Source organism: Sodalis sp. RH14 (assembly GCF_047324285.1).
Lineage (GTDB): Bacteria > Pseudomonadota > Gammaproteobacteria > Enterobacterales > Enterobacteriaceae > Acerihabitans.
The window spans coordinates 5,117,866-5,228,871 of sequence record NZ_CP178739.1; the positions used below are offsets into that span (position 1 = coordinate 5,117,866).

Annotated in this window: 124 protein-coding genes, 3 tRNA genes and 4 rRNA genes (2 of these 131 cut by a window edge); 45 read left to right on the forward strand and 86 right to left on the reverse strand. The window is 56.7% G+C overall.

The window, feature by feature from the left end:
* On the forward strand, window positions 1-439 hold the final stretch of the coding sequence (locus tag ACL2XQ_RS23295) for a BadF/BadG/BcrA/BcrD ATPase family protein (RefSeq protein ID WP_410013338.1). 476 nt of this gene lie to the left of the window's left edge; the window shows 439 of its 915 coding nt (coding positions 477-915); the start codon falls outside the window, past its left edge; its stop codon occupies window positions 437-439.
* Between the two features lie 12 nt (window positions 440-451).
* On the forward strand, window positions 452-1,570 hold the full coding sequence (locus tag ACL2XQ_RS23300; RefSeq protein ID WP_413721534.1) for an ROK family protein: 1,119 nt from the start codon (window positions 452-454) through the stop codon (window positions 1,568-1,570).
* A gap of 5 nt (window positions 1,571-1,575) precedes the next feature.
* On the opposite strand, the gene ACL2XQ_RS23305 is transcribed toward ACL2XQ_RS23300, so the two are convergent.
* Together ACL2XQ_RS23305 and ACL2XQ_RS23310 are read right to left on the reverse strand one after the other, a co-directional pair.
* Window positions 1,576-2,661, reverse strand: a complete 1,086-nt coding sequence (locus tag ACL2XQ_RS23305; protein ID WP_413721535.1) for an ABC transporter ATP-binding protein — start codon at window positions 2,659-2,661, stop codon at window positions 1,576-1,578.
* Window positions 2,662-2,673: 12 nt separating this feature from the next.
* A complete protein-coding gene (locus tag ACL2XQ_RS23310) occupies window positions 2,674-3,276 on the reverse strand; it encodes a GNAT family N-acetyltransferase (protein ID WP_413739758.1) in 603 nt (200 codons plus the stop codon).
* Window positions 3,277-3,832: 556 nt separating this feature from the next.
* Between ACL2XQ_RS23310 and ACL2XQ_RS23315 the strand changes: the two genes are divergently transcribed.
* The 4 genes from ACL2XQ_RS23315 (at window position 3,833) to yjgA (ending at window position 7,564) form a co-directional block, all read left to right on the forward strand.
* A complete protein-coding gene (locus ACL2XQ_RS23315; protein WP_413721537.1) occupies window positions 3,833-5,188 on the forward strand; it encodes an extracellular solute-binding protein in 1,356 nt (451 codons plus the stop codon).
* An 81-nt stretch (window positions 5,189-5,269) separates the two neighbouring features.
* A complete protein-coding gene (locus tag ACL2XQ_RS23320; protein WP_413721538.1) occupies window positions 5,270-6,139 on the forward strand; it encodes a carbohydrate ABC transporter permease in 870 nt (289 codons plus the stop codon).
* Window positions 6,139-6,954 (forward strand): carbohydrate ABC transporter permease, encoded by an 816-nt coding sequence (locus ACL2XQ_RS23325; RefSeq protein ID WP_410013332.1) that lies wholly within the window; start codon window positions 6,139-6,141, stop codon window positions 6,952-6,954. The genes ACL2XQ_RS23320 and ACL2XQ_RS23325 overlap by 1 nt, the downstream gene beginning before the upstream one ends.
* A 58-nt stretch (window positions 6,955-7,012) precedes the next feature.
* Window positions 7,013-7,564, forward strand: coding sequence for a ribosome biogenesis factor YjgA (yjgA, locus tag ACL2XQ_RS23330; RefSeq protein ID WP_410013331.1), 552 nt, complete (start codon window positions 7,013-7,015; stop codon window positions 7,562-7,564).
* A gap of 7 nt (window positions 7,565-7,571) precedes the next feature.
* Here the strand turns inward: yjgA and ACL2XQ_RS23335 are convergent, their stop codons facing one another.
* From ACL2XQ_RS23335 to aaeX, 5 genes are all read right to left on the reverse strand, one after another.
* A complete protein-coding gene (locus ACL2XQ_RS23335) occupies window positions 7,572-7,838 on the reverse strand; it encodes a hypothetical protein (protein ID WP_410013330.1) in 267 nt (88 codons plus the stop codon).
* A 110-nt stretch (window positions 7,839-7,948) separates the two neighbouring features.
* A complete protein-coding gene (locus ACL2XQ_RS23340; protein ID WP_413727613.1) occupies window positions 7,949-9,406 on the reverse strand; it encodes an NAD-dependent succinate-semialdehyde dehydrogenase in 1,458 nt (485 codons plus the stop codon).
* 175 nt (window positions 9,407-9,581) lie between these two features.
* Window positions 9,582-11,549: a p-hydroxybenzoic acid efflux pump subunit AaeB gene (gene aaeB / locus ACL2XQ_RS23345; RefSeq protein ID WP_413739759.1), complete on the reverse strand. Its 1,968-nt coding sequence runs from the start codon at window positions 11,547-11,549 to the stop codon at window positions 9,582-9,584.
* A gap of 15 nt (window positions 11,550-11,564) precedes the next feature.
* Window positions 11,565-12,497, reverse strand: a complete 933-nt coding sequence (gene aaeA, locus ACL2XQ_RS23350; protein ID WP_413721541.1) for a p-hydroxybenzoic acid efflux pump subunit AaeA — start codon at window positions 12,495-12,497, stop codon at window positions 11,565-11,567.
* Window positions 12,498-12,504: 7 nt separating this feature from the next.
* The gene (aaeX, locus tag ACL2XQ_RS23355; RefSeq protein ID WP_413721542.1) at window positions 12,505-12,708 is read right to left on the reverse strand and encodes a p-hydroxybenzoic acid efflux pump operon protein AaeX; all 204 of its coding nucleotides are present in this window, start codon (window positions 12,706-12,708) and stop codon (window positions 12,505-12,507) included.
* 347 nt (window positions 12,709-13,055) lie between these two features.
* Here aaeX and aaeR point away from each other — a divergent pair, with 347 nt between their 5' ends.
* Window positions 13,056-13,982 (forward strand): HTH-type transcriptional activator AaeR, encoded by a 927-nt coding sequence (aaeR, locus tag ACL2XQ_RS23360; protein WP_410013325.1) that lies wholly within the window; start codon window positions 13,056-13,058, stop codon window positions 13,980-13,982.
* A gap of 19 nt (window positions 13,983-14,001) precedes the next feature.
* On the opposite strand, the gene tldD is transcribed toward aaeR, so the two are convergent.
* From tldD to csrD, 8 genes are all read right to left on the reverse strand, one after another.
* Window positions 14,002-15,447: a metalloprotease TldD gene (gene tldD / locus ACL2XQ_RS23365; protein ID WP_413721543.1), complete on the reverse strand. Its 1,446-nt coding sequence runs from the start codon at window positions 15,445-15,447 to the stop codon at window positions 14,002-14,004.
* 123 nt (window positions 15,448-15,570) lie between these two features.
* The gene (gene yhdP / locus ACL2XQ_RS23370; RefSeq protein ID WP_413739760.1) at window positions 15,571-19,380 is read right to left on the reverse strand and encodes an AsmA2 domain-containing protein YhdP; all 3,810 of its coding nucleotides are present in this window, start codon (window positions 19,378-19,380) and stop codon (window positions 15,571-15,573) included.
* A gap of 97 nt (window positions 19,381-19,477) precedes the next feature.
* A complete protein-coding gene (gene rng / locus ACL2XQ_RS23375; RefSeq protein ID WP_410013322.1) occupies window positions 19,478-20,947 on the reverse strand; it encodes a ribonuclease G in 1,470 nt (489 codons plus the stop codon).
* The gene (locus ACL2XQ_RS23380; protein WP_413721545.1) at window positions 20,937-21,530 is read right to left on the reverse strand and encodes a Maf family protein; all 594 of its coding nucleotides are present in this window, start codon (window positions 21,528-21,530) and stop codon (window positions 20,937-20,939) included. Before ACL2XQ_RS23380 ends, rng begins: the two co-directional genes overlap by 11 nt.
* Window positions 21,531-21,538: 8 nt before the next feature.
* Window positions 21,539-22,027 carry a rod shape-determining protein MreD gene (mreD, locus tag ACL2XQ_RS23385; RefSeq protein WP_410013320.1) on the reverse strand — a complete coding sequence of 163 codons (489 nt, stop codon included), beginning with the start codon at window positions 22,025-22,027 and terminating at the stop codon, window positions 21,539-21,541.
* On the reverse strand, window positions 22,024-23,274 hold the full coding sequence (mreC, locus tag ACL2XQ_RS23390; protein ID WP_410013319.1) for a rod shape-determining protein MreC: 1,251 nt from the start codon (window positions 23,272-23,274) through the stop codon (window positions 22,024-22,026). Before mreC ends, mreD begins: the two co-directional genes overlap by 4 nt.
* 94 nt (window positions 23,275-23,368) lie before the next feature.
* A complete protein-coding gene (gene mreB / locus ACL2XQ_RS23395) occupies window positions 23,369-24,412 on the reverse strand; it encodes a rod shape-determining protein MreB (protein ID WP_004385136.1) in 1,044 nt (347 codons plus the stop codon).
* A 395-nt stretch (window positions 24,413-24,807) separates the two neighbouring features.
* A complete protein-coding gene (gene csrD, locus ACL2XQ_RS23400; protein WP_413739761.1) occupies window positions 24,808-26,742 on the reverse strand; it encodes an RNase E specificity factor CsrD in 1,935 nt (644 codons plus the stop codon).
* Between the two features lie 204 nt (window positions 26,743-26,946).
* On the opposite strand from csrD, the gene msrP reads away from it, so the two are divergent.
* From msrP to fis, 10 genes are all read left to right on the forward strand, one after another.
* Complete coding sequence (gene msrP / locus ACL2XQ_RS23405; RefSeq protein ID WP_410013317.1) at window positions 26,947-27,951, forward strand: protein-methionine-sulfoxide reductase catalytic subunit MsrP; 1,005 nt, start codon at window positions 26,947-26,949, stop codon at window positions 27,949-27,951.
* Window positions 27,952-28,551: a protein-methionine-sulfoxide reductase heme-binding subunit MsrQ gene (msrQ, locus tag ACL2XQ_RS23410; RefSeq protein WP_410013316.1), complete on the forward strand. Its 600-nt coding sequence runs from the start codon at window positions 27,952-27,954 to the stop codon at window positions 28,549-28,551.
* Window positions 28,552-28,792: 241 nt separating this feature from the next.
* Window positions 28,793-29,245: a type II 3-dehydroquinate dehydratase gene (aroQ, locus tag ACL2XQ_RS23415; protein WP_413721548.1), complete on the forward strand. Its 453-nt coding sequence runs from the start codon at window positions 28,793-28,795 to the stop codon at window positions 29,243-29,245.
* Window positions 29,246-29,266: 21 nt separating this feature from the next.
* Window positions 29,267-29,731 (forward strand): acetyl-CoA carboxylase biotin carboxyl carrier protein, encoded by a 465-nt coding sequence (gene accB, locus ACL2XQ_RS23420; RefSeq protein WP_413739762.1) that lies wholly within the window; start codon window positions 29,267-29,269, stop codon window positions 29,729-29,731.
* An 11-nt stretch (window positions 29,732-29,742) separates the two neighbouring features.
* Complete coding sequence (accC, locus tag ACL2XQ_RS23425) at window positions 29,743-31,092, forward strand: acetyl-CoA carboxylase biotin carboxylase subunit (RefSeq protein ID WP_410013313.1); 1,350 nt, start codon at window positions 29,743-29,745, stop codon at window positions 31,090-31,092.
* 131 nt (window positions 31,093-31,223) lie between these two features.
* A complete protein-coding gene (locus ACL2XQ_RS23430) occupies window positions 31,224-31,466 on the forward strand; it encodes a YhdT family protein (RefSeq protein ID WP_413727609.1) in 243 nt (80 codons plus the stop codon).
* Window positions 31,456-32,901: a sodium/pantothenate symporter gene (gene panF, locus ACL2XQ_RS23435; protein WP_410016720.1), complete on the forward strand. Its 1,446-nt coding sequence runs from the start codon at window positions 31,456-31,458 to the stop codon at window positions 32,899-32,901. Before ACL2XQ_RS23430 ends, panF begins: the two co-directional genes overlap by 11 nt.
* A 21-nt stretch (window positions 32,902-32,922) precedes the next feature.
* Complete coding sequence (gene prmA / locus ACL2XQ_RS23440) at window positions 32,923-33,804, forward strand: 50S ribosomal protein L11 methyltransferase (RefSeq protein WP_413721549.1); 882 nt, start codon at window positions 32,923-32,925, stop codon at window positions 33,802-33,804.
* A gap of 250 nt (window positions 33,805-34,054) precedes the next feature.
* Complete coding sequence (dusB, locus tag ACL2XQ_RS23445; protein WP_410013310.1) at window positions 34,055-35,020, forward strand: tRNA dihydrouridine synthase DusB; 966 nt, start codon at window positions 34,055-34,057, stop codon at window positions 35,018-35,020.
* Between the two features lie 23 nt (window positions 35,021-35,043).
* Entirely contained in the window at window positions 35,044-35,340 is a 297-nt protein-coding gene (gene fis, locus ACL2XQ_RS23450) for a DNA-binding transcriptional regulator Fis (protein ID WP_410013309.1), read from the forward strand.
* A gap of 74 nt (window positions 35,341-35,414) precedes the next feature.
* On the opposite strand, the gene ACL2XQ_RS23455 is transcribed toward fis, so the two are convergent.
* The 5 genes from ACL2XQ_RS23455 to cspA all read right to left on the reverse strand — a co-directional run bounded on the left by ACL2XQ_RS23455 (window position 35,415) and on the right by cspA (window position 37,694).
* Window positions 35,415-36,104 carry a hypothetical protein gene (locus tag ACL2XQ_RS23455; protein ID WP_410013308.1) on the reverse strand — a complete coding sequence of 230 codons (690 nt, stop codon included), beginning with the start codon at window positions 36,102-36,104 and terminating at the stop codon, window positions 35,415-35,417.
* A 134-nt stretch (window positions 36,105-36,238) separates the two neighbouring features.
* The gene (locus ACL2XQ_RS23460) at window positions 36,239-36,385 is read right to left on the reverse strand and encodes a hypothetical protein (RefSeq protein WP_413721550.1); all 147 of its coding nucleotides are present in this window, start codon (window positions 36,383-36,385) and stop codon (window positions 36,239-36,241) included.
* Window positions 36,386-36,473: 88 nt separating this feature from the next.
* Window positions 36,474-36,860 (reverse strand): carboxymuconolactone decarboxylase family protein, encoded by a 387-nt coding sequence (locus tag ACL2XQ_RS23465; protein WP_413721551.1) that lies wholly within the window; start codon window positions 36,858-36,860, stop codon window positions 36,474-36,476.
* A 3-nt stretch (window positions 36,861-36,863) separates the two neighbouring features.
* Window positions 36,864-37,226, reverse strand: a complete 363-nt coding sequence (locus tag ACL2XQ_RS23470) for a MerR family transcriptional regulator (protein WP_413721552.1) — start codon at window positions 37,224-37,226, stop codon at window positions 36,864-36,866.
* A gap of 255 nt (window positions 37,227-37,481) precedes the next feature.
* Entirely contained in the window at window positions 37,482-37,694 is a 213-nt protein-coding gene (gene cspA, locus ACL2XQ_RS23475; RefSeq protein WP_410013305.1) for an RNA chaperone/antiterminator CspA, read from the reverse strand.
* Between the two features lie 587 nt (window positions 37,695-38,281).
* Between cspA and ACL2XQ_RS23480 the strand changes: the two genes are divergently transcribed.
* The 4 genes from ACL2XQ_RS23480 to ACL2XQ_RS23495 all read left to right on the forward strand — a co-directional run bounded on the left by ACL2XQ_RS23480 (window position 38,282) and on the right by ACL2XQ_RS23495 (window position 42,456).
* The gene (locus ACL2XQ_RS23480) at window positions 38,282-39,307 is read left to right on the forward strand and encodes an amino acid ABC transporter substrate-binding protein (protein WP_410013304.1); all 1,026 of its coding nucleotides are present in this window, start codon (window positions 38,282-38,284) and stop codon (window positions 39,305-39,307) included.
* Between the two features lie 78 nt (window positions 39,308-39,385).
* On the forward strand, window positions 39,386-40,564 hold the full coding sequence (locus ACL2XQ_RS23485; protein WP_410013303.1) for an amino acid ABC transporter permease: 1,179 nt from the start codon (window positions 39,386-39,388) through the stop codon (window positions 40,562-40,564).
* Window positions 40,565-40,579: 15 nt separating this feature from the next.
* Complete coding sequence (locus tag ACL2XQ_RS23490; protein ID WP_410016718.1) at window positions 40,580-41,686, forward strand: amino acid ABC transporter permease; 1,107 nt, start codon at window positions 40,580-40,582, stop codon at window positions 41,684-41,686.
* Between the two features lie 8 nt (window positions 41,687-41,694).
* The gene (locus ACL2XQ_RS23495) at window positions 41,695-42,456 is read left to right on the forward strand and encodes an amino acid ABC transporter ATP-binding protein (protein ID WP_410013302.1); all 762 of its coding nucleotides are present in this window, start codon (window positions 41,695-41,697) and stop codon (window positions 42,454-42,456) included.
* Window positions 42,457-42,480: 24 nt separating this feature from the next.
* On the opposite strand, the gene ACL2XQ_RS23500 is transcribed toward ACL2XQ_RS23495, so the two are convergent.
* Window positions 42,481-43,653, reverse strand: a complete 1,173-nt coding sequence (locus ACL2XQ_RS23500; RefSeq protein WP_410013301.1) for an ROK family protein — start codon at window positions 43,651-43,653, stop codon at window positions 42,481-42,483.
* Between the two features lie 263 nt (window positions 43,654-43,916).
* Here ACL2XQ_RS23500 and ACL2XQ_RS23505 point away from each other — a divergent pair, with 263 nt between their 5' ends.
* From ACL2XQ_RS23505 to ACL2XQ_RS23525, 5 genes are read left to right on the forward strand one after another with little or no spacing between them, the layout of a single operon-like run.
* A complete protein-coding gene (locus ACL2XQ_RS23505) occupies window positions 43,917-45,170 on the forward strand; it encodes an extracellular solute-binding protein (protein WP_410013300.1) in 1,254 nt (417 codons plus the stop codon).
* Between the two features lie 10 nt (window positions 45,171-45,180).
* Window positions 45,181-46,083, forward strand: coding sequence for a carbohydrate ABC transporter permease (locus tag ACL2XQ_RS23510; RefSeq protein WP_410013299.1), 903 nt, complete (start codon window positions 45,181-45,183; stop codon window positions 46,081-46,083).
* Window positions 46,080-46,919, forward strand: coding sequence for a carbohydrate ABC transporter permease (locus tag ACL2XQ_RS23515; RefSeq protein WP_410013298.1), 840 nt, complete (start codon window positions 46,080-46,082; stop codon window positions 46,917-46,919). The genes ACL2XQ_RS23510 and ACL2XQ_RS23515 overlap by 4 nt, the downstream gene beginning before the upstream one ends.
* 24 nt (window positions 46,920-46,943) lie before the next feature.
* The gene (locus tag ACL2XQ_RS23520; protein WP_413721553.1) at window positions 46,944-47,894 is read left to right on the forward strand and encodes a carbohydrate kinase family protein; all 951 of its coding nucleotides are present in this window, start codon (window positions 46,944-46,946) and stop codon (window positions 47,892-47,894) included.
* 3 nt (window positions 47,895-47,897) lie between these two features.
* Window positions 47,898-48,989 (forward strand): ABC transporter ATP-binding protein, encoded by a 1,092-nt coding sequence (locus tag ACL2XQ_RS23525; protein WP_410013296.1) that lies wholly within the window; start codon window positions 47,898-47,900, stop codon window positions 48,987-48,989.
* A gap of 30 nt (window positions 48,990-49,019) precedes the next feature.
* Here the strand turns inward: ACL2XQ_RS23525 and ACL2XQ_RS23530 are convergent, their stop codons facing one another.
* Window positions 49,020-49,772, reverse strand: a complete 753-nt coding sequence (locus ACL2XQ_RS23530) for an SDR family NAD(P)-dependent oxidoreductase (RefSeq protein ID WP_410013295.1) — start codon at window positions 49,770-49,772, stop codon at window positions 49,020-49,022.
* Window positions 49,773-49,980: 208 nt separating this feature from the next.
* Here ACL2XQ_RS23530 and ACL2XQ_RS23535 point away from each other — a divergent pair, with 208 nt between their 5' ends.
* Together ACL2XQ_RS23535 and ACL2XQ_RS23540 are read left to right on the forward strand one after the other, a co-directional pair.
* Window positions 49,981-50,904 (forward strand): AraC family transcriptional regulator N-terminal domain-containing protein, encoded by a 924-nt coding sequence (locus ACL2XQ_RS23535; protein WP_413739763.1) that lies wholly within the window; start codon window positions 49,981-49,983, stop codon window positions 50,902-50,904.
* Between the two features lie 511 nt (window positions 50,905-51,415).
* A complete protein-coding gene (locus ACL2XQ_RS23540; protein WP_410016717.1) occupies window positions 51,416-51,934 on the forward strand; it encodes a hypothetical protein in 519 nt (172 codons plus the stop codon).
* Between the two features lie 426 nt (window positions 51,935-52,360).
* On the opposite strand, the gene rrf (ACL2XQ_RS23545) is transcribed toward ACL2XQ_RS23540, so the two are convergent.
* The 7 genes from rrf (ACL2XQ_RS23545) to ACL2XQ_RS23575 all read right to left on the reverse strand — a co-directional run bounded on the left by rrf (ACL2XQ_RS23545) (window position 52,361) and on the right by ACL2XQ_RS23575 (window position 58,138).
* Window positions 52,361-52,476: ribosomal RNA gene (gene rrf, locus ACL2XQ_RS23545) — 5S ribosomal RNA — on the reverse strand.
* A gap of 35 nt (window positions 52,477-52,511) precedes the next feature.
* Window positions 52,512-52,587, reverse strand: a tRNA-Thr gene (locus tag ACL2XQ_RS23550).
* Window positions 52,588-52,645: 58 nt separating this feature from the next.
* Window positions 52,646-52,761: ribosomal RNA gene (gene rrf / locus ACL2XQ_RS23555) — 5S ribosomal RNA — on the reverse strand.
* Window positions 52,762-52,886: 125 nt separating this feature from the next.
* Window positions 52,887-55,800: ribosomal RNA gene (locus ACL2XQ_RS23560) — 23S ribosomal RNA — on the reverse strand.
* A 377-nt stretch (window positions 55,801-56,177) separates the two neighbouring features.
* Window positions 56,178-56,253, reverse strand: a tRNA-Ala gene (locus ACL2XQ_RS23565).
* 190 nt (window positions 56,254-56,443) lie between these two features.
* Window positions 56,444-56,520 (reverse strand) — tRNA-Ile (locus tag ACL2XQ_RS23570).
* Window positions 56,521-56,595: 75 nt separating this feature from the next.
* Window positions 56,596-58,138: ribosomal RNA gene (locus ACL2XQ_RS23575) — 16S ribosomal RNA — on the reverse strand.
* The 16S, 23S and 5S rRNA genes sit together here with 3 tRNA genes alongside, the layout of an rRNA operon.
* Window positions 58,139-58,623: 485 nt before the next feature.
* Between ACL2XQ_RS23575 and ACL2XQ_RS23580 the strand changes: the two genes are divergently transcribed.
* Entirely contained in the window at window positions 58,624-59,166 is a 543-nt protein-coding gene (locus ACL2XQ_RS23580) for a gamma carbonic anhydrase family protein (RefSeq protein WP_410016716.1), read from the forward strand.
* Window positions 59,167-59,246: 80 nt separating this feature from the next.
* Here ACL2XQ_RS23580 and aroE read toward each other — a convergent pair whose 3' ends face one another.
* The 5 genes from aroE to dprA are packed head-to-tail and all read right to left on the reverse strand — an operon-like array spanning window position 59,247 to window position 62,787.
* Window positions 59,247-60,065 (reverse strand): shikimate dehydrogenase, encoded by an 819-nt coding sequence (gene aroE / locus ACL2XQ_RS23585; RefSeq protein WP_410013293.1) that lies wholly within the window; start codon window positions 60,063-60,065, stop codon window positions 59,247-59,249.
* A 15-nt stretch (window positions 60,066-60,080) separates the two neighbouring features.
* Entirely contained in the window at window positions 60,081-60,650 is a 570-nt protein-coding gene (gene tsaC / locus ACL2XQ_RS23590; protein ID WP_413723502.1) for an L-threonylcarbamoyladenylate synthase type 1 TsaC, read from the reverse strand.
* Window positions 60,640-61,197 (reverse strand): topoisomerase DNA-binding C4 zinc finger domain-containing protein, encoded by a 558-nt coding sequence (locus ACL2XQ_RS23595; RefSeq protein WP_410013292.1) that lies wholly within the window; start codon window positions 61,195-61,197, stop codon window positions 60,640-60,642. The genes tsaC and ACL2XQ_RS23595 overlap by 11 nt, the downstream gene beginning before the upstream one ends.
* A gap of 23 nt (window positions 61,198-61,220) precedes the next feature.
* Window positions 61,221-61,694, reverse strand: a complete 474-nt coding sequence (locus tag ACL2XQ_RS23600) for a DUF494 family protein (RefSeq protein WP_410013291.1) — start codon at window positions 61,692-61,694, stop codon at window positions 61,221-61,223.
* Window positions 61,666-62,787 carry a DNA-protecting protein DprA gene (gene dprA, locus ACL2XQ_RS23605; RefSeq protein ID WP_410013290.1) on the reverse strand — a complete coding sequence of 374 codons (1,122 nt, stop codon included), beginning with the start codon at window positions 62,785-62,787 and terminating at the stop codon, window positions 61,666-61,668. Before dprA ends, ACL2XQ_RS23600 begins: the two co-directional genes overlap by 29 nt.
* 126 nt (window positions 62,788-62,913) lie before the next feature.
* On the opposite strand from dprA, the gene def reads away from it, so the two are divergent.
* From def to mscL, 5 genes are all read left to right on the forward strand, one after another.
* On the forward strand, window positions 62,914-63,429 hold the full coding sequence (def, locus tag ACL2XQ_RS23610) for a peptide deformylase (RefSeq protein WP_410013289.1): 516 nt from the start codon (window positions 62,914-62,916) through the stop codon (window positions 63,427-63,429).
* 22 nt (window positions 63,430-63,451) lie between these two features.
* Window positions 63,452-64,399 (forward strand): methionyl-tRNA formyltransferase, encoded by a 948-nt coding sequence (fmt, locus tag ACL2XQ_RS23615; protein ID WP_413721556.1) that lies wholly within the window; start codon window positions 63,452-63,454, stop codon window positions 64,397-64,399.
* 82 nt (window positions 64,400-64,481) lie between these two features.
* Window positions 64,482-65,807, forward strand: a complete 1,326-nt coding sequence (gene rsmB, locus ACL2XQ_RS23620; RefSeq protein WP_410013287.1) for a 16S rRNA (cytosine(967)-C(5))-methyltransferase RsmB — start codon at window positions 64,482-64,484, stop codon at window positions 65,805-65,807.
* Between the two features lie 10 nt (window positions 65,808-65,817).
* Window positions 65,818-67,194 (forward strand): Trk system potassium transporter TrkA, encoded by a 1,377-nt coding sequence (trkA, locus tag ACL2XQ_RS23625; RefSeq protein WP_413721557.1) that lies wholly within the window; start codon window positions 65,818-65,820, stop codon window positions 67,192-67,194.
* 108 nt (window positions 67,195-67,302) lie between these two features.
* Window positions 67,303-67,761: a large-conductance mechanosensitive channel protein MscL gene (gene mscL, locus ACL2XQ_RS23630; RefSeq protein WP_413721558.1), complete on the forward strand. Its 459-nt coding sequence runs from the start codon at window positions 67,303-67,305 to the stop codon at window positions 67,759-67,761.
* A 65-nt stretch (window positions 67,762-67,826) separates the two neighbouring features.
* Here mscL and ACL2XQ_RS23635 read toward each other — a convergent pair whose 3' ends face one another.
* From ACL2XQ_RS23635 to rpsJ, 30 genes are all read right to left on the reverse strand, one after another.
* Complete coding sequence (locus ACL2XQ_RS23635) at window positions 67,827-68,081, reverse strand: alternative ribosome-rescue factor A (RefSeq protein ID WP_410016714.1); 255 nt, start codon at window positions 68,079-68,081, stop codon at window positions 67,827-67,829.
* Window positions 68,082-68,229: 148 nt separating this feature from the next.
* Window positions 68,230-68,607 carry a DUF1992 domain-containing protein gene (locus tag ACL2XQ_RS23640; RefSeq protein WP_410013284.1) on the reverse strand — a complete coding sequence of 126 codons (378 nt, stop codon included), beginning with the start codon at window positions 68,605-68,607 and terminating at the stop codon, window positions 68,230-68,232.
* A 175-nt stretch (window positions 68,608-68,782) separates the two neighbouring features.
* Window positions 68,783-69,178, reverse strand: a complete 396-nt coding sequence (gene rplQ, locus ACL2XQ_RS23645; protein ID WP_132923640.1) for a 50S ribosomal protein L17 — start codon at window positions 69,176-69,178, stop codon at window positions 68,783-68,785.
* Between the two features lie 40 nt (window positions 69,179-69,218).
* Complete coding sequence (locus ACL2XQ_RS23650) at window positions 69,219-70,208, reverse strand: DNA-directed RNA polymerase subunit alpha (RefSeq protein WP_162368674.1); 990 nt, start codon at window positions 70,206-70,208, stop codon at window positions 69,219-69,221.
* Between the two features lie 25 nt (window positions 70,209-70,233).
* Window positions 70,234-70,854 carry a 30S ribosomal protein S4 gene (gene rpsD, locus ACL2XQ_RS23655; RefSeq protein ID WP_011412065.1) on the reverse strand — a complete coding sequence of 207 codons (621 nt, stop codon included), beginning with the start codon at window positions 70,852-70,854 and terminating at the stop codon, window positions 70,234-70,236.
* 30 nt (window positions 70,855-70,884) lie between these two features.
* Window positions 70,885-71,274: a 30S ribosomal protein S11 gene (gene rpsK, locus ACL2XQ_RS23660; protein WP_131867908.1), complete on the reverse strand. Its 390-nt coding sequence runs from the start codon at window positions 71,272-71,274 to the stop codon at window positions 70,885-70,887.
* Window positions 71,275-71,290: 16 nt separating this feature from the next.
* A complete protein-coding gene (gene rpsM, locus ACL2XQ_RS23665) occupies window positions 71,291-71,647 on the reverse strand; it encodes a 30S ribosomal protein S13 (protein ID WP_162368675.1) in 357 nt (118 codons plus the stop codon).
* A gap of 147 nt (window positions 71,648-71,794) precedes the next feature.
* A complete protein-coding gene (rpmJ, locus tag ACL2XQ_RS23670) occupies window positions 71,795-71,908 on the reverse strand; it encodes a 50S ribosomal protein L36 (RefSeq protein ID WP_132923644.1) in 114 nt (37 codons plus the stop codon).
* A 33-nt stretch (window positions 71,909-71,941) separates the two neighbouring features.
* Window positions 71,942-73,273, reverse strand: coding sequence for a preprotein translocase subunit SecY (gene secY, locus ACL2XQ_RS23675; RefSeq protein ID WP_162368676.1), 1,332 nt, complete (start codon window positions 73,271-73,273; stop codon window positions 71,942-71,944).
* Between the two features lie 7 nt (window positions 73,274-73,280).
* Complete coding sequence (gene rplO, locus ACL2XQ_RS23680) at window positions 73,281-73,715, reverse strand: 50S ribosomal protein L15 (RefSeq protein ID WP_162368677.1); 435 nt, start codon at window positions 73,713-73,715, stop codon at window positions 73,281-73,283.
* A 3-nt stretch (window positions 73,716-73,718) separates the two neighbouring features.
* On the reverse strand, window positions 73,719-73,898 hold the full coding sequence (gene rpmD / locus ACL2XQ_RS23685) for a 50S ribosomal protein L30 (protein ID WP_162368678.1): 180 nt from the start codon (window positions 73,896-73,898) through the stop codon (window positions 73,719-73,721).
* A gap of 6 nt (window positions 73,899-73,904) precedes the next feature.
* Complete coding sequence (rpsE, locus tag ACL2XQ_RS23690) at window positions 73,905-74,405, reverse strand: 30S ribosomal protein S5 (protein ID WP_162368679.1); 501 nt, start codon at window positions 74,403-74,405, stop codon at window positions 73,905-73,907.
* A gap of 14 nt (window positions 74,406-74,419) precedes the next feature.
* Window positions 74,420-74,773: a 50S ribosomal protein L18 gene (rplR, locus tag ACL2XQ_RS23695; protein WP_162368680.1), complete on the reverse strand. Its 354-nt coding sequence runs from the start codon at window positions 74,771-74,773 to the stop codon at window positions 74,420-74,422.
* A 9-nt stretch (window positions 74,774-74,782) separates the two neighbouring features.
* Entirely contained in the window at window positions 74,783-75,316 is a 534-nt protein-coding gene (gene rplF / locus ACL2XQ_RS23700) for a 50S ribosomal protein L6 (RefSeq protein WP_413721559.1), read from the reverse strand.
* A gap of 13 nt (window positions 75,317-75,329) precedes the next feature.
* Entirely contained in the window at window positions 75,330-75,722 is a 393-nt protein-coding gene (rpsH, locus tag ACL2XQ_RS23705; RefSeq protein ID WP_410013282.1) for a 30S ribosomal protein S8, read from the reverse strand.
* Window positions 75,723-75,755: 33 nt separating this feature from the next.
* Window positions 75,756-76,061 carry a 30S ribosomal protein S14 gene (gene rpsN / locus ACL2XQ_RS23710; protein WP_410013281.1) on the reverse strand — a complete coding sequence of 102 codons (306 nt, stop codon included), beginning with the start codon at window positions 76,059-76,061 and terminating at the stop codon, window positions 75,756-75,758.
* A gap of 12 nt (window positions 76,062-76,073) precedes the next feature.
* Entirely contained in the window at window positions 76,074-76,613 is a 540-nt protein-coding gene (rplE, locus tag ACL2XQ_RS23715; RefSeq protein ID WP_162368684.1) for a 50S ribosomal protein L5, read from the reverse strand.
* Between the two features lie 14 nt (window positions 76,614-76,627).
* A complete protein-coding gene (gene rplX / locus ACL2XQ_RS23720; RefSeq protein ID WP_162368685.1) occupies window positions 76,628-76,942 on the reverse strand; it encodes a 50S ribosomal protein L24 in 315 nt (104 codons plus the stop codon).
* A gap of 10 nt (window positions 76,943-76,952) precedes the next feature.
* Window positions 76,953-77,324, reverse strand: a complete 372-nt coding sequence (gene rplN, locus ACL2XQ_RS23725) for a 50S ribosomal protein L14 (protein WP_132923655.1) — start codon at window positions 77,322-77,324, stop codon at window positions 76,953-76,955.
* A 169-nt stretch (window positions 77,325-77,493) separates the two neighbouring features.
* Window positions 77,494-77,748 carry a 30S ribosomal protein S17 gene (rpsQ, locus tag ACL2XQ_RS23730; protein WP_410013280.1) on the reverse strand — a complete coding sequence of 85 codons (255 nt, stop codon included), beginning with the start codon at window positions 77,746-77,748 and terminating at the stop codon, window positions 77,494-77,496.
* A complete protein-coding gene (gene rpmC / locus ACL2XQ_RS23735) occupies window positions 77,745-77,939 on the reverse strand; it encodes a 50S ribosomal protein L29 (RefSeq protein ID WP_410013279.1) in 195 nt (64 codons plus the stop codon). Before rpmC ends, rpsQ begins: the two co-directional genes overlap by 4 nt.
* The gene (gene rplP / locus ACL2XQ_RS23740) at window positions 77,939-78,349 is read right to left on the reverse strand and encodes a 50S ribosomal protein L16 (protein WP_162368688.1); all 411 of its coding nucleotides are present in this window, start codon (window positions 78,347-78,349) and stop codon (window positions 77,939-77,941) included. Before rplP ends, rpmC begins: the two co-directional genes overlap by 1 nt.
* Before the next feature lie 12 nt (window positions 78,350-78,361).
* Window positions 78,362-79,063: a 30S ribosomal protein S3 gene (gene rpsC / locus ACL2XQ_RS23745; protein WP_162368689.1), complete on the reverse strand. Its 702-nt coding sequence runs from the start codon at window positions 79,061-79,063 to the stop codon at window positions 78,362-78,364.
* Between the two features lie 17 nt (window positions 79,064-79,080).
* The gene (gene rplV / locus ACL2XQ_RS23750; protein WP_011412083.1) at window positions 79,081-79,413 is read right to left on the reverse strand and encodes a 50S ribosomal protein L22; all 333 of its coding nucleotides are present in this window, start codon (window positions 79,411-79,413) and stop codon (window positions 79,081-79,083) included.
* Window positions 79,414-79,427: 14 nt separating this feature from the next.
* A complete protein-coding gene (rpsS, locus tag ACL2XQ_RS23755) occupies window positions 79,428-79,706 on the reverse strand; it encodes a 30S ribosomal protein S19 (RefSeq protein WP_132923660.1) in 279 nt (92 codons plus the stop codon).
* A gap of 14 nt (window positions 79,707-79,720) precedes the next feature.
* Window positions 79,721-80,545 (reverse strand): 50S ribosomal protein L2, encoded by an 825-nt coding sequence (gene rplB, locus ACL2XQ_RS23760; protein ID WP_410013278.1) that lies wholly within the window; start codon window positions 80,543-80,545, stop codon window positions 79,721-79,723.
* Window positions 80,546-80,562: 17 nt separating this feature from the next.
* Window positions 80,563-80,865, reverse strand: a complete 303-nt coding sequence (gene rplW, locus ACL2XQ_RS23765) for a 50S ribosomal protein L23 (RefSeq protein WP_162368692.1) — start codon at window positions 80,863-80,865, stop codon at window positions 80,563-80,565.
* Complete coding sequence (gene rplD / locus ACL2XQ_RS23770) at window positions 80,862-81,467, reverse strand: 50S ribosomal protein L4 (RefSeq protein WP_410013277.1); 606 nt, start codon at window positions 81,465-81,467, stop codon at window positions 80,862-80,864. Before rplD ends, rplW begins: the two co-directional genes overlap by 4 nt.
* Before the next feature lie 16 nt (window positions 81,468-81,483).
* On the reverse strand, window positions 81,484-82,113 hold the full coding sequence (gene rplC / locus ACL2XQ_RS23775) for a 50S ribosomal protein L3 (RefSeq protein WP_410013276.1): 630 nt from the start codon (window positions 82,111-82,113) through the stop codon (window positions 81,484-81,486).
* A 32-nt stretch (window positions 82,114-82,145) separates the two neighbouring features.
* Window positions 82,146-82,457, reverse strand: coding sequence for a 30S ribosomal protein S10 (rpsJ, locus tag ACL2XQ_RS23780; protein ID WP_001181005.1), 312 nt, complete (start codon window positions 82,455-82,457; stop codon window positions 82,146-82,148).
* Between the two features lie 346 nt (window positions 82,458-82,803).
* On the opposite strand from rpsJ, the gene ACL2XQ_RS23785 reads away from it, so the two are divergent.
* Window positions 82,804-83,547: a prepilin peptidase gene (locus ACL2XQ_RS23785; protein ID WP_413721560.1), complete on the forward strand. Its 744-nt coding sequence runs from the start codon at window positions 82,804-82,806 to the stop codon at window positions 83,545-83,547.
* A gap of 140 nt (window positions 83,548-83,687) precedes the next feature.
* Here the strand turns inward: ACL2XQ_RS23785 and bfr are convergent, their stop codons facing one another.
* From bfr to fkpA, 11 genes are all read right to left on the reverse strand, one after another.
* The gene (gene bfr, locus ACL2XQ_RS23790; RefSeq protein ID WP_410013274.1) at window positions 83,688-84,167 is read right to left on the reverse strand and encodes a bacterioferritin; all 480 of its coding nucleotides are present in this window, start codon (window positions 84,165-84,167) and stop codon (window positions 83,688-83,690) included.
* 73 nt (window positions 84,168-84,240) lie between these two features.
* Window positions 84,241-84,435 carry a bacterioferritin-associated ferredoxin gene (bfd, locus tag ACL2XQ_RS23795; RefSeq protein ID WP_410013273.1) on the reverse strand — a complete coding sequence of 65 codons (195 nt, stop codon included), beginning with the start codon at window positions 84,433-84,435 and terminating at the stop codon, window positions 84,241-84,243.
* Between the two features lie 174 nt (window positions 84,436-84,609).
* Entirely contained in the window at window positions 84,610-85,794 is a 1,185-nt protein-coding gene (gene tuf, locus ACL2XQ_RS23800) for an elongation factor Tu (RefSeq protein ID WP_410013272.1), read from the reverse strand.
* Window positions 85,795-85,865: 71 nt separating this feature from the next.
* Complete coding sequence (gene fusA, locus ACL2XQ_RS23805) at window positions 85,866-87,974, reverse strand: elongation factor G (RefSeq protein WP_410013271.1); 2,109 nt, start codon at window positions 87,972-87,974, stop codon at window positions 85,866-85,868.
* 96 nt (window positions 87,975-88,070) lie between these two features.
* Window positions 88,071-88,541, reverse strand: coding sequence for a 30S ribosomal protein S7 (gene rpsG, locus ACL2XQ_RS23810; RefSeq protein WP_011412093.1), 471 nt, complete (start codon window positions 88,539-88,541; stop codon window positions 88,071-88,073).
* Window positions 88,542-88,635: 94 nt separating this feature from the next.
* On the reverse strand, window positions 88,636-89,010 hold the full coding sequence (gene rpsL, locus ACL2XQ_RS23815; protein ID WP_162367223.1) for a 30S ribosomal protein S12: 375 nt from the start codon (window positions 89,008-89,010) through the stop codon (window positions 88,636-88,638).
* Window positions 89,011-89,267: 257 nt separating this feature from the next.
* Entirely contained in the window at window positions 89,268-89,555 is a 288-nt protein-coding gene (tusB, locus tag ACL2XQ_RS23820; protein ID WP_413721561.1) for a sulfurtransferase complex subunit TusB, read from the reverse strand.
* A gap of 14 nt (window positions 89,556-89,569) precedes the next feature.
* Entirely contained in the window at window positions 89,570-89,929 is a 360-nt protein-coding gene (gene tusC, locus ACL2XQ_RS23825) for a sulfurtransferase complex subunit TusC (RefSeq protein WP_413721562.1), read from the reverse strand.
* Between the two features lie 9 nt (window positions 89,930-89,938).
* The gene (gene tusD, locus ACL2XQ_RS23830; RefSeq protein WP_413723503.1) at window positions 89,939-90,325 is read right to left on the reverse strand and encodes a sulfurtransferase complex subunit TusD; all 387 of its coding nucleotides are present in this window, start codon (window positions 90,323-90,325) and stop codon (window positions 89,939-89,941) included.
* Window positions 90,326-90,327: 2 nt separating this feature from the next.
* Complete coding sequence (locus ACL2XQ_RS23835; RefSeq protein WP_410013268.1) at window positions 90,328-91,050, reverse strand: transcriptional regulator; 723 nt, start codon at window positions 91,048-91,050, stop codon at window positions 90,328-90,330.
* Window positions 91,051-91,332: 282 nt separating this feature from the next.
* Window positions 91,333-92,202, reverse strand: a complete 870-nt coding sequence (gene fkpA, locus ACL2XQ_RS23840; RefSeq protein ID WP_410013267.1) for an FKBP-type peptidyl-prolyl cis-trans isomerase — start codon at window positions 92,200-92,202, stop codon at window positions 91,333-91,335.
* Window positions 92,203-92,531: 329 nt separating this feature from the next.
* On the opposite strand from fkpA, the gene ACL2XQ_RS23845 reads away from it, so the two are divergent.
* Complete coding sequence (locus ACL2XQ_RS23845; RefSeq protein WP_162367218.1) at window positions 92,532-92,750, forward strand: protein SlyX; 219 nt, start codon at window positions 92,532-92,534, stop codon at window positions 92,748-92,750.
* 82 nt (window positions 92,751-92,832) lie between these two features.
* Here ACL2XQ_RS23845 and slyD read toward each other — a convergent pair whose 3' ends face one another.
* From slyD to kefG, 4 genes are all read right to left on the reverse strand, one after another.
* The gene (slyD, locus tag ACL2XQ_RS23850) at window positions 92,833-93,420 is read right to left on the reverse strand and encodes a peptidylprolyl isomerase (protein ID WP_410013266.1); all 588 of its coding nucleotides are present in this window, start codon (window positions 93,418-93,420) and stop codon (window positions 92,833-92,835) included.
* Between the two features lie 94 nt (window positions 93,421-93,514).
* Window positions 93,515-93,718 (reverse strand): YheV family putative zinc ribbon protein, encoded by a 204-nt coding sequence (locus ACL2XQ_RS23855; protein ID WP_410013265.1) that lies wholly within the window; start codon window positions 93,716-93,718, stop codon window positions 93,515-93,517.
* Window positions 93,702-95,546, reverse strand: a complete 1,845-nt coding sequence (kefB, locus tag ACL2XQ_RS23860; RefSeq protein WP_410013264.1) for a glutathione-regulated potassium-efflux system protein KefB — start codon at window positions 95,544-95,546, stop codon at window positions 93,702-93,704. Before kefB ends, ACL2XQ_RS23855 begins: the two co-directional genes overlap by 17 nt.
* A complete protein-coding gene (kefG, locus tag ACL2XQ_RS23865) occupies window positions 95,539-96,099 on the reverse strand; it encodes a glutathione-regulated potassium-efflux system ancillary protein KefG (RefSeq protein WP_413723504.1) in 561 nt (186 codons plus the stop codon). The genes kefB and kefG overlap by 8 nt, the downstream gene beginning before the upstream one ends.
* Window positions 96,100-96,231: 132 nt before the next feature.
* On the opposite strand from kefG, the gene ACL2XQ_RS23870 reads away from it, so the two are divergent.
* On the forward strand, window positions 96,232-98,157 hold the full coding sequence (locus ACL2XQ_RS23870; RefSeq protein WP_413721563.1) for an ABC transporter ATP-binding protein: 1,926 nt from the start codon (window positions 96,232-96,234) through the stop codon (window positions 98,155-98,157).
* A gap of 5 nt (window positions 98,158-98,162) precedes the next feature.
* On the opposite strand, the gene ACL2XQ_RS23875 is transcribed toward ACL2XQ_RS23870, so the two are convergent.
* Window positions 98,163-98,765, reverse strand: a complete 603-nt coding sequence (locus ACL2XQ_RS23875; protein ID WP_410013262.1) for a LysE family translocator — start codon at window positions 98,763-98,765, stop codon at window positions 98,163-98,165.
* A 121-nt stretch (window positions 98,766-98,886) separates the two neighbouring features.
* Here ACL2XQ_RS23875 and ACL2XQ_RS23880 point away from each other — a divergent pair, with 121 nt between their 5' ends.
* Entirely contained in the window at window positions 98,887-99,129 is a 243-nt protein-coding gene (locus ACL2XQ_RS23880) for a YheU family protein (protein WP_410013261.1), read from the forward strand.
* Between the two features lie 104 nt (window positions 99,130-99,233).
* Window positions 99,234-100,103 (forward strand): phosphoribulokinase, encoded by an 870-nt coding sequence (locus ACL2XQ_RS23885; protein ID WP_410013260.1) that lies wholly within the window; start codon window positions 99,234-99,236, stop codon window positions 100,101-100,103.
* Window positions 100,104-100,521: 418 nt separating this feature from the next.
* On the opposite strand, the gene ACL2XQ_RS23890 is transcribed toward ACL2XQ_RS23885, so the two are convergent.
* Window positions 100,522-100,944: an OsmC family protein gene (locus ACL2XQ_RS23890; RefSeq protein ID WP_410013259.1), complete on the reverse strand. Its 423-nt coding sequence runs from the start codon at window positions 100,942-100,944 to the stop codon at window positions 100,522-100,524.
* On the opposite strand from ACL2XQ_RS23890, the gene ACL2XQ_RS23895 reads away from it, so the two are divergent.
* The 3 genes from ACL2XQ_RS23895 (at window position 100,904) to ACL2XQ_RS23905 (ending at window position 104,018) form a co-directional block, all read left to right on the forward strand.
* Window positions 100,904-101,092, forward strand: coding sequence for a hypothetical protein (locus ACL2XQ_RS23895; protein WP_410016823.1), 189 nt, complete (start codon window positions 100,904-100,906; stop codon window positions 101,090-101,092). The genes ACL2XQ_RS23890 and ACL2XQ_RS23895 overlap by 41 nt on opposite strands.
* Window positions 101,093-101,259: 167 nt before the next feature.
* Window positions 101,260-101,892: a cAMP-activated global transcriptional regulator CRP gene (gene crp, locus ACL2XQ_RS23900; protein WP_034895576.1), complete on the forward strand. Its 633-nt coding sequence runs from the start codon at window positions 101,260-101,262 to the stop codon at window positions 101,890-101,892.
* Between the two features lie 53 nt (window positions 101,893-101,945).
* Window positions 101,946-104,018: a YccS/YhfK family putative transporter gene (locus ACL2XQ_RS23905; RefSeq protein WP_410013258.1), complete on the forward strand. Its 2,073-nt coding sequence runs from the start codon at window positions 101,946-101,948 to the stop codon at window positions 104,016-104,018.
* A gap of 16 nt (window positions 104,019-104,034) precedes the next feature.
* Here the strand turns inward: ACL2XQ_RS23905 and argD are convergent, their stop codons facing one another.
* Together argD and ACL2XQ_RS23915 are read right to left on the reverse strand one after the other, a co-directional pair.
* Window positions 104,035-105,261 carry a bifunctional acetylornithine/succinyldiaminopimelate transaminase gene (gene argD, locus ACL2XQ_RS23910; RefSeq protein WP_410013257.1) on the reverse strand — a complete coding sequence of 409 codons (1,227 nt, stop codon included), beginning with the start codon at window positions 105,259-105,261 and terminating at the stop codon, window positions 104,035-104,037.
* A gap of 158 nt (window positions 105,262-105,419) precedes the next feature.
* Entirely contained in the window at window positions 105,420-105,995 is a 576-nt protein-coding gene (locus ACL2XQ_RS23915; RefSeq protein ID WP_413721564.1) for an aminodeoxychorismate synthase component II, read from the reverse strand.
* Between the two features lie 200 nt (window positions 105,996-106,195).
* Between ACL2XQ_RS23915 and ACL2XQ_RS23920 the strand changes: the two genes are divergently transcribed.
* Complete coding sequence (locus ACL2XQ_RS23920) at window positions 106,196-107,971, forward strand: ABCB family ABC transporter ATP-binding protein/permease (protein WP_413739764.1); 1,776 nt, start codon at window positions 106,196-106,198, stop codon at window positions 107,969-107,971.
* 241 nt (window positions 107,972-108,212) lie between these two features.
* Window positions 108,213-108,596 (forward strand): DUF427 domain-containing protein, encoded by a 384-nt coding sequence (locus ACL2XQ_RS23925; protein WP_410013254.1) that lies wholly within the window; start codon window positions 108,213-108,215, stop codon window positions 108,594-108,596.
* A gap of 20 nt (window positions 108,597-108,616) precedes the next feature.
* Here ACL2XQ_RS23925 and ACL2XQ_RS23930 read toward each other — a convergent pair whose 3' ends face one another.
* The 3 genes from ACL2XQ_RS23930 to ppiA form a co-directional block, all read right to left on the reverse strand.
* Window positions 108,617-109,219 (reverse strand): putative adenosine monophosphate-protein transferase Fic, encoded by a 603-nt coding sequence (locus ACL2XQ_RS23930; protein ID WP_410013253.1) that lies wholly within the window; start codon window positions 109,217-109,219, stop codon window positions 108,617-108,619.
* The gene (locus ACL2XQ_RS23935) at window positions 109,209-109,376 is read right to left on the reverse strand and encodes a YhfG family protein (protein WP_410013252.1); all 168 of its coding nucleotides are present in this window, start codon (window positions 109,374-109,376) and stop codon (window positions 109,209-109,211) included. The genes ACL2XQ_RS23930 and ACL2XQ_RS23935 overlap by 11 nt, the downstream gene beginning before the upstream one ends.
* A 149-nt stretch (window positions 109,377-109,525) precedes the next feature.
* Window positions 109,526-110,098, reverse strand: a complete 573-nt coding sequence (gene ppiA / locus ACL2XQ_RS23940; protein ID WP_413721567.1) for a peptidylprolyl isomerase A — start codon at window positions 110,096-110,098, stop codon at window positions 109,526-109,528.
* 317 nt (window positions 110,099-110,415) lie between these two features.
* Between ppiA and tsgA the strand changes: the two genes are divergently transcribed.
* Window positions 110,416-111,006 carry the start of an MFS transporter TsgA gene (gene tsgA / locus ACL2XQ_RS23945; RefSeq protein ID WP_413723505.1) on the forward strand. The gene runs 603 nt beyond the window's last position, so 591 of the gene's 1,194 nt are visible here — the first part of the coding sequence; its start codon is at window positions 110,416-110,418; the stop codon falls past the right edge of the window.

Genomic DNA, 111,006 nt, shown 5'->3' on the forward strand with positions numbered 1-111,006 from the left:
GCTGCGCCGCACATTGCAGGCCCATGAGGGCATCCTGCCGGCGTCCGCATTAACGCAGGCCCTGATGGCGGATTTCGATCATTCGCCCGAGGTCATGTTGCACTGGGCCCAGTCCGCCGGCCCCCATGACTGGGCGGCGTTTGCCCCGCGCATCTTTGATTCCGCCCGGTGCGGCGATCCGAACGGCGTTCATTTGGTGCGCCAACTGGCACTGGAGATCGATCTGATGCTAGCCTGTCTGGTGGACGCCGGCTCGCCGCGGATTGCCCTGATGGGCGGTATTTCACAGCCGGTATTGCCCTGGTTGCACCCCCGCTGGCGCCAGCATATTGTCGCACCCTGCGCGGACGCCCTGGACGGCGCGCTGCGCCTGGCCGGCGGCGCCGGACCTTACGTCCAGGCCCGGCCGGCGCACCCGTTATCGTCGTCACAAGGATAAAACAGCCCAGCTATGAGCGCGCCGACCGTATCGCCACGCATTTTACGCCTGATCGTCGAACACTCGCCTATCAGTCAATCCGACCTGAAGGTTCGCAGCGGCCTGAGCATGTCCACGGTTTCACAGGCGACCAATCGGTTATTATCGAAAGGGATTATCCATGAACTCGGACTGCGCCGGGAATCCATGGGGCGGCCCAAGATCTTGCTGGGTATCGATCCCGCCTATGCCTCGGTGGTGGGCGTACAGCTCAACGCCGAGCGCAATGTGATCGTCATGACTGATTTAGTCGGCAAGCTGATCGGCGAACAGCAGATGCCGACCGGCGCGCTAACGCCGAAACAGCTCGGCGACGCGCTGGCGAAATTCCTTAAATCGGTGGAAACCAGCAAAGTGGGCGCGATCGGCCTGGCCATCTCCGGGATAGTGGATCCCCTCAGCGGGGTGTGCATTCGTTCCAAGGTACTGGACTGGAACCATGTCCCCATCGCCGGCCTGTTATCCGAGCGTTTCGCCATACCGGTCTATATCGAAAATGACGCCAACGCCATGGCGCTGGCTTCCCTGGTGTTTGGTCAGCTGGGCGACGCGCAATCGGCCATCATCGCCACTTATGGTAAAGGGATCGGCGCCGGCATTATTCTCGAACGCCAGCTTTATCGCGGCCGGCACGGCAACGCCGGTGAAATTGGCAACGCGCTGGTCGGCGACGGGTCGGCGGCGCTTCTTGAGGAAGTGGCATCCTCCAGAGCGATATTAAACAGTATCGCCGCCACGTTGCCGGAAAATGGCCCGCCGCGCAGCCTGCAGGAGGTGGACGGCTGGCCGTCGCACCAGGTGGTGGATATCCTCACCGCCGCCGGACGGCACATCGGCATTTCGCTGGCCAACCTGTCGATCGCGTTCGATCCGGACGTGGTGTACCTGGCGATGGAGCCGCAGATGGCCTCGCGCATCCTGCTTGATCAAATCATGACGCATTTTCAGCAATACCGGCTCAAACTCACGCCGCAGGTGATCCCGCTGCGCTACCTGACGGACTCCAGCCGCATGTGGGCGCTGGGGGCGGCGGGATTTGCGGTCAACGGGCTGATCGATGCGATAGCCTCGTCCGCGGACGAGGATGCCTAGCCTGTTTAGCGGATCCGCTCACCGGATTCGCTGAACAGAAGACATTTTGCCGCATCGATGCCCAGGGTCAGTGTTTCCCCGTTGCTAATAGCGGTCAGCGCCCGCTGTTCAATCACCAACGCCTCGTCCCGCCCGGTATGCAAATACAGGTAATTGGTATGGCCCAGCCGCTCGGCAAAATCCAGCACGCCGCTAAACCGCACCTCCGCCCCTTCAGCGGCCAGGAAATGCTCCGGCCTGATGCCCAAGGTAACCGGACGATCCCGGGCCAGCGCGCCGCTCACCCGTACCACCAGGTGATCCAACCCTAGCTCGGGGACCGCCAGGCGCGCCCAGCCCGGTTCACTGCCCACCACCGTGGCCGGTAGAAAATTGATTTTCGGCGAGCCGATAAATCCGGCGACAAAGATATTATCCGGATCATGATACAACTCGAGGGGCGCGCCCACCTGTTCAATGCGGCCCTGGCGCAGCACGACGATACGATCGGCCAGCGTCATCGCTTCCAGCTGATCGTGCGTAACATAAATCATTGTATTGCCCAGCTTTTCATGCAGGCGGGCAATTTCGATACGCATTTTCAGGCGCAGCTCGGCGTCAAGGTTCGATAGCGGCTCGTCAAACAGGAAGATGCGCGGCTTACGGATAATCGCCCGGCCGATGGCCACCCGCTGGCGCTGGCCGCCGGACAGGGCGCGGGGTAAACGATCGAGGAACTCGGTAAGATGCAGCACCGCGGCGGTGCTGTTCACCTGCTGTTCAATATCCCGTTTACTGTATTTCGCCACCTCCAGCGGATAGCGCAGGTTACCGCGAACCGTCATATTGGGATACAACGCATAAGACTGGAATACCATGGCGATGCCGCGATCGGTCGGCGCGCTGTGGGTAATATCCTGGCCATCGACGCTCAGGGTTCCGCCTGATATTTCCTCCAGACCGGCAATCATCCGCAGCAGGGTCGATTTACCGCAGCCGGAGGGACCGACAAATACCACAAATTCGCCGCTGTGGATCTGCAGATCGATGCCGTGGATAACATTGATTTTGTCATAGGATTTTTTTATCCCCCGAAGCTCTACGTTGGCCATCTATGTCCCCGTTTACAGTATTTGTCCCATATAGATGGCCTGGCTCCGGTGCAACAACCGGAACCCGAGCCGTTCATAAAACGCGCAGACGGGTTCATTCTTCAGGCTCACGCCGAGGTGAACGCCTGTGACGCCGGCGCGCCGCAGCGCCTCCAGCTCCGCTTCAATCATCCGCCGTCCCTGGCCGCCGCCCTGGGCCTGCGGCAGGATATTGATATGCAGGTGCGCCGGATACTGCTCGAGCAGGCCGGCTTCCTTGCTCTGCGGCTGGCGAATAAAATCCAGCACGCCTTCATCGAGCGGCAACAGCGCCCGGCGATCGGCCAGTTTTTCCCTAAGCCCCGGCCACCAGTCGCGCTGCAGCCGCTGCTCGAACGCCGCGGTATCGCGCGCGGCGACGACATACCCGAGGATATGGCCGTTTTCCTCCAGAACAAACGCCAGTTCCGGTTCAAAAATGGCGTACGGCATCACGAAACGCAGCCCGGGATAAGCCGGATCGCTGTAAAGCGCACTGGCGTCCGTGCCGGCATTCGCGGTTTTCAGGCAGATCTCAGACAGCGCGGCGCGATCGCGCTCCGCGGCCTGCCTGATCAAAAATGGGGAAGAGGACATAACAACCGGTCTCCATTGCGTTCCCAGGAATAAGGATTAATACACTAAGGAAAACATACTTAGTTCGCAAGTTATAATAATTATATTATATGGTTCAAAAAAATGACGGCAATCGCAACATCAACGCCACCAGACATAAAAGTGATGACCGCTTGCTGGGTGAATATCTTTAATGATGCATAATCATCGGTTTAGGATTTTACCGCTGAAAATACCGCGCCATCAGGGCGCTAAACTATAAGATAAAATGATAGAGCGATAAATAACTTAATGAAATACAAAACAAAAAAATGAACCCTTTACTTTTCGGTATAGAGATCCGTTATGCTGTCTCCTGATTGTTTTATCTCTCGATTGTCCTTGAATTCATTCTGTAGCCAGTTCTTTTATCCTGTATCCGCGCCGGACCGGCGATAAACAAAAGAACATTGACTTTATTTTTACCATAAAGTAAGTATTAAAGGAGAACCTGTCAGCCGTTTTCCGCCGGTGAATCCATGTCGTTTTCTCCCCGGCGCAATGGGCTTATTATCCTGTGATGGAGGTCAAAACCACCATGTCCTATTTAGTCACTACTTCCCGCCGGTCCTCTTACCGCGCAGACGGACTTTCCCTCCATCGCATCAAGCTGGCGCTGGCGGGAAGCCTGCTCGGTCTCTGCGCGCTCAGCGGCGCGCAGGCGCAAACCCTCACCACCTGGGATGTATGGAACTACCCCGCCCAGGATGCGTTGATGAAGCAGACCGTTACGCAGTTTGAGCAGCAAAATCCCGGTCTGAAGCTCGATCGTTCCGTCCATGCCTCCGCCGATACGCGCATCCCGCTGAAGCTGTCGCTGACCTCCGGCGAAGGCCCGCAGGTGGCGCAGGTTAATCAGGGCGGCGGCGATATGGGCGCGTTGGTACATGAAAAACTGCTCTATTCCTTGGATGATTACGCCAAAACCTATCATTGGGAGCAGCGGTTCCCCGCCTCCATTCTAAAACGCAACCGGTGGTCGGATCATAATGACTTCGGCGAAGGACATCTGTATGGGGTGGCCAGCCTCGGGGAAATGGTCGGCTTGTACTACAACAAGAAATTGCTTGATCAGGCGGGCGTCGCGGTGCCAAAAAATATGGACGAGTTTGAGGCGGCCCTGCCAAAACTGCAGCAGCAAGGCATCGCGCCCATGATGATGGGATTGCTTGACAGCAACGGCGGGCCCCATTTGCTGATGATGCTCTGGCAGGATCAAATCGACAGCAAGGATCGAAAACCCCTTGACGATCTGATCTATGGCAAAGGCGGCACGTTCCATGATGCGAAACTGTTAAAGGCCGCCACGTTAATGAAAACCTGGGCGGACAAGGGGTATTTCTTCCCCGGCTACCAGGGCATCGGCAACGATGACGCCGCCACGCTGTTCCAGAACGGCCAGGCGGCCTTTTTTATCAGCGGCACCTGGTACATGGGGCAACTACAGGAAAACAAAGATATCCACTTCGCCGACCTGCCGCCGTTTCCCGGCGTGACATCACCGCTGATGGTGGGCGGCACCGATTTGCCATTCTCTATTACCTCCACCGCCAAGACCCAGCAGCAGCGTGATATCGCGGCCAAATTCATCAATTACCTGGTCTCCGACCACATGGCCGAGGCCTGGCTGAAGGCGGGTTTCCTGCCGGCCAGCGCCGATAAAAACGCCAAAATTCCGGCTGATAACCCGTTATTGGCCGAGATCTACCGAGTCTGGATCAAGGTCAGCGACTATGACGGCCTGGGCCATTATATCGACTGGGCCACCCCCACCATGATCAACGCGCTGCAAGAGCATGTGCAACTGTTGCTGGCGGGCAAGGAGAGCCCGCAGCAGTTAACCGACAAACTCGATGAGAACTATCAGCAATACATCAAGACGCTAACGCATTAACCCCAGGACGCCGCTCCGGTGCGCGGGCATAACGCGGGCCGGGACGGCGGCTCCTTTTATTTCGCATCAAGAGGCGTATCAATGCTTAATAAGTCCAGTTTGCAAAATATGCTGTACATTTTGCCCTCGCTGCTTATCTACTCGGTGTTTTTATTGATACCCCTGCTGATCACCTTTTGGGCCAGCCTGACCGAATGGGACGGCACCTCATGGCCGGTCTTCATCGGCCTTGGCAACTATATCCGCATGCTGCTCGACCCCGTGTTCTGGATCTCCATCGGCAATAACGCCCTGCTGCTGCTGTTTTACACTTTATTTCCGATTATCATCGGCCTGGCATTATGCAGTTTCCTAAGCGACGCCCGTCCCGCCGAGCGCGGTTTGCTGCGCATCCTGTTTTTCCTGCCGTATATCATGCCGATGGCGGTGCTCGGCGTCGTTTGGCGCTGGCTGTATAACCCGGCGTTCGGCCCGATCGATCAGCTGTTGCGCGCCATCGGGCTGCCGCACCTGGCCCGCGCCTGGCTGGGCGATTTCGACTGGGCGCTGGCGGCGGTGGGCATGGTGGCCACCTGGTATTTCTTTGGTTTCTGCCTGGTGCTGTTTATGGCGGGCATCCAGCGCATGGACCCGTCGTTGCTGGAAGCCGCCGAGCTGGAAGGATCGTCCCATCGGCAAAAATTCATGCGCATCACCCTGCCGTCATTACTGCCGGAAATTCGCGTCGCGCTGCTGCTGACGGTGATTGCCGGCATCAAGGCCTTCGATCTGGTGTACGTAATGACGCGTGGCGGTCCCGGCACATCTACCCTGGTGACCAATATTTATATGTTCCAGCAGGGGTTTGATTTACGCCATTTCGGTTATGCCTCGGCGGTGGCGATTGTCGGTATGGGACTGGTTTTTATTATCAACGGATTGATTCACTTTGCTATTCGGGAGCGACGCTAATGCGCGGTATTCCATTGTATACGCGGGGCTTGTTGTGGCTGTTTGCCCTCATTACCATCCTGCCGTTCGCCCTGGCGTTGTTAACCTCGTTCAAAACACAAACGGAACTGTTCCAGGGGGTATTTACCCTGCCCTCCGGCCTCAGTTTTGCCAACTACATTTCCGCCTGGCGCGACGGTCATTTCCAGATTTATTTTACCAATTCCGTGCTGGTGGTATTCCCGGTGATTATCATCAGCCTGCTGGCGGGTATTCCCTCCGGTTTCGCCTTCGCATTTTTGCGGCTGCCGGCGAAAAAATTTATCGCATTCCTGCTGGCCATCGGCATGGTGCTGCCGTCGGAAGCCTATATTATCCCGCTGTATCATGAGATCCACTGGATCGGGCTGAATAATAATTATCTGGCGTTAATACTGCCGCAGGTGGCGATGTCGATTCCTTTTACCACCCTGATGGTGGCCAGCGCCTTTTCACAGGTGCCGAAAGAGTTACTGGAAGCGGCGGTAATGGACGGGGCGAGCCGCTGGAAAATCTTGTGCGGCCTGCTGGTCCCGGCCATTGTGCCCACCTTGTCCACCCTGGCCCTGCTACTGTTTATCTGGACCTGGAACGAGTTCCTCATTCCCCTGATCCTGGTGAATAAAGAAGAGCTGCGCACCTTGCCTATCGGCATGATGTTTTTCCAGAATCGCAATACCATCAATATTCCGGTGCTGATGGCGGGCGCCACCATCGCCATATTGCCCCTGGTGGCGGTATTTTTACTGTTCCAACGCAGATTTATTCATGGCATCACCGAAGGTGCGGTAAAATAAGGGCGTGGATCCTCACGCGCAACCTGTTAGGATTAGCCTCTTTTTGAGGAACCGTATCATGAGTAAATTACCGGAAGACTGGCAAGACGAACAGCCCGCGGCGCAGCCCGCCGAAGAAGACGACGACGAGATTATCTGGGTCAGCAAAAGCGAAATCAAACGCGATGCCGAAGCCCTGAAGGAACTTGGCGTCGAACTGGTCGATCTTGGCAAGAACGCATTGGAAAAAATCCCGCTGGACGATGACCTGCTCGCCGCCATAGAACTGGCGCAGCGCATCAAAAAAGAGGGGCGCCGCCGCCAGATCCAGCTGATTGGCAAGATGCTGCGCGCACGCGATCCCGAGCCCATCCAGCAGGCGCTGGATAAGCTGAAAAACCGTCACAACCAGCAAATCACCCTGTTCCATAAGCTGGAAAACCTGCGCGACCGCCTGATAGATCAGGGCGACGACGTGGTGGAGGAAGTGATGGCGCTGTATCCCGAGGCGGACAGGCAGCAGTTGCGTTCGCTGGTGCGTAATGCGCAAAAGGAGAAAGCGGCCAACAAACCCGCCAAGACCTCCCGCCAGATTTTCCAGTACCTGCGTACCGTCGCCGGCGATAAATAAGCCGGCGTCAGCGCAGGTTAAAGCGCAGCCGGCCGTCCAGCTCCTCTTCCGCCTCGTCAAACAAGAGGATCAACGCGCCGAAACGGCGTTTTTTTGAAGCATTAAGATGCACGAACTCTATTTCCACCGGCAGCGGCAGCCGGCTGGTAACGGTTTGCCATAAATCGTCCAGATTGGCGGCGCACGGCTCGCTCAGGGAGAACTGACGGCCAAAATCACGGTAAAAGGCCGGCAGATCGGGTATCTGGTTAAAATCAAAGGATACTTTCCCCATCAAGCTTTCTCCGCACTGCAGGTTGTTAATTTTATGTTGCCCATCGCTCCGTCAGTATGCCACACAACGATTACCGGTCATGGTGTAAAAGTGGCGGCGCAAAAAATTAATCATAAGCCACCAAGATGCAGCGTTTTCACTTCCAGGTAATCGTCCATGCCAAGCACGGAACCTTCCCGGCCCAGTCCGGATTCCTTGACGCCGCCAAACGGCGCCACCTCGGTCGATACCGCGCATTCATTTACGCCCACCATGCCGCTTTCCAGCCGGGCGGACACACGAAATACGCGCTGCAGGTTTTGCGTATAGAAATAGGCCGCCAGACCGAACGGCGTATTATTGGCGCGTTCGATCACTTCCTCCTCGGTGTCAAAGCGGAAACACGCCGCCACGGGACCGAAGGTTTCCTCATGCGCCAGCTTCATCTCCTCACTGGCGTCCCTGATAACCGTAGGCTGGAAAAAATTACCCCCGAGCTGATGCGGCTTGCCGCCGGTAACCGCCCGTCCGCCTTTGGCCAACGCGTCGGCGACGTGCTCCTGCGCTTTTTCCAGGCCGGCGCGGTTAATCAACGGCCCGACCACCACGTCCTGCTCCATGCCGTTACCAACCTTTAACCGCTCCACCTCGCGCGCCAGGCGGGAAACAAATTCGTCGTAGACGCCGGACTGGATATAAAAACGGTTCACGCTGACGCATACCTGGCCGGCGTTGCGGAATTTATTGGCGATGGCGCCCTTTACCGCGGCGTCGATATCCGCATCGTCAAACACAATATACGGCGCGTTGCCGCCCAGTTCCATGGAGATCTTTTTCATAGTGTCGGCGGCGTTGCGCATCAGCGTCTTGCCCACCGCGGTGGAACCGGTAAAGGTCACCTTGCGCACGCGGTCGCTCGCCATAATGGCGTCGCTGATGGCGTGGGTATCCCCCGCCACGCCGTTAACCACCCCTGGCGGCACGCCGGCCTGCTGCGCCAGCGCCAGCAGGGCGAAGGCGGACAGCGGCGTATTGTTGGCCGGTTTTATCAGCGCGGTACATCCCGCCGCCAGCGCCGGCCCAAGCTTGCGCGTCAGCATGGCCAGCGGAAAGTTCCACGGCGTAATGGCCGCCACCACGCCCACCGGTTCGCGGGTGGCGAAAATCCGGGAATGCGCTTTGGCCGGTGGGATGATCTCGCCGTTAACGCGCTTGGCCTGCTCGGCGAACCATTGGATAAAGCTTGCGGCATAGGCGACTTCGCCCTGCGCTTCCTTAACCGGTTTTCCCTGTTCCGCCGTCATCAACCGCGCCAGATACGCCTGGTTCTCCATAATCAGGCCGTACCAGCGGTACAGAATTTCAGAACGTTCCTTGGCGGTTTTGGCGCGCCAGGCGGGGAACGCCGCGTCGGCGGCGGCGATGGCGGCCTCGGTTTCCCGTTTGCCGCTTTTGGCCACGTTGGCGATAAGCTGGCCGGTGGCCGGATTCACGACCTCAAAGGTGTCCTGAGCGCCCAGCCATTCGCCGTTGACCAGATAGCCGGTCTTGAACAGCGGGTGGTCCTGTAGGTGTAAGTGCTCGCTCATTGTTATCCTCCCCTTTATGCCCCCCGTCGCGGGACGGCGTGCAGTTGCGGTGTAACGCCCCGGCCGCCGCAGGATACCGGCTCCCGGACGCGCCGCGGCGTAAGAAATATGGTTTAAGTATAGATGCTGGTTGCGGGATGGGCGGCCGGGTACGGGGAAAAGCCGCCCCGGCGGGTTAATCGCTGAGCGCGTGACGGTAACGGAACAGGGTGTCGGTCAGGCGCCGCACGGATTCGGTAATATCGGGCGTTGCCTGGTAATGAAGCAGTTTGTCATGATAAATACGCAATTCCGCCAGTAATTGATCGAAATGTTTCCGGCGGCGGATGTCGCTGCGGGCGACCAGCACCCGGTCGGCGGTGGCGCGGATCTGGCGATGGTACGCCGAGAGATCGGCATTGGCCGGAATATCCGCCAGGCGCAGGCGCTGGTGGATAATGATAAGCGTCAGCGCCAGGCGGTATTTGGCGATATCTGCGGGGAATAGCGTCAGTAGCTGGAACAGCTGCTGGTACAGCGCCGGCAGATGATTTTCCTGGCGCCGCGCCTTGTTGGTGGACAGGGCCGATACCGCGCCGTACACAAAGCGGTTCAGCAATACCCGGCCGATGCGCGCCTTGGAACCGTCCCGGATGAGCAGGATCACCAGCGTCGCCAGGCCGCAGCCGATAATCTGGCCGATGGCGCTGTCGAGGAAGGTGTTAATGGAAAAGCTCATGGGATTGGCCAGCACCAGCACATTGATGGTCCCCGCCAGGGTGCCGAGCGTGCCGAGGCGCCGCTTTTGCACCTCGATGCCGATGATAAACGCCAGTACCCCCAGCGCAATGCACAGCAACAGCAGACTTTGCTGGGTGGCGGGCATGATCACCATATAATACAGCGCGCCGATGGGCAGCGCCGCCGACATGCCGATCATAAAATCCTTGCAGACCATCCAGGGGTTGGGCAAGCGCATGGCCAGCGACGTCACCACGGCAATCATCACCATGCAGCTGCTGCCGGACGTCCAGCCGGTCCAAAGCCAGAACAGGCAGCCCAGCGCGGTGGCGACGCCGGTGCGCAGTCCGTTAATCATGGCGTGATGCCGTTCGGCGGAGGGGGCCGAAATGATCACCTGATCGACCAGCACCTGCTCCTCAATTTTGCTGATACGCGCGTTGCTCTTTACCCCTTTCGCCAGCAGCAAAAACCGGGTTGCCGCGCCCACCCAGGTATACAGGACCTGCGGGGTATCGCGGGCGGGCGTGGCGGCGATGACCTGGCGCATCAGCTTCATGCGCTTATGGATATCCCCCACGGTGTCCACCGGCTCGTTTAACAGCAGCCGCAGATGCGGCGCGATAAAGTCAGGGCGCAACTGCAAGATCAGGAAGGCTTCGCAGGCCTGGGTAATCAGGGTCAGCGACAGGGTATTGATCGCGCGCAGGCGCCGGTTGCAGCGCTGCCAGCGCGAGGATTCCATCATCAGGTTGACGCGCATGCCGTCGAGGGCGGTGGTAAATTTCACCAGATCGCCCCAGGCTTTATCCACCTCTTCTTTCGCCGCGCCGTTAAGGCACAGTAGCAGCAGTCGGTACTGATCCAGCAGTAGCTGGTCCACCGCCCGGTCGATATCCTGTTTTATCGAGCGGGGCGAAAACAGGATATCCGCCAGGATGGCGCAGACGATACCCAGCACGATTTCGCTGCAGCGCTCAACGGCAAACTGCGGTGTCACCTGGGGCTGGCTTTGGATACTGACGATAATAATCAGCGCGGTGTATCCGGCCAGGCCCAGGGCATAGGAATTCTGTACCCGCACCACCGTGGAGATCCACATGCAGGCGCCGGCCCAGATACAGCTTAACAGCAGCATCACCACCGGGGCGCGGATGGTGAGGGTAATAATCACCAGCGCCCCGGCGCAGCCGATAAAGGTGCCGATGATGCGCAGCATGCCGCGATGGCGGATAGCGCCGGCAAAAGGCTCGCCGCCGGCGGCAAAGGCCGGGCCGGCGGCCACGATGGCGGCGGTCAGCACCGACCAGCGCGGCGTTTCCAACTGGAAATGAAAGCCCAGGAACAACGCCAGCAGAATGGCAAAGGTGAGCTTGACCGCAAAACGGCAGCGGAAAAATATCGGCGCCAGCAGTTGCAACATTATCGGGCCATCCGTTTAGCCGAACTCGCGCAGGCGATGCATCAGTTGCATCATCGGCGACAGCTCGCGCCGGTCGCGATCCTTACTGCCGGTGATCACCACCGTCGCGGTGGTGCCGGCCGGATAAAGATCTCCCTGCTGCGCGTCGAGGCGGATTTTAACCGGTACCCGCTGCGCCAGCCGCACCCATTCCAGGTTGGAGTCCACGGTCGCCATGCCCTTGGCATCCACGGCGCTGCTGCTGTTGGTCACCCCGGCGGCAATGCTGTCCACCGTGCCGTAGAGCACCAGATTGCTGCCCAGCGGCGTGATTTCCACACGAAAGCCCGGACGCACTTTTTCCAGTTTGGTTTCTTCCATATAGGCCAGCAGGTAGAACGAATTGCGTTTCACCAGCGCCACCGACACCGTGCCGCGGGTGATAAATTCACCGGCATGCACATTGAGGTTGGTGATCCAGCCTTCAGCGGGCGCGCGCACCGTGGTGCGCTCCAGGTCAATTTTCGCCAAATCCCTGACCGCCACCGCTTTCGCCAACTGATGGCCGACGGTGGTCAAATCATTGCTGGACTGATCGATGGCTTCCTGCGACATGGCATTGGTGCCCAACCGCAGCCGGCGTCCCGCCTCGCGACGTTTCTCGGCCACCAGGGCCTGGTAATAATCTACATCGGCCTGCGCTTCGTCCAGCGCCTGCTGGTAGCGCGGCTGATCGACCACGAACAGTACCTGCCCCCGCGTCACCAGTTGGTTATCGCTCACCCGCACATCGGTCAGCAGGCCGCTGACATCCGGGGAGATCGCCACCACATCGGCGGTAAATTTGGCATCGCGCGTCCAGGGCGATTCGGTATAGAACACCCATGCCCGGAAAATGGCGACGGCGGCAATCAGTACCAATAGCAGAGTAATCGCAATCCTGATTATTTTTATTGCAACAGTTTTCACAGCGACCTCAAACAAAAAGACACGAAATCAGATAAAACACGCAGCAATACAACGCGGTATTAAACAAGGCCGGATGCCAGACGAAATCGTAAATGCCCGTCGGCTGCAATAGGCGACGCAGCAGCATGAACACGGCCATCGACACCAGCAGCTCAAAAAACACCGGGGGAAACGACAGGCCGAAGATCACCATAACCGGCAGCAAACTCATGACATTTTCCTTACCTTTTCCCGTTTGACCGTTGCCGGCAACCCCAAACGCGTCCCGCCCGCCACGGCATCCTTCCTCACGGCCATGGGCGGCATTCGCGGATGTTAACGCGGCTAAGTATAGAACTCAGGAAGGTGATCGAGGTTTATTCCCGGCGGATAAAACGCACTGAGACCGTGTGGCGAAAACGCCCCCACAATGTTACTGTTTATTTCAAAGCAATAAAGACATCTGAAAAACAGGGGCGGCAATGCGCGATCAGATGAACCGACGGGTATATAGTAGCCTTTACTGACTGGCATTTTCAATATTATGTGATCTAAATCACTTTTCACTCAGGCTTAACAATGGAAAGACTGAAACGTATGATGGTATTCGCCAAGGTGGTGGAAGGCGGCTCGTTTACCTCCGCCGCCCGGCAACTGCAGATGAGCGTATCGTCCATCAGCCAGACCGTGGCGAAACTGGAAAACGAACTGCAGGTAAAACTGCTTAACCGCAGCACCCGCAGCCTGGGCCTGACCGAGGCCGGCAAGATTTATTATCAGGGCTGCCGCCGTATGCTGCTGGAGTTCCAGGAGGTGCATGAGCAGCTCTACGCTTTTAACAATACCCCGATCGGCACGCTGCGCGTCGGCAGTTCGTCCACCATGGCCCATAACGTCCTGGCGACCATCACCGCCGATATGCTGAAGGAATATCCGGGACTGTCGGTAAACCTGGTAACCGGCATACCGGCGCCGGATTTGATCGCCGACGGCTTGGATCTGGTGGTGCGGGTGGGCGCGCTGCAGGATTCCAGTCTTTTTTCACGCCGTCTCGGCGCCATGCCGATGGTGGTTTGCGCCGCCAAAAGCTACCTGGCCGCCCACGGCACGCCGGAAAAGCCCAGCGATATGGCTAATTTTTCCTGGCTGGAATATGACGTCAGGCCGGACAGCGAATTCGAGCTGGTGGCCCCGGAGGGTATCACCCTGCATCTGGCGCCGCAGGGCCGTTTCGCCACCAACGACTCACAGACGCTGATCCGCTGGCTGACCGCCGGCGCCGGCATCGCCTATGTGCCGATCATGTGGGTTCTGGATGAGATAAAGCAGGGCAATGTGGAGATTTTATTCAATCGCTATCTTTCCGACCCGCGGCCGGTGTATGCGGTGTATACCCAGAAGGATAAATTGCCGCTGAAGGTGCAGGTGTGCATCAACGCCATGCATGAATACTTTAACAATGTCACGGCGGTCTACCAGGCGTTCCGCCAGGATACCATGTTCTGATATCCCGGCGGGGCAGGACTCAGGCGGTGCCGCCGACGGTGATATTGTCGAGCTTAAGCGTGGGCTGGCCGACGCCGACCGGCACGCTCTGGCCTTCCTTGCCGCACACGCCGACCCCTTTATCCAGCGCCAGGTCATTGCCGACCATGGAGATTTTCTGCATCGCCTCGATGCCGGAACCGATCAGGGTCGCGCCTTTAACCGGATGGGTTACCCGGCCGTTTTCGATCAGATAGGCCTCGGACGTGGAGAAAACAAATTTGCCGGAGGTGATATCCACCTGGCCGCCGCCGAAGTTGGGCGCATACAGGCCATATTCGACGCTGGCGATAATCTCCTCGGGCGTGGACTGACCGGCCAGCATATAGGTGTTGGTCATGCGCGGCATCGGCAAATGCGCGTAGGACTCGCGCCGGCCGTTGCCGGTGGGCGCTACGCCCATCAGCCTGGCATTGAGCTTATCCTGCATATACCCTTTGAGAATGCCGTTTTCGATCAGCATATTATATTGTCCGGGCACCCCTTCGTCATCGATGGCAAGCGAACCGCGCAGGCCGGCCAGCGTGCCGTCATCCACCACGGTGCATAACGGCGAGGCCACCAATTGGTCCATCTGTCCGCTGAACACCGAGCTGCCGCGACGGTTAAAATCGCCTTCCAGTCCGTGGCCCACCGCTTCATGCAGCAGCACGCCAGGCCAGCCGGCGCCCAGCACCACCGGCATGGCACCGGCCGGCGCCGCCACGGCGGACAGATTAACCAACGCCATGCGCACCGCTTCCCGCGCCCAGCTGTCGGCACGCACGTCGCCGTCGACGCTCTCAAGGAAAAAGTCATAACCAAAACGGCCGCCGCCGCCGCTGGAACCACGCTCGCGTTTGCCGTCCTGCTCAACCTGAACGCTGATGGACAGGCGCACCAGCGGGCGCACATCCGCCGCCAGGGTACCGTCGCTGGCCGCCACCAGGATCTGTTCATACACGCCGGACAGGCTGGCATTCACTTCCTGCACCCGGGGGTCGGCGGCGCGCGCGACTTTATCCACCCGATGCAATAAGGCGATTTTCTCTTCACGCGGCAGGCTGTTAAGCGGATCACGCTGCGTATAGAGGGATTTATAAGGAACTTCGCCCAGGGTATGCACCCGGCCGTTGCCCTGCTCGCTGACAATGCTGCGCGCCGCGTTGACGCTTAATTGCAACGCGTTAAGGGTGAGCTGATCGGCATAGGCGAAGCCGGTTTTTTCCCCGCTGACCGCACGCACGCCGACACCCTGGTCAATGTTATAGGATCCATCTTTGATGATGCCGTCCTCAATCACCCAGGACTCGTGGTAGCTGGATTGGAAATAGAGATCGGCATAATCCAGACGACGTTCGCTCATCTGGCCTAACAGCGAAAAAAGATCTTCGTGACTCAGGTTGTTGGCCGCGAGTAATTGCTCACTGACAAAAGTCAGACTCATAGGTTTTCACTCTTATTAATGATGGATTGGCCAGCAACGGCTGGAATAATAATCGTATTAACAATCGTTATAGTCATATTTATAGACTGCGGCAATTCAACGCCGGCGTCAAATGCACGCTGATTATTTACTATGACCCGCCGGTGTGCGCGGCTGGCGCAGCACTTCCTCGATTTTCGGCTGATCCAGGCTGCCGGTGATGTGATAGCGAATCACCGAGATTTTGTTCCACAGCGGCGCCAGGACCTTGCTGGCGGCGAATACCGCGGCGCCGACCACCGGATTGATGGCAAACGCGGCGGCAACCCCGACGGTGGCGGAGATTTCCGGCGCTATCACCGCTTCCATATCAATGCGCTGCGCGTTCAAATCCACCTGGCCGTTCATGGCGATGTCCGCTTCCAGGCCATCAATCAGCGAGTCGTTGGTATGCAGCACACCGTCTTTAATCCAGGCGGTACCTTTAATGGAGTCAAAATAGAATCCTTTACCGAAGGTGTCGCGGAAATCGAACTGGAGCTTGCGCAACAGCGCGTCGAAGCTAATCAGGCGCAATAGCCTGCCCGCCTGGCCGCTGCTGAGATTATCGATCTTGCCTTTGCCGAGATTGGTGTGCAATACGCCGTTCAGGCTGGCGATCTCGGGTGTCCAGGGCAGCGACTGCCAGTGCAGATCGTAATCCAGGTTAAAAGGCGCGTCGCGCAATGGGGTGTCGATGCCGACATAGTCCGCCGCCTCGCCGATATTTTTACCGCTCAGTTTGCCTTTGACCGAGGTCAGGTTTTGCCGGCCGGTGCGCGACCATCCGCCCTCAAGCGTCAGCCGGGATTTGCCGGTATCCACCAGGCCATGGCTCAGCGCCAGGGTATTTTTCTGCGGCGTCACATCCGCCTCGACCCGGCCCAGATTTTGCCCCAGCAGCCAGCACTCCTGGCAGCGCAGCTGCAGTGCCGGCCAGTCGCTAAAGCCGGCGGCCGGGTCGTCATCCTGGAAGAGCGTATCGCCAGCCGCGCCGTTTTTCGGCCACAGCGGATTATAATAAAGGTAACGGATATCCGCCCGCCAGGGGCCTTGGTTCGCTAGCGCCAGCTTGCCGTCGATTTCCTTGCCGCGGGCTTCAACGACGCTGCCGCCCAGGGTATTGCGGCGCGTCAGCGACAGCGCGTGCCATTGCTGGCCGCCCAGGGCCAATAACGGCGTATTCAGCGTCAGGGCATCCGGGAAACGGAACCGGCTGGCCACCGCTTTGCCCGCCGAGCGGGACTGCGGCGTCATTAACGCCAGCCATTTTTCGCCGTCCAGCGCCGGTAGATTCAGCGTCAGGCTTTTACCGTCCGGCAGCGGCGGTATCCTGGCGTTATCGGTGGCCCACGCGCCGCGCGCAAGCGTAACCAGCTTGCCCAACTGCCATTCGCTGTTAAAGGCATTATTCTTGCCGGCATGCCCGCTCAACGTAAAGCCCGTCAGCCCGCCCTGGGCCTTGACCGCTAATGGGAACGGCTGGCCGGCCGCTTTATCCAATGGCGCAGGTAAGTGACTGCTTACATTTTTTAAATCGGCGGTGACATCCACGGTATACGCGGGTTTGCCTTGCAACGGCAAGGTTATCGCCATCACGCTCTGCCAGGAGGCCCGTCCCCCCAGCGCTTTCGCCATGGGTTCAGGCAGGCCGGACAGATGGGCCACCGACCAGTCCCCTTGCATATCGACGTTGATATCAAAGCTTTTTTGCAGTTCTTGCGTCGTGAAACGCACCGCTACCGGCTGTCCCAGCCACTGCGCCGACAGCATATCGCTGTCCAGGTTGCCATTATGGTAGCGGAACTGGCCGTTCAGGTTGTTCATGGTGGTGCCCAACGGCTTAATCAGCAGGCTGTTGTCAGCCAGATTCACCTGACCCGATGCGGTGACTGCCTGGCCGCTAAGGGGTATGGATAGGTGTAAGTCCCCACTAACATTGCCGCCGACCTGCAGCTCGGCAAGCGCCGCGCCAAGGGATTTCTGCAGCGGAGTCTGGTTAAAATAGGCGCCGATGGCCGGGCCGGACCCGCTGACATCAGCATCCACCAACAGCAGCTGTTTGGAATAATCGGGGATGGCGGCCACGATATTACTGCCGGTCGCCTCGCCCAGCTTCGCCTGCGGCGCGCGCATAAACAAACCGTCGTTCAGGAAGTCCAGATCGATACTTAGATCGGTCAGCCGCGGCCAGCCGGGTTCAAATTCATAGTCCGCATGGCGCAGCGGCACCAGTACCTCGAATTGCCCGTCGTTATGCTTAAACGGGAATTGTTTGGGATCGCCGGCAAAGACCAGCGTGGCGTTATCCACCTGCCCGCCTTTCAACGCGCCGGTGAGGTAATTGACCAGGTGGGTGCCCATTAACGGCTCGGGAAAATAGCGCCAGACCTGGGCGGCATCATACAAGCGCAGACCGGACAGCACATCCAGCCACGGATTACCGTTGAGGGGCTGATGAAAATAAAAGTCCCCGGTCGCCCACAGCGAGGTGGCCTGCAGATCGATATCGCTGCCCCATAACCGCAGGCCCTGCTCATCATTGCGCCAGTCAAGGGCGGCCCTGGCCCGCTGCACTTCCAGCGGCGCGCGAAACATATCTTTATACGGCAAGGTGCTGTTATCCAGCGCCAGGTTTAGCCGGCCGGCGGCAAGGGTTCCCGCCACCGAACCGCCGACATGATCCACGCCGGGCAGGAGTTGCCATTGCTGCCAGCTGAGATCGCGCCAGTCGCTCTGGAAACGGATTTTTTCCGGGTTATTAAGCGGAATATCCAGCGCCAGGGTGGACAGTACCCCTTTGGGCTGCAGATCCTGCCAGCGGGCGCGCAGGTTGGGTGTAATAATGGATATCAGCGGCAAGAAGGGACTGAAACGCTGCAGCTCCAGGTTTTTCGCCCGCAGGCGGATTTCCCCGGCCCTGTCGGGCGCGAACAGATGATTCTTTTCCGGCAGCCAGAACAGCGAGAGCGCGCCGGGCGCCCAGGATTCCCCGTCGGTGGCGATGTTGAGCACCGGCACGTCCATTTGCCATCCGTCGCCCTGTTTGCTCAGGTGCAGGGCCAATTTCGCCACATCCACGCGGTGGTCCTGGCCTCCGTCCTGCCAGCTAGCCGTCCCCTGGCTGAAAAAGGCGTCGCCGCCGGTAATATCGCCATGATCCAGGCTCAGCCAGGCGGCCAGGCTGAAATCGGCCCGTTGCAAACCGGTCTGGCTTTGCACCCACTGGCTGAACCATGGCTTGAGATTGATATTATCGGCCTGCAAGTAGATTTTGCCGTTATCCAGCAGACCGTTTTCATCATTGAGGTCCATGCGCAACTGGATCGCGCCCTGCTGCACATCAACGTTGGATAAGGCTATCTGTCCTTCCGCCCGGTGGCGCTGGCGTGAGTTGAGCCAGGTCAGTTGCGGCACCGAAAGCATGGTGCGCTCCCCCGAGGGCGTCAGGAAAGAGAGCTCGCTGTCGCGCAGGATAAAGTGGTCGAACTGATGTAAAAACAGATCGGAAAGCTGGTCGGATTTAATGGGGCTGCCCTGATGGTCGCGGCCCAGCAGGGTGGTATTTAAATCCAGCTGCAATCGATAAAACGTGACGTCGCGAAATTGCCAGCGCCAGTGCAGCAGCGATTGCCAGACGTCCAGGGCCAGGGTAACGCGCTGGATACGCAACTGTTCATCGGCGGTAACGGATTCAATGGCGCGGATATCAAGCGTCGGGCCGAAGGACTGCCAGGTGCCGTGCATTTCACGGATCTGGACATTGAGTCCGGTAGCGGTGTTTAGGGTTTGGACAATTTGCGGGCGAAAGCTGTCCAGATGGGGCAACGCCAGGCGTAACGCACTGACCGCTAATGCCACCAGGACAATCAGGGTTGCACATAGGGCCAGCAATATCCCCGGCAGTCGCTTCACGCCTTTCTCCTTGCTTCCCGTCGCACCGCTTACGGCAAGTATTTATTTTTATCTCCTGCCCGCGTGTCATGCTCTACGCCGGGCCTGAATCCTCTGGCTACATCATCACGACGTCGAACTGCTCCTGACTGTAGAGCGGTTCGATCTGCACCTTAACCTGCTTGCCGACAAAAATCTCCACCTCCGCCAGCGCATGGGATTCGTCGCTTTTCAGCGCTTCGCCCACCGCCGCCGAGGCGTATACCAAAAAACGGTCGGATTCGTAGGCATGGTGCACCCGCACGATCTCGCGCATAATTTCATAACAAACGGTCTCAATGGTTTTCACCGTGCCGCGGCCATGACAAGTAGGACACTCGCTGCACAGCACATGTTCAATACTTTCACGGGTGCGTTTGCGGGTCATCTCCACCAGGCCGAGCTGGGAGAAGCCGTTGATGCCGGTTTTTACCCGATCCTTGCTCAGCGCCTGCTCCAGCGAATGCAATACCCGCCGCCGGTGTTCTTCATTAACCATATCGATAAAATCGATGATAATAATGCCGCCCAGGTTACGCAACCGCAGTTGGCGGGCAATGGCCTGGGTGGCCTCGATATTGGTGTTGAAGATGGTTTCATCCAGGTTCCGGTGGCCGACAAACGCGCCGGTATTAATATCAATGGTGGTCATCGCCTCGGTCTGGTCGATGATCAGATATCCCCCCGATTTCAGCTCGACTTTACGTTCCAGTGAGCGCTGGATTTCGTTTTCCACGTCATAAAGATCAAAGATAGGCTGTTTGCCGTTGTAATGCTCGAGCTTGTGGGTCATCTCCGGAATATATTCACCGGTAAACTCCACCAGCAGATCAAAGGTCAGGCGGGAGTCCACCCGGATGCGATCCAGCGCGGCGCCGGCAAAATCGCGCAAGATGCGCTGCGCCAGCGCCAGCTCGCCGTAAAGCATATATTTGCTCTGGTTACGGCGTTTGCGCTCCATGACCTTGGTCCACAGGCGTTTGAGAAAAGCGGCATCCTGGGCCAGTTCCTCTTCGCCGATGCCTTCCGCCGCGGTGCGGATAATAAACCCGCCGTGCTCATCGCAGTAATCCGCCACGGTGCGCTTAAGGCGCTCGCGCTCTTCCTCGCTATCGATGCGTTGGGATACGCCGACATGGGACGCCCCGGGCATAAACACCAGGTAACGCGAGGGCAGCGTAATGTCGGTGGTCAGGCGCGCGCCTTTGGTGCCCAACGGATCCTTGACCACCTGTACAATGATGTCCTGTCCTTGCCTGACCAGTTCGGCAATATCGCGCACATGGAAGTTTTTCTGCTCTTCGCCGGCGACGCATTCGGTATGCGGCATGATATCGGACGCATGCAAAAACGCCGCCTTATCCAGGCCGATATCGATAAACGCCGCCTGCATGCCCGGCAGTACGCGGCTGACCCGGCCTTTATAGATATTACCAACAATACCCCGCCGGGCCTCGCGTTCAATGTGGATTTCCTGCAAAATGCCGCCGTCGATATAAGCGACCCGCGTCTCGGAAGGCGTGATATTAACCAGTAATTCAGCAGCCATGTTGTCCTCTCAGACTACGTAAAGCAATAAACTGGCAAAGCAATTCAGAGGTTTCCACCAGCGGCAAACCCACCACGCCGTGATAGCTTCCATTGATAGCCCTGACAAAAACCCCGCCCAATCCCTGGATGCCGTAAGCCCCGGCTTTATCCATGGGTTCACCGGAGGCAATATAGCGATGAATCTCCTGCGGCGACAACAGGCGGAATGTGACTTCGGTCACGACGCTGAGGCAAAGCTGATGCCCGGCGTCGGCAAAAGCGATCGCCGTCATCACCTGGTGGCATTGTCCCGAGAGGGCCGTTAACATCTCGGCGGCATGGGCGCCGTCGCGCGGTTTTTCCAGGATGCGGCCATCCAGCACCACGATGGTATCCGCTCCCAGCACCGGACGCGGTTCAGGAGCTATCGCCACGCCGGCCAACGCTTTTTCCAGCGCCAGCCGGCGCACATATTCCGGCGCCTTCTCCCCCGCGCGGCGCAGTTCCGCCACCGGGGCGCAGAGCACGTCGAACGGCACGTCCAGCAATGTGAGCAATTCCCTGCGCCTGGGTGAGCCGGAAGCCAGATATATCGCGGTCATAACAGCCCCTATTGCACGGAAAACTGGCGGCGCACTTTACGCATCAGTAAAAACAGCCACGGCCATAACACGCCGTCCACGACGCTGCTCCAGAAAATTTCCGGCCTGAATGAAATATTGATCACCAGGAACTCAGCCCAGAACACGATGACATGCATGGTCAATGATAGCATTACCACGATCAGCGACTGCTGCCATAGGGCCATATTCCTAAACAACTGGAATTTGAAGACCACCAGGTAGGCCAGGATGCTTAACGCCAGCGCCCTGACGCCCAGGATGGAACCCAGGATGAGATCCATGATAAGCCCCAGCACGAAGCCGGTGCCGACATTAACCCGGTGTGGTATCGCCATCACCCAGTAAATCAGCACCAGGCTGAGCCAGGAGGGCCTGAACAGGTAAAGCTGCTCGGGCCACGGCATGATTTGCAATACGATGGCGAGAAGAAATGAGAGCCAGATGACCCAGGTGCCGTTGCGGCGATAACGGTTCATTGCCGGGACCCGGAAAACGGATTCACCGCCGGCGTGGACCGCCCTGAAGCCGGCGCCGTATGGCCGGCTGCCGGCGCGTTGCCGGCGGGGGACGTCGGGTTGGCGTCCGGCGCGCTGCCGGCGGGGGCCGTACGGCTGGATGCCGGCGCAGCGCTATCCGCCGCGGTGCGATTGCCCGCCGGCGCGGCGCGACCCGTCGCCGCGTGATTGGCCGGCGACGCATTGCCGGCCGGTGCCGCGCGGGAGGTCCCCGCCCTGGCATCCGCCGCCGGAGCAGCGGCGGCGGGCGCCGCGGCCGGTGCGCTTGCCGGCGCTTCCGGCCCCATGATGCTATCCTGGGACGGCAGCACCTGCGGCATCATCTGCATCAGGCGTTCATTGGCCACCCGATGGACCTCCGCCGGCGGCAGCGGCACCTCGCCCCGGGGGTCGGCTCCCCATAACAACAGCAAATAGCGCAGCCGCTGCAATTGGGCGGTCGGCCTGGCCTGGATCACGGTGTAGGCACGCTGGGTATCGACCTTAACCGACGACACCACGCCCACCGGATATCCTTCGGGGAAACGGCCGCCAAGACCGGAGGTCACCAGCACATCGCCGACGCGGATATCGGTGTTGCCCGGTAAATGCTCCAGCTGCAGATCTTCGGTGCAGCCGTTGCCGGCCACGATGACCCGGATATCGTTGCGTAAGACCTGGATGGGCAAGGCATGGGACGCATCGCAAATCAGCAACACCCGGCTGGTCATTTTGCCGGCGGCCACTACCTGGCCGACCACGCCTTTGTCGCTGATGACCGGCTGGCCGACATAAACGCCGCTGTCCAGACCTTTATCGATCACCACCTGGTCGCTGTAAGGATCGGTACTGGTGGAGATAACCTGGGTGACCATCTTCTGCTCATCCTGGCGCAGGGGCGAACCGAGCAGCTCGCGCAGACGCGCGTTCTCCTGCCGGAATTGCCCCAGCAGCAGCTGTTCGCTGTTCCTGAGCAGCAGTTCCTGGCGCAGGGTATGGTTCTCCTGCTCGAGCTGTCCGCGCGACGCCAGCGTTTCCGACACGTTGTCCAGCATCTTGCGCGGACCATTGGCCAGGAAATAGAACGGGCTGACGGCGGTATCCATGTATGTGCGTATCTGCACAAAGGTCCCGAGCCGGCTGTCGGCGATAATAATGGCGATAGCCACCATCACGGCCAGGAACAGTCGGAGTTGCAGAGAAGGTCCCCTGCTAAAAATCGGCTTCATAAGCTATGCATTTTCCTCAACAAAAAAGGGGGGCGCCGACCAGGATGAGAAATCTCAGCGTTCACCCGGGTGGTTCCCCCCTTTTCGAGGCAGGTTATTCTTCGCTGAACAAATCACCGCCGTGCATATCGATCATCTCCAGCGCCTTGCCGCCGCCACGGGCGACGCAGGTGAGGGGATCTTCCGCCACCACCACGGGTATGCCGGTCTCTTCCATCAGCAGACGGTCGAGATTGCGCAGCAACGCGCCGCCGCCGGTCAGGACCATGCCGCGCTCGGAGATATCGGAGGCCAGCTCGGGCGGGCACTGTTCCAGCGCCACCATGACCGCGCTCACGATGCCGGTTAACGGCTCCTGCAGCGCTTCAAGGATTTCATTGGAGTTCAGGGTAAAGCCCCGGGGCACGCCCTCGGCCAGATTACGGCCGCGGACTTCGATTTCCCTGACTTCATCGCCAGGATAAGCGGATCCAATTTCATGCTTGATGCGTTCGGCGGTGGCTTCGCCAATCAATGAGCCGTAATTGCGGCGCACATAATTAATAATAGCCTCATCGAAGCGATCGCCGCCAATACGCACGGAAGAAGAATAAACCACCCCGTTCAGGGAGATCACCGCCACTTCCGTGGTGCCGCCGCCGATATCCACCACCATGGAGCCGGTGGCTTCTGACACCGGCAGCCCGGCGCCGATGGCGGCGGCCATGGGTTCCTCAATCAGGAATACTTCGCGCGCCCCCGCCCCTTGGGCCGATTCACGGATCGCGCGGCGTTCCACCTGGGTGGCGCCGACCGGGACGCAAACCAGCACCCGCGGACTCGGGCGCATGAAGCTGTTGCTGTGAACCTGTTTGATGAAGTGCTGCAGCATTTTTTCGGTGACGAAGAAATCCGCGATGACGCCGTCCTTCATCGGACGAATCGCCGCGATATTGCCGGGTGTGCGACCCAGCATCTGTTTGGCTTCATGGCCGACGGCGGCGACGCTTTTCGGCGAGCCGGCGCGATCCTGACGAATCGCGACGACGGAAGGTTCGTTCAGGACAATGCCCTGTCCTTTTACATAAATCAGGGTATTGGCTGTACCCAGGTCGATGGACAAGTCGTTGGAAAACATGCCACGAAATTTTTTAAACATAACTGAAGGATAATCCTGCAAGCTGGGGCGAAAGATAAAATCCGCCTACTTTACCAACCACGAGAAGCAGCGACAAGGCGCAATAACGCGCTGCTTCAATGAAAATACGTCCTCGTTAACATTCCCACACACCGAAGAAATCCCTGACGCGGTTTTTAGTCAGATGAAATGCGAGATTACTTCCGGCGCCGGTGTCGGCACTTATCGCTCTGCCTGCCGTATACGGGCGGACGCGCCGGCGGCGTGGCCACTGATAAACGGCAAAGGAGCGACAGATTGGCAACCGCAGGCAGAAAATCTGGCAGTGCACCTGATTCCAGGTAATGTAAGTACCTACTAACCAATTAGGTTAATGGGCGTATTGTACGTTAATTTTTCACGAACTTTTATACTATTCACGCATCCTGGCGTGAATATTTTTTTACCATCTCGTCCAGAGGCACTATCGGGGCAAAAAAGTCCCCTTGTCCCCCTGCGACCGCGTTATCCACCAGCGTTTGCCATTCCAGTTGGGTCCTTACGCCGGTGGCGAAAACCTGGGTCGCGGTGCCGACGCAGGCTTCGGGCAGGCTCTGGATGAACAGCTGGTTTTCAGCACGGCGATCGATTTCCCTTGCCAGGCCTGGATGCAGCTTGATGAGAGATATCGTCACCGCGCTGATATAGGCGGTACTCACCACCGTCAGCCCCGCCTGTACCACGCTTAGACGACAGCCCAGCGCGTCCAGCAAGCGTAACACCGGACGCAACCGCACCAAGTGTTGACAAAGATCGGCCTCCACAAGTTCAAACATAATTTGCCGACGCTGTGTTTTTTCGCATTGCATCAGCGTATTGCGCAGCCACAGCCGGAAGTCGCGTTGCAGCAGCGAGTCAACGCTCAGGGTTATCGCCAGCACCCGTTCCGGCAATTGCGCCAGCAGGGGCAGGATACGGGTCAGCTGCTGCCGGTCGTAGCGCTCCATCAGTCCAAGGCGGCGCAGCATCGGCATAAATTCGGCGGCGGCCAACGCCTGGCCGCCTTCGGGGATACGGTTGATCACCACATGATGATCCAGACGGCCATCGCGCCGGTAGGCCGCGCGGGTAAACAGCTCCGGCCCGCCGCGCGCCAGGGTCTGTTCAAGCAAGGTGCGCCATTTGACATTGCCCCGCACCTGCTCCGGTACCCGCTTGTCGAATACCGACCAGGCGTTGCCGCCCTGCAATTCCGCTTCGCGGGCGGCCTGCTCAGCGGACTCCATCACCTCCACCGCCGTCTGGCCCTGGCGATAGACGCAAATGCCGATATGGAGCACATCGTCGCGGTGATGGCCCGCCACGCCCGGCAGGGTGGCAAGCGCCGCCACCAGTTGCGCCGCCAGCGACTCGGCCTCCTTGAGGGAGCAATGCGGCAGCAGCACCGCCAGATCGCGCCGGAAATAACGCGCCAGCAGCGCGTCGGGATAACGCATCACATAGGTGGCGATCAGCTGTATCAGCGCCTGTATCAGTTCCAGGGCCTGTGTTTTGTCCTGACGCGTTTCCGGCAGCTCGGGATCCGGCGGCCGCAGCATCATCACCACGCCATGCGGCCCCATTTCCTGGCTGTCTTCCAGCTGGAGCGACAGCTGGTTGTCAAAAAACAGCCGGTTGCTCAGCCCGGTCTTGGCATCGCGCGCCGCGAACGCCCGGATCAGGATATCCACCCGGCTACGCTGCTCGCGGGCCTGCGCAAGGTCGCTGAGCAGGCGATCGATGGCGCTGCTGGTCAGCGACGGCGGCTCGCCGGCATTGCCCGACACGCTGTCGCGCTCCCCATGCATAATCCGCCGGGCACGGTATTCCAGGGTTTCCTGCGGCTGGATTTGGCGGCGCAGCCAGCGTAACCCCATCAGCAAAGAGAGCACCATCAGGACGATGGCGATGCTTACCGGCGCGGTCACCGCCAGCGAGCGCACCTCGCTTAACAGCGCCGTGGGATAGGTCAGCCGGACCAGCAAGTCGGGATGATGGGGCAACGCCAGGCTGCGGCGCAGGAAATCGGAGGGAGGATGGCCGCTCTCCGCCAGGCCGGCGGGCAGGTAACGGTTCAGCGTGGTCTCGCCGCGGCGGATTTCCAGCTCGCTGATGCCGCCGCTTTGCAGGGCAAACGGCAGCCAGCGCGCCAGGTCGGCGGGTGATTGGGTCGACAGCGCCTCATCGAGCGCCGCGGCAAGCGCCGCCATTTGCCGATCGGTACGGTGCTCGTTGAGGTAAAAAAAACTTAACGCGCTGCCCGCCAGCATCAATAACATCACCAGCGCGCACAGCAAGGCCACCATAGCGGAAAGTCTGACGAGTAATCGCATCCCTGTGCCCCGGTAAAATATCTGAGGTAAGCCTGACGATATTTTATCGTCAGTACGGACAAAATGACATATTTTCAACCAAAGCGGGCAAAATATCGCCAGCCGACGGGTGGCGTGGAAAAATAGTCGCCGGGACGCGGGAATAAAAAAACGTTTTATACGTCATACTGGCTACAGAGCCTTAATTGCTTAATGGAGACGATTATGACCCGAAACCGCAAACTGCGGGAAGCCGACGTTACCGCCGAGGCCGTGTTTTTCCAGCGGCGTAAGGTGTTGCAAGCGCTAGGCATCACCGCGGCCTCGCTCAGCCTGCCGCTGTCGGCCCGGGCCAACGTATTGTCCTGGTTTAAGGGCGACAAGGCCGCCCCCGCCGCGCCGACGGGCAAGGATCTGTCTTTCAGCCGGCCCGCCGCCTGGCATGCCGATTTGCCGCTGACGCCGTATGATAAAGTCACCGGCTATAATAATTTCTACGAATTCGGCCTGGATAAAGCCGATCCGGCGGCCAACGCCGGCGGCCTGAAAACCGACGGCTGGAAAGTGGTCATCGACGGCGAAGTGGCTAAGCCCATGACGCTTGACATGGACGACATCCTGAAACGTTTTGCGCTGGAAGAACGTATTTACCGGCTGCGCTGCGTGGAGGCCTGGTCAATGGTCGTGCCCTGGACCGGTTTTGAGCTGGGAAAACTGCTTAAGCTGGCGGAGCCCACCAGCCAGGCGCGTTATGTCGCGTTCCAGACTCTGGACGATCCGGAGCAGATGCCGGGAGAAAAAGACCGTTATATCGGCGGCGGCCTGGATTACCCTTATGTGGAGGGGCTGCGGATCGATGAGGCCATGAACCCGCTGGCGCTGATGACGGTCGGCGTTTACGGCAAAACGCTGCCGCCGCAAAACGGCGCGCCCATCCGCCTGATTACCCCCTGGAAATATGGTTTTAAGGGCATCAAATCCATTGTCCATATCCGGCTGACGCGGGAGCAGCCGCCCACCACCTGGAATCTTTCCGCGCCGAACGAGTATGGATTTTACGCTAACGTGAATCCGCATGTGGATCACCCCCGCTGGTCCCAGGCAACGGAAAGGGCTATCGGCGCCGGCGGCATCCTGGATGTAAAACGCCAGCCGACCCTGTTGTTCAACGGCTACGCCGAACAGGTGGCCGGCTTATATCGTGGCCTGGATTTGCGGGAGAATTTCTGAGTGCGGCTTAACCTTAAACACATTTTCTGGCTAAAGGTACTGATTCACCTGGCGGCGTTCCTGCCCCTGGTCTGGCTGGTCTATGCGGTCAGTCAGGGCGATTTCAGCGCCGACCCGGCCAAGGATATCCAGCACTTTACCGGGCGCATGGGGCTAAAACTGTTGCTGGCGTCGCTGTTGATAACCCCGCTGGCCCGGTATGGCCGCCAACCCCTGCTGATCCGCTGCCGCCGTCTTATCGGCCTGTGGTGTTTCGCCTGGGTAAGCCTGCATCTGCTGAGCTATTCTGTGCTTGAACTGGGCATCGACAATCTCGGCCTGCTGGGCCGGGAACTGGTCTCCCGCCCCTACCTGACGCTGGGCATCATCAGCTGGCTGATTTTACTGGCGCTGGCGCTGACCTCCACCCAGCGCGCCCAGCGGCAATTGAAAAGCCGGTGGCAAACGCTGCACAATCTGGTCTATGTGGTGGCGATCCTGGCGCCGATACACTATCTCTGGTCGGTCAAAATTCTCTCGCCCCAGCCGGTGTTGTATGCTCTGGCGGCGGCGGTTCTGTTAGCACTGCGTTACAAAAAATTTCGCGGCTGGTGGCGCTAGCCGCGGAATTTTTTATTTCATTCCCCCGCCAAAATGCGCTATCTTGCACTCCACTTTGGATACCGCGTCCAGCTTATCTTCGCAGATAACGCCAGTATGTTGCTGCGAAAAGTTGCGATATCATTATAATGCTTGACCCTGTTAACACTCTGGCCCGGATTTTTCATCAAAAAGGTGACAAAACGGTTACGGAAGGTTATTTTTTACGGGGCTTCGTTAATTAACCGGAGATAGCGGCACGATGGCGGATAAGTTTCACATTTTGCTCCTCAATGGTCCCAACCTGAATCTGCTCGGGACCCGTGAGCCGGATAAGTATGGCCACACCACGCTCGCCGATATCATCAGCAGCCTTGAAACACAGGCGCAGGCTCTCGGCGTGACGTTAAGCCACCTGCAATCCAATGCGGAACATGTCCTGATAGATCGCATCCATCAGGCCCGCGGTAATACCGATTTTATCGTGATCAATCCCGCGGCGTTTACCCATACCAGCGTAGCGTTGCGCGACGCGCTGTTAGCGGTAAACATCCCATTTATTGAAATTCACTTATCCAATGTGCATGCGCGCGAGCCATTCCGACATCATTCCTATCTCTCCGATATTGCGGTTGGCGTTATCTGCGGCCTCGGCGCCGATGGTTATAATTTTGCTTTTCAGACGGCGGTCAATCGTCTGTCTGCATCCAATTAATTAGAGTATGGAACCCCACTCATGGATATTCGTAAGATCAAGAAGCTGATTGAACTGGTTGAAGAGTCCGGCATTTCAGAGCTGGAAATCTCCGAAGGTGAGGAATCGGTTCGTATCAGCCGTGCTCCGGCCATGCCTGCCTATCCCATGATGCAACAGGCTTATATCCCCGCGGCCCAGCAGCAGGTGGCCCCGGTGGTCGCCGCCGCGCCTGCGGCCGAGCAGGCCGCCGCCGTACCCGCCGCCATGAGCGGCCATTTGGTGCGCTCCCCGATGGTCGGCACGTTTTATCGCACCCCAAGCCCTGACGCGAAACCTTTTATCGAAGTCGGACAAAAGGTCAATGTCGGCGACACGCTGTGCATCGTCGAAGCCATGAAAATGATGAACCAGATAGAGTCCGACAAAGCCGGGGTGGTCAAAGCCATTCTGCTGGACAATGGTCAACCGGTTGAATTCGACGAGCCGCTGGTCGTCATCGAATAACGAGGCGCCACATGCTAGATAAAATTGTTATCGCCAATCGTGGTGAAATTGCGCTGCGTATTTTGCGCGCTTGTAAGGAATTGGGTATTAAGACCGTGGCCGTGCATTCCACGGTGGACCGCGATCTGAAACACGTACTGCTGGCCGATGAAACCATTTGTATCGGGCCCGCGCCTTCGGTAAAAAGCTATCTCAACATCCCGGCGATTATTTCGGCGGCGGAAATTACCGGCTCGGTGGCCATCCATCCCGGGTACGGTTTCCTGTCCGAAAACGCGGATTTTGCCGAGCAGGTTGAACGCTCCGGCTTTATCTTTATCGGGCCGCGCGCCGAAACCATTCGCCTGATGGGCGACAAGGTTTCGGCCATCAGCGCGATGAAAAAAGCCGGCGTGCCTTGCGTGCCCGGTTCCGACGGCCCGGTCGGCGATGATATGGAAAAAAACCGCGCGGTGGCCAAGCGTATCGGTTACCCGGTTATCATCAAGGCCTCGGGCGGCGGCGGCGGGCGCGGCATGCGCGTCGTGCGCGGCGACAACGAGCTGGAATCATCGATCAAAATGACCCGCGCCGAAGCCAAGGCGGCGTTTAACAACGATGTCATTTACATGGAAAAGTACCTGGAAAATCCCCGGCATATCGAGGTCCAGGTATTGGCGGACGGCCAGGGCAACGCCATCTACCTGGCGGAACGCGACTGCTCCATGCAGCGCCGCCACCAGAAAGTGGTGGAGGAAGCGCCCGCGCCGGGCATTACCGAAGCCATGCGCCGCTACATCGGCGAACGCTGTTCCAAGGCGTGCCGGGATATCGGCTATCGCGGCGCCGGCACCTTTGAATTCCTGTATGAGAACGGCGAGTTTTATTTCATTGAGATGAATACCCGCATCCAGGTGGAGCATCCGGTTACCGAAATGATTACCGGCGTGGATCTCATCAAGGAACAGCTACGCATCGCCGCCGGCCAGCCTTTGTCCATCAAGCAGGACGAAGTACGGGTTACGGGGCACGCGGTGGAATGCCGTATCAACGCCGAGGATCCCAACACCTTTATGCCCAGTCCGGGCAAGATCACCCGCTTCCATGCGCCGGGTGGTTTCGGCGTGCGCTGGGAATCGCATATCTACGCGGGCTATACCGTACCGCCGTATTATGATTCCATGATTGGTAAATTGATTTGTTATGGCGAGAACCGCGACGTGGCCATCGCGCGCATGAAAAATGCGCTGGCGGAGCTTATCATCGACGGCATCAAAACCAACATTGATTTGCAGTTGAAAATCATGAACGACGAAAACTTCCAGCACGGCGGCACCAACATCCATTACCTGGAGAAAAAGCTCGGTTTAGTGGAAAAATAACCCGTGCTGCAAAAGGCCGGTTGTCACCGGCCTTTTCCGTTTAAATCCCCTTTAGCACTATGCAAATCGGCTGCATGCCGTAAAATCGCCTTTTTTTCGTTATCACTTATTCATTCCGGTACCAAGACATCATGGATAAACGATTTCTTCAGGCTCACCGCGAAGCCCGGTGGGCGTTTGGCCTGGCGGTGGCCTATCTGATTGCCTGGGTGCTGGCCGCCTACCTGCCCGACGACCGGCAGGGGCTCACCGGCCTGCCCCATTGGTTTGAAATGGCCTGCCTGTGGGTGCCGCTGCTGTTCCTGGCGCTTTGCTGGCTGATGGTGCGCGTTATCTACCGCGATATCCCCCTGGAGGATAATGATGCAAAGTGAGATCCTTTTACCGCTGATTGCCTACCTGGTCCTGGTCTTCGCGCTTTCGTTCTATGCCTACCGCCGCCGCCAGAAAGGCGAGTTCCTGACGGAATATTTCCTCGGCAACCGCTCGATGGGCGGGTTTGTGCTGGCGATGACCCTCACCGCCACCTATATCAGCGCCAGCTCCTTTATCGGCGGGCCGGGCGCGGCCTACAAATATGGACTCGGCTGGGTACTGCTGGCGATGATCCAACTGCCGACGGTCTGGCTGTCTCTGGGTGTGCTCGGCAAGAAATTCGCCATCCTCGCCCGCCGCTACAACGCGGTCACTCTCAACGATATGCTGCTGGCCCGCTATCAAAGCCCGCTGCTGGTATGGCTTGCCAGCATCAGCCTGCTGGTGGCCTTTATCGGCGCCATGACGGTGCAGTTTATCGGCGGCGCGCGCCTGCTGGAAACCGCCGCCGGCATCCCCTACGATACCGGGCTGCTGATTTTCGGCATCAGCATCGCGTTGTATACGTCGTTCGGTGGTTTTCGCGCCAGCGTGCTCAACGACGCTTTCCAGGGACTGGTCATGCTGCTGGGCACTTTTATCCTGCTGTTCAGCGTTATCCACGCCGCGGGCGGCCTGTCCGCAGCGGTGACCAAACTCCAGCACATCCAGCCGGCGCTGGTATCCCCGACAGGCGTCGACCACGTGCTGACGCCGCAGTTTATGTCGTCGTTCTGGATCCTGGTGTGCTTCGGCGTTATCGGCCTGCCCCATACCGCGGTGCGCTGCATTTCGTACCGGGACAGCAAAGCCGTACATCGCGGCATTATTATCGGCACCCTGGTGATCGGCGTGCTGATGCTGGGCATGCACCTTGCCGGCGCCCTGGGCCGGGCGATACTACCCGACCTGACCATTCCCGACCAGGTGATCCCGACGCTGATGATCACCGTCCTGCCGCCGGTGGTGGCCGGCATATTTCTGGCCGCGCCTTTGGCGGCGATCATGTCGACAATCAACGCGCAACTGCTGCAATCCTCGGCGACCATCGTCAAGGATCTCTATCTCAGCCTGCGTCCCGCCCAGGCGGGCAACGAACGCTTGCTGACGCGGATGTCGGGCACGGTCACGCTGGCGCTGGGCCTGTTATTAATGGTGGCCGCCTGGCGCCCGCCGGAGATGATCATCTGGCTCAACCTGCTGGCCTTCGGCGGGCTCGAGGCGGTATTTCTGTGGCCGCTGGTGCTGGGGCTATACTGGGAACGCGCCAACGCGGCCGGGGCCCTGAGCGCGATGATCGCCGGCGGGGTCTGTTACGCCGTGCTCGCCACCCTTGATGTGCATATCGGCGGTTTCCATCCCATTGTGCCCGCCCTGGCGCTGAGCCTGGCGGCGTTCCTGGCGGGCAACTGCCTTCGCCCCGCCGCCCGGCCCGTTGCCCGGCCCGGCCTTTAATTTTTTTATTGGGAGCAACAGATGCCCTGGATTCAAATGAAGATCAACACCACCGGCGCCAACGCCGAGGAACTCAGCGACGCGCTGATGGAATGCGGCGCGGTATCGGTCACCTTTCAGGATACCCACGACAACCCGGTATTCGAGCCGCTGCCGGGCGAGACGCGGTTATGGGGCGATACCGATGTCATAGGCCTTTTTGCGGCCGATATCGACATAGCGGCGCTTATAGACGCCTTATCGGGCCATGCCCTGCTGGGACAGGATTTCCATCCTAAAATCGAGCAGTTGGAAGATAAGGACTGGGAACGCGAATGGATGGATAATTTCCACCCCATGCGCTTTGGCGAACGGCTGTGGATCTGCCCCAGCTGGCGCCCGGTGCCGGACGCCACGGCGGTAAACGTCATGCTCGACCCCGGCCTGGCCTTCGGCACCGGCACCCATCCCACCACCGCCCTTTGCCTGCAATGGCTGGACGGTTTGGACCTGGCGGGTAAAACGGTAATCGATTTTGGCTGCGGTTCCGGCATCCTGGCCATCGCGGCGTTGAAACTGGGCGCGGCGCACGCCATCGGCATCGATATCGATCCGCAGGCCATCCAGGCCAGCCGTGACAACGCCCAACGCAATGCGGTGGGCAATCGGCTCGACCTGTATTTGTCGCATGACAAACCCGACGACCTGAGCGCCGACGTGGTGGTGGCGAATATCCTGGCCGGCCCCCTGCGCGAACTGGCGCCGCTTATCTCCCTCCTGCCGAAACCGGGCGGCTATCTCGGCCTGTCGGGCATCCTGGCAAGCCAGGCGGAAAACGTCAAGGCGGCTTACGCCGACGCGTTTTCGCTCGACCCGGTGGCGGAAAAGGACGAGTGGTGCCGGATAACCGGCCGCCGCCGCTAATCCGGCGGCAAGCGCGTCCCGCCGCGTCGCCGGGGACGGGGCGGGAGCGATTCAGGAAAAAATCGCGACCGCACCAAATATTTTTCAGCTACAACTTTTTGTTTTTATTGTGAAAAATTCGAAAGATGACATGCAAAGAACAATTTCATTGATCTATAGCAGCGGATTGTTCAAAGTTTGGCCTTTCATCTGACGAAAAAAATGCGTAATATACGCGCCCTTGCGGACACAGTATGGTCTCTCTTTGTCTATGCGTATTGGACACCTGCAGCTCGATAATCGCCTGATAGCCGCCCCGATGGCCGGAGTGACAGACCGCCCATTCAGAGCACTCTGTCATGCGATGGGAGCGGGGTTGACCTTTTCCGAGATGCTTTCCTCGAATCCTGAGGTATGGCGCACGGATAAGTCCCGTCTACGTATGGTACATAGTGATGAACCCGGTATCCGGGCCGTGCAGATTGCCGGATGCGATCCTGCTGATATGGCCGCCGCCGCCGTCATTAACGTGGCAAACGGCGCGCAGCTGATTGATATCAACATGGGTTGCCCCGCCAAGAAGGTTAACCGGAAAATGGCGGGCTCCGCCTTGCTGCAGTTTCCGGATCTGGTGAAACAGATCCTGCTGACCGTGGTAAAGGCGGTGGACGTGCCGGTGATGCTGAAAATACGCACGGGCTGGTCGCCGGAACACCGAAATTGTGTAGAAATTGCCCAATTGGCCGAAGATTGTGGTATACAGGCCATCACAATACATGGCCGAACCCGCGCCTGCTTGTTCAACGGCAACGCGGAGTACGACAGTATTCGGGCAGTTAAGCAGTCTGTTACCATTCCGGTTATCGCGAATGGCGACATTACTGACCCGCATAAAGCCAGAGCGGTGCTTGACTACACCGGGGCCGACGCCCTGATGATAGGACGCGCCGCTCAGGGAAGACCCTGGATCTTCCGGGAAATCCAGCATTATCTGGATACGGGGGAGCTGCTGCCGCCGCCGCCGTTAGGCGAGGTGAAGCGTTTGTTGATAGAGCATGTACGGGAACTGCACGACTTTTATGGTCCAGGCAAAGGATTCCGCATTGCTCGTAAGCACGTCTCCTGGTATCTGCAGGAGCATGCCCCCGACAACCAGTTTAGGCGCACATTCAACGCCATTGAGGATGCCGGCGAACAGCTGGAGGCGTTGAAGGCATATTTTGAAAATCTTGCGTAATAGAAAAAAGAGCTGACAGAACTATGTTCGAACAACGCGTAAATTCTGACGTACTGACCGTTTCCACCGTTAACTCTCAGGATCAGGTAACTCAAAAACCGCTGCGGGACTCGGTGAAACAAGCACTGAAGAACTATTTTGCTCAATTAAACGGTCAGGATGTAAATGATGTGTATGAGCTGGTACTGGCTGAAGTAGAACAGCCACTGTTGGACATGGTCATGCAATACACCCGTGGCAACCAAACCCGCGCGGCCCTGATGATGGGCATTAACCGCGGTACACTGCGTAAGAAATTGAAAAAGTATGGTATGAACTAATACCACTGCTAACTGAATAAAAATAAAGGCGTTATTGGGCAACCAATAACGCCTTTTTATTGCCCTGCCGTCGGCTATTTAACCCATTGGCCGCGTCCGGCCGGCAGCGCCGCCAGGCTTCTTGCCATTGCGCGTCGATACTGTATTGCCGCCACCAACGCCAGGAACGGCAGCGACAGCTCCAGAAATTCTTCCTGCGAGGTTTGCAACGCCACCAGCCATTCAGGCGCGTGCCAGCCGAAAGTGCCCTTAATCATGCCCAGGGAACGGTCGATAATGTTGGTCAGCCCAATCAGGAACACAAAAGTGGCGATGGTCACCGCATGGGCTTTGCCCATGCGCACCGCGCGCAAAACAGGCAACGCATGCCTGACCAGCAGATACAGGCAGGCAACGACAATAGGCACCAGCGACAGCACGGCGTACAGCTTATCAAGCGTGGGCAGGGAACCGGTCCAGAAGCGCAGTTTAAGCATGCTCATATGATCGATATATTTATGCAGGTCCGCCTCGCGCGCCATCATCGCCAGCAGCGCCACGATGACGGCGACACGGGTGCGCCGCCGGCATAGCGGCAGGGGCAGCAGCGCCAGCGACAGGACGGCGATGCCGTATCCCACCAGAGTCAGGTTTTCCACCAGCTGCCCCTCTTCGACCAGATGCACCAATATGTCGGTGGGCATCAGGCACCATAGGATCAAGGTGAACAGGGACACGCCGACTGCCAGCCAGACAGAAAAGCGAGGGGTATCAAGAAAGGACATGGCGCCATCTCTAAAAAAAAGGAAACCATTATTACCGGTAGCAACCTATTTTTTTTAACAATCCATGCGCACTCATTACCCGTATTAATCTGTTTTGCCGTTTCCATCACAACATGTGCCCTCCAGCCAGGCGGTCAGCCCATCTTCACCGGCAGATCCGGCGATGCCGGGGACATGGCTATCGGCGCGCTACCCTGCTGCCGCAGCGTTTCCAGGTACGCCCGCTCGCGCCGCAGCCTGCTGCCGGCCGTTTCTATCCTCCCCGGATATAATTTACGCATAGGCTTATCACTCACTGTACCCGCCATTGCGCCGTGTTACTTCATCCGCCTCCCGCAGGACTAAGCGATCGGCAACGATACGGGGATATCAGGATGGATTAAACACCGTTTTCGCCACAAACAGCCCATTCAACGCCGCCGGGAAGCCCGCGTATATCGCCATCTGCATAATGATTTCGGTGATTTCCTCACGCGTTAACCCTACGTTCAGGCCGGCCTGGATATGGACGTTCAACTGCGGCGCGCAGTTGCCCATCGCCGTTAGCGCGGCGATGGTGGCGATTTCACGCGCGCGCAGGTCAAGCCCGGGACGTGAATAAATATCGCCAAACGGAAACTCAAGCAGATAACGCGCGAAATCGGGCGCGATATCGGCTAAGGCGTCAATCACGTTTTCTCCGGCGCGGCCGTCGATAGCGGCTAAGGCTTTTTTACCCTGTTCCAGTCTGGATAGGGTTATATTCTGTATCGTCATACATTATTCCTCGGTAACGTTGGCGTCGGTATAACCGGCGATTTTAGCGTCGAGGACGAGCAGTGAGGATTGCAGTTCCGTGATATGCGCCCGTACCTTTTGGCGATGCGCCTCCAGCAGGCGCCGGCGATCGGGTAGGGTTGCCGTGCCGCCGTCGCGCAGGGCGGCATAGCGCAACATGTCGCGTATCGGCATGCCGGTAGTTTTCAGCCGCTGCAAAAAGGAAATCCAGGGCAGGATGGCGCGGTCGTAATAACGCTGTCCGGCATCATCCCTCCGGGCATACGGCAGCAATCCAATGCGTTCGTAATAACGCAGGGTATGGGCTGTCAGCCCGGTTTTTTTTGCTATATCACCGATCTTCATATCTGTCCTTATTTCGTCCCGACCTTACCCATGCTAAGGGTTAGAGCGCGCGCTAAGTCAAGCGACAAAACAGGTTTTGATCAGGCGGTGGTTTCTGGGGACGAAAAAAAGCCCCGACGATGTCGAGGCTCTTTAATTCATTGTCAGGTTCCGGATGCTTTGGATTTTCTGGCGGCTGCGCCGCGCGACCAAAGGGCTATTCGTTTAAGAATGTCCGGTAACCTGCTTCTGCGTGGTTATGGCTGAGTAATTAAATTACAGAGCAACAACGTTGGCAGCAGACGGGCCTTTCTGGCCGCTTTCAATGGTGAATTCAACGCGCTGACCTTCGTCAAGGGTTTTGAAATCATTGCTCTGGATGGCAGAGAAGTGTACGAACACGTCTTTGCTGCCGTCAGCAGGAGTGATGAAGCCGAAACCTTTACCAGCGTCAAACCATTTAACGATACCAGTCATTTTGTCAGACATAGATACTTCCTTCATAATTATTTGTGCCACAATGTGGCGTGGTGAATAGGTCTGTTTGCCAGGGAATACTTACTTATGGGCACTTAAGAAGGAAATTCGTCGAAGAAGTGATGGTCTGCTATCGCTTTTACTTGAACAACTTTACTAAAATGACTTACATAAATAGGTCTGTACTACAAACCGTTGACGCTATTTACTCATAAAACCCCCCGCCGCGCAAGCTTTAATTATCAAATGAATTTTTAAGGTGCAATGACTGCACCCAAGGCGATGTTGCGCCCGCATCCCATGCGCCCAATCAAGGCGGTTCGACAACAATTTTTGCCAACCCGCTCCCAGATAACGGAACCCGGGGCGTCATAGTGGTGCGTCCGCCGAATCACTGCACTATATTTGTGCATAACTGTCCCGTTTTGGCGCGGCGCGGCTGTTAATAAAGTGTGAGTTCACCCGCCAGGCAAGCAACTGCCAGATTGGCATCCCCTTTGCTATAGAGGTAACTGGCACTATGCCAACAGACAGGATGGATGCGCAGCGAAAGTGCATCAAAACCACTGGCTTTAATTTTCTGCCTCACAGGATGCTTTATGAAAAAAATGATGATTTCCACCTTGGTTGCCGCAGCCACCCTTTTTGCGATAGCCAATCAGGCACATGCAGGCGCGACGTTGGACGCGGTAAAGAAAAAAGGTTTTGTGCAATGCGGTATCAGTGACGGTTTGCCCGGCTTTTCTTATGCCGATGCCAGCGGTAAATTTACCGGTATCGACGTGGACGTCTGCCGCGCCGTCGCCGCCGCCGTCTTCGGCGACGATACCAAGGTCAAATACACGCCCTTGACGGCAAAAGAGCGTTTTACCGCGCTGCAATCCGGGGAAGTGGATATCCTGTCGCGCAACACGACCTGGACCTCGTCCCGCGATGCGTCCATGGGCATGGTGTTCGCCGGCGTGAACTATTATGACGGTATCGGCTTCCTGACCCATACCAAGGCCGGACTGAAAAGCGCCAAGGATCTCGACGGCGCTACCGTCTGTATCCAGGCCGGTACCGATACCGAGCTGAACGTAGCGGATTATTTCAAAGCCAATAAAATGCAATTTACCCCCGTGACCTTCGATCGTTCCGACGAAAGCGCCAAGGCGCTCGAGTCCGGCCGCTGCGACACCCTCTCTTCCGACCAGTCACAGCTCTACGCGCTGCGTATCAAGCTGGGCAAGCCCGACGATTATGTCGTACTGCCTGAAGTGATTTCCAAAGAGCCGTTGGGACCGGTGGTGCGTCGCGGTGATGAAGATTGGTTCACCATTGTCAAATGGTCGCTGTTCGCCATGCTCGATGCCGAAGAAATGGGCGTGACCTCGAAAAACGTCGATCAGCTGGCGGCCTCGCCGGCAACACCCGATATGGCCCATCTGCTGGGTAAAGAAGGTAACTTCGGCGAACAGCTGAAGCTGCCTAACGATTGGGCATACAAAATCGTTAAACAAGTAGGGAATTACGGCGAAATTTTCGATCGTAACGTCGGCGCCGGCAGCGAGCTTAAAATCAAGCGCGGCCTGAATGCATTATGGAATCAGGGCGGCATCCAGTACGCGCCGCCGGTACGTTAATACCAGCCACAGTGCGAGAGCGCCGGCGTAGTCCGCCGGCGCTTTTCCAGCAGATAAATTTATACTGAGGCTTTGCGCATGCAACAACGCCAAACCGTAAAAGGTGCCTTTTCGTTGACCAACCCTGCGGTTCGCGCCTGGGTCTACCAGATACTGGCCGTGGTGGTGGTGGTAGCCTTTGGCGGCTATATCCTGCACAACACGCTGACTAATCTCAGCAACCGCGGCATCACGTCCGGCTTTGGTTTCCTGCATGACGCCGCCGGTTTCGGCATCGTGCAGCATCTTATTCCTTTCGAACAGGGCGATACCTACGGACGGGTGTTTATCGTCGGGCTCCTCAATACATTGCTCGTCTCCGCACTCTGTATCGTGTTCGCTTCCCTGCTCGGCTTTTTTATCGGCCTGTCGCGACTGTCGGAAAACTGGCTGTTACGTAAACTGTCGACCATCTATATCGAGACTTTTCGTAATATTCCGCCGCTGCTGCAAATCTTTTTCTGGTATTTCGCCGTGCTGCGCAACCTGCCCGGTCCGCGCCAGGCGGTTAATGCCTTTGACGTGGCCTTTCTCAGCAACCGCGGCCTTTATATGCCCACCCCGATGATGGGCGAAGGCGCAGCCGCCACCCTGGTTGCGCTGGTTGCCGCCATCCTGGCGTCGGTTATCCTGTTTCGCATTAACCGCCGCCACCAGATGGCCACCGGCGAACTGCGCCGCAGCTGGCCCTGGATTGTCCTGCTGTTGATTGCGCTGCCCGCCGGCGCGCAGTGGCTATTCGGCGCGGCCCTCCATTGGGATTTGCCGCAATTGCGCGGGTTTAACTTTCGCGGCGGCATGGTGCTTATCCCCGAACTGGCCGCCCTGACGCTGGCCCTTTCGGTCTATACCTCCACCTTTATCGCCGAAGTCATTCGCTCCGGCATCCAGTCGGTGCCCTTCGGCCAGCATGAAGCGGCCCGTTCGCTGGGGCTGCCTAATCCGGTCACGTTAAACCAGGTTATCCTGCCGCAGGCGATGCGCGTGATTATCCCACCCCTGACCAGCCAGTACCTGAATATCGTCAAGAACTCCTCGCTGGCGGCCGCCATAGGTTACCCGGATATGGTCTCGCTATTTGCCGGGTCGGTGCTCAACCAGACCGGCCAGGCGATTGAAACCATCGCCATCACCATGTCGGTCTATCTGGTTATCAGTTTGGGGATTTCGTTCTTAATGAACATTTACAACCGGCGTAAAGCATTGGTTGAGCGCTAAGAGACCTTCATGACCATGACAATCAATCCCCATGAACCCGTAGCGATAGCGTCGCGCAGCCGGCTGGCACTGGCTATGCTTTGGATACGCCAGAACCTGTTTTCCAGCCTGTCCAATAGCCTGCTGACCCTGTTTTGCCTGTGGCTGCTGTGGATTATTATCCCGCCCATGTTCAACTGGCTGATATTGCAAGCCAATTGGGTGGGCACCACCCGCGCCGACTGCACCCGCGACGGCGCCTGCTGGGTCTTTATCCACGCCCGCTTCGGCCAGTTCATGTATGGCCTGTACCCCTTCGACCAGCGCTGGCGCATTAACCTGACCCTGGTGGTCGGATTGCTGAGCCTGCTGCCGATGTTCTGGAAAGGCATGCCGCGTCGCGGACGTTATATTGCCTGCTGGGCGGTGTTGTTCCCCATTTTTACCTGGGTGATGCTGTATGGCGGCTTTTTCGGTTTATCCCGGGTGGAAACCCGTCAATGGGGCGGGTTGACCCTGACGCTCATCATCGCGGCGGTGGGCATTGCGGGCGCGCTGCCCCTGGGCGTGCTGCTGGCGCTGGGCCGGCGGTCGAAAATGCCGGTGGTGCAATGGTTTTGCATCATATTTATCGAGTTCTGGCGCGGCGTGCCGCTGATCACCGTGTTGTTCATGTCGTCGGTCATGCTGCCGCTGTTCCTGTCGGAAGGGACCAATATCGATAAGCTTATCCGGGCGCTGGTAGGGGTGATCATGTTCCAGTCGGCCTACGTGGCGGAAGTGGTGCGCGGCGGCCTGCAGGCCTTGCCCAAGGGCCAGTACGAGGCGGCCGAATCGCTGGCGCTGGGTTATTGGAAAACCCAGGGGCTGGTGATCCTGCCGCAAGCCCTGAAAATGGTGATTCCCGGCCTGGTCAACACCATCATTGCGCTGTTTAAGGATACCAGCCTGGTGGTGATTATCGGTTTATTCGATTTGTTCAGCAGCGTGCAGCAGGCCACGGTCGACCCGGCCTGGCTCGGGATGTCGACGGAAGGGTATGTCTTCGCCGCGGCAGTCTACTGGATTTTTTGTTTTAGCATGTCCCGCTATAGCCAACATTTGGAAAGGCGCTTTCAAACCGGGCATTCCTCCACCCATTGAGGTACATAATGAGCGACAATAACGCCATCCAGTCTGACCGTTTGATGATTACACTGGAAAACGTCAATAAGTGGTTCGGTCAGTTCCATGTATTGAAAGATATCAATTTGCAGGTAAAAGCCGGCGAACGCATCGTGCTGTGCGGCCCTTCAGGTTCGGGCAAGTCCACCACCATCCGTTGTATTAACCATCTGGAAGAGCATCAGCGGGGCACCATCGTGGTGGACGGTACCCTTTTGAATGACGATCTGCGCAATATCGAACGCGTGCGTACTGAAGTGGGCATGGTGTTCCAGCATTTCAACCTGTTCCCGCACCTGACGGTGCTGCAGAACTGCACCCTGGCGCCCATTTGGGTGCGCAAGATGCCGAAAAAAGAGGCCGAGGAGCTGGCCATGCATTATCTGCAGCGGGTGCGGATTGCCGAGCACGCGCATAAATTCCCCGGCCAGCTGTCCGGCGGCCAGCAGCAGCGGGTGGCTATCGCCCGTTCGTTATGCATGAAGCCGAAAATCATGTTGTTTGACGAACCCACCTCGGCGCTGGATCCGGAAATGGTCAAGGAAGTGCTCGATACCATGATCGGCCTGGCCAATGACGGCATGACCATGCTGTGCGTGACGCATGAAATGGGCTTTGCCCGTACCGTCGCCGATCGGGTGATCTTTATGGATCGCGGGGAGATCGTCGAGCAATCCGCGCCGGACGAGTTTTTCACCCAGCCGAAATCAGAGCGCACCCGCGCCTTCCTGTCCCAGATCCTGCATTGATCGACCACCGGGGCGCCGCCCCGGTTATTTCAGCAGCACCTCGTATTGCGGATTAAACTCATCGAATATCGGCAGCGCCGCGGCGCCCAGCGCGGCGGTGTCGGTACCGTTCAGCCCAATCCTGACGCGGTGGCCGTCGCTGTATTTGCTGCGCACCGAGCGCAGCAGCGGATGCAGGCGCCCGACAATTTTTTCCACCAGCGGCTGTGGCATTTGGCCGCCGATAATCACCGCTTCGGCGTCGAAAATGCATTCGAGGATATTGATTGCCTGCCGGGTTGCCGGCAGGACCGCGTCGATCCAGCGGTCAAAGCGGGCGTGTTCCACGTGCAGCAGGTCCCCGGGCATGGCGATCATGGGATCCAGCCCGCAGGCCTCATAAGCCGATTGCAGGGATAAATAGCGTTCCAGGCAGCCATGATTGCCGCAGGAGCACAGGCGCCCGCCGGGCTGCACCACCATGTGGCCGACCTCGCCGGCATTATGCGCATGGCCGGTGTAAATATGGCCGTCGGTGAAAATGCCCGCGCCCAGGCCAGTGCCGATATAAAGATAGATAAACGAATCCAGCTGCTTGGCAATGCCGTGGAACCGCTCGCCGATGGCGGCCACCGTAGCGTCGTTCTCCAGGGTCACCGGCAGGCCGGTTGCCGTCGTCAATTCCGCCACCACATCGACATGTTCCCAGCCGTGCAGGGTGGTGGGTCCTTCGGACGATAGGCCCTCGACGCCAAACGGCCCCGGCATCACCACCCCGATCCCCAGCATTTTGCCCCAGTCGACCGGCGCCTGCTGCTTCATCTCCGCCAGCAGCTCTTTGATCAGCGCAAGCGTTGCACCGGGCTGGGGCTTTTGCACCAGGCAAAGGCGCCGGAAGCGGACATTGCCGGTAAGATCGACCAAGACCATCAGCAGGGTCTGGTGATCGAGATGAATGCCTATCGAATAAGCGCTGTCCGGATTCAGGGTCATGGGTACCGCCGGCTGGCCGCGGCCGCCGACATGGCGTGGCGCATGGGAGGAGAGAATGCCGGCCTGGCCGAGCTCGGCCGCGATATTGGATACGGTCTGCGGCGTCAGCGCCGTCAGGCGCGCCAATTCCGCCCGCGTCAACTCGCCGTTTAACCGAATGGCCTCGATAACCACGCGCCGGTTATGCGCCCTGGCATGTTCCAAATTGGTACCTGATGTTCTCATGAGTCCATACCCCTCACTGCCTGTGGCGCCAGTATGTGTGCTTGTTATAGAGCAATCAAATTGATTTATTAATTCCCGGGCAGTGTTTTCGGCATGGCTATTGCAAGTTTCTCTGCAGGATAGCGGCAATTGTTGCCAGGTATGTTAAGAGAATGTGGCGCGATAGCGATCACAAGCTGAGAAGTTAAGCATTGCTTTCGTCTATTAAAGCAATCAAATTGATTTAATTACCCACACGCAAACCATCTGATCCCGGAGAGAGCATGAACATAAAGACCTTCTACCCCGCCCTGACGCTCTGCGCATTGTCGGTCCTCTCGCTGGGACTCCCGGCACAGGCCCAGGCGAAAACCCAAATCAACGCGCTGTTCATGACCCAGGCCGCCTACAGCGAAAACGATATCCGCGCCATGACCACCGATTTCACCCAGCAGCATCCGGATATCGACGTCAACCTGGAATTTGTCCCCTACGAAGCCCTGCACGACAAAATCGTCGCGGCGCGCGGCGCGGGCGGCAATGGGTACGATGTGGTGCTGTTCGACGCCATCTGGCCGGCGGAATTTACCAAATTCGGCCTATTACAGGATGTCACGGCACGGATTAACGCCGACGACAGCAAAAAGATTTTCCCCGGCGCTATGAGCACCGTTACCTATCAGGATAAGGTTTGGGGCCTGCCCTGGATCCTCGACACCAAATACCTGTATTACAACAAGGCGATGTTGAGCAAAGCCGGCATCACCACGCCGCCGCAGACCTGGCAGCAGGTGGAGCAGCAGTCCGAGATTTTAAAGCAAAAGGGCATCGTGAAGTATCCGCTGGTCTGGAGCTGGTCGCAGGCGGAAGCACTGATTTGTGATTACACCACGCTGGTATCAGCCTTTAAGGGCGACTTCTTTACCGCGGGCAAGCTGAATTTCAGCAACCCGGGCTCGCTGCAAGCGGTAAATTATATGAAGGAAACACTGGATAAGGGCCTGACCAATCCCAACTCGCGCGAATACCTGGAAGAAGATGTGCGCAAGGCGTTCTCCAACGGCGACGCGGCCTTCGCGCTCAACTGGACCTATATGTACAACATGGCCAACGACCCGAAACAGAGTAAAGTGGCCGGCGACGTCGGCATAGTGCCGGCACCGGGCGCGCAGGCCGGCGGCGTTTCGGCGGTCAACGGCTCGATGGGCCTGGGCATTGCCAAGGCCAGCCAGCATCCCGAGCAGGCATGGCAATATATCAGCTATATCACCTCGCAGCCGGTACAGGATAAATATTCGCGCCTGAGCCTGCCCATCTGGAAATCCTCCTATGATGACCCCAAGGTGCAGCAAGGTCAGGAGCCGTTAATCGCCGCTGCGAAACAATCCCTGAATGTCATGTTGTCCCGCCCGGCCATTCCCGCCTATTCGCAGTTGTCCAACGTGCTGCAGCAAAACCTGCAGCAGGTGTTGCAGAACCAGGCTACGCCGGAAGCGGCCATGCAGGCGGCGACGAAAGGCGCGGAACGTTTGCGTTAAGGATTTAGCCATGCTCAGTTTGCCGCAACGTGAGCGTCGTCAGGCATGGGTGCTGCTGGCGCCCATGCTGGTGATGATGTTTTTGCTGACCGCCTGGCCGCTGGGCCGGACCCTGTGGCTCAGCTTTACCGACGCCGCGCTGATTGGCGGCGGCGCCGTGCCCGCTTACGTGGGTTTCGCCAACTATCTGTATGCGCTGACCGACCCGGACTTTCTGGCGGCGCTGGCGCGCACGCTTTATTTTACCCTGGTGTCGGTGGCCTTTGAAGGCGTTATCGGCGTACTGGTGGCCCTGCTGCTGAACCAGAAATTTTACGGCCGCGGCCTGCTGCGGGTGCTGGTAATCCTGCCCTGGGCGCTGCCGACCATCGTTAACGCCATGATGTGGCGGCTTAATTTCAATCCCGATTACGGCAGCGTCAACGCGTTGCTGACACAAACCGGTGTCATCGATCGTTACCGCAGTTGGCTCGGCTCCCCCGACTCGGCGATGAACGCGGTGATGATTGCCGATATCTGGAAAAACTACCCGCTGGTGACGCTGCTGACCCTGGCGGCGCTGCAATCGATCCCGGACGATCTGTTCGAGGCCGCGCGTATCGACGGCGCCTCCGCCTGGCGGCGATTTCGCGCCATCACCCTGCCGGCCATCCTGGCTCCACTTGGCGTGGCGCTGATCTTACGCACCATCGACGCCTTTAAGATCTTCGACATTATTTATGTCATGACCCGGGGCGGCCCGGTGGACAGCACCAAGACCCTGAGCTTTTTCGTCTATCAGGAATCGTTCAGCTACCTGCGCGCCGGCAGCGGCGCCGCCTATGCCATCCTGATGACCATTCTGTGCGGGATTTTGATTGCCGTTTACATGCTGATGCTGTCCCGTCAGCGCCGCCGGGGAATAGAATCATGAAACGCAGGATCCGCATTGTTTTACGCTACGCGGCGGCGGCGCTGCTGGCGATAACCATACTGGCGCCCATGCTGTGGCTGTTTTTAATGAGCGTCAGCTCGGCGGCGGATTTAGCCCGCATCCCGCTGGAATGGCTGCCGCGACAATGGGACTTCAGCCGCTACGCCCGCCTGCTATCGCTGGCGCCGGGCCAGCCGGGCGCGCTTTTCCTGCACGCGCTGGCCAACAGTATGGTGATTGCCACCGGCGCGACGCTGATTTCGCTGCTGCTGGCCGTGCCGGCGGCGTTCAGTTTTTCCCGCTATCCCGGCCGTGAGGGCTGGTTGATGGGCAGCCTGGCTATTTATATGGTGCCGCCGGTGGCGTTTGTCCTGCCGCTGTATTTTGTTTTGCAGCAGTTGTCGTTACTGAATACGCATCTGGGACTGGTGTTGGTGTACTGTTCGCTGATCCTGCCTTTTCTGACCTGGATGCTGAAAAACCAGTTCGACGCGCTGCCGCTGGATATCGAACAGGCGGCGCGCCTCGACGGCCTGCGTTTTTGGCAGGTGCTGTTGCGCATTACCCTGCCACTGGCCAAACCGGCCGTGGCCGCCTCGGCGGTGTTTGGCTGGCTGCTGGCCTGGGATGAATTTTTCTATGCCTTGCTATTTACCAACAATATCCAGGCGCAAACGCTGCCGGTCACTATCGCCGGGTTTACCGCCGGCCGGGCCACGGACGACGGGCTTATCGCCGCCGTCGGCATCCTGGCCTCGGTACCGCCGCTGTTTATCGCCATCTGGCTGCAAAAATCCCTGGTCAGCGGTTTAACCAGCGGCGGCAGCAAGGGCTAAAAAAGGGACGAACTGGATACCTTCATGACAACATCCGCGATCGACGCCACGCTGTATGTGGTGGGCAATATCAATATCGACCTGATTATGGGCACCCTGCACCATTGGCCCGCCCGCGGAACCGAGGCGATGCTGGAACACAGCGCCATGCGGCCCGGCGGCTCGGCCGGCAACTGCGCGCTGGCGCTGGCGGCGCTCGGCACGCCGCACCGGGCGGTGGCCAATCAGGGAGACGATCATTTTTCTTCCTGGCTGGCGGGTTATTTTACCGCCAGCGCGCCCTTCTGGCCGCGTTATGCCTGCGAAACCTCGCTGACGGTGGGCCTGACCCATCCTGATAACGAACGCACCTTTTTCAGCAACCAGGGACATATCGTGCGCCTGACGCGGCAAGACGTGCTGATGCAGCTGCCGCCGCAGGCGACGCCGGGGGATATCGTCTTATTATGCGGCACCTTTCTCTGCCTGCGGCTGCTAAAGGAGTATCCGGAGCTGTTGGCTACGCTGCGCCGCCGCGGTTTTCAGGTGGCGGTGGATACCGGCTGGCCCCCCGACGGCTGGAACGAGCGCCTGCGTAGGGATATCGCCCGCTGGCTCGGTTACTGTGACTATTTATTATTGAATGAAGTGGAAACGCTGGGCCTGGCGGACAGCGGCGATCTGGCGCTGGCCGGAAAAACGCTGGCGGCGCAGCTCACGCCCGGCGGCGCCTGCGTCATCAAGCGGGGCGCGTTGGGTGCCACGGTATATGAGAGGCAGGGGGAATTTTCCCACGCCGCCGAGCAGGTCGAAATCAAAGATACCATCGGCGCCGGCGACAGTTTTAACGCCGGTTTTCTCAGCGCCCTGCTGTACGGTTATAACCGCCGCCAGGCGCTGCGCTGGGGCATTCGTGTCGCCGGGCAGGCCATAGGCAGCTCGCCGCGTCAGTATCCTGACCGGGCATCCCTTCAATCCCTTGCCGGTGAGGAATAATCCATGGCCAGCGTCGAACTCGTCAAGATCGCCAAACGTTATGGCAAACATACCGTGCTTAATCCGCTGGATCTCACCATCCCCGACGGCAGCTTTACGGTGTTAGTCGGCCCCTCCGGCTGCGGCAAATCCACCCTGCTGCGCCTGCTGGCCGGGCTCGATACCGTCTCCGACGGCGATATCTTTATTGATAAACAGCGTATCAACGACCTGGATCCGGCGGATCGGGATATCGCCATGGTGTTCCAAAGCTATGCGCTTTACCCGCATTTGACGGTCGCGGAAAACCTGGCGTTTCATATGCAGGTAAAAAAAGTACCGCGCCAGGAACAGCAAAGCAAAGTTGAGCAAGTCGCCCGCATGCTGGGTATCGAACGCCTGTTGCGGCGGCTGCCGAAGGCGCTGTCCGGCGGGCAGCGCCAGCGTGTGGCCATGGGCCGCGCCATGGTGCGCAATCCCCGGGTATTCCTTTTTGACGAGCCGTTGTCCAATTTGGATGCCCAGCTGCGCATGGAGCTGCGCGCCGAGATTAAATCGCTGCATCAGCAGCTCAAAACCACCACGGTATATGTTACCCATGACCAGGTGGAGGCCATGACCCTGGCCGATCAAATTGTGGTGATGAAGGAAGGCAATATCGTTCAGCAAGGCAGGCCTCTGGAAATTTACGATCGGCCGGCCAATACCTTCGTGGCGCGTTTTATCGGCTCGCCGCCGATGAACCTGCTGGAAGGGAAGGTTGAGACACGCGATGGGATTGCGGGCGTAAGCTGTGGCGCACTGTGGTTCCCGCTGCCGGCAAAATGGCACGCTGCGGCAAAGCTTCAGGGCGGCGCGCCGGTGACGCTTGGCATTCGTCCGCATGATTTCCTGCGCCTTGATGCTTCGGAACAGCCCGCCGCCACGTTGCGCGTGATGGAGGTAACCGGCGAGACCAGCCTGCTGCACGTAGACTGGGGCGGTTTCCCGCTGCATGTCCAATTTGCCGGCCGGATCCTGTGCCAGCCCGGGCAACCGCTCTGGCTGGAAACCAAGGCGGAAAGCCTGCATTTGTTTGATACGCAAAGCGGCAACCGGCTTGGCGAGACCCGTTAAAGCGTAGGCGCGGGCGGCAATCCGCGTTGATCAGTAACCCACGCCTCGCACTCCGCCCGCGGCCCTAATGTATTCGCCTGTTACCCAATGTGCATCATCGGACGCCAGGAACACCGCAACGGGCGCAATGTCTTCCGGCTCGCCGAAACGGCCCAAAGGCGTTCCGGCAATAAGTTTTTCCCCCAGTTCGCCCGCAAAATGACCTTTCGTCGCAGGCGTATTGGTGTGGCCGGGCAGAATGGCATTGACCCTGATCCCACGGGGGCCCAGCTCCCTGGCCAACGCCAGGGTCAGGGTATCGACCGCCCCTTTGGTGGCTGAATAAACACTGGATGCAAGATAAGGGTCGGTGCTGAGGATGGAGCTGATATTGATGATGCTGCCCCCTGATTTGCCGAAATGCTTTACCGCTTCACGAACAGCCAGTAGATACCCCAGCACATTGATATTAAACTGCTGATGGAAGGCTTCCTCCGTAAGGTCTTCAATCATTTGAAACACCGCGACCCCGGCGTTATTTACCAGAATATCCAGCCTACCGTAGTCCGCTCTGACCGTATCGAACAAGCGTGTGACGTCGCGTGCCTTGCTCATATCCGCCTGAATAGAGACTGCGGTGCCGCCCTGCGCCTGAATCTGCGCGACAACCGCGTCGGCCTCGTCCTTGCTTGACGCATAGTTTACGACGACCGTCGCGCCCGCAGCGCCAAACGCTTTGGCAATGCCGGCGCCGATGCCTTTTGATGCGCCGGTGACAACCGCTATTTTGCCTTTAAGTTTCATATAATTACCTTTTATATCGTTGAGTAATGGCTCGCGGGGGTGAAGGTGGTCAGATCTCAGAGATCCGGACGCAACGCCCGCTTGCCAATAGCATAGGGTCAACAGCCGGCCAGCGGCGTGCCCGTTCTTCTCTCATCCTTGCCTGATTTTCTCACTCCGCTTGCTTTGCCATCGGGTTTACCCCATAGTCAATTGCATGAATAATGCAATGGATGAGCTGCGCAGCATCGTTATGCGTGCAGGAAACACGTGGACAGATACCGGCCTATCGCACGTGACCATGGTGCGGGCCGAGGCGTGCGCGGATCGGGTTTATCAGCCCATGCTGCACTTGGTTCTACAGGGCTCCAAGACGCTCTCCATTGGGGATCAGGTTTTGGATTATGCAGCGGCGACCTATTTTCTTGTCCCCGTGGATGTACCCGCCACCGGCGAGATCCATTCGAGCGGACCGGGGCAGCCCTATCTTGCGATCGGCCTGGCCCTTGATGTCAAGGTCATCGCCACGTTGCTCGCTGGTGAGTCCGAAGCGGACGCGCGTCCAAACACGGGGGGCTTTTCCGCGGTGACCGCGCCTGCTGAAATGATTGATGCATGGTTGCGTATGATGAGACTTATCAATCGCCCGCGAGAAGCCGCGATCCTTGCCCCCATGATCGAGCGGGAAATTTTGTTTCGGGTACTGCAAGGGCCGCTGGGAGGTATGCTGCGCGAAATCGCCCGCCCCGAAGGCCGTTTGTCGCAGATTCGACGCGCCACCCTGTGGATCCGTGAGCACTACACCGAACCATTCCGCGTCGAGTCGCTCGCGGCAATGTCCGATATGAGCGTCGCGGCTTTCTATCGTCACTTCAAATCCATCACCGCCATGACGCCGATTCAATACCAGAAGCGTCTGCGTCTGCTTAGGGCCCGTTGGTTGCTGTTGTTCGATCCTCAGGACGCCGCCGCAATCGCATTTACCGTTGGGTATGAAAGCGCCTCACAATTCAGCCGTGAATATGCACGCCTGTTCGGCATGTCACCGGTGCGGGATGCCGCCAGGTTCAGGTCAGCGCCAGCCTCAGGCGGCGCTTCAGTGATGGATGCGGGCGTTTCTGAAAGCTTAAGTCGCGTCTCTTCGTCCGGGTAGCGAACCGCCAGGGTTGATGTCTATGCAAAAGCCCGCTGTTGTCACCGAGGTTTTTTGCAATTGCATGCCTGACAATTGACGATTGCTTCTGACGCCAACGTTGCTGCGAAGATGCATAATGTCATCGGCACAGACTCGTCATTAAATAACATTACCGGCACAGACGCCTTCCTGTACCTATCCGGCTGATAAACTATAAAATAAAAAACGCCTGGCCAATGGGATTTATTACACAATGCTGTGCCATTATCTACCTCAGGGTAGCCGGTTATACTGACCGGGGGAATATGCTGAACGCAACCGGAAAGTGGTTAATCACAGGCTGGCAGCCAGGTTTGCAGCGGGTGGTCTCAGGCAAAATCTGATTGAAAAAATAAAGCCTTTTTCTTTGTGCGAATTTAAACTATATCTTAGATATATTCATTACAGAATTCTCTCTCCCCCTCTTGATGTTTTTTTTAATTATTTTCAGATAAAAGATATAATTTTTATTATCAAAGAGATTATTAAAATGTTTAAAAACTCAAGCAAAGCTTTATGTTTTTTTATACTTATCGTCGCCACCAGAACGTATGCCAGAGAGATAAACTTATATTCCGCCAATACCGGTTCGTTTGTGTATCACTTGACTGGTAATTATGGGCAATATAATGAGTTTTTTGATAATAAATTCTTATCAGTCGAGCGCAAATTTTCTGAAGATTCCAACTACAGTATATTGCTTGGGACGATGAACAACAGTTTCGGGGACCGCTGTCTGGCAATGGGATTGAGAAGGGACTGGATATCGGGTGACTCCGGCTGGGTTTTTAAAGGGATATATGGTTATACAGGGGAATTTTTTTTTGACGCTTTCAGTCGTTGCGGTGATCATGGCGCCTATAAAAATTTTAAGAAAGCGACTGGAATAGGATTTGCGCCATATATTTATCATGCTATTCAATACAATTTTACAGATTACTTCGGTATTGAAACTGGAATAATCATTCCTACCGTACTTGTCATCAGCGTGCAATGGAGCTTCAGATAAGTGTTTGTTACCCGTTATACGCAAGCCGGGTAACGAACCGCCAGGGTCATGGACATGAAAAAGCCCTCTGTTTACACAGAGGGCTTCGCCAATTGGATGCCTGGCAGTTGATGTCCGCCTGCGGCGGCCACCCTGCGGGCCGCCGCAAGCGGCGTTCAACAGGCTCCGCCTGTTGTCCTACTCTCTTACTCGAGTAGCGAACCGCCAGGGTTACGGACATGAAAAAGCCCCCTGTTTGCACAGAGGGCTTCGCCAATTGGATGCCTGGCAGTTGATGCCTGACGGCGTCAGGCACCCTGCGGGCCGCCGCAAGCGGCGTTCAACAGGCTCCGCCTGTTGTCCTACTCTCTTACTCGAGTAGCGAACCGCCAGGGTCACGGACATGAAAAAGCCCTCTGTTTACACAGAGGGCTTCGTCAATTGGATGCCTGGCAGTTCCCTACTCTCGCATGGGGAGACCCCACACTACCATCGGCGCTACGGCGTTTCACTACTGAGTTCGGCATGGGGTCAGGTGGGACCACCGCGCTAGTGCCGCCAGGCAAATTCTTTATTTGCCGAACTCTACCGTTAAAACTGGTGCTGATACCCAGAGTCGAACTGGGGACCTCACCCTTACCAAGGGTGCGCTCTACCAACTGAGCCATATCAGCGCTCAAAGCTTTTTTACCAACGCCTTTCGCTTCACTCAAGGTATTGGTCTTAATGGATGCCTGGCAGTTCCCTACTCTCGCATGGGGAGACCCCACACTACCATCGGCGCTACGGCGTTTCACTGCTGAGTTCGGCATGGGGTCAGGTGGGACCACCGCGCTAGTGCCGCCAGGCAAATTCGTTACCGTCCGCCGCATATCCTTCTATGCCACGTCCGTTTATCCGGAACAATCGCTGAAAATTCTCTCGCCGCCCCTCGGGGCGACGCTCTCTTTGCGTCAAACACTTTAGGTGTTGTAAGGTTAAGCCTCACGGGTCATTAGTATCGGTTAGCTCAACGCATCGCTGCGCTTACACACCCGACCTATCAACGTCATCGTCTTTAACGTCCCTTCAGGTGGCTTAAAGCCACAGGGAAGACTCATCTCGAGGCAAGTTTCCCGCTTAGATGCTTTCAGCGGTTATCTCTTCCGCACGTAGCTACCGGGCAATGCCATTGGCATGACAACCCGAACACCAGTGGTGCGTCCACTCCGGTCCTCTCGTACTAGGAGCAGCCCCTCTCAATCTTCCAACGCCCACGGCAGATAGGGACCGAACTGTCTCACGACGTTCTAAACCCAGCTCGCGTACCACTTTAAATGGCGAACAGCCATACCCTTGGGACCTACTTCAGCCCCAGGATGTGATGAGCCGACATCGAGGTGCCAAACACCGCCGTCGATATGAACTCTTGGGCGGTATCAGCCTGTTATCCCCGGAGTACCTTTTATCCGTTGAGCGATGGCCCTTCCATTCAGAACCACCGGATCACTAAGACCTGCTTTCGCACCTGCTCGAGCCGTCACTCTCGCAGTCAAGCTAGCTTATGCCTTTGCACTAACCTCACGATGTCCGACCGTGATTAGCTAACCTTCGTGCTCCTCCGTTACTCTTTAGGAGGAGACCGCCCCAGTCAAACTACCCACCAGACACTGTCCTCGACCCGGATTACGGGCCGGAGTTAGAACATCAAACATTAAAGGGTGGTATTTCAAGGTTGGCTCCATGCAGACTGGCGTCCACACTTCAAAGCCTCCCACCTATCCTACACATCAAGGCTCAATGTTCAGTGTCAAGCTATAGTAAAGGTTCACGGGGTCTTTCCGTCTTGCCGCGGGTACACTGCATCTTCACAGCGAGTTCAATTTCACTGAGTCTCGGGTGGAGACAGCCTGGCCATCATTACGCCATTCGTGCAGGTCGGAACTTACCCGACAAGGAATTTCGCTACCTTAGGACCGTTATAGTTACGGCCGCCGTTTACCGGGGCTTCGATCAAGAGCTTCTCCTTACGGATAACCCCATCAATTAACCTTCCGGCACCGGGCAGGCGTCACACCGTATACGTCCACTTTCGTGTTTGCACAGTGCTGTGTTTTTAATAAACAGTTGCAGCCAGCTGGTATCTGCGACTGGCTTCAGCTCAGGGAGCAAGTCCCTCCACCTAATGCCAGCGTGCCTTCTCCCGAAGTTACGGCACCATTTTGCCTAGTTCCTTCACCCGAGTTCTCTCAAGCGCCTTGGTATTCTCTACCTGACCACCTGTGTCGGTTTGGGGTACGATTCGATGTGACCTGGAGCTTAGAGGCTTTTCCTGGAAGCGTAGCATCAATTCCTTCACCACCGTAGTGGCTCGTTATCACGCCTCAGTGTTGAATGAAAAAGCGGATTTACCTGCTCTTTCCACCTTCACGCTTAAACCGGGACAACCGTCGCCCGGCGAACCTAGCTTTCTCCGTCCCCCCTTCGCAGTCACACCCAGTACAGGAATATTAACCTGTTTCCCATCGACTACGCCTTTCGGCCTCGCCTTAGGGGTCGACTCACCCTGCCCCGATTAACGTTGGACAGGAACCCTTGGTCTTCCGGCGAGCGGGCTTTTCACCCGCTTTATCGTTACTTATGTCAGCATTCGCACTTCTGATACCTCCAGCAGCCCTCACAGGCCACCTTCGCAGGCTTACAGAACGCTCCCCTACCCAACAATACCCGAAGGTATCGCTGCCGCAGCTTCGGTGCATGGTTTAGCCCCGTTACATCTTCCGCGCAGGCCGACTCGACCAGTGAGCTATTACGCTTTCTTTAAATGATGGCTGCTTCTAAGCCAACATCCTGGCTGTCTGTGCCTTCCCACATCGTTTCCCACTTAACCATGACTTTGGGACCTTAGCTGGCGGTCTGGGTTGTTTCCCTCTTCACGACGGACGTTAGCACCCGCCGTGTGTCTCCCGTGGTAACATTCTTCGGTATTCGCAGTTTGCATCGGGTTGGTAATCCGGGGTGGACCCCTAGCCGAAACAGTGCTCTACCCCCGAAGATGAATTCACGAGGCGCTACCTAAATAGCTTTCGGGGAGAACCAGCTATCTCCCGGTTTGATTGGCCTTTCACCCCCAGCCACAAGTCATCCGCTAATTTTTCAACATTAGTCGGTTCGGTCCTCCAGTTAGTGTTACCCAACCTTCAACCTGCCCATGGCTAGATCACCGGGTTTCGGGTCTATACCCTGCAACTTAACGCCCAGTTAAGACTCGGTTTCCCTACGGCTCCCCTAAACGGTTAACCTTGCTACAGAATATAAGTCGCTGACCCATTATACAAAAGGTACGCAGTCACCCTGATAAATCAAGGCTCCCACTGCTTGTACGTACACGGTTTCAGGTTCTATTTCACTCCCCTCGCCGGGGTTCTTTTCGCCTTTCCCTCACGGTACTGGTTCACTATCGGTCAGTCAGGAGTATTTAGCCTTGGAGGATGGTCCCCCCATCTTCAGACAGGATATCACGTGTCCCGCCCTACTCATCGAGCTCACAGCACTTGCACCTTCGGATACGGGGCTATCACCCTGTGTTGCCGGACTTTCCAGACCGTTCTCCTGATGCAAACGCTGATGGTGACTCTGGGCTGTTCCCCGTTCGCTCGCCGCTACTAGGGGAATCTCGGTTGATTTCTTTTCCTCGGGGTACTGAGATGTTTCAGTTCCCCCGGTTCGCCTCAATACGCTATGGATTCACGTAATGATAGTGCAACGAATTGCACTGGGTTTCCCCATTCGGACATCGCCGGCTGATAGCGCTTCATATCAGCTCACCGGCGCATTTCGCGGATTAGCACGTCCTTCATCGCCTCTGACTGCCTAGGCATCCACCGTGTACGCTTATTCACTTAACCTCACAACCCTAAAGTGTCTGTGTTGCGACTGGCTGCACACTGCCATGGCATCGTTGCGCGATGCTCGCCATGCTCATGGACATTGAGTCCACTCCGCTGGCTGCGCGCCGTGCGCCTTGCCCTGACACTGTTCGCACAGTCTCACCCTGGTGAGAGTAAACCCTCGCCTGGGCTACAGAGATTGCCATCGACACGGCAATCATTAGGTTTGCTTGCTTTGAGAGAATCGCATACTGATTTTGCTCAGCATGTTTTTTTCAAATTTTCAGCTTGTTCCGGATTGTTAAAGAGCATGTATTTCGCAGCATACTCATAAGAGTGTGCTCTGAAATAAATAAGAAAAACCAGACAATCTTACCACCCATCCCATCAGGAAATGGTGGAGCTAAGCGGGATCGAACCGCTGACCCCCTGCGTGCAAAGCAGGTGCTCTCCCAGCTGAGCTATAGCCCCAAGTCGTTTAACCTTTTAACATCAACCAGACTCTTTCCCGCACTGAAATTGCTGTGCATCAATTAAGCTACAAAGCAATGGCATTTAGAAAGGAGAACAACTTGATAGCCCATTCGTTTCCAGGCAAGGCGTGGGGTCACGAAGTTTATTGAAATAAACGAGTGGCGCCGCAACGCAGCATGGGAAGGAATGGTAGGCCTGAGTGGACTCGAACCACCGACCTCACCCTTATCAGGGGTGCGCTCTAACCACCTGAGCTACAAGCCTATAGAAGGTTTTTCTTGCTCGTTACAGTTATCAGACAATCTGTGTGGACACTACACAATCTAGTATCTATTTCGGTAAGGAGGTGATCCAACCGCAGGTTCCCCTACGGTTACCTTGTTACGACTTCACCCCAGTCATGAATCACAAAGTGGTAAGCGCCCTCCCGAAGGTTAAGCTACCTACTTCTTTTGCAACCCACTCCCATGGTGTGACGGGCGGTGTGTACAAGGCCCGGGAACGTATTCACCGTGGCATTCTGATCCACGATTACTAGCGATTCCGACTTCATGGAGTCGAGTTGCAGACTCCAATCCGGACTACGACGCACTTTGTGAGGTCCGCTTACTCTCGCGAGTTCGCTTCTCTTTGTATGCGCCATTGTAGCACGTGTGTAGCCCTACTCGTAAGGGCCATGATGACTTGACGTCATCCCCACCTTCCTCCGGTTTGTCACCGGCAGTCTCCTTTGAGTTCCCGACATTACTCGCTGGCAACAAAGGATAAGGGTTGCGCTCGTTGCGGGACTTAACCCAACATTTCACAACACGAGCTGACGACAGCCATGCAGCACCTGTCTCAGAGTTCCCGAAGGCACGTTCGCATCTCTGCAAACTTCTCTGGATGTCAAGAGTAGGTAAGGTTCTTCGCGTTGCATCGAATTAAACCACATGCTCCACCGCTTGTGCGGGCCCCCGTCAATTCATTTGAGTTTTAACCTTGCGGCCGTACTCCCCAGGCGGTCGATTTAACGCGTTAGCTCCGAAAGCCACGGCTCAAGGCCACAACCTTCAAATCGACATCGTTTACAGCGTGGACTACCAGGGTATCTAATCCTGTTTGCTCCCCACGCTTTCGTACCTGAGCGTCAGTCTTCGTCCAGGGGGCCGCCTTCGCCACCGGTATTCCTCCAGATCTCTACGCATTTCACCGCTACACCTGGAATTCTACCCCCCTCTACGAGACTCTAGCCTGCCAGTTTCAAATGCAGTTCCCGGGTTAAGCCCGGGGATTTCACATCTGACTTAACAGACCGCCTGCGTACGCTTTACGCCCAGTAATTCCGATTAACGCTCGCACCCTCCGTATTACCGCGGCTGCTGGCACGGAGTTAGCCGGTGCTTCTTCTGCGGGTAACGTCAATCAACAAGGTTATTAACCTTATCGCCTTCCTCCCCGCTGAAAGTGCTTTACAACCCGAAGGCCTTCTTCACACACGCGGCATGGCTGCATCAGGCTTGCGCCCATTGTGCAATATTCCCCACTGCTGCCTCCCGTAGGAGTCTGGACCGTGTCTCAGTTCCAGTGTGGCTGGTCATCCTCTCAGACCAGCTAGGGATCGTCGCCTAGGTGAGCCATTACCTCACCTACTAGCTAATCCCATCTGGGTTCATCCGATGGCGTGAGGCCCGAAGGTCCCCCACTTTGGTCTTGCGACGTTATGCGGTATTAGCTACCGTTTCCAGTAGTTATCCCCCACCATCAGGCAGATCCCCAGACATTACTCACCCGTCCGCCGCTCGCCGGCAAAGTAGCAAGCTACTTTCCGCTGCCGCTCGACTTGCATGTGTTAGGCCTGCCGCCAGCGTTCAATCTGAGCCATGATCAAACTCTTCAATTAAAAGCTTGATGCTCAAAGATTGTCATACTGTTAATCTTATGAATTAACTGTTTGTTCACTCTTCAAGACTTGGTATTTTTGTGTTTCGATACGGTCTTGTGAGTGCCCACACAGATTGTCTGATAAATTGTTAAAGAGCATGGCCAGCGTGATAACAAAACTCACCCGGCGCGGGTTGCGTATATTACGCTTTCCTCTTTCAGTGTCAAGCCCGTTCGGCCTGTCTTCTGACTCGTTTCCGGTACCCCGCGATGTGCTGCACGGTGCCGGTCGATGGAGGCGCATTATAGGGATCCGGATATATTGCACAAGCGTTTTTTGATCTTTTCTTGCCAACTGTCTATTTTTCATCCCTTATGCCCCGATCTTGAGCGATCGCTTCCCCAAAAAGGGGATTTTTCCGGATCTCCAGTGTTGATATCTATGCCGTTACGGCGATACAGTCGATAAAAACAGATCGATGGAAAGGTAGAAACATGTCGGAATTGTCAAAATCATTGCGCCCCTTCCAGGAGCGGTTTCCGATCCTGGGTCAACGGGTGATGATCGATCCCTCAAGCGTGGTGATCGGTGAGATCACCCTGGCGGATGACGTCAGCATCTGGCCGCTGGTTGCCATGCGCGGCGACGTCAACAATATTATCATCGGAGCCCGCACCAATATCCAGGACGGCACGGTGCTGCATGTCACCCATAGATCAGAACATAATCCGGCGGGCAATCCGCTGGTTATCGGCGAGGATGTTACCGTGGGGCATAAGGCTATGCTGCACGGCTGTACCATTGGCAATCGCGTCCTGGTCGGCATGGGGTCTATCCTGCTGGACGGGGTGGTGGTGGAAGATGACGTCATGATAGGTGCGGGAAGTCTGGTGTCGCCGGGCAAAAGGCTGGAAAGCGGCTATCTGTATCTCGGCAGCCCGGCTCGCAGGGTCAGGGCGCTTACGCCCGCCGAAATAGCGGGCCTGCTCTATTCAGCCAATAATTATGTGCGCTGGAAGGATCAGTACCTGGCCCAGGAAAAATAGCCGCCGGCGCCACCGAGCAGACCGGATAGCGGATAACACCGCCTGCCCGGCGGCGGCAAAGGGCAGGCGAATTCGCCGTTTCAGACAGACAGCTCGCTGCGCAACTGTTCCAGTACCGGTGCGATATCGGGCATCACCCCATGCCACAGCATAAACGAATAAGCCGCCTGGCCCACCAGCATTCCCAGGCCATCGGCGCTATGCCCGGCACCCTGCACGGCGCACCAGCGTAAAAACGGCGTCAGTCCGCGCTGGTAATACATATCGTAGCAGCGAACCTCCGGGGTAATCAGCGTTGTTGCCAGTGACGGGATCTCGCCATGGATGCCGGAGGTGGTGGCGTTAATCACCAGATCGAAATCCGGTGCGGCCAATTCATCCAGCGGCCGCGCGCTGATTTCGCCGGCATGGTGATAGAAGGACACCAGTTCCTGCGCCCGTTTGAAGGTGCGATTGGTGAGTACTATCGCGCAGCCAAAAGAGAGCAACGGCAGGATGACCCCGCGCGCCGCGCCGCCCGCGCCAATAAGCAAAATCCTGCTGTCATGCGTTATCAGTCCCAGGCGCTGCAAATCCGCCAGCAGGCCGATGCCATCGGTATTATCCCCAAGCAACGTACCGTCCTGCTGTTTTTTAACGGTATTGACCGCGCCTGCCTGGGAAGCCCGTTCGGTTAACTGATCGCATAGCGCAAACGCCCGTTCTTTAAAAGGCATGGTGATATTGGCGCCTTCGCCGCCGGCGGCAAAAAAATCGCGCAGGGTTTGCTCAAACGCATCCTCCGGGGCCAACACCCGCCCGTACGGATGGACGATACCGGTTTGCGCGGCAAACAGCGCATGGATATGGGGCGATTTGCTGTGGTGTATCGGATTGCCGAAAACGGCGTAAGTATCCATAAGCGGTTCTCCTGATTAACCCTGCCGGATAAGGCTGCCGGTTAATGCATCGCGAATTTCCGAAGGGTTAAGCCGCCCTTCCACCCGGTCTTCCATCACGGGAAAGTTATCGCCCAACTGCTGGCGAACCTCGGCGGGCGTGCGGCCAGGCGGTTGGCCGGTGACATTGGCGCTGGTTGAAACCAGCGGTTTGCCGAACGCCAGGCAAAGGCGCCGCACCGGCTCATAGGCGGTAACCCGTACCGCCAGGGTGGAAAACCGGCCGGTTAGCCAGCGCGGCGTTTCCGGACGGGCGGGCATCACCCAGGTCACCGGCCCCGGCCAGCGGGCAAAGACACGCTCCCGCTGCTGCGGGGTAAGCGCGGTATCGTCGATATAAGGCAATAGCTGTTGATAATTGGCGGCAATGAGAATCAGGCCTTTGGTCCAGGGGCGCTGCTTAAGGGCCAGCAGCGCCTGGACCGCCGACTCGTTATCCGGATCGCATCCCAGGCCGAAGACCGCTTCGGTGGGGTAAGCGACGATGCGCCCTTGCCGCAGCGTGTCCACCAGTCCGGCCAATGCCGGCGGTTGATTATTTTTCATCATTTTCTTTTATCGATACCGGCTTGGCGCAGCGCTTATCGGCACAAAAAAGCCGGGGCCCGCGCGCGGTGTTTTTTTCATATAGCAGCGGAAAATGGCAAAATTCGCATTCACCCGCCACCGGTTTGAAATTAAGCACAAACCGGCAGTGGGGATACTGGTCGCACGCATAAAAGATTTTGCCAAACCGGGAAGTGCGTTGTACCAGTTTGCCCGTTTTGCATTCGGGGCAACTGAAGGCGGTTTCATCCGGCTGGTCCATGGCGGCAATATAATCACAGTCAGGATAATTGCCACAGCCGATAAACATGCCGTAGCGGCCCTGGCGCAGCACCAGGCTGCCCTGGCACACCGGGCATGACTGCCCCTCAAGCACCGTGACGATATGGCCGTCAGCCTGCTGTTTAAGCGATTTAATATAAGCGCAGCGCGGATACTGGGAACATCCGAGAAAGGGTCCATGCTGCCCGGAACGAATCACGAGCTCTGCCCCGCATTCAGGGCAGAGTTCGGTTTGCCTTGCGTTAAAGAGCGCAGCTTTTGCCATAGGGATATATCGTCAGTGATTCTCTAGTGCAGACGGCTCTCATCTTCTTCGAATACAAGATCTTCCATCTGCTGATAGGCATTTTCATATCCGGGGATATTAAACAGCACCATCAGGATTACCCATTTAAGATCTTCCAGATCGAACTCGACGGCATCCAGTGCCATGACGCGATCGATCACCATTTCACGCGTTTCAAGGTTTAACACCTGAATCTGTTCCAGAAACAATAAAAATCCGCGGCATTCCGTATCCAGGAACTGACTCTCTTCATCCGTGTAAATGCGTAATGCCAGCGGATCACCGCCCATGGCGAAGGATTTGCCCTGTCCGTCCTGCAGATCGGCCAACTTCTCCAGCCAGTTGAGCGCATTGTAGATATCGTCCTGATGAAAACCCGCGCGGGTGAGATCGTCGGTTAACTTGTCCTGATCGACCCGCATTTCCACTTCATTGTGGATGTATGTTTCAAACAAGTACATTAGAACGTCGAACATGGCCTGCCCTCCTTAAACGGACATAGCCGCCGGGTACAACTGCGATCCAGCCTGCTAACTCCAGTTGCAATAGCTTTGACACTACCTCTGGTACAGACCGGCCGGCACGTTCAGCGACGACGTCAACAGGTGTAACCTCATCTCCTACGTTAGCCAACACCTCGGCAAATGGCAATTCAAGTTCGCATTCTGGCGCAGAAATAATTTCCGGCGGCGGCAAAGGCAGCCAATGCAGGCCGCCGCCGAGCTGTTCAATAATCTCCTTCGGCTGGGTTACCAGGTAAGCGCCTTGTTGGATAAGCCAATGAGTGCCGGCGCTCGCCGCGTTGCCCAGCGGACCGGGCAAGGCATAGACATCCTTGCCCTGATCGAGGGCGTAACGGGCGGTAATCAGCGAACCGCTGCGGGCGGCGGCCTCCACCACCAGCACCGCCTGGCTCAGCCCGCTGATAATCCGGTTGCGGTAGGGGAAATGCGCCGCCAGGGGCGGGGCGTCTAATGCCAGCTCGGATACCAGCGCGCCGCCCTGCGCCACGATGCGCCCGGCAAGCCCCCGGTGCCGCGACGGATAAATGTTCTGCAGGCCGCTGCCCAGTACCGCGATGGTTTTGCCCTGCGCGTCCAGCGCCGAGCGATGGCATATCCCGTCAATGCCGAGCGCCAGCCCGCTGGTGATGGCCAGGCCGCACCGCGCCAGATCGGCGGCAAAGAACGTGCCCCACTGCTCGCCGTAGCGGCTGCATACCCGGCTGCCGACCATGGCCAGCTGCGGGGAGGCCAGGCAGGCGGGGTCGCCGATGATAAATAGCGCCGGCGGCGGACAGGCGAGGGACCTGAGCGCATCGGGGTAGCCGGGATCGGTAAAGGGCACAAAATGATGCAGCGGATGCTCCAGCCAGCGCAGGGCGGCCTCAATGTCACCGGCGGGATATTGCAGGAAGCGTTGACGCTGGCCGGGGGTGAGACAGGCGTAAAGGAGCGGTTGCGGGCTAAAATCGCCGGGAAGGGGCAATTGTGACAGGCAACGCTGCACTTTGGCGCCGTTAACGCCTTTTACCGCCGCCATGCGCAGCCACATTTCCAGTTCAGTCATGGTTCCCCCGCGCCTTTTGCCGGCGTATGTCGTGACATTTGCTTGCGGATGCTGTCAATCAGGGCGGGAAATGTCTAGAATAAGAGACAGAATCGTTTTCATAATCGGACACAGATATAGACTCATATGCCAGTATTGCAGGTGTTACATTACCCCGACGAGCGGCTTCGCACTATTGCGAAACCGGTAAAAGAAGTTAACGACGCTGTTCGGCGTATCGTGGATGATATGTTTGAAACCATGTACGCAGAAGAGGGCATCGGCCTGGCCGCGACCCAGGTGGATATACATCAGCGGATTATCGTGATCGATGTGTCGGAAGACCACAACGAGCGCCACGTATTTATCAATCCCGAACTGATTGCCAAAAGCGGTGAAACCGGCATCGAGGAAGGCTGTTTGTCCATACCCGATCAGCGCGGTTTCGTACCCCGCGCGGAGAAGGTTACGGTGCGCGCGCTCGATCGCGACGGCAAGCCGTTCGAGCTGGAGGCGGACGGGCTATTGGCCATTTGCATCCAGCATGAAATGGACCATCTGGTCGGCAAACTGTTCGTTGATTACCTCTCGCCGCTAAAGCGCCAGCGCATCCGCCAGAAAATGGAAAAACTGGCCAAAATCAACGCCCGCGCCGAAAAATAACCGTCGCCATACAGGAATTAACGTGTCCGATTCTTTACGTGTCATCTTTGCCGGTACGCCGGATTTCGCCGCGCGCCATCTCCAGGCGCTGCTCGATTCCGCGCATCGGGTGGTGGGCGTCTTTACCCAGCCCGACCGCCCGGCGGGCCGGGGCAACAGGCTTACGGCCAGTCCGGTAAAAATTCTGGCGCAACAGCACCTGTTGCCGGTATACCAGCCCAAATCCCTGCGCCCCGCGGACAGCCAGCGCCTGGTGGCGGAGCTTGGGGCCGACATCATGGTGGTGGTGGCCTACGGACTGATACTGCCCCAGGCGGTGCTGGATATGCCGCGCCTGGGCTGCCTGAACGTCCATGGTTCGTTATTGCCGCGCTGGCGCGGCGCGGCGCCGATTCAACGCGCCCTGTGGGCGGGCGACAGCGTCACCGGCGTCACCATCATGCAAATGGACGCGGGCCTGGATACGGGCGATATGCTGTATCAATCAGCCTGCGACATAGAGCCCGGGGACACCAGCGCCAGCCTGTATGAAAAACTGGCTGCAATCGGTCCGCGGGCGCTGCTCGATACCCTGGCGCGCAGCGCCGCCGGCACCCTGGCGCCGGAAAAGCAGGATGAGAGCCTGGTAACCTACGCCGAAAAGCTGAGCAAAGAAGAAGCGCGCCTGGACTGGTCATGCCCGGCCGCTATGCTTGCGCGCTGCGTGCGTGCCTTTAACCCCTGGCCGATAAGCTTTTTTACCGTCGGCGGCCAGACCATTAAAGTCTGGCAGGCGGCGGCATTGGATTTACCGGCGCAGTCCGCCCCCGGCACGATTCTACAAGCCGATAAAAACGGCATTCAGGTCGCGACGTCCAGCGGCGCGCTCAATTTGACGCTGCTCCAGCCTGCGGGAAAAAAGCCCATGGCGGCGCAGGATTTACTGAATTCCCGCCGTGAGTGGTTTACCCCCGGCGCCATCCTGGATTGATGCCTCCCGGCTACCGCCCGGCAATGCCAGCAATGGCGCGGGCGGTTTAATTGCGGCCACCTTCACTTTCCTTCGGTCAACTATGAATAAACGATATAACCTCCGCGCCATTACAGCAAAGGCGGTGTCCCAAGTGCTGGATCACGGCCAGTCTCTGAGCCAGTTGCTACCGATGCTGCAGAGTCCTCTGGCCGATAAGGACCGCGCGCTGCTGCAGGAATTGTGCTTTGGCATTTTACGTACCCTGCCGCAGCTGGAATGGATAATCAGGCAGTTGATGGCAAAACCGCTGACCGGTAAACAGCGGCCGGTGCACTATCTGCTGATGGTCGGCATTTACCAACTGCTCTATACCCGCATCCCGCCCCATGCCGCGCTGGCCGAGACGGTGGAAGGCGCGGTAGTGCTGAAAACGCCGCAGTTGAAGGGCCTGGTGAACGGCGTGCTGCGTCAGTTCCAGCGTCAGCAGGAGGCATTGCTGGCCGCGTCCGCGCAAGAGGAAAGCCGTTTCCTCCACCCGTCCTGGCTGGTAAAACGTCTCCAGCAGGCATATCCCGCTCACTGGCAGGCCATTATCGAGGCCAATAACCAACGGCCGCCGATGTGGCTGCGGGTTAACCGGCTGCATCACAGCCGCGCGGCGTATCTCGCCCTGCTGGCGCAGGAGGGCATTGCCGCCAGCGCCCATCCAAGCCTGCCTGAGGCGGTTAAACTGGACGTTGCCTGCAATGTCGGCCGGCTGCCCGGCTTTGCACAGGGTTGGGTAACGGTGCAGGACGCGTCGGCTCAGGGCTGCGCGCTGCTATTGGCGCCGCAGGCGGGAGAGGATATTCTGGATCTGTGCGCCGCGCCCGGCGGCAAGACCACCCATATCCTTGAGCTGGCCCCCGACGCCCGTGTCACGGCGGTGGATATCGACCCCCTGCGTCTGGCGCGTATCGAGGAAAACCTGCAGCGCCTGGGACAGCGGGCCCAGGTGCTGGTGGGCGACGGCACCCGCCCTGGCGAATGGAACCAGGATCGGACCTGGGACCGCATACTGCTTGACGCCCCCTGCTCCGCCACCGGCGTGATCCGCCGCCATCCGGATATCAAGTGGCTACGGCGCGATCGTGATATCGGGGAGCTCGCGGCATTGCAGCGGCAGATCCTCACTGCGATCTGGCCGTTGCTTAAACCCGGCGGCACGCTGCTTTACGCGACCTGCTCAGTACTGCCCGAAGAGAACAGCGAACAAATCGGCGCCTTCCTGGCAAGCCACGCCGACGCCGTTTTGGTTGAAACCGGCGACGCCGACCACCCCGGCCGGCAATGTTTTCCCGCCGCAGATGACGGTGACGGCTTCTTTTACGCTAAGATGATAAAGAGTGACGCACCGGGCATATTGACCCGCACAGAATGGGCATGAAGAACCGACTATGAAAATAATAATCCTTGGGGCGGGACAGGTGGGCGGCACCCTGGCTGAAAACCTGGTTGGCGAAAACAACGATATCACCATCGTCGATACCAACCCGGCCCAGCTCCGCCAATTACAGGATAAATTCGATCTTCGCGCCATCCAGGGCCATGCCTCGCATCCACGGGTATTGCGTGAAGCCGGCGCGGAGGATGCCGACATGCTGGTGGCGGTGACCAATTCCGATGAAACCAATATGATCGCCTGCCAGATTGCCTATACGTTATTTAAAACGCCCAATCGTATTGCGCGCATCCGTTCGGCCGATTATATCCGCGAAGCCGCCAAGCTGTTTTCGCCCGAGGCGGTGCCCATCGATCATCTTATTTCCCCCGAACAATTGGTGATCGACAATATTTATAAACTGATCGAATACCCCGGGGCGCTGCAGGTGGTGAATTTTGCCCAGGGGAAAGTCAGCATCGCCGCGGTAAAAGCCTATTACGGCGGGCCGCTGGTGGGCAATGCCCTGTCCTCCCTACGCGAACATATGCCGCATATCGATACCCGCGTGGCCGCCGTGTTCCGCCAGGATCGCCCTATTCGCCCGCAGGGATCGACGGTGATCGAGGCCGGCGACGAAGTGTTTTTTGTCGCCGCATCGCCCCATATCCGGGCGGTAATGAGCGAGCTGCAGCGCCTGGAAAAACCCTATAAACGCATCATGATTGTCGGCGGCGGCAATATCGGCGCGGGGCTGGCGCAGCGACTGGAAAAAGATTACAGCGTCAAGCTTATCGAACGCGACCAGCAGCGGGCGGCGGAGCTGGCGGAGCTGCTGCATGACACTATTGTATTTTTTGGCGACGCCTCCGATCAGGAACTGCTGGCCGAAGAGCATATCGAGCAAATCGATGTCTTCATCGCCATTACCAACGATGACGAAGCCAATATTATGTCGGCGATGCTGGCCAAACGCATGGGCGCTAAAAAGGTCCTGGTGTTGATTCAACGCCGCGCCTATGTGGATCTGGTGCAGGGCAGCGTGATTGATATCGCTATTTCGCCGCAGCAGGCCACCATATCGGCATTGCTGGGCCATGTGCGCAAGGCGGATATCGTCAGCGTGTCCTCCTTGCGTCGCGGCGTCGCCGAGGCCATCGAGGCTATCGCCCATGGTGATGAAAGCACGTCAAAAGTGGTGGGACGCACCATTGATGCCATCAAACTGCCGCCCGGCACTATTATCGGCGCCATCGTCCGGGGCGACGATGTCATCATCGCTAATAAAAACTGCCGTATCCAGCAGGGCGACCATGTAATTATGTTCCTGACCGATAAAAAATTCATTACCGACGTCGAGCGTTTATTCCAGCCCAGCCCGTTCTTTTTATAAAATGCCGGCGCACCGGCACGCCCAATTGCCACAAATTGTTAAAGATTCTGGTAAAAACAGCATCCTTTGTTAGACTTAATTTGTCATTAACCAAGAAGGAGCAAGCCTATGAGTTTCCTGCAGGAATTCAGAAAATTCGCCATGCGCGGCAATGTTGTGGACCTGGCAGTCGGGGTAATAATTGGTGCCGCCTTCGGTAAAATCGTCACGTCGCTGGTGGCCAACGTCATAATGCCGCCGCTGGGTTTATTGATTGGCGGGGTGGATTTCCGCTCGTTCGGGTGGGTGCTGAAACCCGCGCAGGGCGATACGCCGGCCGTGGTATTGCAATACGGTATTTTCCTGCAGAATGTCTTCGATTTCCTGATCGTCGCCCTGGCGGTGTTTTGTGTTATCAAGCTGATTAACAGACTGCATCGCAAGCATGAAGAAGCCCCGGCGGCGCCGCCGAAACCGAGCGCTGAAGAAACGCTGTTGACTGAAATCCGCGATCTGCTCAAGCAACAGAACCAGTCGGTCTCCGCCTCCTCCACCTCGCTGCCACCGCAGCAGCCGCCGACGCTTTAGGACGTGATTCCAGTCAGTGCTGTTTAAAGCGCGCAAAACAAAGCGGTGAGTTATAGCGGGTCAGGCTAGACAGACTTCCGGTGCTGGCAACGTTCAATAAGGAATGCGCCGCAAACCAGAAAGCCAGTGGTAACGTTACGCTTGATGACGTTACCACTGGCCTCCCAGTTTTGGGCCTTAGCGTTTTTGCCTTTACGACAATAGCTGCCCTTACCCTTCACATTTTTCTCACGGCGCTGGCGAAACAGCGGATCGTGCAAAAGTGCCGCGATGGCATTGTCGTTAATAGTGCCTTTGGTATGGCGGTATTTCTCAGTCATCATATCCTCGCTAAATGATTTGTTTGCCGGCAGTAATACCAGCAAAGAGCCAACCCCCGGTATAAACCCAGCCGGTAAGCTGTGGGCGATATTATAGCAAACCGTACCAAACGCGAGAGCGGAAAAATAAAATATGTTGCCGGCTGGTTTAGCCTTTGGCCGCAGCGCCAAAGCGCCGCCGCAGCTGGTCATGATAGCCTTGATGCAAAAAATCGGTGCTGACTCCCGCCAGCCGCAGCTTGATTTCCAGCAGTCGCAGCCGCGCGCTGATTTCCTCATGACGGGCATCCTGCGCGTCTATGCCCCGCAGCAGATCGCTTAAACGCAGCGCATCCTTGCGATCCTGTAGCTCCGCCGGCAGATAACCGGCATTTTTCAGCAGCCGGTAGCCTACCCGCAAATCTTCGGGCACGGCGCTGTCGTCATCAAGCGTAAGGGGCTGGCCGTATCCCGGCAGGTTATCAAACTCGCCCTTTTGCTGGGCCTGCTGGATATGCCGCTCCGCCAATTCATCCACTAACCACATAACAACCGCTCCCTCTACAGACAGGTCATTGATGAGCATAACGCATTGCCGTGCGGATGATAAGCGCCGGCGGCGCACCGCCACAAACGCCCGGCATCGCAGCGGCGGCCGGCACTTTGTACCGGCAATAAAAAACCCGGCCGGAGCCGGGTTTTGGACGCGTACACGGGGCAGATTACTCTGTGACCGCTTCCGCTGGAACTTGGGATTCTGCAGCACGATCTAACAGCTCAATATAAGCCATCGGCGCATTGTCACCTGCACGGAAACCACACTTCAAAATGCGAGTGTAACCACCGGCACGGCTCGCGAAACGCGGGCCAAGTTCGTTAAACAGTTTTGCCACGATCTCGTTATCACGAGTACGGGCGAATGCCAGACGACGATTTGCAACACTGTCGGTCTTGGCAAGTGTAATCAGCGGTTCAACAACACGGCGCAGCTCTTTCGCTTTTGGCAGGGTCGTCTTGATTATCTCGTGACGAACCAGAGAGCCGGCCATGTTACGGAACATAGCCTGGCGATGGCTGCTGTTACGGTTCAGTTGACGACCACTCTTACGATGGCGCATGACCTTATCCTTCTCAGTAAAACCTTACCCTGTGATCGGGTTATTCATCAGCAATACTTGCCGGAGGCCAGTTCTCGAGGCGCATGCCCAGAGATAACCCACGGGAAGCCAACACGTCTTTAATCTCGGTAAGAGATTTTTTACCAAGGTTGGGCGTTTTAAGGAGCTCAACCTCGGTACGCTGTACCAGATCACCGATGTAGTGGATGGCTTCTGCCTTAAGGCAGTTAGCAGAGCGGACAGTCAATTCCAGATCGTCAACTGGGCGCAGCAGGATCGGGTCGAATTCTGGTTTTTCTTCTTTAACTTCTGGTTGACGTACATCACGTAAATCAACAAAAGCTTCAAGTTGTTCAGCCAGGATGGTTGCCGCGCGGCGGATCGCCTCTTCAGGATCGATCGTGCCATTGGTTTCCATTTCGATGACCAGCTTGTCCAGGTCGGTACGCTGTTCAACGCGTGCAGCTTCAACATTGTAGGCGATACGCTCTACAGGGCTATAGCATGCGTCGACCAGCAAACGACCAATTGGGCGCTCATCTTCTTCCGAATGAATTCGGGCAGAAGCCGGCACGTAACCACGACCACGCTGAACTTTGATACGCATATTAATCGATGCGTTTTCATCGGTCAGGTGACACAGCACATGCTGCGGCTTGACGATTTCGACATCCCCATCATGGGTGATGTCGGCTGCGGTTACAGGGCCAATGCCAGATTTATTCAGAGTAAGGATAACGTCATCTTTACCTTGAACTCTCACCGCCAGCCCTTTCAGGTTGAGCAGAATCTCCAGGATGTCTTCCTGTACACCTTCTTTGGTGCTGTACTCGTGCAGTACACCATCAATCTCAACCTCGGTCACCGCGCAACCCGGCATCGACGAAAGCAGAATACGGCGCAGTGCGTTACCTAGGGTATGGCCGAAGCCACGCTCTAAAGGTTCAAGGGTCACCTTGGCGTGCGTCGAACTGACTTGCTCGATATCTACCAGGCGCGGTTTTAGAAACTCTGTCACAGAACCCTGCATTGTGTCCTCTCTTTGGTACTAAGCCTTACTTAGAGTAAAGCTCGACTATCAGGTGTTCATTAATGTCCGCAGACAGATCGGTACGTTCTGGAATACGTTTGAACACCCCTTCCATCTTAGCAGCGTCAACTTCAAGCCAGGTCGGCTTTTCACGCTGTTCAGCCAGTTCCAATGAGGCACGAACACGGGATTGCTTTTTCGCTTTCTCACGGATGCTTACAACGTCATTCGGAGTAACCTGGTAAGAAGCGATGTTGACAACACGGCCGTTTACCATGATCGCCTTGTGGCTGACCAATTGGCGTGATTCAGCGCGAGTAGCGCCAAAACCCATACGGTAAACAACGTTGTCCAGACGACCTTCAAGCAACTGCAACAGGTTTTCACCGGTATTGCCTTTAAGACGCGCTGCTTCTTTGTAGTAGTTGCGGAACTGACGTTCCAGAACGCCGTAGATACGACGGACTTTTTGCTTTTCACGCAACTGCACCCCGTAGTCAGACAGACGCGGTTTACGCGCGCCATGCTGTCCAGGAGGCTGTTCAATTTTACACTTGGAATCGATCGCACGAACACCAGACTTCAGGAATAGGTCGGTGCCCTCACGACGGCTCAGCTTGAGCTTAGGACCCAAATATCTTGCCATTTTCTTTCTCCAACTAACCTAGAAGCGGCGTTATACGCGGCGCTTTTTCGGCGGACGACAACCGTTATGGGGGATCGGAGTCACATCAGTAATATTAGTGATGCGAAAACCAGCCGCGTTTAACGCGCGAACGGTAGACTCACGGCCCGGACCAGGTCCTTTAACCATAACTTCCAGATTCTTGATGCCATACTCTTTCACTGCTTCAGCGCAACGTTCTGCTGCAACCTGCGCGGCGAAAGGAGTGGATTTACGAGAACCACGGAAACCGGAACCACCGGCCGTCGCCCAACCCAACGCATTACCCTGACGATCGGTAATAGTAACGATGGTATTGTTGAAAGACGCATGGATATGAGCCACGCCATCTGAAACTTGCTTTTTAACACGCTTACGTGCACGAACAGGTGCCTTAGCCATTATTTACTCACCCCGATTATTTCTTGATCGGTTTGCGCGGACCCTTACGGGTACGGGCATTGGTCTTGGTACGCTGACCGCGAACCGGAAGACCACGACGATGACGCAAACCACGATAGGTACCAAGGTCCATAAGACGCTTGATACTCAGGGTTACTTCACGGCGCAGATCACCTTCGACCACAAATTTAGCAACTGCGTCACGCAGCGTGTCGATCTGCTCTTCAGACAGCTCACTGATCTTAACATGTTCAGCAATACCCGCGGTTTCACAAATTTTTTGTGAACGGGTCTTACCGATACCGTAGATTGAAGTTAACGCGATCACGGTATGTTTTTGATCAGGAATGTTAATGCCTGCTATACGGGCCACTATGCACTCCTAAAAATTTAAACGGCAACACCATTCTGAAAAGCCCGTTTTCAGGATACTCAAACAATGTTGCGTTGACCTACAAAAGATTGGCTGGCTAATCTAGCCAGCTCAACCCAACTTTGCAAGAAAAAAATGCCGAATTTATCAGCCTTGGCGTTGTTTATGCTTAGGCTCGCTGCAAATTACGCGAACGACGCCATGGCGACGAACGATTTTGCAGTTACGACATAACTTCTTGACGGAAGCACGAACTTTCATTTTTACTCTCCGTAACTTCTCAAGCTGGCCGGATTAGCGGTTATAGCCTTTCAGGTTTGCTTTCTTCAATGCGGACTCATATTGACTAGACATCATCAGAGTCTGCACTTGAGCCATAAAGTCCATGATCACCACAACGACAATCAATAAAGATGTGCCCCCAAAATAGAAGGGAACTTTCATTGCGTCACGCATGAACTCCGGGATAAGGCAGATAAACGTAATGTACATCGCACCGACCAGGGTCAGACGGGTCATTACTTTATCAATATATTTAGCCGTTTGCTCTCCCGGACGAATGCCTGGTACAAATGCACCGGACTTCTTCAGGTTATCTGCTGTTTCGCGCGGGTTAAACACCAATGCCGTGTAAAAGAAACAGAAGAATATGATTGCAGACGCATAGAGTAACACATAAAGCGGTTGTCCAGGCTGTAAATACAGTGAAATCGCTGTCAGCCATCCCCAACCGGTACCGCCGCCGAACCATGATGCAATCGTGGCCGGAAACAGAATGATGCTGGAGGCGAAAATTGCCGGTATAACGCCGGCCATGTTCACCTTCAACGGCAAATGTGTGCTCTGTGCCGCATAAACACGACGCCCTTGCTGACGCTTGGCATAGTTAACGACAATACGCCGTTGGCCACGCTCGACGAAAACAACAAAAAACGTCACTGCAAATACGAGTACTACAACCAATAGCAACAGGAGGAAGTGCAGGTCGCCTTGACGAGCTTGCTCAATGGTATGGGCGATAGCCGGCGGTAAGCCCGCTACGATACCCGCGAAGATAATGATTGAAATACCGTTGCCGATACCTCGTTCAGTAATCTGTTCACCTAACCACATCAGGAACATTGTCCCCGTGACCAGGCTCACCACCGCGGTAAAGTAAAACGCAAAGCCCGGATTATACACCAGGCCCTGCATCCCCGGCATATTCGGCAAACCGGTAGCAATACCGATCGACTGGAATATACCTAATACCAACGTGCCGTAGCGGGTGTACTGGCTAATCTTGCGACGGCCAGCCTCACCCTCTTTCTTGATCTCCGCCAGCGCCGGGTGAACAACCGTCAGCAGCTGGATAATGATCGATGCCGAAATATACGGCATGATCCCCAAGGCGAAGATCGAAGCACGGCTGAGCGCACCACCAGAGAACATGTTGAACATTTCAATGATGGTGCCTCTCTGCTGTTCGAGCAATTTCGCAAGCACAGTGGCATCGATACCAGGAATCGGAATAAAAGAGCCGATACGGAAGACAATCAAGGCACCAACAACAAACAAAAGTCTGCGTTTCAGCTCGCCTAATCCGCCTTTAGCACTTTGAAAGTCTAATCCTGGTTGTTTGGCCATCTGCTACTTATTCCTCAATTGTACCGCCAGCAGCTTCGATTGCAGCACGAGCGCCTTTGGTGACACGCAGACCGCGCAGGGTTACTGCGCGATTGATTTCGCCGGAAAGCATGACTTTCGCGAATTCAATCTGGGTGCCAACAATGTTAGCGGCTTTAAGCGTGTTGAGATCGATAACCTCGCCTTCCACCTGCGCCAGCTCGGACAGGCGAACTTCCGCCGTGACCATAGCCTTGCGCGAGGTGAAGCCGAATTTGGGCAGACGACGGTATAAAGGCATCTGGCCACCTTCAAACCCACGACGTACGCCACCGCCAGAACGAGACTTCTGACCTTTGTGACCACGACCTGCGGTTTTACCGAGACCGGAACCGATACCGCGACCTACACGCCGAGGAGCGTGCTTGGAGCCCTCAGCCGGAGACAGAGTATTTAAGCGCATCTCTTACTCCTCAACTTTGACCATGTAGGAAACCAAATTGACCATACCGCGTACAGCAGGAGTATCCTCGCGCTCTACGGTGTGACCAATGCGACGCAGGCCCAAGCCAACCAAAGTTGCCTTGTGTCTCGGCAGACGACCGATGGAACTGCGCGTCTGAGTTATTTTAATCATCTGTGCCATGGTCAATTACCCCAGAATTTCTTCAACGGATTTACCACGCTTGGCAGCGACCATTTCGGGGGACTTCATGTTAGCAAGGGCATCGATAGTTGCACGAACCACGTTAATCGGGTTGGTGGAACCATAGGTCTTTGCTAATACGTTGTGGACCCCTGCGACTTCCAGGACGGCGCGCATTGCACCACCGGCGATAATACCGGTACCTTGGGAAGCCGGCATCATGAACACACGGGAACCCGTATGAGCACCTTTAACAGGATGCTGCAGGGTGCCGCTGTTCAGCGCGACATTCATCATATTGCGACGGGCTTTTTCCATCGCCTTCTGGATCGCTGCCGGAACTTCGCGTGCTTTGCCGTAGCCAAAACCTACGCGGCCGTTACCATCACCAACAACAGTCAGTGCGGTAAAACTAAAAATACGGCCACCTTTAACGGTCTTGGAAACGCGATTTACCGCGATAAGCTTTTCCTGCAGTTCGCCAGCTTGTTTCTCAGTGTGTGCCATCTTACACCTCTACCTTAGAACTGAAGGCCAGCTTCACGGGCAGCATCTGCCAGTGCCTGGACTCGACCATGATATTGGAATCCGGAACGGTCAAAAGCGACAATCTTGATGCCTTTTTCCAGAGCGCGTTCTGCAATAGTTTTACCTACAGCAGTCGCGGCATCTTTATTACCGGTACCCTTTAATTGCTCCGCGATAGCTTTTTCTACTGTAGAAGCGGCTACCAGAACTTCAGAACCATTCGGGGCAATGACCTGCGCATAAATATGGCGCGGGGTACGATGTATAACCAGGCGGGTTGCGCCCAGTTCTTGGAGCTTGCGGCGTGCGCGGGTCGCACGACGGATACGAGCTGCTTTCTTATCCATAGTGTTACCTTACTTTTTCTTAGCCTCTTTGGTACGCACGACTTCGTCGGCGTAACGGACACCCTTGCCTTTGTAAGGCTCAGGACGACGATAGGCTCGCAAATCAGCCGCAATCTGCCCAACAGCCTGCTTATCAGCGCCTTTCAGCACGATTTCAGTCTGGGTCGGGCATTCAGCGGTGATGCCTGCCGGTAAAACATGGTCGATGGGGTGTGAATAGCCAAGGGCCAAATTCACCACATTGCCTTTTACCGCGGCACGATAACCTACGCCTACCAGCTGCAGCTTCTTGGTGAAGCCTTCAGTAACACCGACAATCATTGCATGCAACAGTGCACGGGTCGTACCCGCCAGGGCCCAGCCATTCGCTTCGCCTTCACGAGGCGCAAACGTCAGGTTGTTGTCCGCATAGTTAACATGAACAGCGTCGTGGATAGTACGACTCAGCTCGCCGTTTTTACCTTTGATCGAAATTTCCTGACCGTTGAGTTTTATCTCTACGCCGGCAGGAACTACGACATGTGCTTTTGCAACACGAGACATGTTTTCCTCCCGATTAAGCTACGTAGCAGATAATCTCGCCACCAAGACCAGCCTGGCGAGCCGCACGATCAGTCATGACACCTTTAGAGGTAGAAACAACAGCAATACCTAAACCGGCCATAACTTTCGGCAACGCATCTTTTTTCTTATAGATACGCAGACCAGGACGGCTGATACGCTGGATGGTTTCCACAACCGGCTTACCCTGGAAGTACTTCAGTACGATTTCCAGCGTAGGCTTGGTGTCGCCTTCGATTTTGAATTCTTCAATAAAGCCTTCTTCTTTCAGCAAATTGGCGATGGCCACTTTAAGCTTGGAGGAAGGCATGGAGACCGCTGTTTTGTTCGCGGTTTGACCGTTACGGATACGGGTCAGCATATCCGCGATCGGATCTTGCATGCTCATCTGTCTTTACTCCCGTGATTCAATTGGTGACAATTACCAGCTAGCCTTTCTCAGACCCGGGATTTCACCGCGCATGGCAGTTTCACGGACTTTGATACGGCTCAACCCGAATTTCCGCAGGAAAGCATGCGGACGACCAGTTTGGCGGCAGCGGTTACGCTGACGAGACGGGCTGGAATCACGCGGCAGAGTCTGCAGCTTGAGAACCGCATCCCAACGTTCTTCATCAGAAGAACCTACGCTTGAGATGATGGTTTTAAGTTCAGCGCGCTTTGCGAAGAATTTCTCAGCTAATTTCACGCGTTTGACTTCGCGTGCTTTCATGGATTGTTTAGCCATTAGTACCCTGCCTTACTTGCGGAATGGGAAGTTAAAGGCGGCCAACAGTGCACGACCTTCATCATCGGATTTCGCAGTAGTGGTGATGGTAATATCCAAGCCACGAACGCGATCGACTTTGTCATAATCGATTTCCGGGAAGATGATCTGCTCACGTACGCCCATGCTGTAGTTACCACGACCATCGAACGACTTGGTGGACAAGCCACGGAAGTCACGAATACGCGGTACAGCAATGGATATCAGTCGCTCAAAGAACTCCCACATGCGTTCACCACGCAGGGTTACTTTACAGCCGATCGGATAGCCCTGACGGATTTTGAAGCCCGCAACGGATCTGCGTGCCTTGGTGATAAGCGGTTTTTGACCGGAAATTGCCGCTAAATCGTTCGCAGCATTATCCAGCAGTTTTTTATCAGCAATCGCTTCACCAACACCCATGTTCAGGGTGATCTTCTCGACCCGAGGGACTTGCATGACAGAATGATAGCCGAATTCTTTCATTAACTTTTCGACTAGTTCGTCTTTGTAGTAATCATGCAGTTTCGCCATCGTACTACTCCAAGTTACTTGATTGTTTCGCCGTTAGATTTGAAGATACGGACTTTTTTTCCGTCTTCAATCTTAAAGCCTACACGGTCCGCCTTGTTGGAGGCACCGTTGAAGATAGCAAGGTTGGAAAGCTGAATTGCCGCTTCCTGTTCAACGATGCCGCCCGGCTGGTTCGTAGCCGGAACTGGTTTTTGGTGTTTCTTAACCAGATTGATACCTTCAACAATGGCCTTGCCCGTAGACAGGACATTCTTTACTTTACCGCGCTTACCTTTATCTTTGCCGGTTAGCACGATAACTTCGTCATCACGACGGATTTTCGCTGCCATGATTCGCTCCTTAAAGTACTTCTGGTGCCAGAGAAATGATTTTCATGAACTTTTCGGTACGCAGTTCACGAGTCACCGGCCCAAAAATACGCGTACCGATGGGTTGCTCACTATTGTTATTCAACAAAACACAAGCATTACCATCGAAGCGAACGACAGAACCGTCAGGGCGACGGACACCCTTCTTGGTGCGCACCACTACCGCCTTCAGGACATCACCTTTTTTGACCTTGCCACGCGGAATTGCTTCCTTGATGGTGATCTTGATGATATCGCCGACGCCTGCGTAGCGACGGTGCGAGCCACCTAGAACCTTGATACACATTACGCGACGCGCGCCGGAGTTGTCGGCCACGTTCAGCATAGTCTGTTCTTGGATCATGTTAGTGCTCCGCTAATGTCAACTACAACTTTAGGACCCATATTAGGTCGTTAAGAAAAACCCCATAATACAGGGCGCAGCATTATAACACCGCACTCAGGATATGGGTAGAAAAAATAAACGGCTCGTGCTTTGAGCCGTTTATCTTGTTTGGAGCGCGCTTACTGTATTACAGAATCGCTTTCTCTACAACGCGAACAAGTGTCCAGGACTTAGTCTTGGAGATCGGACGGCATTCGCGGATTTCCACGACGTCACCGATACCACTTTCATTGCTCTCGTCGTGTACGTGCAGCTTGGTCGTACGCTTGATGAATTTGCCGTAAATCGGGTGTTTCACAAAACGTTCGATGGCAACGACAATGGATTTCTCCATTTTGTCGCTGATCACGCGACCTTGCAGAGTACGGATATTGTCACTCATTGCGCACCCGCCTTCTCAGTCAATAACGTTTTAACGCGTGCAACATTGCGACGCACTTGCAACAACAGGTGTGTCTGTTGCAGCTGGCCACTGGCCGCCTGCATGCGCAGGTTAAACTGCTCGCGCAACAGGTTCAACAGCTCGGTGTTCAGCTCTTCAACGCTTTTTTCACGCAGCTCTTTTGCTTTCATTACATCACCGTCTTAGTTACAAAGGTGGTTTTAATCGGCAGTTTCGCTGCTGCCAGCTTGAAGGCTTCGCGGGCAACTTCTTCCGGAACGCCGTCCATTTCATACAGGACTTTGCCCGGTTGAATCAAGGCAACCCAATATTCCACGTTGCCCTTACCTTTACCCATACGCACTTCAAGCGGCTTCTCGGTGATCGGTTTGTCCGGGAATACACGGATCCAGATCTTACCTTGACGCTTAACTGCACGCGTCATTGCACGACGCGCAGCTTCGATTTGACGAGCAGTCAGACGACCACGGCCAACAGCTTTCAGACCGAAAGTACCGAAGCTAATATCCGTGCCCGCAGCCAGACCGCGGTTGCGGCCCTTATGCATTTTACGGAATTTTGTACGCTTTGGTTGTAACATCAGCGACTCTCCTTACTTGCGGCCTTTGCGCTGCTGCTTTTTAGGTTGAGCAGCCGGTTTTTCCGGTTGTTCAACGGCAGCCATACCACCCAGAATCTCACCTTTGAAGATCCACACTTTTACGCCGATGACACCATAAGTGGTGCGCGCTTCGGAGGTGTTGTAGTCGATATCCGCACGCAGCGTATGCAGCGGAACGCGACCTTCGCGGTACCATTCGGTACGTGCGATTTCAGCGCCGCCAAGACGACCACTGACTTCAACTTTAATACCCTTAGCGCCCAGACGCATGGCGTTCTGTACAGCACGCTTCATAGCACGACGGAACATAACACGACGTTCCAGCTGTGAAGAGATGCTGTCAGCGACCAGCTTCGCGTCCAGTTCCGGTTTACGGATTTCGGCAATATTGATCTGCGCAGGCACGCCGGCGATATCCGCAACGACCTTACGCAGTTTTTCAACGTCTTCACCTTTCTTGCCGATAACGATGCCCGGACGAGCGGTGTGAATAGTCACACGGATGCTCTTGGCCGGACGCTCGATAACGATGCGAGAAACGGAAGCCTTCGCCAGTTCCTTGATCAGGAATTGACGAACTTTAAAGTCGCTGTCCAGGTTGTCAGCGAATTCTTTGGTATTCGCGTACCAGGTAGAGTTCCAAGGTTTGACAATACCCAGGCGAATACCATTAGGATGTACTTTCTGACCCATTGCTAGTCTCCAGAGTCTCAGCGATCGGACACAACCACAGTGATGTGGCTGGTGCGCTTCAAGATGCGATCCGCCCGACCTTTTGCACGAGGCATAATGCGCTTCATGCTTGGGCCGGCGTCGACGAATATTTTCGCGACTTTCAGATCATCGATATCTGCGCCATCGTTGTGTTCAGCGTTAGCAATGGCAGACTCCAGTACTTTTTTAACCAGACCAGCAGCTTTCTTGTTGGTGTAGGTCAAAACTTCCAGAGCTTGCGACACTTTCTTACCGCGGATAAGGTCAGCCACCAGGCGTACCTTTTGAGCAGAAGAACGAGCGTGGCGATGTTGAGCGATAGTTTCCATCTCTTCCTCCTACCTTAGCGTTTTTTAGCCTTACGGTCGGCCGCATGGCCGCGATAAGTACGCGTCGGCGCGAATTCACCCAGTTTGTGACCGACCATTTCGTCGGAAACAAATACCGGTACGTGCTGACGACCATTATGGACAGCGATGGTCAAACCGATCATTGTTGGAAAGATCGTTGAACGACGGGACCAAGTGCGTATAGGCTTCTTGTCACCGCTTTCCACCGCTTTCTCTACCTTCTTCAGCAAGTGCAGGTCTATGAATGGACCTTTCTTGAGAGAACGTGGCATGGTTTATCCTCTAATTATTTTTTACTACGGCGACGTACGATGAACTTATCGGTACGCTTATTACTACGGGTCTTCTTACCTTTGGTCTGCAGGCCCCACGGACTGACCGGGTGCTTACCAAAGTTACGACCTTCACCACCACCATGCGGGTGATCCACCGGGTTCATCGCCGTACCGCGGACGGTCGGACGAATACCACGCCAGCGGCTTGCACCGGCTTTGCCCAGTACACGCAGCATGTGTTCGGCGTTACCGACTTCACCCATGGTTGCGCGGCATTCAGACTGCACTTTACGCATTTCGCCGGAGCGAAGACGCAGAGTGACATAAGCGCCGTCACGGGCAACAATCTGAACGTAAGCACCGGCGGAACGCGCCAGCTGACCGCCTTTACCCGGTTTCATTTCCACGTTATGCACGGTGGAACCAACCGGAATATTGCGCATCGGCAGGGTGTTGCCGGCCTTGATGGCGGCGTCGACGCCAGACTGAATCTGGTCACCTGCTTTCAGGCCTTTCGGCGCCAGTACGTAACGACGTTCGCCGTCTTTGTACAGCACTAAAGCGATGTTGGCAGAACGGTTCGGATCATATTCCAGGCGCTCTACGATTGCCGGGATACCGTCTTTGTCGCGTTTAAAATCGACAACACGGTATTGTTGTTTATGACCACCACCGATATGGCGCGTAGTGATACGGCCATTGTTGTTACGTCCACCGGATTTAGTGAGTTTTTCCAGCAACGGGCCATAAGGCTTGCCCTTGTGCAGCTCAGGGTTGACCACTTTAACTACGTGGCGACGACCCGGAGATGTCGGTTTACATTTAACAATTGCCATTGTTCTTCTCCTCCGACTTACTCTGCGCCGCCGATGAAGTCCATGTTCTGGCCTTCCTTCAGGGTGACGTAAGCTTTTTTCCAGTCGCTACGACGACCGATACGCTGTCCATGACGCTTCGTTTTCCCTTTAACGATCAGGGTGCGAACGTCATTGACTTCGACTTCAAACAGTTTATGCACAGCGGCTTTAATTTCTGCTTTGGTCGCGTCTTTAGCTACTTTGAGTACGATGGTGTTATGCTTTTCCATCGCTGCAGACGCTTTTTCAGAAACGTGCGGCGCGCGCAAAACTTTCAGCAAACGTTCTTCACGAATCATGCCAGCATCTCCTCAACTTGCTTCACAGCGTCAGCCGTCATGACGACTTTGTCGAAGGCGATCAGGCTAACCGGGTCAATACCTGCGACATCGCGAACGTCTACTTTGTAGAGGTTGCGCGCGGCCAGGAACAGGTTTTCATCCAGTTCGCTCGTAATGATCAGCACATCTGCAAGCGACATGTCTTTCAGTTTCTGTACCAGCAGCTTGGTTTTAGGCGCTTCGACAGAAAAAGACTCAACGACGATCAGACGTTCTTGACGTACCAGCTCGGACAGGATGCTTTTCAGCGCCCCACGGTACATCTTCTTATTTACCTTCTGGCTGTGATCCTGCGGCTTGGCGGCAAATGTTACGCCACCTGAACGCCAGATTGGGCTCTTCACCGTACCTGAACGCGCGCGACCGGTACCCTTCTGACGCCATGGTTTCTTACCGGAACCAGTAACTTCAGCACGGGTCTTCTGAGCGCGAGTACCTTGACGGGCACCTGCTGCATAAGCAACAACAACCTGGTGTACCAGCGCTTCGTTGAAGTCACGCCCGAAGGTAGTTTCGGAAACAGTCAGCGCGCTTTGCGCGTCTTTCAATACCAATTCCATTCCTATCTCCTCGACGTTACGCCTTGACAGCCGGTTTAACGATCAGGTCGCCGCCGGTTGCTCCCGGGACAGCGCCTTTGACCAGCAGCAGGTTGCGCTCAACGTCAACACGTACTACGTCCAGGCTTAGAACGGTTACACGCTCGTTACCCATCTGGCCTGCCATTTTCTTGCCCTTGAATACCTTACCCGGAGTCTGGTTCTGACCGATTGAACCATGACCACGGTGGGACAAGGAGTTACCATGGGTAGCATCCTGGGTACGGAAGTTCCAGCGCTTTACAGTGCCTGCAAATCCTTTACCTTTGGACGTACCGGTAACGTCAACTTTTTTCACATCGGCGAACAGTTCGACGCTGATGCTTTGACCCGCAGTGATTTCTGCAACGTCTTCGACGCGGAATTCCCACAGGCCACGGCCGGCTTCAACGCCTGCCTTAGCGAAGTGACCGGCTTCAGGCTTAGTCACACGATTGGCTTTTTTGGTGCCGGTGGTGACCTGAATAGCGCGGTAACCGTCGTTGTCCAGGTCTTTAACCTGAGTTACGCGGTTGGCTTCGATTTCAATAACGGTTACTGGGATGGAAACGCCATCTTCAGTGAAGATGCGAGTCATGCCCACTTTACGACCGACTAAACCCTTCATTGTTTCAACCTCTCAATCGTTTGGTGACCTGATTAACCCAGGCTGATCTGCACATCAACACCAGCAGCCAGATCCAGACGCATCAGAGCATCAACGGTTTTTTCGGTTGGCTCAACGATGTCAACCAGACGCTTATGAGTGCGAATCTCATACTGATCGCGCGCATCTTTATTGACGTGCGGAGAAATCAGAACGGTAAAGCGCTCTTTGCGGGTCGGCAGCGGGATCGGACCCCGTACCTGAGCACCGGTACGTTTGGCAGTCTCGACTATTTCCGCGGTTGATTGATCGATCAAACGATGATCAAACGCTTTCAAACGGATACGGATTCTTTGGTTCTGCATGAGACCAGAGCTCCAATTATTTATAAACGTAGAAAATTACTCCTCGCACCCATTTCGATTGATGGGGGAGTGTAATCATTCAGTATTATCCCCATATCGGGGATGTTGTGTGCTGGCTTACCGCCTTCGCGGCCAGCGCGGACTCATTGAGTCGGCTTGTTTCTTATGTCTATGAGACAAGCCCGCGCATTATACGTTAATTTGCTCATGAAGCAAGCGACGATACGGTAAAAAACGCCGGAAACCGGCGCTCATTCCATTTCCGCAGGGGCAGAATGGGCGGCGGCGCCGATTTCAGGCAGGCTTATGCCAGCTGGGATGCCGGGATAAGGGAAGGAAGGCGCGCGTGATAACGGTATTGTCGGTTTTCTGCCTGCTCTTGTATGGCGTCATCATGGGCCATCTCGCCCGGCGCATTCTCGGATGGGCCCGCGCGCTGCCAGGCGCCACGGCGGCGCGGCGCGGGCCACTGCCGGGCGGCGGTTGCGCCGGCGGGGGACGGTTGGCGTATGGCCGGCTTACGGCGATCTCCGGCCAGCGGGCTTCCGCGGCGCCTGGGGCCCGCCGCGCCGCGTGGACAATGCTGTCCCGCCAGATGTGGAAACGGCGCTGCGAGGCAAGCTGCGCGCTGGCGTTCCTGGCGGCGTTCGCCGCCCTGCCGGCGGAACGCCTGGTGAGCGGCCTGGTGTTCAGCTGGTTTTTATTAACGCTGAGCTGGATTGACTATCATACCCTGCTGCTGCCCGACCGGCTTACCCTGCCCTTCCTGCTGTGCGGACTGCTAAGCCCGCTTGGCGAGCCGCAATCGCTCTATGTCGGCCTGCTGGGCGCGCTGTGCGGCGGCGGCGGCCTGTGGCTGCTGAACGGGGTGTTTTACCGGGTGAGAGGCTACGCGGGGCTGGGCGGCGGCGATATCAAGCTGCTGAGCGGGCTGGGGGCCTGGCTGGGATGGCAAGCGTTGCCGCTGTTATGCGCGAGCGCGGCGCTGACCGGGATAGCGTGGTGGCTGCGGCGCCGGACGGCGGATAAAGACATTCCCTTTGGTCCCTGCCTGGCGCTGGCAGGCTGGTGGATATACATCGGCCCTTAGCGCCACTGCCCGGCCGCACATGACAATGCGGCCAGGTTACGCCGGAAACGCGGCAGCCAGGAGCCGATGCGTATCGGTCATAACCGTCGCATCATGCGCAGGCGTTGCTTTATCATTATTTAGCGGGAACAGCCTGACGCCTATTGCGCCGCATCTTTTAACTGGGACTGGAGATAGTTCTGCAGGCCGACCAGTTTGATTAAATCCAGTTCGGTTTCCAGGAAATCGATATGGTGCTCTTCGTCCGCCAATATCTCGATCAGCAGATCGCGGGTGACATAATCCCGGACGCTGTCGGCATAAGAGATGCCTTCGCGCAGATCCTGCGCGCCCTGCAGTTCCAGGTTCAAATCCGAACGCAGCATTTCCTCGACATTTTGCCCGATGTTAAGCGTGCCCAGATCCTGCAGGTTAGGCAGTCCCTCCAGGAAAAGAATACGCTCGATATAACGATCGGCGTGCTTCATTTCATCGATGGATTCGTGGTATTCAATGTCGTTCAGACGCATCAGCCCCCAGTTCTTAAACATACGGGCGTGCAGGAAGTACTGATTGATGGCTACCAGCTCGTTGCCAAGCAGGGTATTGAGATGGGTGATAATTTGGTCATCGCCTTTCATAATTCACTCCTCCGTTGCGGTAATGTACAGAATATAACCGCGTCAGAGTAAATCAAGGTAATAACCCTACTAATTATGCAATTTTTTCAAACGGCACTAACTGCTGTAATTCGTCTTCCATAACCAACCGGGCCTTGCATGCGCATTTACCGCATTTATTCGCCACCGGCACGACACTTTTAAGTTCTTGAAACGTCTTCGGTTGGTAGTTTCTTACCGCCTTGCGTATGGCAGTATCGCTTACCGCATTACACAAACAAACGTACATTTTTCATACTCATTAAAATCAAATTAGGCATAATTTAAATGAGAACGAGTGTCATTTCAATAGCAGAACTATTTTTGTTTTGTAAATATCCGTCGCCGGTAAATAACCGCTTCTTTTTGCAGCAAATAAAAAAAGGGCGCCAAGGCGCCCTTTTTTGCATAAAACGGAAATGTCTTACGCGATAACCTTGGCAACCACGCCGGCGCCAACGGTACGGCCGCCTTCGCGAATAGCGAAACGCAGGCCGTCGTCCATGGCGATCGGAGCAATCAGGTTAACAACCATTTTGATGTTGTCGCCAGGCATAACCATTTCCACGCCTTCCGGCAGTTCGATGGTACCGGTCACGTCAGTGGTACGGAAGTAGAACTGAGGACGGTAGCCTTTGAAGAACGGCGTATGACGGCCGCCTTCATCCTTGGACAGGATGTAGACTTCGGATTCGAACTGGGTATGCGGGTGGATTGAACCCGGTTTAGCCAGTACCTGGCCGCGTTCCACGTCGTCACGCTTGGTGCCGCGCAGCAGGACGCCGACGTTTTCACCGGCACGGCCTTCGTCCAGCAGTTTACGGAACATTTCAACGCCGGTACAAGTGGTCTTGATGGTGGCCTTGATGCCGACGATTTCAACTTCTTCGCCCACTTTAACGATGCCGCGTTCCACACGACCGGTTACCACGGTGCCGCGGCCGGAGATGGAGAATACGTCTTCGATAGGCAGCAGGAACGGCTTGTCAATCGCACGTACCGGTTCCGGGATGTAGGTATCCAGGGCTTCGGCCAGTTCGATGATTTTAGAGGTCCAGGCTTCGTCGCCTTCCAGTGCTTTCAGCGCGGAACCACGGATTACCGGGGTGTCGTCGCCTGGGAAGTCGTACTGGGACAGCAGTTCGCGCACTTCCATTTCAACCAGTTCCAGCAGTTCTTCGTCATCGACCATGTCGCATTTGTTCATGAAGACGATGATGTAAGGAACGCCTACCTGGCGAGCCAGCAGGATGTGTTCGCGGGTCTGCGGCATCGGGCCGTCGGTTGCGGCAACCACCAGGATTGCGCCATCCATCTGGGCGGCGCCGGTGATCATGTTTTTCACATAGTCGGCGTGTCCCGGGCAGTCTACGTGCGCGTAGTGGCGGGCCGGGGTATCGTATTCAACGTGGGACGTGTTGATGGTGATACCACGGGCTTTTTCTTCCGGTGCGTTGTCGATCTGATCGAAGGCACGGGCGCTGCCGCCGTAAGCTTTGGCCAGCACGGTGGTGATGGCGGCGGTCAGGGTGGTTTTACCATGGTCGACGTGACCGATGGTGCCGACGTTAACGTGCGGTTTTGTGCGTTGGAACTTTTCTTTAGACACGGCTATATTCCTTACTCTTATGCTCTCCCCCATTGGAAAGAGCACGGGATATTAATTGTAGACCCTAAAGCTTATTTACCGGCTTTACGGGCTTCGATAATGGCCTGAGCAACATTGTTCGGTGCTTCATTGTACTTCAGGAACTCCATGGAGTAAGAAGCACGGCCCTGAGTCTGTGAACGCAGATCTGTAGCATATCCAAACATTTCAGACAAGGGGACCTGCGCACGAACGGTCTTGCCGGTCGCAGTATCTTCCATGCCGTCGATCATGCCGCGACGACGGTTCAAGTCACCGATAACGTCACCCATGTAGTCTTCAGGCGTTTCAACTTCAACTTTCATGATAGGTTCCAGCAGAACTGGTTTCGCTTTCATGAAGCCTTCTTTAAACGCCATGGAACCGGCAATTTTAAACGCCATTTCCGAGGAGTCGACTTCGTGGTATGAACCATCGAAGGCCGCAACACGGACGTCCACAATCGGATATCCGGCCAGAACGCCGTTTTTCAGCTGTTCCTGGACGCCTTTATCCACCGCGGGCACGTATTCTTTTGGAACCACGCCGCCGACGATTTCATTAAGGAATTCGTAGCCTTTACCACCTGGTTCCATCGGTTCGATACGCAACCAGATGTGACCGAACTGACCGCGACCACCGGACTGACGAACAAACTTGCCTTCTTGCTCAACAGTATTGCGGATGGTTTCGCGGTACGCTACCTGCGGTTTACCGACGTTAGCTTCAACGTTGAACTCGCGACGCATACGATCGACGAGTATTTCGAGATGCAGCTCGCCCATACCTGCGATGATGGTCTGACCGGACTCTTCATCGGTCCAGACGCGGAAAGACGGATCTTCCTGCGCCAGACGGCCCAGGGCCAGACCCATTTTTTCCTGGTCGGCCTTGGTTTTCGGTTCTACAGCCACAGAGATAACCGGTTCCGGGAACTCCATGCGTTCCAGGATGATCGGCTTGCTCTGATCGCACAGCGTATCGCCGGTGGTCACATCTTTCAAGCCAATCGCAGCGGCGATATCGCCGGCGCGGACTTCCTTGATTTCTTCACGTTTGTTGGCGTGCATCTGCACGATACGGCCAAAACGCTCACGTTTGTCTTTAACGGAGTTCAGCACGGTATCGCCGGAGTTAACCACACCGGAATAAACGCGGAAGAAGGTCAGGTTGCCCACGAACGGGTCGGTGGCGATTTTAAACGCCAGCGCCGAAAAGGGTTCGTCATCGCTTGAATGGCGTTCGGCATGGGTCTCGCCGTCTTCCAGCACGCCGTTGATGGCCTGAACGTCGGTCGGTGCCGGCAGGTATTCGATTACCGCATCCAGCATCGCCTGTACGCCTTTGTTCTTAAACGCAGAACCGCAGGTAACCAGGATGATTTCGTTGTTCAGCACGCGTTGACGCAGACCCATCTTGATTTCTGCTTCGGTCAGTTCTTCGCCGCCGAGGTATTTATCCATCAGCTCGTCATTGGCTTCAGCCGCGGATTCAACCATATGTTGATGCCACTTCTGCGCCAGTTCCTGTAATTCAGCCGGGATCTCTTCGTATTCGAAGCTGATGCCCTGATCGGCCTCACTCCAGTTGATGGCTTTCATCTTCACCAGATCGACAACACCGGTGAATTTTTCTTCGGCGCCGATGGCCAGCTGGATCGGAACCGGGTTAGCGGCCAGACGGGTTTTCAGCTGTTCAACAACGCGCAGGTAGTTCGCGCCCATACGGTCCATTTTATTCACGAACGCGATACGCGGAACTTTATATTTGTTGGCCTGGCGCCACACGGTTTCGGACTGAGGTTGCACACCGCCTACCGCACAGTAAACCATGACCGCGCCATCAAGCACACGCATGGAACGTTCTACTTCGATGGTGAAGTCAACGTGTCCCGGGGTGTCGATGATGTTGATGCGATGGGCATCAAACTGTTTAGCCATACCGGACCAGAAACAGGTGGTCGCCGCGGACGTAATGGTAATTCCGCGCTCTTGTTCCTGTTCCATCCAGTCCATGGTGGCGGCGCCATCGTGGACTTCACCGATTTTATGGTTTACACCGGTATAGAACAGAATACGTTCAGTGGTGGTGGTTTTACCGGCGTCGATGTGCGCACTGATACCGATATTACGATAACGCACAATTGGTGTTATACGAGCCATTTGTATCCTCGATTACTGGGGCGTTCTATTCGAGCTAACCCAGGCAGGGCGAGCTGTCCGCACGCCCACCTGGTTAGCATGACTACAGCGGCATAATTACCAGCGGTAGTGGGCGAACGCCTTGTTGGCATCTGCCATACGGTGAACGTCTTCACGTTTCTTAACAGCAGTGCCTTTATTTTCTGCTGCATCGGAAAGTTCGTTCGCCAGGCGCAGGGCCATAGATTTATCACCGCGTTTACGAGCAGCTTCAACGATCCAACGCATTGCCAGGGCATTACGACGGACCGGACGAACTTCTACTGGCACCTGATAAGTAGAACCACCAACGCGACGGGACTTGACTTCGACAGTCGGGCGCACGTTGTCCAGAGCTACTTCGAAAGCTTCCAGATGTCCTTTACCGGAACGCTGAGCCAGGGTCTCCAGCGCGGTATAGACAATTGCTTCGGCAGTAGATTTTTTACCATCTACCATCAGGATATTGACAAATTTTGCCAACAGCTCGGATCCGAACTTAGGATCCGGCAGGATTTTACGTTGACCAATGACGCGACGACGTGGCATGGGATAACTCCGTTGTTAATTCAGGATTGTCCAAAACTCAATGAGTTCTTTGACATTAATAATAAAATGTTTGGCCTTACTTAACGGAGAACCATTAAGACTTGGGCTTCTTCACGCCGTATTTGGAGCGGCCCTGCTTACGGTCTTTAACGCCTGAGCAGTCGAGCGCACCGCGAACGGTGTGGTAACGCACACCGGGAAGGTCTTTTACACGACCGCCACGGATCAGGATCACGGAGTGTTCCTGCAGGTTATGGCCTTCACCGCCGATATAGGAAGTGACTTCAAAACCGTTAGTCAGACGAACACGGCATACTTTACGCAGCGCGGAGTTCGGTTTTTTCGGGGTGGTGGTATATACGCGGGTACATACGCCACGTTTTTGCGGGCATGCTTCCAGCGCCGGAACGTTGCTTTTAGCAACCTTCATGGTGCGTGGCTTGCGTACCAGCTGGTTAATTGTTGCCATTCGATAAAACTCCTGGTTTTTGCTTCGTAAACACGTAATAAATCGCCTCGTTAAGCCGCAAGGCAAAGAACGAGGACGCAGAATTTTATGGCCGACGGGTGAGGGTGTCAAGAAATATACAATATACCCGCTATCTTTCGCGCGGCGGATGCATTGGCTGCGTCCGTTTATCCCCCTCCCTTATCGCTGTACGCTGATCGCAATGCGTTCCCTTGACCGCCTTGCCGCAAGGCGAAATTCAGAGGGTAGCGCCCTGCTTACCATGCCATTTGTTGCGGTTGTTTTACCGTCAGCGAGACAAACCCAGTATAGCTTATAAGGGTGATTTTGTCCGAAAAATGAGCAAGCAGGCCGCGGGCGGCAACGTCGGCGTCAAGGGCATACAACCCGAGCGGCGAGGCGATAAGCCGCTCCAGCGCGACGGTCCCCGCCAGCCCGGCTATCACGCCGTCCTGTATCAGCAGCAGATCGTCGCCCCTGCGGGCGGTAAGCAGCAGCGCCGGCAGGTCGCGGGCGTAAGGGGAGCGGCTAAGGGTATAAAGCATGGCGTTTTCCCGGCTCAGAAGGTCAAGACAGTATCAAAAGCGGACAAGCGCTCGCGCCAGCGCGCGGCGGGCAACACCTCGGCGTCGAGCACCCAGCCCACGGCGCCGGCCAGCCCGCGCTCCGCCAGGGACTCCGCGCAGAGGTAAAAACGCGTGATATCGTAAATCGGCAATACGCCGAAGGTGGGGATGAAATTACGCGCCAGGATTTCCGCCGGTCGCTGCTGCGGCAATAGCAGCAGGACGCCATCGCCAATAAAAAACACGCCGATCTCAGCGGTTAGCGCCGACGCGGCCAGCAGCGCGTCCAGTCCCTCCCGTCCAGACGCGTCGCCGTGGGGGCCGTGGGTAAAAACAAAGGCAAGGCGTTTCATCAGGGCACCTTAAAACTGGATAAACCGATCGCATTCAAGCACGGCCTGCGCCAGCGCGCCCAGGCCGCTCAGGGTAAAGCCCGGCTGCAGGTTGCCCTGCTCCGGTGCCGGCGGCGCATCCTGCGCCCCGTCCGTCACGCCCCGGCGCAACGCCGCGGAGACACACACATCCAACGGCACCTGATGCTCCCGGCCAAGCTGCTGCCAGGCGCGTACGATATCCACCTCGTCGCCGGCCGGGGACGTATGGCGATTGGCGTTATAGACGCCGTCCTGATAAAAAAAAATGCTGTTGATCCGGTGGCCTGCGGCCAGCAAGGCCCGTGCAAACTGCAGGGCGCTGCTGGACTGCTGCGTGCCGTAGGCCGGCCCGCCGACCATCAGGCAGTAACGCAGGCTCACCGATCCAATCCCAGGAAATCACCGCTTTTAAACTGGCGGATATACAAATAGACCGTATGTTTGGAAATATTCAGCCGATCCGCCACCTGGTTGATGGCGTCCTTGATATCGAAAATGCCCTTTTCATACAGGTTAAGCACAATCTGGCGGTTCTTGGCGTTGTTGGACACGCCGCGATCGGCATTGACTTCCTCGATGGTGAACTCAAGGGTTTGCGCCACCAGGTCGTCCACCGAAGACGCGAAATTGACCGAGGTGGCGTTTTCCTGGGCTTCCGGCGGGACAAAGGTTTGCATGATTTGGGAAAAGGGCACGTCAAGATTCATATTGATGCACAGCAGGCCGATGACCCGTTGTTCGCGGTTGCGAATGGCGATGGTGACGGATTTCATCAGCACGCCGCTTTTGGCCCGGGTAAAGTAGGCTTTCGACACGCTGCTGTCCTCGCCCGCCATGTCATGCAGCATGCGCAGGGCCAGGTCGGAAATGGGCGAGCCGATTTTGCGTCCGGTGTGTTCGCCGTTGGCGATGCGCACGGCGGAGCTTTTCAAATCTTCCAGGGAATGCAGCACGATTTCGCAGTGTTCGCCGATTAGCATCGCCAGTCCATCCACCACGGCTTCGTAGGATGCCAGTATTTCATGATCAACCGGGCTGAATGGCCGTTCGTCCAAAACATCCAGTTCGTTGAATTCTGGGGTCGGAAGAGAAGTAGACATATGCAGACACCACCCGTTAAAGCGAGCCTGCCCGCATCCCTGGACAAACTCGGCTGTCAGTTGTATTTACCGGTCGCTAGTCTAGCAAATGATTTAAAACGCTGTCCTTGTGTTTGGACAGATTTTTACAACTTATTGGCCGACAAAGGCGCTATAACGCGCTTTTTTTGGGTTGGCATGCCCGGTTTCCGGCGGGAGAATGTGAATAAAAAAGGGCGGTGGCTGTTGAAACAGACACCGCCCTTCACCACCGACGACGCGTTTTATGCGCCGGCAGTGTGGTTATTTAGTGGTTTCAGCCGCGCCGGCCGGTGCTTCAGCCGCCGGCTTTTCGCCTTCGGCAGCCTTAGCCGCCGGTTTAATATCCAGCAGTTCCACGTCGAAAATCAGGGTGGAGTTGGCTGGGATTCCCGGGACGCCGGTTTTGCCATACGCCTGTTCCGGCGGAATCACCAATTCGATCTTGCCGCCTTTGTGGATCTCTTTCAGGCCTTCGGTCCAGCCGGGGATGACGCCGTCAAGACGGAATGACAGAGGTTCGCCGCGTTTGTAGGAGTTGTCGAATTCCGTACCGTCGGCCAGCGTACCCTTGTAGTTGACCACCACGGTATCGCTATTGGTCGGCGCTTTGCCGGTACCCGGTTTTTCAACTTTGTACAGAACACCGCTGGCCGTTTTCTTCACGCCTTTTTGCTTGGCGTAGTCGGCGCGGAATTTATCGCCTTTTTCGGCGTTGTCCTTGGCTTCCTGCTCCATTTTGGCCTGGGCGGCTTCTTTCACGCGCGCCTCGAAGCTCTGGAGAGTAGCCTCGATTTCTTCGTCAGTCAGCTTGCTCTTGTTGCCAAAAGCGTCCTGAACACCGGCGATCAGCTGATCTTTATCCAGCTTGATGCCTAACTTTTCCTGTTCCTTCAGGGAGTTGTCCATGTACCGACCCAATGAGGCGCCTAACGCGTAAGCAGCCTGTTCCTCGCTGCTTTTGAATTTGTCCGAGGTGGCGTTGGCCGGAGCAGTTGCCGGAGCGGTCGCTGTGGTGCCAGCCGCGGCGGGGGCATCAGCCGCTGCGGTGCTATCCGCGGCCATTACCTGGGCAGCATTGAGGGCTAGCGCCATGGTGGTAGCCAACAGCGTGACTTTAAACAGTGATTTCATCCATATCTCCATAGCCTGGGCTATCTTGTCCCAAGGTCGATAACTAAGTTAAGCCGATACTATAGCCGTGAGCGTAAACACAACACAATCGCTATCCCGATGAATTGAGTCTTTCTAAGACTTTTTTTACGTCAAGAAGTTTCTTTTTTAGCGGCGCCATTGAAGCCTGGTTCGGTGACGCGGGCATATAATAGGCTTTCGGCGGGCATTTATCGTCATTTACCGATAGAATAACACCTGGTTGTTGTCGCAGCTTAATCCGGGTATGAGGTCGGGCCGACGCGATCGCCCCTATTCCATGATAAACGGTATTGAGAGGAGGAGACACTATGGAGTTATCCCAATTGGAACAACGTCTTGATTTGCTGGAAGGCCGGCTTGCGTTCCAGGAAGTCACGATAGATGAACTGAATCAGACCGTCGTCGCGCATCAACGGGATATCGGCAGGCTGCAGGAGCAACTGCGCTTATTGTCGGAGAAATTGCGCACGCAGCAAACCTCGATTATCGCGTCGCAATCGGAAGAGACGCCGCCGCCGCACTATTAATTTTAATTAATTCGTTGAATAACCCATAAAACGGGGCGGAAAAACCCGCCCCATCGGCTATCGGGGTCCGAGCGAACCGGGTTTAGTGGCAACCGCAGCCGCCATTGCCGCCGCATCCGCCGCCTTTGTGCTCGTGGTCATGGCCGTGGCCGCCGCAGCAGTCGCCGCCGTGATCGTGGTCATGGCCTTCATGCTCGTGATCGTGTTCGCCGTGAACATGGCCGTGGGCCAGTTCTTCCGCCGTCGCTTCGCGAATAGCCAGCACCTCGACGTGGAAGTTCAAATCCTGGCCGGCCAGCATGTGGTTGCCGTCCACCACCACATGGTCGCCGTCGACTTCGGTAATTTCAACCGGCACCGGGCCTTGATCGGTCTCGGCCAGGAAACGCATGCCGACCTCAAGTTCCTCGACGCCCATGAACACCTCTTTCGGGACGCGCTGCACCAGGTTGTCGTCGTAATGACCGTAGGCATCGTCGGCAACGATATGCACATCAAAGCTATCGCCCTCATCGTGGCCGTCCAGGGCATTTTCCAGGCCCGAGATCAAAGAACCATGCCCATGGAGATAGTCCAACGGCGCACTCACCGGAGACTCATCGACCAACACGCCATCTTCTGTCCGTACCTGGTAAGCCAGGCTGACCACCAGGTCTTTTGCTACTTTCATGATATCTCCTACCGTTGGAAACTGAATTGGCGCAGATTCTAACGAAAATTTACGCGCATGTATCCTTCAGCTTAAAAAAATTGAGGGTATAAGGCTACTCCGGATCAAAAATACCGATAATGCGATCCTTTGCCGGCGTTTTATCCGCAGCCGCCGGGTCGGTTTGGCGCTGAGTAAAACCGCACTTTACACAAATGACGTTATCCGTCCCCTGGTCCTGCCAGACCGCCAGGGTATCCTTCGCCTGGCACTCGGGGCATACCGCGCCGGCAATAAAACGTTTACGCTTTGCCGTCATGGTGTTTATCTCCCTGCGGATGGTTATCTTCCCAGCCGTCAAGCTGGCGACGTTCATGCTGCATTTCGCGCTGGAAGATATCCTCCAGCTCGCGCCGGGCCTCCTTGACGCGGGATATTTGCGCCACATCCCCCTGCAGCTGCGGCATCAGCTCCCGCAGCATGCGGGTATCGATGCGGCGGAAATGCTGCTGGGCGCGATAGGCCTGGTGGGGATGCATCCCCAGTTCCAACAACGCCTTGCGGCCCAGATCCAGCGCGCTGGAAAAAGTTTCCCGCGAAAACTGATTCACCCCGGCCAGCAGCAGCTCATGGGCCTCGACGCGGCCCCGCGCCCGCGCCAGTATCTTCAGGTGCGGGAAATGCTGCTGGCACAGGTGCACGATGGTCATGTTGTCTTCCGGCGTATTGGCGGCGACCACGATGGCTTTTGCTTTCTCCGCCCCGGCGGCGCGCAGCAACTCAAGCTCGGTGGCATCGCCGTAATACACCTTATAACCATAGCTGCGCATCAGGCTTACCGCACTGATATCGCGCTCAAGTACCGTAATCCGCATCTTATTGGCCATCAGCAGGCGGCCTATCACCTGGCCGAAACGGCCGAAACCCACGATGATCACCTGCGGCTCGTCATCGTCGACGAAGGGTTTTTCACCCTCCTCGTCCTGGGCATTGTAACGTCGGACCAGGATAAGATCGATGAGTTGCATTAATAAGGGGGTGGTAATCATCGACAGCGTCACGGTGACTAGCAGCAGGGCCAGCTGATCGGGCGAGAGGATTTTTTGCGCGCCGGCGGCGGAAAACAGGACAAAGGCGAATTCTCCGCCCTGGCTTAGCACGCCGGCGAACTGTAGCCGCACCGAGCTGCGCAGACCGGATATCCGCGCCAGGATATACAATACCGTCCCTTTGACCAGCACCAGGACCGCCAGGCCGGCCACCACGGTCAGCAAGTGGACATATAAAATGCCCAGGTTGAGCGCCATGCCCACCGAGATGAAAAACAGGCCGAGCAGTAATCCCTTGAACGGCTCGATGGCGATCTCCAGCTCATGGCGGTATTCACTCTCCGCCAGCAGCACGCCGGCGATAAAGGTGCCCAGCGCCATGGATAATCCGAGCATATCCATAAACAGCGCCGCGCCCAGCACCACCATGAGCGAGGCGGCGGTAAACACCTCGCGCACATTAGCCATGGCGACATAACGGAACAGCGGCCGCAGCAGGTAGCGCCCGCCCACCAGCATGATAAAAAACGCCGCCACCTTCATGCCGATTTTCATCCAATCGCTCGGTTCGCTGCCGCCGCCGGCCAGGATAGGGATGAGGGATAACGTGGGGATTACCGCCATATCCTGGAACAGCAGGACGGAAAAGCCGAGCTGGCCGCCTTCATTGCGGTTCATGCCTTTGTCGCGCATCAGCTGCAGCGCGATGGCGGTGGACGACATGGCCAGGCCGATGCCGCCAATCAGCGCCGATTGCCAGGTGGCATGGGTCAGGTAAAGAGCCCCGCCCAGCAGCAACGCGGTAAAGAAAAGCTGCGCGGCGCCGACGCCGAAGATCGATCGCCTCAGTTCCCATAGCTTCGACGGATTCAGCTCCAGGCCGATGATAAACATCAGGAACACCACCCCAAGTTCGGAGAAGTGCAGGATTTCGTCCACATCGCGGATAAAACCCAGGCCCCAGGGGCCGATGGCGATACCCGCCGCAAGATAGCCGATCACCGCGCCGATCCCCAGGCGCTGGGCAATGGGCACCGCAACGACGGCGGCGAACAAAAACAACACCACGGCGGTCAAAAACGACGGACTGCTATCCAATGCGTTGTCCCCTTTCGTTAAGCGGCTCTTTCAGCCATTGGGCGTATTCGGCGGCATGGCGCGCCAGTACGACGGGATCTAGCCTTCTGGCCCAATAGATCACCTGCGGGCGCACCCAATGCATGCGACACATGGTGGCGGTCAATTCGAACGGACGTAGAATATCCTCCATGCCGTAGCGACTGTAGCCGCGGTTAAGATAAGCGCCCTCCGGTTCGCCGGTGGTGATAACCGTTCGCCAGTATTTCCCGGCCAGGGCGTCGCCGCCGATGCCGCTGGCAAATCCGCGCGCCAGCACCCGGTCGAGCCACTCTTTCAATAATGCCGGGCAACTGTAAGTATAAAGCGGGTGCTGGAACACAATGACCTGATGTTCACGCAATAATTGCTGTTCGTGGTGAATATCAATAAAAAAATCCGGATAAAAGGCGTAAAGATCATGTACGGTGACATGCTCGAGCGACGATGCCGCCTGCAGCAAAATCCGGTTGGCAACCGAATCCTGTGATTCCGGATGGGCATACAACAACAAAACTTTGGGTGGCTGCGCGATCAATTCCCCTCCAAAGCGTCGTCAGGGCGCGGCTTTTCCGCTACCATGCTTCGCAAAGTTGAAACCAGGACAGGTTATCCTGGATAGCATTCAATAATGTTAATTTAACATACTCTCAAACTATGGCGCTTTATGATTGTCTTCTCCTCACTGCAAATTCGCCGCGGTACCAACGTACTGCTGGATAACGCCACCGCCACGGTGAATCCCGGGCAAAAGGTCGGACTCGTCGGCAAGAACGGCTGCGGCAAATCAACATTATTGGCATTGCTGAAGCATGAACTCGGCTGCGACGCCGGCAGCGTGACCTTCCCCGCCAACTGGTCGATGGCCTGGGTTAACCAAGAGACGCCGGCCCTTGACGTGCCGGCGCTGGAGTATGTTATCGACGGCGATCGCGAGTATCGCCAGCTGGAAGCCGACCTCCAGCTCGCCAACGAGAAAAACGACGGCCACGCCATCGCCACCGTGCACGGCAAGCTGGACGTTATCGAGGCCTGGACCATTCGGCCGCGCGCCTCGAGCCTGCTGCACGGGCTGGGGTTCAGCCAGGATCAATTGCAACAGCCGGTGCGGGATTTTTCCGGCGGCTGGCGCATGCGCCTTAACCTGGCGCAGGCGCTGATTTGCCGCTCCGATTTGCTGTTGCTTGATGAACCGACCAACCACTTGGATCTGGACGCGGTCATCTGGCTGGAAAAATGGCTGAAAAATTATGACGGTACGCTGATTCTGATTTCCCATGACCGGGATTTTCTCGATCCTATCGTAAATAAAATCCTGCATATTGAACAGCAGACGTTAAACGAATATACCGGCAACTACTCATCGTTTGAGCAGCAGCGGGTGACCAAGCTGGCGCAACAGCAGTCGCTGTTCCAGCACCAGCAGGAAAAAGTGGCCCATTTGCAGCATTATATCGACCGTTTCCGCGCCCAGGCCACCAAGGCCAAGCAGGCGCAGAGCCGGATCAAGATGCTTGAGCGGATGGAGCTGATCGCCCCGGCCCATGTGGATAATCCTTTCCAGTTCAAGTTCCGTACTCCGGAAAGCCTGCCGAGCCCCCTGCTGAGCATGGAGAAAGTCAGCGCCGGTTATGGCGAGCGCACCATTCTTAATTCCATCAAGCTTAACCTGGTGCCCGGTTCGCGCATCGGCCTGCTCGGACGCAACGGCGCCGGCAAGTCGACGCTTATCAAGCTGCTGGCCGGCACCCTTGAGCCGCAGTCCGGCACCATCGGCCTGGCGAAAGGCATCAAGCTGGGTTATTTCGCCCAGCATCAGCTGGAGTTCCTGCGCGCCGACGAATCGCCGCTGGCGCATATGATCCGGCTGGCGCCGCAGGAGTATGAGCAGGCGCTGCGCGATTATCTGGGCGGGTTTGGTTTCCGTGGCGATAAGGTGACCGAACCGACCGCGCGTTTTTCCGGCGGCGAAAAGGCCCGGCTGGTGCTGGCGCTGATTGTCTGGCAGCGTCCCAACCTTCTGCTGCTCGATGAACCGACCAACCATCTGGATCTGGATATGCGCCAGGCGCTGACCGAAGCGCTGATAGATTTCGACGGCGCGCTGGTGGTGGTGTCCCATGACCGGCATTTACTGCGTTCCACCACCGATGAATTTTATCTGGTGCATGACGGGCGCGTCGCGTCGTTTGACGGCGATGTGGAGGATTACCAGCAGTGGCTGGTGGATCAGCAGCGCCAGGCGGCGGCGCAGGACGGCAATGATACCGAGACCCCGGCGCCGCAGGTCAATAATGCCCAGGCCAGGAAAGACCAGAAGCGGCGCGAGGCGGATTTCCGCAATCAGACCCAGCCGTTGCGCAAGTCCATTACCCGTTATGAACAGCAAATGGAAAAACGTGGCGCGGAGCTGGCGGCCATCGAGGCCGGACTGGCCGACGCGGCGCTGTATGATATCAGCCGTAAAGCGGACCTGGCCCTGGCCCTGCAACAGCAGGCCAAGGTTAAATCGCAGCTGGAAGAGGCGGAAATGGCGTGGCTGGACGCCCAGGAACAGTTGGAGACCCTGACCCGGGAGTTCGAGTCGCAATAAGCGCGTCAGCGCCAGATCAGCAATACGCAGGCCGCCGTCAGCAGGCCCATGGCGACGTTAAAAGCGATCCAGGCGCGTTTGCTGCGCAGCAGCCGGCCGATAAGGGTGCCGAAGCCGAGCCAGATAACGCCGGAGACGATATTGACGCTGACGATGCCGACGCTGATGGCGCCGACGGAGGTGATATAGGCGCTGCCGCTCAGGCTGAAGCTGGCCACCGCGCCCAGCGCCATCAGCCAGGCCTTGGGATTAAGGAATTGCAGCAGGCCGCCCTGGTAGAAGGGAATGGGCCGGGGGGGCGGCGCGTCGGTTTCCAGTTTTTCATAGGCGGCGGTGGCTATTTTCCAGGCCAGCCACAGCAGGTAAAGGCTGCCCGCCACCTTCAGCATAAAATGCAGGGACGGATAAAGCGTGATCAGGCCGCCGATGCCGAAGGCCACCAGCAGCAGGATACATTGCATGCCGAGCATGATGCCGATCATCAGCGGCATCGAGCGCCAGAAGCCAAAATTGGCGCCCGAGGCGGTAAGCAGCATATTATTAGGGCCAGGGGTAATGGCGGCCACCCAGAGAAACCCCAGCATTGACAGAAAAAGACTCAGTTCCACGTTTTGGCGGCTCCCCGTAAAATAACGCGTATGAAGCTACCAGTGCGCACGGGGATGTACAAGGCATAACAGGTGAAATTTACTCAACACCTTGATTTATTGACTATCGGGACACAATATCGTGATTATTCCCTGGGAACAAATCGATCCTGACACGCTCTATAACCTGATCGAGTCCTTTGTACTGCGTGAGGGCACCGATTATGGCGAGCAGGAGAAATCACTGGCGCAAAAGGTCGAGGATGTAAAACGCCAGTTGATAAGCGGCGAGGCGGTGGTGGTCTGGTCGGAACTGCATGAAAATATCAATATCATGCCGCGCGGCCGGTTTAATGACCAGGCCGGAGATACGCCGGGCGAATAGCGAAGCCCCTGGCCCCTAAGCGCTAAATATGCTAACACTCACTTCTGGGCCTTGATGCCGGGCGCACTTCTTCACGCCGCAATTCAACCAAGCGTAGGGTTACCATGTCGACAAAACACCCCATTATTGCCGTTACCGGTTCCAGCGGTGCGGGCACCACCACCACCAGCCTGGCGTTTCGTAAAATATTCCAGCAGTTGAATATCCACGCCGCCGAACTGGAGGGTGACAGCTTTCATCACTTTACCCGGCCGGAAATGGATATGGCGATCCGCAAGGCGCGGGATTTAGGGCGCCATATCAGCTACTTTGGTCCGGACGCCAATAACTTTGGCCTGCTGGAGCATACGTTTCATCAGTATGGCGATACCGGCCGCGGTCAGTCGCGTAAATATCTGCATACGTATGACGAGGCGGTGCCGTATAACCAGATCCCCGGTACCTTTACGCCCTGGCAGGCGTTGCCGGAACCGACGGACGTGTTATTTTACGAGGGGCTGCACGGCGGCGTGGTAACCGATAGCCATGACGTGGCGAAGCACGTGGATTTGCTGGTGGGCGTGGTGCCCATCGTCAACCTGGAGTGGATCCAGAAACTGGTGCGCGATACCGGCGAGCGGGGGCATTCGCGCGAGGCGGTGATGGATTCGGTGGTGAGGTCGATGGAGGATTATATTAACTACATCACGCCGCAGTTTTCCCGCACCCATATCAATTTCCAGCGGGTGCCGACCGTCGACACGTCGAACCCTTTCGCCGCCAAGGCGATTCCCTCACTTGACGAAAGTTTTGTCGTTATTCATTTCCGTAGCCTGGCGCATATCGACCTGCCTTATCTGCTGGCGATGCTGCAAGGCTCCTTTATTTCCAATATTAATACGCTGGTGGTGCCCGGGGGCAAGATGGGGCTGGCGATGGAGCTGATTATGGGGCCGCTGGTACAGCAGTTGCTGGAAGGAAAGGAAATTAAGTAAACTCGAGGCCTCGGGCGGGAACACCACGCCCGATTCGACCCCATCGGCATGCTTTCCCTTGAACACGCCAGGATTCGCTGCGGTGTTGGCGGGCCTAGCATACCGTGGGGCGCTCGGTCGGGCGGGAACACCACGCCCGATTCGACCCCATCGGCATGCTCTCCCTTGAACACGCCAGGATTCGCTGCGGTGTTGGCGGGCCTAGCATACCGTGGGGCGCTCGGTCGGGCGGGAACACCACGCCCGATTCGACCCCATCGGCATGCTCTCCCTTGAACACGCCGGGTTTGAGTGCGGTGTTGGCGGGCATACCGTGCCATGGGGCGCTCGGTCGGGCAGAGAAACCATGCCCGATTCGACCCCATTGGCGCGCTCTCCCTTGAACACGCCGGGTTTGAGTGCGGTGTTGGCGGGCCGGTTAGGCGGCGGGGGCGTGGTGTTCGTCGCGCACTTCAAAGCTGTGGGTCATATTGACCGACGCGCCGAGCATCAGTGAGACCGAGCAGTATTTTTCCGCCGATAGCGTCACCGCCCGCTCCACCGCCTTGTCGGTCAGCCCGGCGCCGGTGACGATAAAATGCAGGTTGATATGGGTAAACAGGCGCGGCGCCTCGTCGCGGCGCTCGGAGGTGAGTTTGACCTCGCAGTCCCGGACGTCCTGCCGCGCTTTGTGTAAAATCGATACCACATCAATGGCGCTGCAGCCGCCGACCGACATCAATACCATTTCCATTGGGCTGGGCGCTTTTTCGCCCGCGTTCCCATCCATCAAAACCTGGTGGCCCGAGGCGGATTCGCCCATGAAAGACAACCCTTCTACCCATTTGACCCGTGCCTGCATTATGATACTCCTGATGAAAAGCTTTCCAGCAGACTACATTTTTGTTGGAAAACTGGCAATGTTACTGAACATACTTCATGCTGAAGCAAGACAACAGAAGACACTGCTTCAAACCTATGCTAAAAACAAGGCTGGATCGGCCTCATGATAATGAAAGGGCAAGAGATCGATCGGAACATCACATTACCAGACCCTAATAAGTTCCCTTACGTCGCTCCGTTTAAACGCGGAGTCAGAGTGAATAATACAAGCGCCGTAACAGGGAATACGATGTCCCGAACCTGGGATAGCGATGACAAAAGAGGATAACAGCGAATGGTTCTCGGCAAACCGCAAACAGACCCGACTCTCGAATGGTTCCTGTCTCATTGCCATATTCATAAGTATCCATCGAAGAGTACACTTATACATCAGGGTGAAAAGGCTGAAACGCTTTACTACATCGTTAAGGGCGCCGTGGCGGTGCTGATTAAGGATGAAGAAGGCAAAGAGATGATTCTCTCCTATCTTAACCAGGGAGATTTCATCGGTGAGCTCGGCCTATTCGAGGAAGGTCAGGAACGCAGTGCCTGGGTACGGGCGAAAACCGCCTGTGAAGTCGCCGAGATTTCGTATAAAAAATTCCGGCAGCTGATTCAGGTGAATCCGGATATCCTGATGCGCCTGTCGGCGCAAATGGCCAGTCGTTTACAGGTAACGTCGGAAAAAGTCGGCAACCTGGCATTCCTGGACGTTACCGGACGCATAGCGCAAACCCTGTTGAACCTGGCGAAACAACCCGACGCCATGACCCACCCCGACGGCATGCAGATAAAAATCACCCGTCAGGAAATCGGCCAGATTGTCGGCTGTTCCCGCGAGACGGTAGGACGTATTCTTAAAATGCTCGAAGATCAAAATCTTATATCCGCGCACGGTAAAACCATTGTTGTTTACGGCACGCGCTGATAGCCCCGTTATACAGGCGTGGTGCTTCGTACCACGCTTTTTTTGCTGACAGTATGTGGCGCCGGTTAATCTACCACCCTGAAGTAAACTATGCCCTGCGGCAAACCATCGTGCTATGCCTGCCGGTGGCCGCCGGCCTGTTATTCGGCAGCTTGCAAAACGGCCTGCTGTTTTCGTTGGTCCCTGCCTGCTGCAATATCGCCGGCCTCGATACCCTGCATAAACGGTTTTTCAAGCGACTGGCCGTCGGCGGCGTGCTGTTCGCGCTGAGCAGCGTGCTGATCCAGGTGCTGTTGGCCGTGCCGGTGCCGTTGCCCTTGGTGATGCTCGGCCTGGCGCTGCTGTTCGGCGTTACCGGTGAAATCAGCCCGCTGCACGGCCGTTTATTGCCCGCCGCGCTTATCGCCGCCATCTTTACCCTGGGGCTGGCCGGCAATGTGCCGCCCGCCGTGCCGCCGCTGCTGTATATTGCCGGCACCGCCTGGTACGGGCTGTTCAACGCCCTGTGGTTCCGGTTGTGGAAGGAGCAGCCGATGCGGGAATCGCTTAGCCTGCTGTATCGGGAGCTGGCGGATTATATCGAGGCGAAATATACCCTGCTGACACAGCATACCGATCCGGAAACCGCCCTGCCGCCGCTGTTTGCCCGCCAGCAGGCGGTGATTGATCTGATTGCCCAGGTATACCAGCAGCTTTATATGCTGTCGGCCAATGATCAGCTGCAGTACAAACGCCTGCTGCGTTCTTTCCAGGTGGCGCTGGATTTGCAGGAGCATATCGCCGTCAGCCTGCACCAGCCGGACGAAGTACAAAAACTGGTGGCGCAAAGCCACGCCGAGGCGGTTATCCGCTATAACGCCCGGCTGATTGCCGCGCGGTTGCGGGTACTGGCGGATGATATTCTCTATCACCGGCAGCCGGGGCGTTTTAACATGGCCACCGCGCTGTCGGCCCTGGAAAAAATTGCCGACCGGCATCCGGATAATCCGGTCGGACAGTTTTGTTATTACCATTTCAGCCGTATCGCCCGGCTGCTGCGTACCCAGCGCCCGCTTTACCGCCGCGACCTGATGGCCGACAACCAGCAGCGGCTGTCGTTTTGGCATGCGCTGGTCAGCTACTGTTCCTTTAAATCCATGGCGCTGCGCAGCGCGGCAAGGCTTGGGATTATGCTGGCCATCGGCAGCAGCCTGGGGCTGGTATTGGATCTCCCCAAACCCTACTGGATTTTAATGACGGTGATGTTTGTCAGCCAGAACGGCTATAACGCCACCCGGGTGCGGATCCAGCATCGGGCCCTGGGCACGTTGGCGGGGTTGGTGATTGCCGCCGGCACGCTGCAATTCAGGCTGAGCGACGGCACGGTATTGCTGTGCATGTTGTTCCTGACGCTGGCGTCTTACCTGGTGTTGCGCAAAAATTACGGCCTGGCGATGATCGGCATGACGGTGACCGCGGTGTATACGTTGCAGCTACTGTCGCTGAACGGCGCGCATTTCCTGGTGCCCAGGCTGGTGGATACGCTGATCGGCTGTATGCTGGCGTTCGGCGGCATGCTGTGGTTATGGCCGCAGTGGCAAAGCGGTATGCTGCGCAAAAACGCCCATCTGGCGCTGGAGCGGGACCAGGACGCGCTGCGACTGCTGCTGCAACCCGCCCCCGAGCCGGCGGCGCTGGCCTACGCGCGCATGAAGGTCAACCAGGCGCACAACGCGCTGTTTACGTCGCTTAGCCAGGCGATGCGGGAGCCGGCGTTTAATTCGCGCTATCTGACCGATATGCGTTTATGGGTGACCCATAGCCAGTTCATCGTCGAGCACATCAATGCCATGACCATCCTGGCGCGGGATCACTACATGCTGACGCCGACGCTGGCGCAAAAGTACCTGGCCTCTTGCGAGGTGGCGCTGCAGCGCTGCCAGCAACGGCTGGAATATGACGGCCCAAGCTCAGACAGCCCGGTGATGGATGCCGCCGGCGAAACGCCGGAGCTGCCCGGCACCCTGATGGAACGCCATCTGCGGCGTATTCTGTTCCATCTGGGCGTGATGCATACGATTTCATCGGTAGCCTGGCGCCAGCGGCCGCAGCACGGCAACTGGCTGGCGCGCCGGTTAAGCCATTAGTCTCCCGCCGCGCGCCTTAGGGTTTGGCGGCGATAACCTGCGCCACCGCCTGTTCAAACCGGGCCATGCCCTGTTCGATATCGGCGAACTCCACCACCAGCGACGGCGCGAAACGGATGACGTCCGGACCGGCGTTGAGGATCATCAGGCCCTGCGCGGCGCTGGCGTGCAGGAACTCGCGCGCCCGGCCATGGAACTGCGGCCGCAGTTCGGCGCCCAGCAGCAGGCCCATGCCGCGCACATCCGAAAATACCTGATATTTGTCGTCAATCGCCTGGAGCGCGCTGACGAAACGATCGTGCCTTTCGTTAATGCCCGCCAGGACTTCCGGCTGGTTAATCACATCCAGCGCCGCCTCGGATACCGCGCAGGCCAGGGGATTGCCGCCATAGGTGGTGCCGTGGGTGCCCACTTTCATCACCGAGGCGATCTCTTCCGTAGTCAGCATGGCGCTGATGGGGAAACCGCCGCCCAGCGCCTTGGCGGTGGTCAGAATATCCGGCGTTACGCCATAGTGCATATAGGTAAACAGCTTGCCGGTGCGCCCCATGCCGCACTGCACTTCGTCCATCACCAGCAGCGCCTGATTTTGGTCGCACAGATCGCGCAGGCCCTGCAGGAATTCCGGCGTGGCGGGCATAATGCCCCCTTCACCCTGAATCGGCTCCACCACCACGGCGCAGGTATGATCATCCATCACCGCCTTGACGGCCGCCAGATCGTTAAAAGGCACATGGACGATATCCGCCGGTTTTGGCCCGAAGCCGTCGGAATATTTTGGTTGCCCGCCCACGGTAACGGTAAACAGCGTGCGGCCGTGGAACGCGTTATGAAAAGCGATGATTTTGGTTTTATAGGGGCTGTGGCGGGTAATGGCGTAGTGACGCGCCAGCTTAAACGCCGCTTCATTGGCCTCGCCGCCCGAATTGGCAAAAAACACCCGGTCGGCAAAGGTGGCGTTAATCAGCTTGCGCGCCAGGCGCAGCGCCGGTTCGTTGGTAAAGACGTTGCTGGTGTGCCATAGGGTTTCGCCCTGGGCTTTCAGCGCCGCGACCAGCGCCGGGTGGCAATGTCCCAGCGCAGTGACGGCAATGCCGCCGGAGAAATCAATATATTCCTTTCCGTCCTGGTCCCATACCCGGCTGCCCTTGCCCCGGACCGGAATAAACTGCGCCGGTGCATAAACCGGCAGAATAACCTGGTCGAAAGTTTCCCGCGTTACTGCGCTATTATCTGTATTCATATGTAATTACCCGGTCCGCAACAAATCAAGAAGTGATATTATAGTCATAAAATATGAATAAAAAATCACTCCAGTGCAATCGTTTTATCACTATCAGAGCGAAAAAAAGCCGCTGCCCGTGGCCTTGTCCGTTAATGCTATATCAACATGCCGATCGGCTAACACGCAAGAAAGTTCGCCAGGAGTTGATGTCCCTGCTCGCTGAGCACGCTTTCAGGATGAAACTGTACACCTTCAAGCGGCAGGGTTCGATGACGGATGCCCATAATTTCATCCCGCGCGCCGTCGCGCAGACTCCAGGCGGTCGCCTCCAGGCAATCGGGCAAGCCGGCGCGGTCGATCACCAGGGAATGGTAGCGGGTGACCGTCAGCGGCAGGGCCAGCCCGGCGAAGACGCCGCGGCCGTCATGGATAATGGCGGAGGTTTTGCCGTGCATCACCTGGTTTGCGCGCACGATGCGGGCGCCGAAAGCCTGCGCAATGGCCTGATGACCCAGGCAGACGCCGAGTATAGGTATCCTGCCGGCAAAATGACGAATAGCCGCCAGTGAAATGCCGGCCTCGTCGGGGGTGCCGGGACCCGGGGAAATCACCAGTTGCCGCGGGGCCATGCGCTCGATATCGGCCAGTTGCAACCGGTCGTGGCGCCATACCTCTACCTGCGCGCCCAGCTCGCAAAAATATTGGTACAGGTTGTAGGTAAAGGAGTCATAGTTATCGATAAGCAGCAACATCGCCGGTATATCCTACTGGTAAATAGATTTTTATTGAATAACAACAGGATGCATTTTAGATAGCGGCCCGTGCCCCGCCAGCTACACAGGATAGCGTCCTTTGCCTGGACAGGAGATCAGGACCTGTGTGATATTCACCCGACGCCCGCCCGCAGGCTACCGGCCATATTGTCATATCGTCAGGGATAAAAAAACAACGCATGTACCGTTATAAGCCGCTGAAAATACTGCTGCCTTACCTGTGGCCCAAGAATAACCCTAAGCTGCGCTACTATCTGGTGGCGGCGCTGCTGTTTATGATCGTGGCCAAGGTCGGCACGTCGCTGGTGCCGCTGGCCTATAAAGCCATCGTCGACCGGCTGGGCGGCGACCAGGCGCGGCTGCTGGCCGTGCCCATCGGGCTTATCCTCGCCTACGGTCTGGCGCGGGTCTGCGCATCGTTATTTGATGAACTGCGCAACGTGATGTTTATCTATGTCAGCCAAAACGCCACCCGGCTGCTGGGCCTGCGCGTTTTCCGCCAGCTGCATGCCCTAAGCCTGCGTTTTCATCTGGAACGGCGCACCGGCGGGTTGTCCCTGTCCATCGAGCGGGGAACCCAGGCGGTCTCGACGGTGCTGTCGCGCGTACTGTTCTCCATCGTGCCCATCTTATTTGAAATCAGCCTGGTGGCGGCCATTATGTGGCGGCTGCTGAACATCTGGTTCGCGGTGGCGATTATGGCCACCGTCGGCGCGTATATCCTGTTTACCATTACGGCGGTGGGATGGCGTACCCGCTTTCGCCGCGAATTAAACCAGGCCAATGCCGACGCCAGTAATAAATCCCTCGACAGCCTGCTTAATTACGAGACCGTGAAATATTTCGGCAATGAGGCGTTCGAGTGCCAGCGCTTTGACAGCTCGCGTCGGCTGTATGAGCGCGCCGCCATTAAAAACCAATTCAGCTTTACGGTGCTGAGCATTGGCCAGACGGCGGTGATTTCCGTCGGTTTGGTCACGATGATGGCCATGGCGGCGCGCGGCATTACCCAGGGCACCATGACCCTGGGCGACTTTGTACTGGTTAACGCTTATCTGCTGCAGTTGTATCAGCCGCTGAATTTTTTTGGTTTTATTTATGCGGAAATACGCCAGGCGCTGATCGATATGGATAATATGTTTGATCTGCTCACGCTGGAAAGAGAAATTGAAGATCGCCCTGGCGCCGCGCCGCTGCGCGTTACCCGCGGGGAAGTGGCGTTCAACGCCGTCGGTTTCGGATATGACGCGCGCCGCCCCATCCTGGGCAATATCACATTTACCATTCCGGCGGGGAAAACCGTGGCGGTGGTCGGCGCGTCGGGCGCGGGCAAATCCACGCTGTCGCGCCTGCTGTTTCGTTTTTATGATGTCGATGCCGGCGCCATCACCGTGGACGGGCAGGATATCCGCGACGTTACCCAGGCGAGCCTGCACCGTGCCATCGGCATCGTGCCGCAGGATACCGTGCTGTTTAACGATACCCTGCGCTATAACATCGGCTATGGCAATACCGACGCCACGTTTGCCGAAATCGAGCGGGCCGCCAGGCTGGCGCATATCCATGATTTTATTGTCAGCCTGCCCGACGGCTACGAGACCCGCGTCGGCGAACGGGGCCTAAAACTGTCCGGCGGTGAAAAGCAGCGGGTGGCCATCGCCCGCACGGTGCTGAAAAATCCCGCCATCCTGGTCTACGACGAAGCCACCAGCGCACTTGATACCCAGACCGAACGCGAGATCCAGACGCATCTGCGCGAGGTCAGCCGCGATCATACCACCCTTATCATCGCCCACCGGCTGTCCACTATCGTCGATGCCGACGAGATTCTCGTGCTGGAGGACGGCGCCATCGCCGAGCGCGGACGCCATGGCGAGCTGCTGGCGCAAAACGGCCGCTACGCGGCGATGTGGCAGCATCAGCGCCGCGAGGAACAGGATCAACAGACGGCGTAAACAACGCCTTCGGGGCGGCGGCGCGGCTTCACGTGGCTTGCGTGCATCCTGCCGGTGGCCGAGGCCGCAGCCTGCTTGCCGGGAGAGTAAAGGCTAGGGAGCACTGGCGGTAACACGCCGCACGCGCAAAGGCGTAGGCTGCGATAGTACGCCATGGCCGGTCACAGGCCGGATACCCCCGCCGCGGTTTATTGCGGCGGGTCCCCCGGACGTCACGATAACGCACCGAGGTCATACCGTTATGAATACCAAACCCGTTAAAATACCAGGTCCCGATCATCCGATCACCATTGAGCCCAACCCGCAGCGCATCGTGGTGTCCGTCGGCGGCCATACCGTCGCCGACAGCCGAAAGTCGCTGACCCTGCGCGAAGCGGACTATCCGCCGGTGCATTATATCCCGCGCGCCGATGTGGACATGACGCTGCTGGAAAGGACCGACCATGCCACCTATTGCCCCTATAAAGGCGATTGCGCGTACTACAGCATAACGCCGGGCGGACTGCGCTCGCGCAATGCCGTATGGAGCTACGAATCGCCCCATGAGGCCGTCGCCGCCATTAAGGATTACGTGGCGTTTTATCCCGATCGCGTCGACAGCATCGACCTGCGTCCCGGCGGATAATCAACGCGGCGCCGGCAGGCTTAATCGGGCTCGCCCGGTTCGGCGACCACGCGGGCAAACAGGGCGGCCAGGGGTCCCGTGTCGCCAAAGGCGCCGGCTTCATTGGCCGCCAGCCACTCCTCCCGTTCGATGGGCCGCCAGCGCACGTCGTAACCGGCATGGATAATCAACTGCTCAAAGAAGACCCGCTGCGCCCGTCCGTTGCCTTCCCGGAACGGGTGCAGCATATTGATATCGGCATAATATTGCGCCAGGCGCGGCACGATTGCGTCCAGGGACAACCCGCGCAGATAGTCTTCATCCTCCAAACGCTGCATCACCGCGTTGCCCTCCTTTTCCAGGTAGGCAAAATGGCAATAGCGGGTTTCATTTTGATAGATATCCACCGTGCGCAACTGCCCGGCCCAGTCGTAAACATCCTGGAACAACTGGCGATGCAGGGCGCATAGCCAGGGCAGTCCCCTCTTTGGCGGCCCCAGTTCTATCGTCGCGGCGCGCAGCCCGGTTAGCGCCAGTTCGGCCTCGCGCAGGCCGGCGGACTCATGAATATTAAGCCGGTTGGCCAATACCGGGAGGCCGGGATAAAAATAGGGATCGCGTCCGTCGCCGAATTTATCGTTCATAATGCCTCCTGAGCTCGTCAATGCGCAGCAAGGCCTCTTGCGCCGTCAGGGTAACCGGTTCGGCGGTAAAACCTTCGAGGCGGTTGCTGGCGTGGAAATTCTCATTGCGGCGTTGCTGGAACAACCTGGCTTTTTGTTTTTCAGTCATTTTTTTCATGTCATGCCTCCTGGCTGCGACCTTGAGGTAATAACATGAAGTATAACCGGCATTGGCGGGTTCGCCGGGAAGCGAGGCGCGGACGATGGCGACGGGCCGCCGGGGAAAGGCCATGGCGACCTTTCCCGTTAAGCTGGCCGCGGCGGGGATTATGGCATAATTTTAGCGGACAGGATGGTCACCGGTTTTACCGGCACATTCTGGTAAGGCCCGACGTTTTTGGTCGGCACCTGGGCAATTTTATCGGCCACATCCATCCCCTTGACCACTTTGCCGAACACGGCATAACCGAAATCACGCTGGCCATGATCGAGGAACGCATTATCGGCAACGTTGATAAAGAACTGGCTGGTGGCGCTGTCCTTGTCGTTGGTGCGGGCCATGGCGACGGTGCCGCGCAGGTTGCGCAGGCCGTTATCCGCTTCGTTTTTTATCGGCGCCTGGGTGGCCTTTTGCGTCAGATCCTGGTTGAAACCGCCGCCCTGGACCATAAAACCGGGGATGACGCGATGGAAGATGGTGTTGTTGTAAAAGCCGCTGTTCACATAATCGACAAAGTTTTTCACCGCCACCGGCGCTTTTTGATTATCCAGCGCCAGCTCAATATTCCCCGCCGAGGTCGTCAGCAGTACATGGGTGTCCTGACCGGCGGCGAACACCGGGCAAGAAGCCGCCGCCAGGGAGAAAACCAGTGCGGCGGTGGCCAGGTTTCGTTTCAGCATGAAGGGTTCCTTTTTAATACATGGGCAACAGGAAGGGCTCTGATTCTAAAGAGCGGACCGCGCTTACGCTACCCATTTACCGTTTTTTACGTAACAGGTTTTATATCGTCGCCGGGAAGGACCTCCCGCGCGGGCGGGATGGGTCTACCGCCGTTAAACAGATATTGCAAAAATCGCTGAAAAAGTCCGGCGGGGCGACTTTTATGTCCACGGCATAAATCGCCATGATAGTATTTGTGCCCTATCGGTGACAGTAAGGCAACAATGATGCCGGCGGGCGGCAAGCCGGTCGGGCGTCGACATTTAACAGGCCAATGATGAATAACAAAAATCGACTGCTGCTAACGTGGATTAGTTTTTTTTCGTACGGATTGACCGGCGCGTTGGTGATTGTCACCGGCGTGGTGTTAAGCAATATTGCCGCGTATTTTCAGGTCCCCGTTTCGGCCATGAGCGCCACCTTCACTTTTCTCAACTCCGGTATTTTGCTGGCGATTTTCCTGAACGCCTGGCTGATGGAGATTATCCCGCTCAAGCGCCAGCTGATTTTCGGCTTCGCGCTGATGGTGCTCGCCATCGCCGGCCTGATGAGCGGGCATACCCTGGCGCTGTTTTCGCTGTCGATGTTTGTCCTGGGCGTGGTGAGCGGCATTACCATGTCCATCGGCACTTATCTCATCGCTTACCTTTACACGGGACGGCAGAGGGGTTCGCGCCTGCTGTTTACCGACTCGTTTTTCAGTATGGCCGGGGCGGTATTCCCCATCCTGGCCGGCGTGCTGCTGGCGCGCCATATTACCTGGTATTGGGTGTACGCCTGTATCGGCCTGCTGTACGTGGCCATTTTTGTCCTGACGCTGCTGAGCGAATTTCCGGTGCTGGGCAAGAAAGACCGCGCGGGGGATCCG

Coding starts and splice junctions, on each gene's coding strand:
- ACL2XQ_RS23300 (WP_413721534.1), top strand. CDS start 452: ATGAGCGCGCCGACCGTATCGCCACGCATTTTACGCCTGATCGTCGAA.
- ACL2XQ_RS23305 (WP_413721535.1), bottom strand. CDS start 2,661: ATGGCCAACGTAGAGCTTCGGGGGATAAAAAAATCCTATGACAAAATC.
- ACL2XQ_RS23310 (WP_413739758.1), bottom strand. CDS start 3,276: ATGTCCTCTTCCCCATTTTTGATCAGGCAGGCCGCGGAGCGCGATCGC.
- ACL2XQ_RS23315 (WP_413721537.1), top strand. CDS start 3,833: ATGTCCTATTTAGTCACTACTTCCCGCCGGTCCTCTTACCGCGCAGAC.
- ACL2XQ_RS23320 (WP_413721538.1), top strand. CDS start 5,270: ATGCTTAATAAGTCCAGTTTGCAAAATATGCTGTACATTTTGCCCTCG.
- ACL2XQ_RS23325 (WP_410013332.1), top strand. CDS start 6,139: ATGCGCGGTATTCCATTGTATACGCGGGGCTTGTTGTGGCTGTTTGCC.
- yjgA (WP_410013331.1), top strand. CDS start 7,013: ATGAGTAAATTACCGGAAGACTGGCAAGACGAACAGCCCGCGGCGCAG.
- ACL2XQ_RS23335 (WP_410013330.1), bottom strand. CDS start 7,838: ATGGGGAAAGTATCCTTTGATTTTAACCAGATACCCGATCTGCCGGCC.
- ACL2XQ_RS23340 (WP_413727613.1), bottom strand. CDS start 9,406: ATGAGCGAGCACTTACACCTACAGGACCACCCGCTGTTCAAGACCGGC.
- aaeB (WP_413739759.1), bottom strand. CDS start 11,549: ATGTTGCAACTGCTGGCGCCGATATTTTTCCGCTGCCGTTTTGCGGTC.
- aaeX (WP_413721542.1), bottom strand. CDS start 12,708: ATGAGTTTGCTGCCGGTTATGGTGATCTTCGGCCTGTCGTTTCCCCCG.
- aaeR (WP_410013325.1), top strand. CDS start 13,056: ATGGAAAGACTGAAACGTATGATGGTATTCGCCAAGGTGGTGGAAGGC.
- tldD (WP_413721543.1), bottom strand. CDS start 15,447: ATGAGTCTGACTTTTGTCAGTGAGCAATTACTCGCGGCCAACAACCTG.
- rng (WP_410013322.1), bottom strand. CDS start 20,947: ATGGCTGCTGAATTACTGGTTAATATCACGCCTTCCGAGACGCGGGTC.
- ACL2XQ_RS23380 (WP_413721545.1), bottom strand. CDS start 21,530: ATGACCGCGATATATCTGGCTTCCGGCTCACCCAGGCGCAGGGAATTG.
- mreD (WP_410013320.1), bottom strand. CDS start 22,027: ATGAACCGTTATCGCCGCAACGGCACCTGGGTCATCTGGCTCTCATTT.
- mreC (WP_410013319.1), bottom strand. CDS start 23,274: ATGAAGCCGATTTTTAGCAGGGGACCTTCTCTGCAACTCCGACTGTTC.
- mreB (WP_004385136.1), bottom strand. CDS start 24,412: ATGTTTAAAAAATTTCGTGGCATGTTTTCCAACGACTTGTCCATCGAC.
- csrD (WP_413739761.1), bottom strand. CDS start 26,742: ATGCGATTACTCGTCAGACTTTCCGCTATGGTGGCCTTGCTGTGCGCG.
- msrP (WP_410013317.1), top strand. CDS start 26,947: ATGACCCGAAACCGCAAACTGCGGGAAGCCGACGTTACCGCCGAGGCC.
- aroQ (WP_413721548.1), top strand. CDS start 28,793: ATGGCGGATAAGTTTCACATTTTGCTCCTCAATGGTCCCAACCTGAAT.
- accB (WP_413739762.1), top strand. CDS start 29,267: ATGGATATTCGTAAGATCAAGAAGCTGATTGAACTGGTTGAAGAGTCC.
- accC (WP_410013313.1), top strand. CDS start 29,743: ATGCTAGATAAAATTGTTATCGCCAATCGTGGTGAAATTGCGCTGCGT.
- ACL2XQ_RS23430 (WP_413727609.1), top strand. CDS start 31,224: ATGGATAAACGATTTCTTCAGGCTCACCGCGAAGCCCGGTGGGCGTTT.
- panF (WP_410016720.1), top strand. CDS start 31,456: ATGCAAAGTGAGATCCTTTTACCGCTGATTGCCTACCTGGTCCTGGTC.
- prmA (WP_413721549.1), top strand. CDS start 32,923: ATGCCCTGGATTCAAATGAAGATCAACACCACCGGCGCCAACGCCGAG.
- dusB (WP_410013310.1), top strand. CDS start 34,055: ATGCGTATTGGACACCTGCAGCTCGATAATCGCCTGATAGCCGCCCCG.
- fis (WP_410013309.1), top strand. CDS start 35,044: ATGTTCGAACAACGCGTAAATTCTGACGTACTGACCGTTTCCACCGTT.
- ACL2XQ_RS23455 (WP_410013308.1), bottom strand. CDS start 36,104: ATGTCCTTTCTTGATACCCCTCGCTTTTCTGTCTGGCTGGCAGTCGGC.
- ACL2XQ_RS23460 (WP_413721550.1), bottom strand. CDS start 36,385: ATGCGTAAATTATATCCGGGGAGGATAGAAACGGCCGGCAGCAGGCTG.
- ACL2XQ_RS23465 (WP_413721551.1), bottom strand. CDS start 36,860: ATGACGATACAGAATATAACCCTATCCAGACTGGAACAGGGTAAAAAA.
- ACL2XQ_RS23470 (WP_413721552.1), bottom strand. CDS start 37,226: ATGAAGATCGGTGATATAGCAAAAAAAACCGGGCTGACAGCCCATACC.
- cspA (WP_410013305.1), bottom strand. CDS start 37,694: ATGTCTGACAAAATGACTGGTATCGTTAAATGGTTTGACGCTGGTAAA.
- ACL2XQ_RS23480 (WP_410013304.1), top strand. CDS start 38,282: ATGAAAAAAATGATGATTTCCACCTTGGTTGCCGCAGCCACCCTTTTT.
- ACL2XQ_RS23485 (WP_410013303.1), top strand. CDS start 39,386: ATGCAACAACGCCAAACCGTAAAAGGTGCCTTTTCGTTGACCAACCCT.
- ACL2XQ_RS23490 (WP_410016718.1), top strand. CDS start 40,580: ATGACAATCAATCCCCATGAACCCGTAGCGATAGCGTCGCGCAGCCGG.
- ACL2XQ_RS23495 (WP_410013302.1), top strand. CDS start 41,695: ATGAGCGACAATAACGCCATCCAGTCTGACCGTTTGATGATTACACTG.
- ACL2XQ_RS23500 (WP_410013301.1), bottom strand. CDS start 43,653: ATGAGAACATCAGGTACCAATTTGGAACATGCCAGGGCGCATAACCGG.
- ACL2XQ_RS23505 (WP_410013300.1), top strand. CDS start 43,917: ATGAACATAAAGACCTTCTACCCCGCCCTGACGCTCTGCGCATTGTCG.
- ACL2XQ_RS23510 (WP_410013299.1), top strand. CDS start 45,181: ATGCTCAGTTTGCCGCAACGTGAGCGTCGTCAGGCATGGGTGCTGCTG.
- ACL2XQ_RS23515 (WP_410013298.1), top strand. CDS start 46,080: ATGAAACGCAGGATCCGCATTGTTTTACGCTACGCGGCGGCGGCGCTG.
- ACL2XQ_RS23520 (WP_413721553.1), top strand. CDS start 46,944: ATGACAACATCCGCGATCGACGCCACGCTGTATGTGGTGGGCAATATC.
- ACL2XQ_RS23525 (WP_410013296.1), top strand. CDS start 47,898: ATGGCCAGCGTCGAACTCGTCAAGATCGCCAAACGTTATGGCAAACAT.
- ACL2XQ_RS23530 (WP_410013295.1), bottom strand. CDS start 49,772: ATGAAACTTAAAGGCAAAATAGCGGTTGTCACCGGCGCATCAAAAGGC.
- ACL2XQ_RS23535 (WP_413739763.1), top strand. CDS start 49,981: ATGGATGAGCTGCGCAGCATCGTTATGCGTGCAGGAAACACGTGGACA.
- ACL2XQ_RS23540 (WP_410016717.1), top strand. CDS start 51,416: ATGTTTAAAAACTCAAGCAAAGCTTTATGTTTTTTTATACTTATCGTC.
- aroE (WP_410013293.1), bottom strand. CDS start 60,065: ATGGATACTTACGCCGTTTTCGGCAATCCGATACACCACAGCAAATCG.
- tsaC (WP_413723502.1), bottom strand. CDS start 60,650: ATGAAAAATAATCAACCGCCGGCATTGGCCGGACTGGTGGACACGCTG.
- ACL2XQ_RS23595 (WP_410013292.1), bottom strand. CDS start 61,197: ATGGCAAAAGCTGCGCTCTTTAACGCAAGGCAAACCGAACTCTGCCCT.
- ACL2XQ_RS23600 (WP_410013291.1), bottom strand. CDS start 61,694: ATGTTCGACGTTCTAATGTACTTGTTTGAAACATACATCCACAATGAA.
- dprA (WP_410013290.1), bottom strand. CDS start 62,787: ATGACTGAACTGGAAATGTGGCTGCGCATGGCGGCGGTAAAAGGCGTT.
- def (WP_410013289.1), top strand. CDS start 62,914: ATGCCAGTATTGCAGGTGTTACATTACCCCGACGAGCGGCTTCGCACT.
- rsmB (WP_410013287.1), top strand. CDS start 64,482: ATGAATAAACGATATAACCTCCGCGCCATTACAGCAAAGGCGGTGTCC.
- trkA (WP_413721557.1), top strand. CDS start 65,818: ATGAAAATAATAATCCTTGGGGCGGGACAGGTGGGCGGCACCCTGGCT.
- mscL (WP_413721558.1), top strand. CDS start 67,303: ATGAGTTTCCTGCAGGAATTCAGAAAATTCGCCATGCGCGGCAATGTT.
- ACL2XQ_RS23635 (WP_410016714.1), bottom strand. CDS start 68,081: ATGACTGAGAAATACCGCCATACCAAAGGCACTATTAACGACAATGCC.
- ACL2XQ_RS23640 (WP_410013284.1), bottom strand. CDS start 68,607: ATGTGGTTAGTGGATGAATTGGCGGAGCGGCATATCCAGCAGGCCCAG.
- rplQ (WP_132923640.1), bottom strand. CDS start 69,178: ATGCGCCATCGTAAGAGTGGTCGTCAACTGAACCGTAACAGCAGCCAT.
- ACL2XQ_RS23650 (WP_162368674.1), bottom strand. CDS start 70,208: ATGCAGGGTTCTGTGACAGAGTTTCTAAAACCGCGCCTGGTAGATATC.
- rpsD (WP_011412065.1), bottom strand. CDS start 70,854: ATGGCAAGATATTTGGGTCCTAAGCTCAAGCTGAGCCGTCGTGAGGGC.
- rpsK (WP_131867908.1), bottom strand. CDS start 71,274: ATGGCTAAGGCACCTGTTCGTGCACGTAAGCGTGTTAAAAAGCAAGTT.
- rpmJ (WP_132923644.1), bottom strand. CDS start 71,908: ATGAAAGTTCGTGCTTCCGTCAAGAAGTTATGTCGTAACTGCAAAATC.
- secY (WP_162368676.1), bottom strand. CDS start 73,273: ATGGCCAAACAACCAGGATTAGACTTTCAAAGTGCTAAAGGCGGATTA.
- rplO (WP_162368677.1), bottom strand. CDS start 73,715: ATGCGCTTAAATACTCTGTCTCCGGCTGAGGGCTCCAAGCACGCTCCT.
- rpmD (WP_162368678.1), bottom strand. CDS start 73,898: ATGGCACAGATGATTAAAATAACTCAGACGCGCAGTTCCATCGGTCGT.
- rpsE (WP_162368679.1), bottom strand. CDS start 74,405: ATGGCACACACTGAGAAACAAGCTGGCGAACTGCAGGAAAAGCTTATC.
- rplR (WP_162368680.1), bottom strand. CDS start 74,773: ATGGATAAGAAAGCAGCTCGTATCCGTCGTGCGACCCGCGCACGCCGC.
- rplF (WP_413721559.1), bottom strand. CDS start 75,316: ATGTCTCGTGTTGCAAAAGCACATGTCGTAGTTCCTGCCGGCGTAGAG.
- rpsH (WP_410013282.1), bottom strand. CDS start 75,722: ATGAGCATGCAAGATCCGATCGCGGATATGCTGACCCGTATCCGTAAC.
- rpsN (WP_410013281.1), bottom strand. CDS start 76,061: ATGGCTAAACAATCCATGAAAGCACGCGAAGTCAAACGCGTGAAATTA.
- rplE (WP_162368684.1), bottom strand. CDS start 76,613: ATGGCGAAACTGCATGATTACTACAAAGACGAACTAGTCGAAAAGTTA.
- rplX (WP_162368685.1), bottom strand. CDS start 76,942: ATGGCAGCGAAAATCCGTCGTGATGACGAAGTTATCGTGCTAACCGGC.
- rplN (WP_132923655.1), bottom strand. CDS start 77,324: ATGATCCAAGAACAGACTATGCTGAACGTGGCCGACAACTCCGGCGCG.
- rpsQ (WP_410013280.1), bottom strand. CDS start 77,748: ATGAGTGACAATATCCGTACTCTGCAAGGTCGCGTGATCAGCGACAAA.
- rpmC (WP_410013279.1), bottom strand. CDS start 77,939: ATGAAAGCAAAAGAGCTGCGTGAAAAAAGCGTTGAAGAGCTGAACACC.
- rplP (WP_162368688.1), bottom strand. CDS start 78,349: ATGTTACAACCAAAGCGTACAAAATTCCGTAAAATGCATAAGGGCCGC.
- rpsC (WP_162368689.1), bottom strand. CDS start 79,063: ATGGGTCAGAAAGTACATCCTAATGGTATTCGCCTGGGTATTGTCAAA.
- rplV (WP_011412083.1), bottom strand. CDS start 79,413: ATGGAAACTATCGCTCAACATCGCCACGCTCGTTCTTCTGCTCAAAAG.
- rpsS (WP_132923660.1), bottom strand. CDS start 79,706: ATGCCACGTTCTCTCAAGAAAGGTCCATTCATAGACCTGCACTTGCTG.
- rplB (WP_410013278.1), bottom strand. CDS start 80,545: ATGGCAATTGTTAAATGTAAACCGACATCTCCGGGTCGTCGCCACGTA.
- rplW (WP_162368692.1), bottom strand. CDS start 80,865: ATGATTCGTGAAGAACGTTTGCTGAAAGTTTTGCGCGCGCCGCACGTT.
- rplD (WP_410013277.1), bottom strand. CDS start 81,467: ATGGAATTGGTATTGAAAGACGCGCAAAGCGCGCTGACTGTTTCCGAA.
- rplC (WP_410013276.1), bottom strand. CDS start 82,113: ATGAAGGGTTTAGTCGGTCGTAAAGTGGGCATGACTCGCATCTTCACT.
- rpsJ (WP_001181005.1), bottom strand. CDS start 82,457: ATGCAGAACCAAAGAATCCGTATCCGTTTGAAAGCGTTTGATCATCGT.
- bfr (WP_410013274.1), bottom strand. CDS start 84,167: ATGAAAGGCGATGACCAAATTATCACCCATCTCAATACCCTGCTTGGC.
- bfd (WP_410013273.1), bottom strand. CDS start 84,435: ATGTACGTTTGTTTGTGTAATGCGGTAAGCGATACTGCCATACGCAAG.
- fusA (WP_410013271.1), bottom strand. CDS start 87,974: ATGGCTCGTATAACACCAATTGTGCGTTATCGTAATATCGGTATCAGT.
- rpsG (WP_011412093.1), bottom strand. CDS start 88,541: ATGCCACGTCGTCGCGTCATTGGTCAACGTAAAATCCTGCCGGATCCT.
- rpsL (WP_162367223.1), bottom strand. CDS start 89,010: ATGGCAACAATTAACCAGCTGGTACGCAAGCCACGCACCATGAAGGTT.
- tusB (WP_413721561.1), bottom strand. CDS start 89,555: ATGCTTTATACCCTTAGCCGCTCCCCTTACGCCCGCGACCTGCCGGCG.
- tusC (WP_413721562.1), bottom strand. CDS start 89,929: ATGAAACGCCTTGCCTTTGTTTTTACCCACGGCCCCCACGGCGACGCG.
- ACL2XQ_RS23835 (WP_410013268.1), bottom strand. CDS start 91,050: ATGTCTACTTCTCTTCCGACCCCAGAATTCAACGAACTGGATGTTTTG.
- fkpA (WP_410013267.1), bottom strand. CDS start 92,202: ATGAAATCACTGTTTAAAGTCACGCTGTTGGCTACCACCATGGCGCTA.
- ACL2XQ_RS23845 (WP_162367218.1), top strand. CDS start 92,532: ATGGAGTTATCCCAATTGGAACAACGTCTTGATTTGCTGGAAGGCCGG.
- slyD (WP_410013266.1), bottom strand. CDS start 93,420: ATGAAAGTAGCAAAAGACCTGGTGGTCAGCCTGGCTTACCAGGTACGG.
- ACL2XQ_RS23855 (WP_410013265.1), bottom strand. CDS start 93,718: ATGACGGCAAAGCGTAAACGTTTTATTGCCGGCGCGGTATGCCCCGAG.
- ACL2XQ_RS23870 (WP_413721563.1), top strand. CDS start 96,232: ATGATTGTCTTCTCCTCACTGCAAATTCGCCGCGGTACCAACGTACTG.
- ACL2XQ_RS23885 (WP_410013260.1), top strand. CDS start 99,234: ATGTCGACAAAACACCCCATTATTGCCGTTACCGGTTCCAGCGGTGCG.
- ACL2XQ_RS23895 (WP_410016823.1), top strand. CDS start 100,904: ATGAAAGACAACCCTTCTACCCATTTGACCCGTGCCTGCATTATGATA.
- ACL2XQ_RS23890 (WP_410013259.1), bottom strand. CDS start 100,944: ATGCAGGCACGGGTCAAATGGGTAGAAGGGTTGTCTTTCATGGGCGAA.
- crp (WP_034895576.1), top strand. CDS start 101,260: ATGGTTCTCGGCAAACCGCAAACAGACCCGACTCTCGAATGGTTCCTG.
- ACL2XQ_RS23905 (WP_410013258.1), top strand. CDS start 101,946: ATGTGGCGCCGGTTAATCTACCACCCTGAAGTAAACTATGCCCTGCGG.
- argD (WP_410013257.1), bottom strand. CDS start 105,261: ATGAATACAGATAATAGCGCAGTAACGCGGGAAACTTTCGACCAGGTT.
- ACL2XQ_RS23915 (WP_413721564.1), bottom strand. CDS start 105,995: ATGTTGCTGCTTATCGATAACTATGACTCCTTTACCTACAACCTGTAC.
- ACL2XQ_RS23920 (WP_413739764.1), top strand. CDS start 106,196: ATGTACCGTTATAAGCCGCTGAAAATACTGCTGCCTTACCTGTGGCCC.
- ACL2XQ_RS23925 (WP_410013254.1), top strand. CDS start 108,213: ATGAATACCAAACCCGTTAAAATACCAGGTCCCGATCATCCGATCACC.
- ACL2XQ_RS23930 (WP_410013253.1), bottom strand. CDS start 109,219: ATGAACGATAAATTCGGCGACGGACGCGATCCCTATTTTTATCCCGGC.
- ACL2XQ_RS23935 (WP_410013252.1), bottom strand. CDS start 109,376: ATGAAAAAAATGACTGAAAAACAAAAAGCCAGGTTGTTCCAGCAACGC.
- ppiA (WP_413721567.1), bottom strand. CDS start 110,098: ATGCTGAAACGAAACCTGGCCACCGCCGCACTGGTTTTCTCCCTGGCG.